110 protein-coding genes, 3 tRNA genes and 1 pseudogene (1 of these 114 only partly in view) are annotated in these 111,646 nt (G+C 66.8%); 61 read left to right on the top strand and 53 right to left on the bottom strand.

The genetic code is table 11. The features are described 5' to 3' along the window. Positions 1-2,382: the 5' portion of an FkbM family methyltransferase gene (locus KBZ19_RS04445; RefSeq protein ID WP_255099913.1), read on the bottom strand. It extends 18 nt beyond the left edge of the window; 2,382 of the gene's 2,400 nt are visible here — the first part of the coding sequence; the start codon lies at positions 2,380-2,382; its stop codon lies off the left edge, out of view. Positions 2,383-2,555: 173 nt separating this feature from the next. Here KBZ19_RS04445 and KBZ19_RS04440 point away from each other — a divergent pair, with 173 nt between their 5' ends. From KBZ19_RS04440 to KBZ19_RS04430, 3 genes are all read left to right on the top strand, one after another. Continuing rightward, positions 2,556-2,783, top strand: a complete 228-nt coding sequence (locus KBZ19_RS04440) for a hypothetical protein (protein WP_255099912.1) — start codon at positions 2,556-2,558, stop codon at positions 2,781-2,783. A gap of 397 nt (positions 2,784-3,180) precedes the next feature. Beyond that, a complete protein-coding gene (locus tag KBZ19_RS04435) occupies positions 3,181-3,534 on the top strand; it encodes a DUF5672 family protein (RefSeq protein WP_261346187.1) in 354 nt (117 codons plus the stop codon). Between the two features lie 147 nt (positions 3,535-3,681). Next, positions 3,682-3,981 (top strand): hypothetical protein, encoded by a 300-nt coding sequence (locus tag KBZ19_RS04430; RefSeq protein WP_255099908.1) that lies wholly within the window; start codon positions 3,682-3,684, stop codon positions 3,979-3,981. Between the two features lie 36 nt (positions 3,982-4,017). Here the strand turns inward: KBZ19_RS04430 and trmH are convergent, their stop codons facing one another. After that, positions 4,018-4,707 carry a tRNA (guanosine(18)-2'-O)-methyltransferase TrmH gene (gene trmH / locus KBZ19_RS04425; RefSeq protein ID WP_255099905.1) on the bottom strand — a complete coding sequence of 230 codons (690 nt, stop codon included), beginning with the start codon at positions 4,705-4,707 and terminating at the stop codon, positions 4,018-4,020. A 252-nt stretch (positions 4,708-4,959) separates the two neighbouring features. Between trmH and KBZ19_RS04420 the strand changes: the two genes are divergently transcribed. Continuing rightward, positions 4,960-5,385 (top strand): type IV pilin protein, encoded by a 426-nt coding sequence (locus KBZ19_RS04420; protein WP_255099904.1) that lies wholly within the window; start codon positions 4,960-4,962, stop codon positions 5,383-5,385. Positions 5,386-5,533: 148 nt separating this feature from the next. Here the strand turns inward: KBZ19_RS04420 and KBZ19_RS04415 are convergent, their stop codons facing one another. Both KBZ19_RS04415 and KBZ19_RS04410 read right to left on the bottom strand, forming a co-directional pair. After that, entirely contained in the window at positions 5,534-5,743 is a 210-nt protein-coding gene (locus tag KBZ19_RS04415) for a hypothetical protein (protein WP_255099903.1), read from the bottom strand. A gap of 17 nt (positions 5,744-5,760) precedes the next feature. Then, positions 5,761-6,900, bottom strand: coding sequence for a S1C family serine protease (locus tag KBZ19_RS04410; RefSeq protein ID WP_255099901.1), 1,140 nt, complete (start codon positions 6,898-6,900; stop codon positions 5,761-5,763). A 167-nt stretch (positions 6,901-7,067) separates the two neighbouring features. Between KBZ19_RS04410 and KBZ19_RS04405 the strand changes: the two genes are divergently transcribed. Beyond that, positions 7,068-7,397, top strand: coding sequence for an MGMT family protein (locus tag KBZ19_RS04405; protein ID WP_094510180.1), 330 nt, complete (start codon positions 7,068-7,070; stop codon positions 7,395-7,397). After that, entirely contained in the window at positions 7,394-8,731 is a 1,338-nt protein-coding gene (locus KBZ19_RS04400) for a 16S rRNA (cytosine(967)-C(5))-methyltransferase (protein ID WP_255099900.1), read from the top strand. The genes KBZ19_RS04405 and KBZ19_RS04400 overlap by 4 nt, the downstream gene beginning before the upstream one ends. Here KBZ19_RS04400 and KBZ19_RS04395 read toward each other — a convergent pair. The 3 genes from KBZ19_RS04395 to KBZ19_RS04385 form a co-directional block, all read right to left on the bottom strand. Next, positions 8,728-10,875, bottom strand: a complete 2,148-nt coding sequence (locus KBZ19_RS04395) for a transglycosylase domain-containing protein (RefSeq protein WP_255099899.1) — start codon at positions 10,873-10,875, stop codon at positions 8,728-8,730. The genes KBZ19_RS04400 and KBZ19_RS04395 overlap by 4 nt on opposite strands. Next, positions 10,872-11,798 (bottom strand): chlorophyll synthase ChlG, encoded by a 927-nt coding sequence (chlG, locus tag KBZ19_RS04390; protein ID WP_233132732.1) that lies wholly within the window; start codon positions 11,796-11,798, stop codon positions 10,872-10,874. Before chlG ends, KBZ19_RS04395 begins: the two co-directional genes overlap by 4 nt. Before the next feature lie 94 nt (positions 11,799-11,892). Beyond that, positions 11,893-12,105, bottom strand: a complete 213-nt coding sequence (locus KBZ19_RS04385) for a DUF2862 domain-containing protein (RefSeq protein WP_255099897.1) — start codon at positions 12,103-12,105, stop codon at positions 11,893-11,895. A 112-nt stretch (positions 12,106-12,217) separates the two neighbouring features. Here KBZ19_RS04385 and hisF point away from each other — a divergent pair, with 112 nt between their 5' ends. The 7 genes from hisF (at position 12,218) to KBZ19_RS04350 (ending at position 17,754) form a co-directional block, all read left to right on the top strand. Then, positions 12,218-13,063 carry an imidazole glycerol phosphate synthase subunit HisF gene (hisF, locus tag KBZ19_RS04380; protein ID WP_255099895.1) on the top strand — a complete coding sequence of 282 codons (846 nt, stop codon included), beginning with the start codon at positions 12,218-12,220 and terminating at the stop codon, positions 13,061-13,063. Positions 13,064-13,095: 32 nt separating this feature from the next. Further along, positions 13,096-13,461, top strand: a complete 366-nt coding sequence (locus KBZ19_RS04375) for a hypothetical protein (protein WP_255099894.1) — start codon at positions 13,096-13,098, stop codon at positions 13,459-13,461. A 24-nt stretch (positions 13,462-13,485) separates the two neighbouring features. Further along, entirely contained in the window at positions 13,486-14,199 is a 714-nt protein-coding gene (gene ubiE, locus KBZ19_RS04370) for a bifunctional demethylmenaquinone methyltransferase/2-methoxy-6-polyprenyl-1,4-benzoquinol methylase UbiE (RefSeq protein WP_094510186.1), read from the top strand. Between the two features lie 89 nt (positions 14,200-14,288). Further along, complete coding sequence (glyQ, locus tag KBZ19_RS04365; RefSeq protein WP_255099892.1) at positions 14,289-15,203, top strand: glycine--tRNA ligase subunit alpha; 915 nt, start codon at positions 14,289-14,291, stop codon at positions 15,201-15,203. Positions 15,204-15,206: 3 nt separating this feature from the next. Further along, positions 15,207-15,389, top strand: coding sequence for a hypothetical protein (locus KBZ19_RS04360; protein WP_094510187.1), 183 nt, complete (start codon positions 15,207-15,209; stop codon positions 15,387-15,389). A 66-nt stretch (positions 15,390-15,455) separates the two neighbouring features. Then, entirely contained in the window at positions 15,456-17,540 is a 2,085-nt protein-coding gene (locus KBZ19_RS04355) for a ComEC/Rec2 family competence protein (protein WP_255100056.1), read from the top strand. 129 nt (positions 17,541-17,669) lie between these two features. Continuing rightward, positions 17,670-17,754: transfer RNA gene (locus KBZ19_RS04350), tRNA-Ser, on the top strand. A 243-nt stretch (positions 17,755-17,997) separates the two neighbouring features. Here KBZ19_RS04350 and KBZ19_RS04345 read toward each other — a convergent pair. Beyond that, positions 17,998-18,324 carry a hypothetical protein gene (locus KBZ19_RS04345; RefSeq protein WP_255099891.1) on the bottom strand — a complete coding sequence of 109 codons (327 nt, stop codon included), beginning with the start codon at positions 18,322-18,324 and terminating at the stop codon, positions 17,998-18,000. A 126-nt stretch (positions 18,325-18,450) separates the two neighbouring features. On the opposite strand from KBZ19_RS04345, the gene KBZ19_RS04340 reads away from it, so the two are divergent. From KBZ19_RS04340 to KBZ19_RS04330, 3 genes are all read left to right on the top strand, one after another. Then, positions 18,451-19,461: a hypothetical protein gene (locus KBZ19_RS04340; protein ID WP_255099889.1), complete on the top strand. Its 1,011-nt coding sequence runs from the start codon at positions 18,451-18,453 to the stop codon at positions 19,459-19,461. A 62-nt stretch (positions 19,462-19,523) separates the two neighbouring features. After that, on the top strand, positions 19,524-20,432 hold the full coding sequence (locus KBZ19_RS04335) for an EAL domain-containing protein (protein ID WP_315856322.1): 909 nt from the start codon (positions 19,524-19,526) through the stop codon (positions 20,430-20,432). Between the two features lies 1 nt (position 20,433). Continuing rightward, on the top strand, positions 20,434-20,748 hold the full coding sequence (locus KBZ19_RS04330; protein WP_094510189.1) for a YciI family protein: 315 nt from the start codon (positions 20,434-20,436) through the stop codon (positions 20,746-20,748). 40 nt (positions 20,749-20,788) lie between these two features. On the opposite strand, the gene KBZ19_RS04325 is transcribed toward KBZ19_RS04330, so the two are convergent. The 3 genes from KBZ19_RS04325 to KBZ19_RS04315 all read right to left on the bottom strand — a co-directional run bounded on the left by KBZ19_RS04325 (position 20,789) and on the right by KBZ19_RS04315 (position 23,481). Next, positions 20,789-21,109 carry a hypothetical protein gene (locus tag KBZ19_RS04325; protein WP_255099888.1) on the bottom strand — a complete coding sequence of 107 codons (321 nt, stop codon included), beginning with the start codon at positions 21,107-21,109 and terminating at the stop codon, positions 20,789-20,791. A gap of 109 nt (positions 21,110-21,218) precedes the next feature. Continuing rightward, a complete protein-coding gene (locus KBZ19_RS04320; RefSeq protein ID WP_255099885.1) occupies positions 21,219-21,971 on the bottom strand; it encodes a fatty acid desaturase in 753 nt (250 codons plus the stop codon). 550 nt (positions 21,972-22,521) lie between these two features. After that, the gene (locus KBZ19_RS04315) at positions 22,522-23,481 is read right to left on the bottom strand and encodes an orange carotenoid-binding protein (RefSeq protein ID WP_094510192.1); all 960 of its coding nucleotides are present in this window, start codon (positions 23,479-23,481) and stop codon (positions 22,522-22,524) included. A gap of 248 nt (positions 23,482-23,729) precedes the next feature. Between KBZ19_RS04315 and KBZ19_RS04310 the strand changes: the two genes are divergently transcribed. Continuing rightward, complete coding sequence (locus KBZ19_RS04310; protein WP_094510193.1) at positions 23,730-23,954, top strand: hypothetical protein; 225 nt, start codon at positions 23,730-23,732, stop codon at positions 23,952-23,954. Between the two features lie 49 nt (positions 23,955-24,003). Here the strand turns inward: KBZ19_RS04310 and KBZ19_RS04305 are convergent. The 3 genes from KBZ19_RS04305 to KBZ19_RS04295 form a co-directional block, all read right to left on the bottom strand. Beyond that, positions 24,004-24,088 (bottom strand) — tRNA-Ser (locus tag KBZ19_RS04305). A 78-nt stretch (positions 24,089-24,166) separates the two neighbouring features. Further along, positions 24,167-24,634, bottom strand: a complete 468-nt coding sequence (locus tag KBZ19_RS04300; protein ID WP_255099884.1) for a DUF1643 domain-containing protein — start codon at positions 24,632-24,634, stop codon at positions 24,167-24,169. 16 nt (positions 24,635-24,650) lie between these two features. Beyond that, entirely contained in the window at positions 24,651-25,304 is a 654-nt protein-coding gene (locus tag KBZ19_RS04295) for a class I SAM-dependent methyltransferase (RefSeq protein WP_255100054.1), read from the bottom strand. 103 nt (positions 25,305-25,407) lie between these two features. Between KBZ19_RS04295 and KBZ19_RS04290 the strand changes: the two genes are divergently transcribed. Both KBZ19_RS04290 and KBZ19_RS04285 read left to right on the top strand, forming a co-directional pair. Then, on the top strand, positions 25,408-25,818 hold the full coding sequence (locus KBZ19_RS04290) for a VOC family protein (RefSeq protein ID WP_255099883.1): 411 nt from the start codon (positions 25,408-25,410) through the stop codon (positions 25,816-25,818). A 266-nt stretch (positions 25,819-26,084) separates the two neighbouring features. Continuing rightward, positions 26,085-26,807 carry an STAS/SEC14 domain-containing protein gene (locus tag KBZ19_RS04285; protein WP_255099882.1) on the top strand — a complete coding sequence of 241 codons (723 nt, stop codon included), beginning with the start codon at positions 26,085-26,087 and terminating at the stop codon, positions 26,805-26,807. A 462-nt stretch (positions 26,808-27,269) separates the two neighbouring features. Here KBZ19_RS04285 and KBZ19_RS04280 read toward each other — a convergent pair whose 3' ends face one another. From KBZ19_RS04280 to KBZ19_RS04255, 6 genes are all read right to left on the bottom strand, one after another. After that, on the bottom strand, positions 27,270-27,749 hold the full coding sequence (locus KBZ19_RS04280; RefSeq protein ID WP_255099881.1) for a hypothetical protein: 480 nt from the start codon (positions 27,747-27,749) through the stop codon (positions 27,270-27,272). A gap of 17 nt (positions 27,750-27,766) precedes the next feature. Further along, a complete protein-coding gene (locus KBZ19_RS04275; RefSeq protein WP_233132685.1) occupies positions 27,767-28,840 on the bottom strand; it encodes a glycosyltransferase family 2 protein in 1,074 nt (357 codons plus the stop codon). Between the two features lie 85 nt (positions 28,841-28,925). Further along, the gene (locus KBZ19_RS04270; RefSeq protein WP_094510422.1) at positions 28,926-29,654 is read right to left on the bottom strand and encodes a peptidase; all 729 of its coding nucleotides are present in this window, start codon (positions 29,652-29,654) and stop codon (positions 28,926-28,928) included. After that, positions 29,651-30,436 carry a transglutaminase family protein gene (locus KBZ19_RS04265; protein WP_255099880.1) on the bottom strand — a complete coding sequence of 262 codons (786 nt, stop codon included), beginning with the start codon at positions 30,434-30,436 and terminating at the stop codon, positions 29,651-29,653. Before KBZ19_RS04265 ends, KBZ19_RS04270 begins: the two co-directional genes overlap by 4 nt. 111 nt (positions 30,437-30,547) lie before the next feature. Continuing rightward, positions 30,548-31,330 (bottom strand): N-formylglutamate amidohydrolase, encoded by a 783-nt coding sequence (locus KBZ19_RS04260; RefSeq protein WP_198948190.1) that lies wholly within the window; start codon positions 31,328-31,330, stop codon positions 30,548-30,550. 10 nt (positions 31,331-31,340) lie between these two features. Then, complete coding sequence (locus tag KBZ19_RS04255) at positions 31,341-33,137, bottom strand: alpha-amylase family glycosyl hydrolase (RefSeq protein WP_255099879.1); 1,797 nt, start codon at positions 33,135-33,137, stop codon at positions 31,341-31,343. A 546-nt stretch (positions 33,138-33,683) separates the two neighbouring features. Here KBZ19_RS04255 and KBZ19_RS04250 point away from each other — a divergent pair. The 4 genes from KBZ19_RS04250 (at position 33,684) to KBZ19_RS04235 (ending at position 36,199) form a co-directional block, all read left to right on the top strand. Next, a complete protein-coding gene (locus KBZ19_RS04250; protein ID WP_255099878.1) occupies positions 33,684-34,661 on the top strand; it encodes a cation diffusion facilitator family transporter in 978 nt (325 codons plus the stop codon). Positions 34,662-34,766: 105 nt separating this feature from the next. Continuing rightward, positions 34,767-34,970, top strand: coding sequence for a Nif11-like leader peptide family natural product precursor (locus KBZ19_RS04245; protein WP_094510199.1), 204 nt, complete (start codon positions 34,767-34,769; stop codon positions 34,968-34,970). Positions 34,971-35,120: 150 nt separating this feature from the next. Next, on the top strand, positions 35,121-35,753 hold the full coding sequence (locus KBZ19_RS04240) for an alpha/beta fold hydrolase (protein WP_255099876.1): 633 nt from the start codon (positions 35,121-35,123) through the stop codon (positions 35,751-35,753). Next, the gene (locus tag KBZ19_RS04235) at positions 35,750-36,199 is read left to right on the top strand and encodes a cupin domain-containing protein (protein WP_255099875.1); all 450 of its coding nucleotides are present in this window, start codon (positions 35,750-35,752) and stop codon (positions 36,197-36,199) included. Before KBZ19_RS04240 ends, KBZ19_RS04235 begins: the two co-directional genes overlap by 4 nt. A 534-nt stretch (positions 36,200-36,733) precedes the next feature. On the opposite strand, the gene KBZ19_RS04230 is transcribed toward KBZ19_RS04235, so the two are convergent. Then, positions 36,734-36,805 (bottom strand) — tRNA-Thr (locus KBZ19_RS04230). Positions 36,806-36,848: 43 nt separating this feature from the next. Here KBZ19_RS04230 and KBZ19_RS04225 point away from each other — a divergent pair. Next, the gene (locus tag KBZ19_RS04225; RefSeq protein WP_094510203.1) at positions 36,849-37,091 is read left to right on the top strand and encodes a DUF3493 domain-containing protein; all 243 of its coding nucleotides are present in this window, start codon (positions 36,849-36,851) and stop codon (positions 37,089-37,091) included. On the opposite strand, the gene KBZ19_RS04220 is transcribed toward KBZ19_RS04225, so the two are convergent. The 6 genes from KBZ19_RS04220 to KBZ19_RS04195 form a co-directional block, all read right to left on the bottom strand. Continuing rightward, positions 37,023-37,781, bottom strand: coding sequence for a low-complexity tail membrane protein (locus KBZ19_RS04220; protein WP_255099873.1), 759 nt, complete (start codon positions 37,779-37,781; stop codon positions 37,023-37,025). The genes KBZ19_RS04225 and KBZ19_RS04220 overlap by 69 nt on opposite strands. Positions 37,782-37,783: 2 nt before the next feature. Further along, complete coding sequence (gene infB / locus KBZ19_RS04215) at positions 37,784-41,212, bottom strand: translation initiation factor IF-2 (RefSeq protein ID WP_255099871.1); 3,429 nt, start codon at positions 41,210-41,212, stop codon at positions 37,784-37,786. Between the two features lie 63 nt (positions 41,213-41,275). Further along, positions 41,276-41,554, bottom strand: coding sequence for a YlxR family protein (locus tag KBZ19_RS04210; RefSeq protein ID WP_255099870.1), 279 nt, complete (start codon positions 41,552-41,554; stop codon positions 41,276-41,278). Between the two features lie 10 nt (positions 41,555-41,564). After that, a complete protein-coding gene (nusA, locus tag KBZ19_RS04205; protein ID WP_255099869.1) occupies positions 41,565-43,010 on the bottom strand; it encodes a transcription termination factor NusA in 1,446 nt (481 codons plus the stop codon). A gap of 69 nt (positions 43,011-43,079) precedes the next feature. Further along, positions 43,080-43,547, bottom strand: coding sequence for a ribosome maturation factor RimP (rimP, locus tag KBZ19_RS04200; protein WP_255099868.1), 468 nt, complete (start codon positions 43,545-43,547; stop codon positions 43,080-43,082). 155 nt (positions 43,548-43,702) lie between these two features. After that, entirely contained in the window at positions 43,703-43,987 is a 285-nt protein-coding gene (locus KBZ19_RS04195) for a hypothetical protein (RefSeq protein WP_094510209.1), read from the bottom strand. A gap of 103 nt (positions 43,988-44,090) precedes the next feature. On the opposite strand from KBZ19_RS04195, the gene KBZ19_RS04190 reads away from it, so the two are divergent. From KBZ19_RS04190 to rpiA, 3 genes are read left to right on the top strand one after another with little or no spacing between them, the layout of a single operon-like run. Then, on the top strand, positions 44,091-44,930 hold the full coding sequence (locus KBZ19_RS04190) for a metallophosphoesterase (protein WP_255099867.1): 840 nt from the start codon (positions 44,091-44,093) through the stop codon (positions 44,928-44,930). 44 nt (positions 44,931-44,974) lie between these two features. Then, complete coding sequence (locus tag KBZ19_RS04185) at positions 44,975-46,210, top strand: trypsin-like peptidase domain-containing protein (RefSeq protein ID WP_315856315.1); 1,236 nt, start codon at positions 44,975-44,977, stop codon at positions 46,208-46,210. 46 nt (positions 46,211-46,256) lie between these two features. After that, positions 46,257-46,970, top strand: coding sequence for a ribose-5-phosphate isomerase RpiA (rpiA, locus tag KBZ19_RS04180; protein ID WP_094510211.1), 714 nt, complete (start codon positions 46,257-46,259; stop codon positions 46,968-46,970). 48 nt (positions 46,971-47,018) lie between these two features. Here the strand turns inward: rpiA and hisD are convergent, their stop codons facing one another. After that, the gene (gene hisD / locus KBZ19_RS04175; RefSeq protein WP_094510427.1) at positions 47,019-48,302 is read right to left on the bottom strand and encodes a histidinol dehydrogenase; all 1,284 of its coding nucleotides are present in this window, start codon (positions 48,300-48,302) and stop codon (positions 47,019-47,021) included. 131 nt (positions 48,303-48,433) lie between these two features. On the opposite strand from hisD, the gene rpsT reads away from it, so the two are divergent. From rpsT to rlmN, 7 genes are all read left to right on the top strand, one after another. Next, positions 48,434-48,742 (top strand): 30S ribosomal protein S20, encoded by a 309-nt coding sequence (gene rpsT, locus KBZ19_RS04170; protein ID WP_094510212.1) that lies wholly within the window; start codon positions 48,434-48,436, stop codon positions 48,740-48,742. A 199-nt stretch (positions 48,743-48,941) separates the two neighbouring features. After that, on the top strand, positions 48,942-49,775 hold the full coding sequence (locus tag KBZ19_RS04165) for a TatD family hydrolase (RefSeq protein ID WP_255099866.1): 834 nt from the start codon (positions 48,942-48,944) through the stop codon (positions 49,773-49,775). A 230-nt stretch (positions 49,776-50,005) separates the two neighbouring features. Continuing rightward, positions 50,006-53,302, top strand: a complete 3,297-nt coding sequence (gene rpoB / locus KBZ19_RS04160) for a DNA-directed RNA polymerase subunit beta (protein WP_094510214.1) — start codon at positions 50,006-50,008, stop codon at positions 53,300-53,302. 54 nt (positions 53,303-53,356) lie between these two features. Continuing rightward, entirely contained in the window at positions 53,357-55,261 is a 1,905-nt protein-coding gene (locus KBZ19_RS04155; RefSeq protein WP_094510215.1) for a DNA-directed RNA polymerase subunit gamma, read from the top strand. A 61-nt stretch (positions 55,262-55,322) separates the two neighbouring features. Then, positions 55,323-59,393 (top strand): DNA-directed RNA polymerase subunit beta', encoded by a 4,071-nt coding sequence (locus KBZ19_RS04150; RefSeq protein WP_094510216.1) that lies wholly within the window; start codon positions 55,323-55,325, stop codon positions 59,391-59,393. A gap of 3 nt (positions 59,394-59,396) precedes the next feature. Then, positions 59,397-59,555 carry a high light inducible protein gene (locus KBZ19_RS04145; RefSeq protein ID WP_255099863.1) on the top strand — a complete coding sequence of 53 codons (159 nt, stop codon included), beginning with the start codon at positions 59,397-59,399 and terminating at the stop codon, positions 59,553-59,555. Beyond that, positions 59,546-60,625 (top strand): 23S rRNA (adenine(2503)-C(2))-methyltransferase RlmN, encoded by a 1,080-nt coding sequence (rlmN, locus tag KBZ19_RS04140; protein WP_369802961.1) that lies wholly within the window; start codon positions 59,546-59,548, stop codon positions 60,623-60,625. The genes KBZ19_RS04145 and rlmN overlap by 10 nt, the downstream gene beginning before the upstream one ends. 166 nt (positions 60,626-60,791) lie before the next feature. On the opposite strand, the gene KBZ19_RS04135 is transcribed toward rlmN, so the two are convergent. Next, positions 60,792-62,078, bottom strand: a complete 1,287-nt coding sequence (locus tag KBZ19_RS04135) for an AmpG family muropeptide MFS transporter (RefSeq protein WP_255099862.1) — start codon at positions 62,076-62,078, stop codon at positions 60,792-60,794. A gap of 63 nt (positions 62,079-62,141) precedes the next feature. Here KBZ19_RS04135 and KBZ19_RS04130 point away from each other — a divergent pair, with 63 nt between their 5' ends. From KBZ19_RS04130 to KBZ19_RS04105, 6 genes are all read left to right on the top strand, one after another. Next, complete coding sequence (locus KBZ19_RS04130) at positions 62,142-62,267, top strand: hypothetical protein (protein WP_255099860.1); 126 nt, start codon at positions 62,142-62,144, stop codon at positions 62,265-62,267. Positions 62,268-62,287: 20 nt separating this feature from the next. Continuing rightward, a complete protein-coding gene (locus KBZ19_RS04125) occupies positions 62,288-63,103 on the top strand; it encodes a HEAT repeat domain-containing protein (protein WP_255099859.1) in 816 nt (271 codons plus the stop codon). Between the two features lie 56 nt (positions 63,104-63,159). After that, the gene (locus KBZ19_RS04120; protein WP_094510219.1) at positions 63,160-63,372 is read left to right on the top strand and encodes a DUF2997 domain-containing protein; all 213 of its coding nucleotides are present in this window, start codon (positions 63,160-63,162) and stop codon (positions 63,370-63,372) included. Between the two features lie 27 nt (positions 63,373-63,399). Further along, complete coding sequence (locus tag KBZ19_RS04115) at positions 63,400-63,792, top strand: DUF1257 domain-containing protein (protein WP_094510220.1); 393 nt, start codon at positions 63,400-63,402, stop codon at positions 63,790-63,792. Between the two features lie 88 nt (positions 63,793-63,880). Further along, positions 63,881-64,249: a ferredoxin gene (locus KBZ19_RS04110; RefSeq protein ID WP_255100053.1), complete on the top strand. Its 369-nt coding sequence runs from the start codon at positions 63,881-63,883 to the stop codon at positions 64,247-64,249. 32 nt (positions 64,250-64,281) lie between these two features. Continuing rightward, positions 64,282-65,496, top strand: a complete 1,215-nt coding sequence (locus KBZ19_RS04105) for an aldo/keto reductase (protein ID WP_255099856.1) — start codon at positions 64,282-64,284, stop codon at positions 65,494-65,496. Here KBZ19_RS04105 and rsmG read toward each other — a convergent pair. Beyond that, positions 65,493-66,251 carry a 16S rRNA (guanine(527)-N(7))-methyltransferase RsmG gene (gene rsmG, locus KBZ19_RS04100; RefSeq protein WP_255099855.1) on the bottom strand — a complete coding sequence of 253 codons (759 nt, stop codon included), beginning with the start codon at positions 66,249-66,251 and terminating at the stop codon, positions 65,493-65,495. The genes KBZ19_RS04105 and rsmG overlap by 4 nt on opposite strands. Positions 66,252-66,326: 75 nt before the next feature. Between rsmG and KBZ19_RS04095 the strand changes: the two genes are divergently transcribed. Together KBZ19_RS04095 and KBZ19_RS04090 are read left to right on the top strand one after the other, a co-directional pair. After that, positions 66,327-66,929, top strand: coding sequence for a J domain-containing protein (locus KBZ19_RS04095; protein WP_255100052.1), 603 nt, complete (start codon positions 66,327-66,329; stop codon positions 66,927-66,929). Next, positions 66,829-67,095, top strand: a complete 267-nt coding sequence (locus tag KBZ19_RS04090) for a DUF3143 domain-containing protein (protein WP_094510223.1) — start codon at positions 66,829-66,831, stop codon at positions 67,093-67,095. The genes KBZ19_RS04095 and KBZ19_RS04090 overlap by 101 nt, the downstream gene beginning before the upstream one ends. Before the next feature lie 7 nt (positions 67,096-67,102). Here KBZ19_RS04090 and bioA read toward each other — a convergent pair whose 3' ends face one another. The 6 genes from bioA to KBZ19_RS04060 form a co-directional block, all read right to left on the bottom strand. Continuing rightward, positions 67,103-68,368, bottom strand: a complete 1,266-nt coding sequence (gene bioA / locus KBZ19_RS04085) for an adenosylmethionine--8-amino-7-oxononanoate transaminase (RefSeq protein WP_255100051.1) — start codon at positions 68,366-68,368, stop codon at positions 67,103-67,105. Positions 68,369-68,387: 19 nt separating this feature from the next. Next, positions 68,388-68,543, bottom strand: coding sequence for a hypothetical protein (locus KBZ19_RS04080; RefSeq protein ID WP_255099854.1), 156 nt, complete (start codon positions 68,541-68,543; stop codon positions 68,388-68,390). A gap of 9 nt (positions 68,544-68,552) precedes the next feature. Beyond that, the gene (gene bioD, locus KBZ19_RS04075) at positions 68,553-69,197 is read right to left on the bottom strand and encodes a dethiobiotin synthase (RefSeq protein WP_255099853.1); all 645 of its coding nucleotides are present in this window, start codon (positions 69,195-69,197) and stop codon (positions 68,553-68,555) included. A gap of 66 nt (positions 69,198-69,263) precedes the next feature. Continuing rightward, on the bottom strand, positions 69,264-70,073 hold the full coding sequence (locus tag KBZ19_RS04070; protein ID WP_255099852.1) for a methyltransferase domain-containing protein: 810 nt from the start codon (positions 70,071-70,073) through the stop codon (positions 69,264-69,266). After that, positions 70,070-70,762 carry an alpha/beta hydrolase gene (locus tag KBZ19_RS04065; protein WP_255099850.1) on the bottom strand — a complete coding sequence of 231 codons (693 nt, stop codon included), beginning with the start codon at positions 70,760-70,762 and terminating at the stop codon, positions 70,070-70,072. Before KBZ19_RS04065 ends, KBZ19_RS04070 begins: the two co-directional genes overlap by 4 nt. Further along, a complete protein-coding gene (locus tag KBZ19_RS04060; protein ID WP_255099849.1) occupies positions 70,759-71,973 on the bottom strand; it encodes a pyridoxal phosphate-dependent aminotransferase family protein in 1,215 nt (404 codons plus the stop codon). The genes KBZ19_RS04065 and KBZ19_RS04060 overlap by 4 nt, the downstream gene beginning before the upstream one ends. A 65-nt stretch (positions 71,974-72,038) precedes the next feature. On the opposite strand from KBZ19_RS04060, the gene KBZ19_RS04055 reads away from it, so the two are divergent. The 3 genes from KBZ19_RS04055 (at position 72,039) to KBZ19_RS15180 (ending at position 76,716) form a co-directional block, all read left to right on the top strand. Further along, on the top strand, positions 72,039-74,891 hold the full coding sequence (locus KBZ19_RS04055) for an RNA helicase (RefSeq protein ID WP_255099848.1): 2,853 nt from the start codon (positions 72,039-72,041) through the stop codon (positions 74,889-74,891). Between the two features lie 625 nt (positions 74,892-75,516). Beyond that, on the top strand, positions 75,517-75,636 hold the full coding sequence (locus tag KBZ19_RS15185; protein ID WP_399220098.1) for a transposase: 120 nt from the start codon (positions 75,517-75,519) through the stop codon (positions 75,634-75,636). Between the two features lie 162 nt (positions 75,637-75,798). Beyond that, the gene (locus KBZ19_RS15180; RefSeq protein ID WP_399220088.1) at positions 75,799-76,716 is read left to right on the top strand and encodes a DDE-type integrase/transposase/recombinase; all 918 of its coding nucleotides are present in this window, start codon (positions 75,799-75,801) and stop codon (positions 76,714-76,716) included. Here the strand turns inward: KBZ19_RS15180 and KBZ19_RS04045 are convergent. The 4 genes and pseudogenes from KBZ19_RS04045 to nrdJ all read right to left on the bottom strand — a co-directional run. Then, positions 76,703-77,316, bottom strand: a pseudogene (locus tag KBZ19_RS04045) (sugar nucleotidyltransferase); the annotation flags it as partial. The gene KBZ19_RS15180 and the pseudogene KBZ19_RS04045 sit on opposite strands and share 14 nt — an antisense overlap. A 264-nt stretch (positions 77,317-77,580) precedes the next feature. Then, complete coding sequence (gene cysC / locus KBZ19_RS04040) at positions 77,581-78,231, bottom strand: adenylyl-sulfate kinase (protein WP_255099847.1); 651 nt, start codon at positions 78,229-78,231, stop codon at positions 77,581-77,583. Between the two features lie 41 nt (positions 78,232-78,272). Further along, complete coding sequence (locus KBZ19_RS04035; protein ID WP_255099846.1) at positions 78,273-79,211, bottom strand: 3'(2'),5'-bisphosphate nucleotidase CysQ; 939 nt, start codon at positions 79,209-79,211, stop codon at positions 78,273-78,275. After that, positions 79,208-81,511 (bottom strand): ribonucleoside-triphosphate reductase, adenosylcobalamin-dependent, encoded by a 2,304-nt coding sequence (nrdJ, locus tag KBZ19_RS04030; RefSeq protein ID WP_255100050.1) that lies wholly within the window; start codon positions 81,509-81,511, stop codon positions 79,208-79,210. Before nrdJ ends, KBZ19_RS04035 begins: the two co-directional genes overlap by 4 nt. A gap of 220 nt (positions 81,512-81,731) precedes the next feature. Between nrdJ and KBZ19_RS04025 the strand changes: the two genes are divergently transcribed. The 5 genes from KBZ19_RS04025 (at position 81,732) to KBZ19_RS04005 (ending at position 86,043) form a co-directional block, all read left to right on the top strand. Continuing rightward, positions 81,732-82,403, top strand: a complete 672-nt coding sequence (locus tag KBZ19_RS04025; protein ID WP_255099844.1) for a class I SAM-dependent methyltransferase — start codon at positions 81,732-81,734, stop codon at positions 82,401-82,403. Positions 82,404-82,466: 63 nt separating this feature from the next. Beyond that, positions 82,467-83,282, top strand: a complete 816-nt coding sequence (locus KBZ19_RS04020) for a hypothetical protein (protein ID WP_255099843.1) — start codon at positions 82,467-82,469, stop codon at positions 83,280-83,282. 4 nt (positions 83,283-83,286) lie between these two features. Next, on the top strand, positions 83,287-84,945 hold the full coding sequence (locus KBZ19_RS04015) for a peptide chain release factor 3 (protein ID WP_233132691.1): 1,659 nt from the start codon (positions 83,287-83,289) through the stop codon (positions 84,943-84,945). A gap of 72 nt (positions 84,946-85,017) precedes the next feature. Then, entirely contained in the window at positions 85,018-85,242 is a 225-nt protein-coding gene (locus KBZ19_RS04010) for a hypothetical protein (protein WP_094510238.1), read from the top strand. 87 nt (positions 85,243-85,329) lie between these two features. After that, on the top strand, positions 85,330-86,043 hold the full coding sequence (locus KBZ19_RS04005; protein ID WP_094510239.1) for a CPP1-like family protein: 714 nt from the start codon (positions 85,330-85,332) through the stop codon (positions 86,041-86,043). A gap of 181 nt (positions 86,044-86,224) precedes the next feature. Here KBZ19_RS04005 and hslO read toward each other — a convergent pair whose 3' ends face one another. Then, positions 86,225-87,139 carry an Hsp33 family molecular chaperone HslO gene (hslO, locus tag KBZ19_RS04000; RefSeq protein ID WP_094510240.1) on the bottom strand — a complete coding sequence of 305 codons (915 nt, stop codon included), beginning with the start codon at positions 87,137-87,139 and terminating at the stop codon, positions 86,225-86,227. A gap of 14 nt (positions 87,140-87,153) precedes the next feature. Further along, on the bottom strand, positions 87,154-87,801 hold the full coding sequence (locus tag KBZ19_RS03995; RefSeq protein WP_255099841.1) for an ABC transporter ATP-binding protein: 648 nt from the start codon (positions 87,799-87,801) through the stop codon (positions 87,154-87,156). A 67-nt stretch (positions 87,802-87,868) separates the two neighbouring features. Here KBZ19_RS03995 and KBZ19_RS03990 point away from each other — a divergent pair, with 67 nt between their 5' ends. Together KBZ19_RS03990 and KBZ19_RS03985 are read left to right on the top strand one after the other, a co-directional pair. After that, positions 87,869-88,321 (top strand): DUF3531 family protein, encoded by a 453-nt coding sequence (locus KBZ19_RS03990; RefSeq protein ID WP_094510241.1) that lies wholly within the window; start codon positions 87,869-87,871, stop codon positions 88,319-88,321. A 154-nt stretch (positions 88,322-88,475) separates the two neighbouring features. Then, complete coding sequence (locus tag KBZ19_RS03985) at positions 88,476-89,315, top strand: 16S rRNA (uracil(1498)-N(3))-methyltransferase (protein WP_255099840.1); 840 nt, start codon at positions 88,476-88,478, stop codon at positions 89,313-89,315. 37 nt (positions 89,316-89,352) lie between these two features. Here KBZ19_RS03985 and KBZ19_RS03980 read toward each other — a convergent pair whose 3' ends face one another. Beyond that, positions 89,353-89,724 (bottom strand): hypothetical protein, encoded by a 372-nt coding sequence (locus tag KBZ19_RS03980; RefSeq protein WP_255099839.1) that lies wholly within the window; start codon positions 89,722-89,724, stop codon positions 89,353-89,355. A 199-nt stretch (positions 89,725-89,923) separates the two neighbouring features. Between KBZ19_RS03980 and KBZ19_RS03975 the strand changes: the two genes are divergently transcribed. Continuing rightward, complete coding sequence (locus KBZ19_RS03975) at positions 89,924-90,700, top strand: DUF92 domain-containing protein (protein WP_399220097.1); 777 nt, start codon at positions 89,924-89,926, stop codon at positions 90,698-90,700. A gap of 16 nt (positions 90,701-90,716) precedes the next feature. Here KBZ19_RS03975 and KBZ19_RS03970 read toward each other — a convergent pair whose 3' ends face one another. The 3 genes from KBZ19_RS03970 to KBZ19_RS03960 form a co-directional block, all read right to left on the bottom strand. After that, complete coding sequence (locus tag KBZ19_RS03970) at positions 90,717-91,532, bottom strand: sigma-70 family RNA polymerase sigma factor (protein ID WP_094510245.1); 816 nt, start codon at positions 91,530-91,532, stop codon at positions 90,717-90,719. 167 nt (positions 91,533-91,699) lie between these two features. Further along, positions 91,700-92,344, bottom strand: coding sequence for a GDSL-type esterase/lipase family protein (locus KBZ19_RS03965; RefSeq protein ID WP_233132693.1), 645 nt, complete (start codon positions 92,342-92,344; stop codon positions 91,700-91,702). A gap of 50 nt (positions 92,345-92,394) precedes the next feature. Next, the gene (locus tag KBZ19_RS03960; RefSeq protein WP_094510246.1) at positions 92,395-93,573 is read right to left on the bottom strand and encodes a pyridoxal phosphate-dependent aminotransferase; all 1,179 of its coding nucleotides are present in this window, start codon (positions 93,571-93,573) and stop codon (positions 92,395-92,397) included. A gap of 279 nt (positions 93,574-93,852) precedes the next feature. On the opposite strand from KBZ19_RS03960, the gene KBZ19_RS03955 reads away from it, so the two are divergent. From KBZ19_RS03955 to KBZ19_RS03945, 3 genes are all read left to right on the top strand, one after another. Further along, the gene (locus KBZ19_RS03955; RefSeq protein WP_399220096.1) at positions 93,853-94,587 is read left to right on the top strand and encodes a uracil-DNA glycosylase family protein; all 735 of its coding nucleotides are present in this window, start codon (positions 93,853-93,855) and stop codon (positions 94,585-94,587) included. Positions 94,588-94,649: 62 nt separating this feature from the next. Then, entirely contained in the window at positions 94,650-95,894 is a 1,245-nt protein-coding gene (gene ispG, locus KBZ19_RS03950; RefSeq protein ID WP_255099837.1) for a (E)-4-hydroxy-3-methylbut-2-enyl-diphosphate synthase, read from the top strand. A 128-nt stretch (positions 95,895-96,022) separates the two neighbouring features. Continuing rightward, positions 96,023-97,360: a S41 family peptidase gene (locus KBZ19_RS03945; protein WP_255099836.1), complete on the top strand. Its 1,338-nt coding sequence runs from the start codon at positions 96,023-96,025 to the stop codon at positions 97,358-97,360. 309 nt (positions 97,361-97,669) lie between these two features. On the opposite strand, the gene KBZ19_RS03940 is transcribed toward KBZ19_RS03945, so the two are convergent. Together KBZ19_RS03940 and mfd are read right to left on the bottom strand one after the other, a co-directional pair. Continuing rightward, entirely contained in the window at positions 97,670-97,849 is a 180-nt protein-coding gene (locus KBZ19_RS03940; protein WP_094510249.1) for a hypothetical protein, read from the bottom strand. Positions 97,850-97,950: 101 nt separating this feature from the next. After that, positions 97,951-101,544: a transcription-repair coupling factor gene (gene mfd / locus KBZ19_RS03935; protein ID WP_094510250.1), complete on the bottom strand. Its 3,594-nt coding sequence runs from the start codon at positions 101,542-101,544 to the stop codon at positions 97,951-97,953. A 140-nt stretch (positions 101,545-101,684) separates the two neighbouring features. Here mfd and KBZ19_RS03930 point away from each other — a divergent pair, with 140 nt between their 5' ends. Then, the gene (locus KBZ19_RS03930) at positions 101,685-102,473 is read left to right on the top strand and encodes a hypothetical protein (protein WP_094510251.1); all 789 of its coding nucleotides are present in this window, start codon (positions 101,685-101,687) and stop codon (positions 102,471-102,473) included. A gap of 418 nt (positions 102,474-102,891) precedes the next feature. On the opposite strand, the gene KBZ19_RS03925 is transcribed toward KBZ19_RS03930, so the two are convergent. Next, positions 102,892-103,770, bottom strand: coding sequence for a hypothetical protein (locus KBZ19_RS03925; protein ID WP_255099835.1), 879 nt, complete (start codon positions 103,768-103,770; stop codon positions 102,892-102,894). A 59-nt stretch (positions 103,771-103,829) separates the two neighbouring features. Here KBZ19_RS03925 and KBZ19_RS03920 point away from each other — a divergent pair, with 59 nt between their 5' ends. Together KBZ19_RS03920 and KBZ19_RS03915 are read left to right on the top strand one after the other, a co-directional pair. Then, on the top strand, positions 103,830-104,585 hold the full coding sequence (locus tag KBZ19_RS03920) for a TerC family protein (RefSeq protein ID WP_094510253.1): 756 nt from the start codon (positions 103,830-103,832) through the stop codon (positions 104,583-104,585). 5 nt (positions 104,586-104,590) lie between these two features. Then, positions 104,591-104,938 carry a DUF6464 family protein gene (locus KBZ19_RS03915; RefSeq protein WP_094510254.1) on the top strand — a complete coding sequence of 116 codons (348 nt, stop codon included), beginning with the start codon at positions 104,591-104,593 and terminating at the stop codon, positions 104,936-104,938. 6 nt (positions 104,939-104,944) lie between these two features. On the opposite strand, the gene KBZ19_RS03910 is transcribed toward KBZ19_RS03915, so the two are convergent. The 4 genes from KBZ19_RS03910 to KBZ19_RS03895 form a co-directional block, all read right to left on the bottom strand. Next, positions 104,945-105,952, bottom strand: a complete 1,008-nt coding sequence (locus KBZ19_RS03910; RefSeq protein WP_255099834.1) for a sodium-dependent bicarbonate transport family permease — start codon at positions 105,950-105,952, stop codon at positions 104,945-104,947. A 155-nt stretch (positions 105,953-106,107) separates the two neighbouring features. Next, a complete protein-coding gene (locus tag KBZ19_RS03905) occupies positions 106,108-106,962 on the bottom strand; it encodes a carbohydrate ABC transporter permease (RefSeq protein WP_255099833.1) in 855 nt (284 codons plus the stop codon). Beyond that, entirely contained in the window at positions 106,959-108,581 is a 1,623-nt protein-coding gene (locus KBZ19_RS03900; RefSeq protein WP_255099832.1) for a 2-isopropylmalate synthase, read from the bottom strand. Before KBZ19_RS03900 ends, KBZ19_RS03905 begins: the two co-directional genes overlap by 4 nt. A 40-nt stretch (positions 108,582-108,621) precedes the next feature. Beyond that, the gene (locus KBZ19_RS03895) at positions 108,622-109,257 is read right to left on the bottom strand and encodes an NYN domain-containing protein (protein WP_094510257.1); all 636 of its coding nucleotides are present in this window, start codon (positions 109,255-109,257) and stop codon (positions 108,622-108,624) included. Between the two features lie 159 nt (positions 109,258-109,416). Between KBZ19_RS03895 and KBZ19_RS03890 the strand changes: the two genes are divergently transcribed. Beyond that, positions 109,417-110,988 carry a 1,4-alpha-glucan branching protein domain-containing protein gene (locus KBZ19_RS03890; RefSeq protein ID WP_255100048.1) on the top strand — a complete coding sequence of 524 codons (1,572 nt, stop codon included), beginning with the start codon at positions 109,417-109,419 and terminating at the stop codon, positions 110,986-110,988. 172 nt (positions 110,989-111,160) lie between these two features. Next, complete coding sequence (locus KBZ19_RS03885; RefSeq protein ID WP_094510259.1) at positions 111,161-111,607, top strand: universal stress protein; 447 nt, start codon at positions 111,161-111,163, stop codon at positions 111,605-111,607. Positions 111,608-111,646 lie beyond the last annotated feature (39 nt).

Raw genomic sequence — 111,646 nt, 5'->3', positions numbered from 1 at the left:
GCTTAACTGTTGATTTGCAAAGAGTAGCGAGCCCAAGTATGGCTCGCAAAAGCGTGCGTCAGAGCGACGATCGAGCTCGGCAAGCAACAGGGCAACCAGATCCACTGAGTTGTAAAGCTCGTGCAAAAGGAAGCTCGCGGCTTTGAGTTGCCGTGTGTTCCAGGCGCTGAGTGTTCTAAAGTCTCGAACATAGATGGCATCTCCCCACAGGTTCTGGCTGATTGATTGAAGCGGTGCGTCTGTAATTCTCAGCGGCTTCAACGGCCTTCCTTGCATGTAGGAAAAGCGATGAAAAACGAATCCTTGTGAGCGGAGAAAGGTGTCCACTTCGGCCATGAGAGGCTGCCCCTCGTAGAGCTCCACAAACTCAACCTCGCATTGAACCACTGAGACACTGCGCAAGACACTTTGTGCATTCTGGAGGATCATGAGCTCAGCTCCCTGGGTATCTATCTTGATGAAATCTGCACCATGTGCTTCGCTGATGGCATCGAGGCGATGTGTTTGCACGGCTTCTTCACTTACAACCTGCATCCATGAGCCAAGGGCTGGAAACAGATCAACCGTAGATCTGGCTGGTTTGAACAGAGAGGTTGTCATTGGTTCATTGGTGATGTACAACGTATGCTCATTGCCATCGCCTAATGCCCATGGGAAATACTGCATGGCCACTCCGTTCGCTTCCGCTTCTGCATTTAGCTGATCGCATGAGGCTTGTAAAGGCTCAAATCCGAGTACTTCTGCGCATCCAATGTGTGCCCAATGTTCCCAGCAAGGGACGTCGCCACTCTTTATTTTCAAAGCGCCTACATCAATGCAGCGAAGCCGCTGCTCTAGGCCTAGAAACCGAAACCAGGCAAGAGTGGATGCACTGGATTCATCAGGTTGTTCCGAAGCGGTGCTGAGTGGCGTGGTTGCCTGCTGAAATAGCGAATGGGCAGAATCTAGGTCTAATGGGCCAAATCGCTTTTTGACTAATTCAATTCGCTTCTTGATGGCCTGTTGATCAAATCCGAGGCGCGATAGTCGTTCCAGATCTTGGGCTGCTGCCGCACCTGTGAAAAAGCCAGAGTAGCTTCCGAATTGTTCTACTGCCGACAAGCCAGCAGCTTCAAGCCAGGCATTGAGCTCGTTGGCGGGATCCACCGTTTCAAAATGTGGGTCGGGACAGAGAAAAGGTTCATCCCCCAAAGCATCGTTTCCCCTTTTGAGCTCTGTAAGCATCTTGCTCAAAGATTGCATTGCTTGTTGGCGTTGTCCAAGTGCCAATGCCACTCTTGCAAGGCTTGCCCAGCGTGTGACAGTGCCCCTGATTTGGCACTCATGATGCAGCAAGGCAAAGCTTCGAGTGAGTGCGCCATAGCGCCTAGCAATCGGTTCACTGCCATCCTGAGAGATTCTCCACGCCGCCAATGCTTGGCGAATGGTTGCCTGTTCCGGCTGATCAACGGTTGTAAGCCACTGCTGCAAAAGCCTCCGAACGTAAGGCTGCTCTTCTACGCCATGGCTCCATGACTCATGCTCATCCACCCGATAAGCCTCGCTGATTTCCCTGTCCTCTACAAGCTTCCCAGCGGCAGCTAGCAGCTTGATCCGGTCGGGTTTTGCTGCGAATAGATTGAGTAGGTATCCATCAACGCCATTGGTGGGATCAAAGGGAGCCAAAGCATCCAGCCCTGGAATGAGGTGGAAGCACTGGTAGCCAATCTCCTGGAATCGGTCAACAAGATCAAGATGCAGTTCGATTCCAGCTTTCACTTCAAACATCACCAACGGTGAGAGATCCTCAAAGAAGCGCATTCCGCCGAGAAGGATGCGCTCCTCCTCTCCTTCAGCATCAATCTTCAATACATCCACCTCGGACCAGCCGAATTGTTCCAGGCAGGTGTCCAGTGTGGTCACTGGCACCTCCTCTCCGGGCCCTGCTTCCGAAGCAGCGCCGCTTGAATCCAAGCTGGCCAGGCTGTTGAGCTCAGACTGCCCTGGCATCTGCAACCAGGCGATGCCTTGCCGATTGGAAAGGGCCTGTTGCCTTACCTCCAGCCAGTTGATGCCATTGGCTGATGCACTTTCCCTGAGCAACTCGGCTGTGCTTGTGGCTGGCTCAAAGGCCCACACATGCCCGGATGAACCCACTTTCTTTGCCAAAGACAGGGCGTAGACCCCGTAATTTGCCCCGATATCCACCACGGTATCGCCAGGCTTCACCAGCGCACGTAAAAACTTGATTTCGTCTTCAAACCAGTCGCCCTGTTCCTGAAGTACATAAGACGTGATGTTGTCCAAAGAATCAGGTACTACAACCTTGGTGCCATCCACCAGTTCAAGCATGATGGTGGGCGCCTGGTGTTCCATGAGTGGTGGTTTTTGCTTGTTGACCAAGCTACAGAACTATTTAGCCATAAATCAAGTTTTACCAGGTTTCCATCGCTGCCGAGGCTGATGAGCCACGCTGATCTGCCACTCTGGTTTTCCAAGGCATACCAACGTGCTTCTCGGAAACAGCCACACACCAAGGATATGTGCATGCAAGCTGGACTTTGTTGCTGGCCCTGATGCTTCAAGCCTACTTGCGGGCAATTACTCGCAGCATGCAGATCGGCACCCACGATGCAGCTCGTTACCAGGAGTCGTTCCACGTGTTGAGTGTTCCTCCTGGCGTTTCAATGGCAGGTCACCACATGAACCATGCGGTGCGGCTGTCGAATCGACTTCCAACTGTGTTGCCTCTTTGGTTCTGCATGGCGAGATTTCCCGCCTGGCTGTTGACTGGCACGGCCTGACTGTTTATGCCCCACTCGGCATGAAGCCACTGGCTTGCGGTAAGCGAGCGAAGTAAGCCGCTGGTCTCTGAAACGGCCGAAACCCTGCATTCGTGCTATCTGTCATTGCAACGCTCACCTGTACGATCCTGGTACCTGCTTATCTCCAGCTAGCGACAAGTGAGTGGCTGCCGACTGAATGCCTCATAGCGGTTCTTCCAGGTTTCCCGCGTTTCTGCTGGGGCCCCGAGCGCTTGAACTCTGTATTTATGGCTTCATCAATATCTGTATTAATGGCTTCATCAATTGCAGCATGGAGGATGGTTGTTCTTCTTCTGGCACTACCTATAGCTTGATGATGACCAGCCCAGCCCTCTATGAACAGTTCACGGCCTTTGACTGCATCCTCATCTAGCAGCTGGATTCCCTTGTGGTTCGTCATGATCTGCAGGCGTGGTTCGCCAAGGTTTATGACCTCTGCAGTTCTGCCTGTCTGATGGGCTCGCAGCCCTGGGTGACGGAGCCCTTCGTGAGTATCGGCGGCCTCTCGTTGCGCAAGGTGAGCAGTTGCCTGCGGGTTTTTCGCCAGGTGGAGGCGTTTGATCCCGGCTTGATTCGGCACTCCCGCGAGCTGCTTGCTTTTGGCCAGGAGGATGAGTGGTGGGACATCAGGGCACCGGCGCGTGATAGCGCCTTTCTGATCAGCCGCTGGTGGAGAACCTTGCTTTTTCCTTGGACGGCAACCCCGCTCCCTATGCCGCCCGCTGCATGACCCTGCCTCCTTTGGCGTTCCATCGCTGGCTGTCAGTGGGCGCGTTGTTGGTCTGCCGCCGCTCCATGGCTTCTCGTTTGCGTCCACTCGTTGCAACGGAGCTCCGGCGTGTGTGGGTTTGGTAGTGGCGGCGGCTCTTTGGCGCCCATGACCCGCCTTAGGGTTAACGGCTGCTCAGCCGCCCTGCCTGTGCCCGTCTGGCTCACCCTGCTTCTGCTCACCGTGTCCGCCATCCTCTGGCTGTCGGGTTCCGGCAACCGCGACGACGTGATCGGTCTGCTGGAGCGGATCCTTTCGGTGGCAGCTCTGTTGGTGGTGGTGATGGTGGGCCGTGGGGTGCCCTTGGAGATCGCCGGTGTGCTGCTGGCCTTCTGGCTGCCTCGTGCCCGTGCCGACCAGGCGCCGCCGCCGATCCCCCACCGCGACGATGTGCTGATTCCGTTTTGATGCCCTGCTGAACCCATCGCTCAGCATGTGTCGCGCTCAATGGCGCATCCTCACGGTGCGCGGCAAGGGTTCGGTGATGGCGCCCTCGGCATCGAGCGGGGGATAGGGCCGCCCCTGCTGCCGGCACCAGCGCGCCACCTCCGGGTATGCCCACTCGAACAGCAGCTCCTGGCGCCGCTCCGCCGGCACCCCTTCGCCGGCCGTGGGCAGCAGGCCCGCCGCCTGCCGCTGGCGCAGTGCCTCGAACAGCAGCACCGCCGCCGCCACCGACACGTTCAGCGACTGCACCATGCCGCCCATCGGCACGAACAACGCCTGGTCGACCGCCGCCGCCGTGGCCTCGCCCAGGCCCCACTTCTCCGCCCCGAGCACGAAGGCCGTGGGGCCGGTGAAATCGCAGCTGCGGTAATCCACCGCATTCACCCCCAGGTGGGTGCCATACACCCTGAAGCCCTGCTGCTGCAGCACCGCCACCGCTTCGGCGCCGCTGGGATGCGGGCGCAGGGCCACCCACTTCTGGCTGCCCCGGGCGGTGTCGTTGAAGGTGCGGGTGCGGCCCGGCAGGCTCACCGCATGGGCCTCCAGCACCCCTACCGCATCACAGGTTCGCAGCACCGCCGAGAGGTTGTGCGGTTTATCCACCGCCTCCAGCAGCACCGTGAGGTCCGCCATGCGGCGGTTCAGCACGGCCTGGAGCCGCTCGAAACGTCGGGAGAGCAGGGGCATGGGCGACGGCAGTTACCGCTTCAGTTCAGCATCCGATTGAGGCGGCTGGCCTCTGCGGACTACTGCCTCCCTTGAAGGTGCCGGCCAGTTGAGGTCTGAAGGGTGACAGGCCCGCTCCTGATGGCATGGACATTCAGATGGACAATGGAGCTCGGTGAAGAATTGCTTTTAGGGTTCACCTGCTATCTCACTATGGTTCGAGCCCGATAGACTGCTAGCGTTCACGTGCTGGGTAGGCCAGCATGGGGTCTGATGAGCCTTTCCTTTGGAGCCAAGCTTGAGCTGAATGCCTCTCTCCGGGTCCGGGATGGCATCGCCACAGCCTTCACGCTCGCTGAGTTGATGATTGCTGTGGCCATTGTGGGCGTTTTTTCTGCTGTGGCACTGCCCACTTATATCAATGCCCGAAATGCCACTGCCGCCGGTGCCGTGGTGGGTGAAGCCGTCGGCTTCGCCAAAGGATGTGCCACCGCTGCTGCTTCTGATTTGGACATTGGCGTTACAACGGGATCAACGAATGTCACTGTGGCTTGCACCACGGCTGGAGGCACTGTCACCGCCATGTTCACACCGGGCGCTGCCGGTATTCAGTGCCTTTCCTCCAGTTCTGCTGCAACCGACGGCACCGCTACGATCACGATTTCCGAGCGAGGCGTGATGACGTGCGCCTTCTCCTGATTGATAGCACTTGGCGTTTTCATCATCTGCACAAGCCACTCATCGAAAGGTGTTCTGGGTTGTTTCCTAAGCAGGGCCCATCGTTAACCTTTGCGGCGGGGCACTCCCCCTGAGAAGGGGCTGCCGCCCATCTGCAAACGCCGAATCCTTAGCCCGAGTTCAAGGCGAGGGTCGTGATGCAGTGATCCGTGGTCGCAAGACATTTGAGGAGATCACGGTCATTCACTGCACGCACCCCGGCGGCGCCGCGGTTGTGCGCCTGCAGCGCCACCCACTTCTGGCTGCCCTTGGCGGCGTCGTTGAAGGTGCGCAGCACTGCCGGGAGGTTGTGGGGTTTGTCCACCACCTCCAGCAGCAACGTGCCCCGGCCTCGCTTCAGTTCAGCACTGGGTCCAGCCCCGGAATCACGGCGATCGCGTCGCTGCTGCTGCGCACTGCCACCCCGTCTCGCAACACGCGGAAGCGGCCGGCGTCCAGCACGCGGCGGCCATCGGCGCTGCGTGCTTCGATCGCCACCCGCCCATCGCCGAAGAAGGCATAGGCGCTGCGGGCGCCATCAGCCCAGGCGAGCTGGTAGAAGGTTTGCCCTTCGGCGGTTTCGCCGCGGCTCAGCTGGCAAGGGATCGAGGCAGCTGCCTCCTCGTCGGGCCGTTTGAACAGGCAGAGCGTGGCGTCGCCAGCGTCATCCGGGGCCTGGGCGATCGGCGGCCTTGAAGGTGCCGGCTCCGCTGCCGAGGCGGGCGGCAGGTCTGCCAGGAACTCCCGCACCACCGCTGCGGAGATCGCGAAGTTGAGGCCCTCGCTGTCCCTGTACTTGAAGGTCGCCACCCCCGCCACGCAGTTGCCGGCATTCAGCACCGGACCACCGGAGTTGCCCGGGTTGATGGCGGCATCCACCTGCAGGATCTCGTCGCTGTCGCGCAGGCTGCTCACCACGCCGCGGCTGAGGCTGAACTCCAGCCCTTTGGGGGCGCCGATCACGAACACCTCCTGCCCCACCGCCGACGGCTGGTCGGCGATGCGCAGCGGCTCACCCCGGGTGCCCTGCACCGCCAACAGGGCCAGATCGCTGCTGGGCGTGTCACCCCGACCGCGCGCCACCACCCGCGCCCCGTCGCTCTTGCCGTCCACCCACTTCAGCCGCACCGTTTCGGTGCCGCGCACCACGTGGGCGTTGGTGATCAGGAACGTCTGGCCATCTTTATGGGCCACCACGAAGGCACTGCCGATGCCGTCGCCGCGCGTCACCACGGCCACCCCCTGCTTAGCGCTGTTGAACACCTGCTCGGCGCTCTGGGTGCTGCTGCTGCAGCTCTGCCCCGCTGGGCCTGGGGCCGTGGCCGCCGCCGCCAGCTTTGGCGTGGGCGCGGTGGCATTGCTGCGCACCGCCGCGCAGCTGGAGAGCAGCAGCGCCAGGCCGGCGGCGCCCGCCGCCGCGGCGCTCCAGGAGCGGCGGCGAGGGGTCGGGGGCTGGTGCTGTTTCTGGTTGGGTGAGGGTTGGTGGGGGAAGGTCATCGGGGCTGTCGTCAGGAGACGATCCAGGTCATGACTTCGTCCTACGCCGCCTGATTCCCCTGTCTCTCACTGGCCTCCGCACGCCTGATGACAGGATCTTTCCCCGCCGGCCTGCGGGGGGATCCTGTCACTGTTCGGCCCGGCTGGGCCGGTCAGAATCTCTGGCCATGGCGAACCCGTTCGATCAACGCGTCTGGGCTGAGGTGGAGCGCATCCCCCATGGGCGGCTGGCCACCTACGGGCAGATCGCCGATCGGATCGGTGCCTATGGCTGTGCTCGGCAGGTCGGCTGGGCGCTGCGGCGGCTGCCGCTGCCGTCGGCGGTGCCCTGGCACCGGGTGGTGAACGCCCAGGGGCGCATCAGCATGAGCCTGGGCCGGGAAGGCAGCGACTGGATCCAGCGCGACCTGCTGCTCGCAGAAGGCATCCCGGTGGCGGACGACGGACGCCTGCCGTTGCGGCGCTATCTGTGGGTTCCACCGCTGCCTGCCGATTGAGCGCCGCCACTCCCGCTTCCACCCCGCCCGCCAGCGCGCCGGCACCGGGTCTTGATGCCCGGCGGGTGGCCTGGCGGGTGCTGCTGGCGGTGGCTTCGGGGGCCTATGCCGATCTGGCACTGGAGCGGGAGTTGCGCCGCCTGCCGCTGGCCTCCCAGGACCGGGGCCTGGCCACCGAGCTCGCCTACGGGGCGATCCGCCAGCGCCGCCTGCTCGACGCCTGGCTGGATCAGCTCGGCAAGGTGCCCGCCGTGCAGCAGCCACCGCCGCTGCGCTGGCTGCTGCACCTGGGCCTCTACCAACTGCTGTTTTCCCAGCGGGTGCCGGCCTCGGCAGCGGTGAGCACGGCGGTGGAGCTGGCCAAACGCGACGGCCTTGCCCGGCTGGCGCCGGTGGTGAACGGTCTGCTGCGCGCCTTCCTGCGCCGCAGCGCCCCCTTGCCGCTGCCGGCGGATCCCGCCGCCGCCTTTGCGTTGCGCCATTCCCTGCCCGACTGGCTGGCGGCGGATCTGCAGGTCTGGCTGTCGGAGGAGCAGGCCGAGGCGTTCGCTCTGGCGGCCAACCAGGCGCCGCCGCTGGATCTGCGTGTGAATGTGCTGCGCAGCAGCCGCGCTGCCGTGCTCGCCGCCTTCGAGGCCGCAGGGGTGCCCGCCGAGCCGCTCGCCGATCTGCCCGCCGGCCTCACGCTCAGCGCCCGCAGCAGCGATCTGCGTGCCCTGCCCGGCTACGCGGAAGGGCACTGGTGTGTGCAGGACCGCGCCGCCCAGACGATCGTCCCCCTGCTGGAGGCGCAGCCGGGTGAGCGGATCCTTGATGCCTGCGCCGCCCCCGGCGGCAAGAGCACCCACATCGCTGAGCTGATCGGCGATGTGGGCACCGTGGTGGCTGTTGATCGCTCCAGCGGCCGCTTGCAGCGCGTGCGTGACAACGCCGAGCGGCTCGGGCTGCGGACGATCCAGCCGGTTCAAGGTGATGCGGCGGCGTTGGCAGCGGATCTGGGCGAGGCGCCGTTCGATCGCGTGCTGCTGGATGCCCCCTGCTCGGGCCTCGGCACCCTTGCCCGCCACGCCGATGCCCGCTGGCGCCTCACCCCCGAGGCCATCGACACGCTGGTGGAGCTGCAGCAGAGCCTGCTGGCCGGTGTGGCACCGTTGCTGCGGCCCGGCGGTCGCCTGGTGTACGCCACCTGCACCGTGCATCCCCGCGAGAACCAGCAGCAGATCGGCGCTTTTCTGGAGGCCCACCCTGGCTGGCAGCTGCGCTTCGAGCAGCAGCTCTGGCCGCGGCCCCAAGGCGGCGATGGCTTCTATGCCGCCGTTCTCGAGGCGGCTTAAGGCGGCGGCGGCGCTACGGGAGCTGGCGCCGGCGGTGGCGCCACGGGCGGGGGCGGGGCCGGTGGTGCGCTCACCGGCGGCGGAGGGGCCGCTGGCGGCGGGGGCTGGCTGGGCGAATTGGGCCGCGACGGCACCGTGGGGATAGAGGGTGCAGGCGCTTCGCTGGGGGCCGATGGGGCGGAGGGGCCCGGCGGTTCGCCCTGGAAGCGGCTGTCGTCGCCGAGGCCTTCCTCCGGGCTGGCGGGCGCGGGCTCCCACGGCCGGTTGGATTCCGCGCCCCGATCGCTGGAGCTGGGCGGCGCCTGCGGCTTGACGCCCCGCACGTTGAAGGTGGAGGTGAGCGTGGGCTTGGGCGGGAACTGACGCACCGGCAGATCCTTCGTGATCACGGCCATGTAGCGGCCCCAGGCGGCTGCCGCCGCGCCGCTGTCGCTGTTGGTCTTGCGGTTGTTGTCGTAGCCGAGCCAGACGCCGGTGGTGAGCTGGGGAATCGAGCCCACGAACCACAGATCCCGGGCACCCTCGGAGGTGCCGGTCTTGCCGGCCACCGGCCGGTTCGGCAAGGACGCCGCGCCGCCGGTGCCGCCGGTCACCACCCGCTGCAGCATCCACACCATGGCGTCGGCCACATCGGAGCTCACCACGCGACGGCCGCGATCGCCCTGCACCCGGCGGCTCCACAGCAGCTGCCCCTCAGGCCCGCTGATTTCCTCGAACGGGGTGGGCGGCACGAAGATGCCGCGGTTGACCACCCCGGCGTAGGCGGCGGTCATGTCAAGCACGGTCTGCTCGTAGGCGCCGATGCCCATCGGGTAGAAGCGGCCCAGCGGGCGGGTGATGCCCAGGCCTTGGGCCACAGAGATCACCTTGTCGAAGCCCACCTGCTGCAGCAGGCTCACCGCCACCACATTCAGGGAGTTCTGCAGGGCCGTGGCGATGGAAACCCGGCCCATGTAGCGGTCGCCGAAGTTCTTCGGGCAATAGCCGGCAAAGCAGCGCGGCGCATCCAGCACCGTGTCTTCTGGTTTCATGCCGGCCTTGAGCGCCGCCAGATACACGAACAGCTTGAAGGTGGAGCCCGGTGAGCGCAGCGCCTGGGTGGCGCGGTTGAACTGGCTTTCGTTGTAGTCCTTGCCGCCCACCATCGCCCGCACCAGTCCAGTGCCGGGTTCGATCGTGACCAGGGCTCCCTCCATGCCCCCGTAGGCGCTGCCCTCGATCACCTGTTCGGCTTCCTTCTGCCAGGCGAGGTTGAGGCTGCTGCGGATCGTGAGCCCGCCCACTTCAAGCTGCTCGGGGGTCAGCACCTTCGGCAGTTCCTGCGCCACCCAGCTGGTGAAGTGAGGCGCTCGGCTGGTCCAGTACTTGGGCTCTGCCGGCTTGAGTGCCAGCGGCGCCGCGTTGGCTTCGGCCTCCTCGCTGGCGTCGATGAAACCGGCCTCACGCATGCGGCGCAGCACCACCGCCCGGCGCCGCTGGGCCAGCTCCGGATTCACCAGCGGCGAATACACCGACGGCGCCGGCGGCAAGCCGGCGATCAGCGCCGCTTCCGGCAGCGTCAGCTGTTCCGGGGTCTTGGAGAAGTAGATCCAGGCGGCGTCCGCCACCCCGTAGGCGCTGGAGCCCAGATACACATAGTTGAGATACTGCTCAAGGATCTGGTCCTTGCTGAGCTCACGCTCCAGCTTTCCCGCCAGCAGCGCTTCCTGCAGCTTGCGCACCAGCGTGGGGTCCTGGCTGAGGAACACCAGCCGCGCCAGCTGCTGCGTGATCGTGCTGGCCCCTTCCTCCACGGCGCCTCGCTGCACGTTGCGCCACAGGGCCCGGCCGATGCCCCAGGCGTCGATGCCGTTGTGTTCGTAGAAGCGGCGGTCTTCGGCGGCGATGAAAGCCTGCTGCACCAGCTCAGGCATCTGGCCGCCCACCAGCTTTTCGCGCGTGGCTGGGCCCAGCTTCTGCAGCACCTGGCCATCGGCCGAAAGGATCGTGACGGTGCCAGGCCGGTTGAAGGTGCTGATGCGGCTGACATCAGGCAGGGTCTTGTCGAGGGTGCGCACCACGAACACCTGACCCACGGCCACAACCCCGCCGGCACCGGCAGCCAGCAGCGCCGTGACCAGAAGCTGGCGCTGGCGGCGCCTCACATTCCCACCGTCAGCGGGCTGTGCCCGATCGCAAGGGCGGTGACCAGCATGCCGAGCACCAGAAAGGGCTGGGCGCTGGCCTGATATTTCACATCGAAGGCCACAGGATCGCGCAGCAGCCAGATGTCCTGGAAGGTGATCTGCGGCACGATCAGCAGCACGAGCAGCACGGCCGCAAAATGCTGGCCGATGGCGATCAGCACGCCCACCATCGCCAGTTGGAAGAGATCGATCATCGCGGCACTGATCCAGCTGGCCCGCTCGATCCCGAACACCACCGGCAGGGATTGCAGGCCCAGGGTGCGGTCGCCTTCCACACTTTTGAAATCATTCACCACCGCGATGCCGAGGCCCGCGAGGCTGTAGGCCAGGGTGAGCAGGGCGGTGGGCCAGGTGAGCTGTCCGAACAGGGCCTGACCGGCCCACCAGGGCAGGGCGATGTAGCTGGCGCCGAGGGCGTAGTTGCCAAGCCAGCCGTTCTGCTTGAGCTTGAGCGGCGGAGCGGAATAGATGAAGCTCACGAAGGAGCCGCCCAGCGCCAGCAGCAGCAGCACCGGGGTGGTGTGACCGGCCCAGCGATCAAGGCCCCAGGCCACCGCCAGCCCCGCCAGCAGCAATACCCAGATCTGCGTTTTCACCTGCGGCAGCGAAATGGCACCCGAGGGGATCGGCCGGTAGGGCTCGTTGATCGCGTCGATCTCGCGGTCGTAGTAGTCGTTGATGGTCTGGGTGTAGCCGGCCAGCAGGGGGCCGCTCATCAGCATGCAGGCGAAGGAGGCCAGCACGTTCGGCAGAGTCCATTCAAAACGGCCCGACGCCGCCGCGCCGCAGATCACCCCCCAGATCAGTGGGATCCAGGTGACCGGCTTCATCAGCTGCAGCCGCAGCTTCCAGAGGCTGCTGGTGCCACTCGCACCCTTCATGCCAAGCAGCTGGCGGGCGCTGCCGGACGCCTCGGCGGCCTTGCTGGCTTTGGGATCGGGGGTGTCGCTCAAGTGAGAGAGGCGAAGGGGACGCTCAGGCCGGGGTGATTTCGTCGTCGAAGAACCAGCCGGTGCTGCCGTTGCTCAGCTCCACCACCACGCCGATGCCGCTGCCATCCGTCATCTTGAACTCTTTGACCACGCCCGAGGCATCGCTCTGCAGCAGGCCCACCATCTCGGCAGGGATGCGGTCACGCACCCGCTGAATCCGCACTTTCGAGCCGATCGTGATGGCGTTCTGCGACATGAAGCCGGGCCAAAAAAGCCCTGAAACATTACCAGCGCCCTCGCAGCACGCGGCGGGCTGAAACTGGAGCCATCACCCCCCGCTCCCTGACGGCCCTGCGCCGCCGCCCGCCATGGTCGCCAAACGCATCATTCCCTGCCTCGACGTGGCCGATGGCCGGGTGGTGAAGGGGGTGAACTTCGTGGGCCTGCGGGATGCCGGCGACCCGGTGGAGCTCGCCTGCCGTTACGACGCCGCCGGCGCCGACGAGCTGGTCTTCCTCGACATCGCCGCCAGCCACCAGGGGCGCACCACCCTGGTGGACCTGGTGCGCCACACCGCTGAGGCGGTGACCATTCCCTTCACCGTCGGCGGCGGCATCGGCTCCGTGGAGGGCATCACCGAACTGCTGCGTGCCGGCGCCGACAAGGTGAGCCTCAACTCTTCGGCCGTGCGCACGCCCGAGCTGGTGACCGCGGGCGCCCGCCGCTTCGGCTCCCAGTGCATCGTGGTGGCGATCGACGCGCGCCGCCGCCAGCTGCCGGAAGGGGCCACGCCCGCCTGGGATGTGTACGTGAAGGGTGGACGCGAGAACACCGGGCTCGACGCCGTGGCCTGGGCCCGCCAGGTGGTGGCGCTGGGCGCCGGCGAGATCCTGCTCACCTCCATGGACGGTGACGGCACCCAGGCGGGCTACGACCTGGCACTCACCCGTGCGGTGGTGCAGGCGGTGGAGGTGCCGGTGATCGCCTCCGGTGGCGCCGGCTGCATCGACCACATCGCCGCGGCGCTGAGCGAGGGCAAGGCGGCGGCAGCCCTGCTGGCCTCCCTCCTGCACGACGGCGTGCTCACGGTGGAGGCGATCAAGGCCGATCTGCTTGGCCGGGGGCTCGTGCTGCGCCCGCCCGCTCCGCCGCTGGACGGACTGATGGAGGCTGAGCCGGAGCCGGAAGCGGAATCCGGGCTCGGGGCGCTGTAAAGGGTCGTTACATTAAGGAGATTCCTCTTCGCTTGCCGGTCACCCGTTTGCGTTTCGCCGTGCCGGTCGTTCTGTCTCCCTTCACCACCGTGATCTGCCTGGTGATGGTGCTGGCCGTGGTCGGCCTCGTGGCCTGGGCGCTTCAGCTGATGGAGGCGGCCAACGCACGCCGAGAATTTTCGTTGATGCTCGCCGGCTGCATGGTGTGCTCCGCTGCCGTTGGTCTGGCCACGGTGATGGTGATCACCCTCACCAGCCCTGATCGCTTCCCCGCTGCCGGAGTGGCGCGCAGCGAGGCCGATGCCGGCATCAGCCTCAACGCCGTGGCCCTGCCCTTCGACGACTCCCTGGAGTGCCTGGTGGATGCCCGCTTCTGCGCCCCCCTGCCATCCTCCTGAGCAGCCAACACAGCGCGGTTCGCTTTGAAGCCCGGTGATCCCCAGGCGGTGCGTGAGCTCTTTGACAGCATCGCCCCCCGCTACGACCAGCTCAACGACCTGCTCAGCCTTGGCCTGCATCGCGTCTGGAAGCGTCAGGCCGTGCGCTGGCTGGAGCCGGCTCCGGGCCAGCAGCTGATCGATCTCTGCTGCGGCACCGGCGACCTTGCCCTGCTGCTGGCCGCAAAGCTGCGGCCCGGAGGCCGCGTGCTCGGCCTCGATGCGGCCGCCACGCCTCTGGCGATCGCCCAGCGGCGCAGCGCCCGCCAGCCCTGGTTGCCCGTGTGCTGGCAGCAGGGCGATGCCCTCGCCACCGGCCTGGCCAGCGGCCGCTTCGACGGGGCGGTGATGGCCTACGGCCTGCGCAACCTCAACGCCCCGGGGCCGGGCCTGCAGGAGCTGCGGCGGCTGCTGCGGCCCGGTGGCCGCGCTGCCGTGCTGGATTTCAACCGCCCCGATCCCGCCACCCCGGCCGGTGCCGCCGCCGCCAGCTTCCAGCAGCTCTACCTCCGCCGCCTGGTGGTTCCTGCGGCCCGCCGCTTCGGCCTGCCCGAGCAGTACGCCTATCTGGAGGCCAGCCTGGAGCAGTTCCCCAGGGCGGCGGATCAGGAGGCAATGGCCCGCCGCGCCGGCTTCACGCAGGTGCGCCACCGGCCGCTGATGGGCGGCCTGATGGGCCTGCTGCAGCTGGTGGCGTGAGGCAGCGCACGGCTGCCTTCTGACAGGATCGTTGGCCGGTGCTCTGCCCGCGCCTCTTCACGCTTCGCCCCGCACCTCAGAACCCGGCCATGCTTTTTCAGGACATCATCTCCAGCCTGAACCAGTTCTGGGCGGCGCAGGGATGTCTGCTGCTGCAGCCCTATGACACCGAGAAGGGCGCCGGCACGATGAGCCCCCACACGGTGCTGCGGGCGATCGGGCCCGAGCCCTGGGCCGTGGCCTACCCCGAGCCCTGCCGCCGCCCCACCGACGGCCGCTACGGCGACAACCCCAACCGGGCCCAGCACTACTTCCAGTACCAGGTGCTGATCAAGCCGTCACCGGACGGCATCCAGGAAACCTATCTGGCCTCGCTCGAAGCGCTCGGCATCCGCGCCGCTGACCACGACATCCGCTTCGTGGAGGACAACTGGGAATCGCCCACCCTCGGCGCCTGGGGCGTGGGCTGGGAGGTGTGGCTCGACGGCATGGAGGTGACCCAGTTCACCTACTTCCAGCAGTGCGGCGGCCTCGATTGCCGGCCGGTGTCGATCGAGATCACCTACGGCCTTGAGCGGCTCGCCATGTATCTCCAGGATGTGGAGAGCATCTGGGAGCTGCGCTGGAACGAGCAGCGCTCCTACGGCGAGATCTGGCTGCCGTTCGAGAAGGGCCAGTGCGCTTACAACTTCGAGGCCTCCAACCCCGAGCGGCTGCAGCAGCTGTTCGCGCTCTACGAGGCTGAAGCCACGGATCTGGTGGCCCGCAAACTGCCGGCCCCAGCCCTCGACTTCGTGCTCAAGTGCAGCCACACCTTCAACCTGCTGGAGGCCCGCGGCGTGATCTCGGTCACGGAACGCACTGCCACGATCGGCCGCATCCGCCACCTGGCTCGCCAGGTGGCCCAGGCCTGGCTGGAGGAACGGGAGGCTCTGGGCTTCCCCTTGCTGGCCGGATCGGCGGCGCCGCCCCTGCCCGCGGCGGCTGGCACCGCCTCGCGCTGAGCCTTGAAGCGCACGTTGCTGGTGGTGGTGCTGCTGGCCGGCAGCTTCCAGGCCGGCCGGCTCACCGAACGGGCGATCTGGCCCTGCCGGCTGCGGCCGGTGGCCGCCCTGGTGGCGCCCCTGCTGGGCCAGACGATGCCGAGTGAGCAGGTCTGCGATCTGATCCAGCGGCTGCCCAGCTTCTGAAGCCCCGCCGCAACCAGGCCAAAGCGGGGAACCCTGAGCGCACACAGGTGATCAGGAGTGGCCCGCATGCCCTTCGTGGTGGTGAGCGTGGCCCTGGCGGCACTGGCGCTCGGCTTCTGGTCGCACGGCTGGCTGGGCGCGATCCCTCTGGCCGCGGTGGCCTGGTGGTGGCTGGCGCGGCAGGGCGCCGCGCTGCACACCCGGCTGCTGGTGCTGGCGCTGCTGCCCCTGCTGATGCTATGGGTGCAGCTGCGTCTGCCCCAGCCAGGCCCGGCCGATCCGGTGCGGCTGCTGGGGACTGAGCTGTCACGTCCGGCCGAACTGAGCGGACGCCTGCTGGCCGACCCCCGCGCCAGGGGAGAGGGGGGCGGCTGCAGCGTCATGCTGGCCAGCGCCGGCGGGAACACCGAGCTGCGTCTGCCCTCCTGCCTGCCCTTGCAGGAAGGCTGGCGGGTGAGCGTCCGTGGGGTGCTCAGCCGCCCCGCCCCACCGGCCCACCCCCTGCTGGGCAGTGGCGCTGAGCGCCTTGCCCGGCAGGGAGTGTGGAGCCGGCTCACGGTGGCGGCCAGCCCCGATGCGGTGCGGGTGCTCGCCCGTCCGTCCACCCCGGCCGCGGATCTGCGTCGGCGCATGGCCGCCGCGCTGTTGAAGCAGGACGGCCCGGAACGGGGTGGGGTGCAGGCCGCCCTGGTGCTGGGCAGCGCCGTGGTGCCCTTACCGGCCGCGGTGCGGGAGTCGTTCCGCGTGGCGGGGCTTTCGCATGCGCTGGCAGCCTCCGGCTTTCACCTCACGGTGCTGCTGGGCGCGGTGATGGCCGTGGGCCGGCGGCTGCCGCGCCTGCCCCGTTGCCTGCTGGCGGCCGGCGCCATGCTGCTGTTCCTGCTGCTGGCCGGCCCCCAGCCCTCGGTGGTGCGGGCGGTGCTGATGGGGGCCGTGGCCTTTGCCGTGCTGGAGAGCGGCCAGCGCAGCCGCCCACTGGGTGTTCTGCTGGCCTCGGTGCTGCTGATGCTGCTGGCCCAGCCCGGCTGGTTGCTCGATATCGGCTTCCAGCTGTCGGTGGCCGCCTGCGCCGGCCTGATGCTCACGGCCCGGGATCTGGAGCAGGCGCTGGCTCATCGCCTGCCGGGCTGGGTCGCTGCAGGGGTGGCAGTACCGCTGGCCGCCTCGCTCTGGACCCTGCCGCTGCAGCTGCTGCATTTCGGCACGGTGCCGCTCTGGGCCGTGCCCGCCAACCTGGCGGTGGCGCCGCTGCTCACCCCGCTCACGCTCGGGTCGATGGCGGCGGCCGTGGTGGCCGTCACGGTGCCGCCGCTGCTGCCGCTGTTCGCCTGGCCCCTCGGGCAGCTCACGGCCCTGCTGCTCTGGCTGGCCCAGGCCTTCGCCGCCCTGCCGATGGCGCAGTGGCAGGTGGGACGCTCCCAGCCGCTGCTGGTGGCCCTGTTCACGCTGGGGCTGCTGCCCTGGCTGGTGCCAGCACTGGGGCGGCGCCTGCGGGGTTGGGCCCGCCCGCTGGGCCTGGGCGCCATGGCGCTCACCATGGCCGTGCATCTGGCGGCGCTGGCGGGGGATCAGCTGCTGGTGGTGCACCAATGGGGCGGCGATCTGCTGATCGCGCGCCATCAGGGCCGGGCCGCCCTGCTCAGCAGCCGCGCCGATGGGATGAGCTGCGCCAGCGCCGCCCGGCTGGCGGTGGGCCTGGGGGTGCAGCGCTTCGACTGGATCCAGCTGCTGGATCCGGTGGCCACAGCGGATCGGGATTGCTGGCGGGGGCTGAGTGCCCTGGTGCTGGATGCCGGGGATGGCAGCACCTCGCTGCAACCCGGGCAGCGGCTGGAGAGCCGCGGGTTGCGTCTGGCGCCGCTCACCGCCAGCAGCGCCGCCCATGTGCTCACGGTGGGCCGCCACCCCTGGTTGCTGCTGCCCGACCGCCAATCGGTGTGGGCCTGGCAGCAGCAGCTGGCGGAGGGCCATCCAGCGCTGCCGCCTCATCTGGCCGGCCTCTGGCTTGGGTTTGCGCCACAGCACGCTGAACGACAGGCCCTGGAGGTGGTGGGGACAGCCAGGCGCTGGGTGAGCGGTGCCTGGCCGTCCCCACCGGCGGGCTGGAGGGCCAGCGGTTCCAGTGGTTTCCTCGCTGGGGCTGCCGGCTGACCGCTTCGTAAGCTGGGTCGATGCAGATCGCGGCTCCCACCGGAGTGGCAGCTCTGCATTCCCTGGATCCCTGCCTCTTCCGGCGCCTTCGTTGGCATGGGGAGGGCCATCGGTTCCCTGGAACCACCTGGAGAGGTGGCTGAGTGGTCGAAAGCGAACGACTCGAAATCGTTTGAAGGGAAACCTTCCGTGGGTTCGAATCCCACCCTCTCCGTTCTATCCCTCGGCTGAGGGTTGCCATTCCTCCCCGGCGGCATCAAGCGGGGTCAATGCGTAGCGCGCGGGGCTAATGATTCTCACTTGTGCATGGCACGATGGCGTTGTCTCGCCTCATGGTCGAATCCTGATCTTCCCTGCTGCTGCATGGTGATGAGGCACCCAGAACGTGCACCTCTGCCTGAACGTCCTCGTACCTGAAAGCCTGCAGGCTTGCGTGCCGCATTTAGCTTTTTCTCATTCAGGAGAACCACGGCTTCTGGCTTGCCTTGGGACGGTTCTCGGGCACAATTGAATCCATCACCCAGCGGAGCGCTTGTTCCTCTCTGTGCCTCGAAGCCTGAGCAGAGCGCACACCGTTCTGGGCAATGTCCTGGGCAGCATCAGCAAGGGCTGGTCGGGATTGTCCGTTGAGGATTCGCGCACGATCACTACCGATGCCTTCGGGCTTGTTGCCACCGGCGCCTGTGTGTTGGTGGTGTCCACCATCCTTTTCATCGATGGCCAGGCACAGCAGGCGCAACGCAGTTGGCATGCGGAAAGCAATCTGTTGCAGTTGCGCGTGCAATGGCACAAGCTCATGGCCAAGGAATGGGGCCGAAACGATCAGATCAACGCCGCTGTTGCTGGTGGTCCGGCGGATGCCCTGAAGGAAAGGCTGGCCGGTTCAGAGATTCTCCAAGGCGGCCAGAACATGCTGATCGCCGATGCGGATGGCCGGATCCTGTTCGATTCGTTGTCAGGCCCCAGGGGAGAGGCCATGGGTCCGGCGGCCCGTCAGGAGTTGCAGCGGTGCGTTGCCCAGAAGCTCAGCAGGGTGATCGCGCTCCGTCGCTTTGAGCCTGCCACCGCCTATGGCTGGATCTGTCTGGATGCTCACGTGTTTGCGATCGGAGCAGTTGCGGGTGTGCTCGATCAAGGCGCGCAGAACTCGCCAAAGGACTGGTTCTTCCACTTCGGACAGGTGATGGTCAACGATGACGACCCGAACCTTCGCGGCGCCTTCGGCAAGATCCGCGACAACCTTTCCGTCGCGGTCGACGCGGTGCCACTGCTGGGCTCTGGGGTTGAGGGGCTGCGTATCTCCTCTGCCCCAGTGTTTCCGATCAGCGATCTTGAGCCGTCCTCCGCGCCGTGGCGCCTCCAACAGACCGTCCCCTGGAGGCAGTTGCTGGTGGGCTATGGGCTGGATGTGCTCGTCCCCTGGTTCACCCTCTGCCTCGGGCTCGGTGTGGTGGGTCTGTTGCGTCTGAGATCCCTGCGCCGCAGCTCCCACGGCACGCGGCGGGGGCTGCTCACAGCCCCGCGTGCCTTCCGTGTCGCGCGGCCGAAGGGCCTGCCGCACGCCCTGCAGCCCAGCTCGGATCTTGCCGATGCCCTGCCCCTGCTGCCCGCGCTGGTGAAAGCCCACCCCCTGCCCCTGCTGGTGGTGCTCTCCCCTCTGATTCGCGCCTTCGACGGCTCTGTGCCCAGCGGTCTGGAGGCACTGAACCGCACCCTGGTGCTGCTGGAAGAAGGGTTCAGCGTCGCATTCCGGCAGCGCTGCTGTGCAGGAGCCAGGAGCTCGCCCTGGTGGCGGTGGTGCCGCTGCCGGAAGCGCTGGACCGCCACCTGGCAGCCACCCGGGAGGAGCTGGTGGCGCAGGTGCAGGCCATCATCGATCGGGCGACCGACAACGTCCACGCGGTCATCCGGGCGGATGTGAATTCCAACCTGACGTGGCTGAAGCCTGATCGCATCGCAGAACAGATTCTGGATCTCATTTCCATGAATCGACAGATGAAGCATCACTTTCCGCCAGCTTTCCTGGATGCGGATGCTGCTGAGCAGCCCGCTTTGCTGCGATACCAGAGCAGCCAGGATTTTAAAGTTGTGCAGTTGGCAGAGAGTTTCATTGACCACCATTACAGGTTGGAGAATGTGATTCTTTTTGATGGCAATCAGCAGCGCATTGCCTATCGCGAAATGCTTTTCTCGCCCTCCAGGAATCAGCACCCCGATGTGCCGCTCCAGGATTTGATTCGTTCGCTGGAGCGAACGTCGGCCATTCATCTGATCGATCGCTCCATGTTGCGCAAGGCCCTCTCCTTCAGCGCTGAAGCTGTCAAGGATGTGCCCCTGACGGGAGAGTGCCAGTTGCCCGTTGAATCTCGGCAGCGTGGTGAGGTGGGGCTGGTGCGTATGTCAGGGCCGGAGGCCCAGCCTTTGCCGCTGATCGCTACCAACCTTTCTGCGCTCACTATCCAATCGGAGCTGCACCGCAACGGAATCCTCGACATCCTTGAGGCCGCCCCTGCCCCAGTCCGTCAGACCATCGTGATGGAAATCACGGAAACGGCGTTGTTGGGTGAGGAGTCTGTGTGGCTGGATTTCTTCTGCCGCCTCCGCCGCTTGGGGGTGCGGGTGGCGATCGACGACTTCGGTTGTGGCTATGCCGCCCTCTCCTATCTGTTCCGCTACCCGGCCGACTTCATCAAGGTGGACCTGCACTATGCCCGGCTCACCTGCGACCGGCGCGTGAATGCCATGGTGGAGTTTCTGCTGAGTTTTGAGGTGGGCTATCCCACCCGCGTGATCATGGAAGGAATCGAAACGCAGAGCCAGCTCAGCCACTGGCGGCAGAAAGGTGTCACCCATTTTCAGGGCTACCTGTTCGCCTCACCACCTCAGAGTTGACATGCGCTGGTTTGTGAAGCTGGAAGAGGGCACGGTGGATCGCCGCCATTTCGACCAGCACCTTCAGGCGCATCTCGCCTGGGTGCGGGAACTGAAGGTCCGTGGCCACTGCCCCAGCACCGGCTATTGGCAGGAGTGCAAAGGCCAACCTGGGGCAGGAGGCATGTTGCTGTTCCAGGCGGGTAGCTGGGAGGAAGCGGAAGCCATCGTGCGAAGCGATCCACTCATTCAGGCCGGCAGCGTGAGCTGGATCCTGCACGAGTGGCATGTGGTGGCTGGAGCTCTGGGGACCGCCGGGGATCCCGGATTCAGCTGACCGCTGCCGGAACCAGGCCAGGCTCTGTAGCCATAGGGGCTCAGAATCGGGCCAAGGCGGAGATCTTCACGAGCTTTTCTTTCTCGATGCCTTCAAGTTCACCCACATGGAGAAGCCCATCTTTCACGAGGGTGGCAAACATGAAGATAAGGGAGGAATCTCTGAGGTCAAACTTGCCATCCATCTCGTGACGTTTAGCACTGAGAAAATCATGCAAGCTCCACACGTCGTTGGGACTGGCTGCCTGCTCCACGCGATTCTGGAGAGTGGCGATCAACGCAGCCACTTCGCGTTGATAGGCCAACTCCACTGCTTTCTGGGCTGCTTCTTTTTCTTCGGGCGTCCAGCCGGAGTGGCTCACTTCCACCTTTCTTCAGAATTGACTTTGTGTTATTGAGACCCTAACACATCAAAAATCCGACTGAGAGGCACGCGGCGGAGGCTACTTTGCTCGTAGGTGCTAGGTAAAATTACTCACCCTGTAGCCGTGGGTGACCGTTGTGCGACCAGTGTCTGCGATGCAGGCGAGGCAGCTCGTACCAGGCAGCCTCTGGATGTTGATGATGCTCCCAGTGAAAGCCGAAGTGATAACAACTCACCAGGGAGATCAATGCAGGCAGCGGCAGGCTTTCCACCCTGTGAGTGACACCATCACCCGCCTGGACGTGGCGGTGAGGAAGATAGGTGCCGAACACAAACAACTGCACAGAACTGAGCACCAATGGCACGACCCAGAACACAACGATGTTGAGTTGAATTGCTGGAGCTGCTGATGGCATCACTGCTGCAGTACAGATCCAGGCAGCCGCCAGGCTGACAATCTGGGGCATTGAAAGGTATCCCCGCATGAAGTGCAGGTACCAACTGACAGGATGGGAACGGATACCGTCGTGGAAGTCGGGATCGCCTGGGCTCCCGGGAGCCTGGTGATGCTGGCGGTGCTTCCTGAGGCAGTCGCCGTAGGGAAGGCAGGCGTAGAGCGTCAGCGCCAAACGGCCCAGGCGGTGGTTCAAGCGTGGGCGCGCCGGTATCAGGCTGCCGTGCATGGCGTCGTGGGCGACGATGAACAGCCCGGTCTGCAGAAAGGTGCGCACCAGAATCTCGGTGCCCACCCCAGCCGCCGCGATCCAGGTGTGCGGCAGGCGCCAGTGGGCCAGCTCCTGGGCTGGAGTGTGGCGGTCCGTGGCCAGCAGGGCAGTGAGATCTACCTGCAGCAGCAGCAAGAGGCTGGCCAGCCAGGCGACCACGATCAGTGCCGCCAAGGCGAGCCCCACCCACGACCGCTGCTCGGCGCCCATGGACGGCGGGACCGAAACCGAGGCATCGGTTCCCATGACGATCGGCCGAAACAAGCGCACTTGAGGATCCTCGCTGGTTGTTGTGAGGCCAGCGCGCCGTTGCGATGAGGCTTGATGGTGTGATGTGACAAGCCGTTGGCCTGTCCGTTGGTGCGGCTGCCGCTTTGGAGCAGCAGCTGCTCTCAGGTGCTTCCGGATGGAAGCTGCAGCGCGTTCAACACGGCACGTGCGTTTGTACCACCACCCCTCTGCTTGGAGACAGTTCCATGGCGGCGGTGATGGCCACCTTGGAAAGGCACCGGCCTGAAAGCTTCAGCCCCCGTGGTGTAGCCAGGGGCATTTCAGAGAGCGCAGGCTTGTCAGCGTTGACCGAGGCTGTTCTGGCCTGATCAAGGAGCGGTGCACCGATGAACAGCCTCCGGGCAGGGCCCAGGAGGCTGTTCGGTGGTATCAGGCGGAGTGCTCCGCGACGGGCTCAGCGGATGAAATTGAGCAGCTCTTTAGGGGAGGCCAGCAGATCGATCGCCACGAAGAAGATTTTCCCCTGAGGATCGATCAGGAAGCGCCAGGCCACGTTCATCCCCACGCCGGCGCCGAACCAGGGGGTCTGCACCCGACCCGTCACCTTGATCTGGGTGTAACCATCGGCAGCGGGCTCAGTGACGCCTTGCTCAGGCAGCAGCTTGAGGTTCTGGCAATCTTCCTTGAAGAAGCGCAGCACAGCTGCCTTGCCCACGATGGGCCTTTGGAAGGGGGGCTGAAGAGCACCGTCGGGAAGGAACAGCTCAATCAACGCATCGAAATCGTTGGCATTGAGCAGGTTCATGTAGGAGAGCACGGTGGTGTTGCTCACTCCCTTGATGCTCACTTCGCTGCGCTGGGCGGGCTCGGTGGGGGGCACCACCGGCTCGGCGATCCGCTCGGCATCTTCGATCTTGTTCGGGTCGAAGCCCATATCGACCACGGCGTTGCGCAGCACGGTGATCTGCTGACCGCCTTCCAGACCCTTGATGGCATTGAGGATGGCGGCGGCGTTCGCCGACAGCTGATACCCCTGGGGAATCGGGGCCACGGTGCCCTGCTCCATCCATTCGCCGAGGCGATACCAGAAGCCAAGCTTGATGTTCGGCGACCAGATCGAATAGGTGCGGGAGATCGGAGTATCCACGCGGTTGGCCAGATCGCACATCACCTGCGACTGATCCTGGAAGCTGAGTTGACGGATCTGGTTGAGGGTGGGCTCGGCGAACTGCATCCGAGCGGCGCCGGGAGCCGCAATGGTGATTGTTTTTCCCATTTCCAGATAGGCGTACCAGATCAGAGCGAGCTGATCTTCAGCGCTCAGCTGGTTGAATCGCGCAATCGTGGCTGGCACGACATCCGCTGAAAGCGTTGTTGGAAAAATGCCGCGAGCGTCTTCAAGCGTGATGGCCATGGGAATCCTTCGCTGCAGGGATTGTGACTATCGTAACAGTCTTCCTCGCTCTCCCTTTTTCCTCCCAAACAGCTGCGGCGCAAGGGGTGTGAGCCGACGCCGCGCCTGAGGCCTGCTCCGTGCTGGCGACGCCTGTGGCCCCGCGCGCGACACGCCGCTTCGCACCCCCAGGCTCCACCGCTGGGCAGATCTGCGCTCGCGTTTGTGGGCTGGGTTCGTCCAGAGTTGGAACAATCCGTGGTTCGGCGATGCTTCCCAACCCCTTCTGCCCGCTCAGGGGTGCTGCCGTGCTGAGCCTCAAGGCCACGGTGCTGCTGTTGCTCACCCTGTTGATCAAGGCGCGCATCCAGATCCGTTTCTTTTCTGCCCTCGGCGTGCTGTTGCTGCTTCTGCAGACGCTCGCCTTTCTGGCCGCTGGCGGGCTGCTCAGCCTGGCGGGGCTGGGCGTGATGGCCACGGGCCGGCGGCGCTGAGCTGGGCACGACCGGCGGGGACCGGCGCCAGGCCAGGAGCTTTTGGAAACGGAGAGGGTGGGATTCGAACCCACGGAGGCTTTCGCCTCGCTGGTTTTCAAGACCAGAGCCATCAACCACTCGACCACCTCTCCAGGTGCCCCGCGGGGGTGGTCACATTTTCTCATGCCCGCCCTGCCGGCCGGATGAGTCCACCACCTGCCTTGCACCACTCAACGGCCTGGCCAGGGCAGTGGCCGCAGCTGGGCGGGCAGATAGAGCGGATGCATGGGGCAGCCCTGGCGGCTGAGCCGGAGGCAGTGCAACGCCGGCAGCAGGCTGCGGACAGCCTGATCACGACTGGCGAAGCGGCCCTTCACGCCCCAGGCCGCCACCACCAGAGCGGCGCCTTCGGCTTGCTGCTGCAGCCAGCGGTCGTTGGCGGGACCCACCGGATCGGTGGCCGTCAGCATGCTGCGGGGATCGGTGGCGCGAAAGGCGAACAGGTTGCCAAGCCTTAGCCCCCCATAGCCCCAGCTGCGCGCGAAGGCCATACAGCGCCGCACCGTGGGGTCGTCGCTGTGACCATCGGCGCTGCTGGGGTTGAGGCCCACGATCAGCACCACCGGCGCGGCCGACCAGCGGCGCCCGAGCGCATACCGGTAGCTCCGGCACGGACTGAACACGGCCCAGCGCTGCATCACCGCCGGCCGCCCTTCAGAGGCTGGCCTTGCGGCCGATCACCGCAAAAAAGGGATCTCCCTTGCCGCCCAGCCAGCCCAGTGGCCCCTGGGCGGGGGTGTCTTCGGCGATCACCGCTTCCACCGTCCAGCCCTGGGCGGCCAGCACCCGGGCCACGATCTCCAGGTGGTCCCGGTCGCTGCCGTCGGTCCACACCTGGGGGGCCTTCTGGAAGAACATCCGGTTCGAGAAGGCCACGATCACCTGCCCGGCCGGACGCATCACCCGCAGCAACTCGGCGGCAATCGCTTCCGGCTGCTGCAGATATTGCCAACCGGCCACGATCAGCACCGCATCCACGCTGGCCTCGGCCAGGGGCAGCACCTGGTCGCGGTTGAGGTTCTGCACCCAGTGACGATCCAGCCGGGGATTCGCTTCCAGCTCCCGGGCATTGAGGCCATGGCCGATCACCTCGTCGTAGGTGAGGCCTTCGGGCAGGTGGCTCACCCAGCTGCTCATCAGATCCAGCACCACCGCGCAGGGGGGAATGCGCTCGCGGTAAAGCGCCGTGAGCCTGCTGCGGAAGCTGGCATCCAGATGCTGAACGAAACGGGGTTCCGCATAGAACAGGGCGTCGTCGGAGCCATCGAGCTTCGCCCGCTGGGCTGCGCTCAACACCTGCTGAACCATGGCGATGTCCGCCTGCTGTGAATGGCTGGCGCAGCCTGGCAGCGGCGCCTTCCTGCCGCGAGCGGCCACGCCATCCTGGCGGCGGTGTGTTGCTCACAATCCGGTGACTTCCAGTTCTCAAGCGGGCCCGATCGAGAGTTCGCTGGTGCTGGCGGCTGACGATCCCAAGCAGCTCGCCGGCTTCTATGAGCTGTTGCTCGACAGCACACCCCAGCCGGGGCTGAGCGCGCGGCACTGGCGCCTGCCGCTGCCCTCCGGCGGCCGGCTGGAGATCTACGCCCCGTCGTCACGGCGGCCCAGGCCGCGGCAGCACGGCCGGCTGGGGATCTGCGCGACACGGGCGGCCGGAGCACAGCCAGCCCTGCAGGTGCTGCACGACTGGCGGCTGCAGCTGCTGGCCCGGGGGGCCGCTGAACTGGAGCCGGCGCGGCTGGAGCCGTTCGGAGCGGAAGCCTGGATGGCCGATCCAGAGGGCAACCCGTTTCTGCTGCTGGTGCAAGGAGGCACATGCTGAGCTCGATCTTCAGCCTCTGAAGCAACAGAGAATCCGCACGTCCGTTCCTGCAACGTGCCCTGATTGGCCACGGCGCTGTTGTACCAAATGCGCTTCCCAAGCGCGTGCGCCATCACTCAGCAGCGCCATCCCCGCTTGAGCAGCGCCTTCCCTTGGTTGTTGCAATCTGCAGCGCTTTCGCTGCAGGCGTGTGTTGCCGCTCGGTGCGTGGGCCGTTTGCTGAGCGATGGCTACGGTTGCCATGGATCTTCCTGGCTGTAGGCCCCATGATTGAAACCATCGATGATCTGCCGGAAGGCACACTTGGTTTTCAGTTCAGAGGAAAGATCACGGCCGATGATTACAATCTTGTGCTCACTCCGGCGTTGGATCGAGCACTGGAGGAGCACGACCGCATCAAGGCGCTGGCCTGCCTCGGAGACGATTTTCAAGGCTTCAGCCTGGGGGCCGCCTGGGAAGACACCAAAGAGGGATTGCGGCACTGGGACGGCTTTGAGCGGCTGGCTGTGGTCACCGATGTGGCCTGGATGCGGCACGGCCTGCCGGCCATTGCCGTGGCCCTGCCCTACCCCGTGCGGGTGTTCGGCAATGCCGAGCCTGAGGAGGCGCGCCGCTGGCTGAGCGAGGCCCTCGGCCTCATTCAGGTGTCCCGTGACGCCGATGTGGTGACGGTGCGGTTGATCGGCTCGCTGGATGCCGGTGCCTACGCCCACGCTGAGGAGGAGATCGCGGCGGCTTTCGCCGGCCTCGACGGCGTGCGGCTGCTGCTCGAGTTGAGCGCCTTTGACGGCTGGGCTGGGCTGGCGGCGCTGAGCCGCCACCTGGGGCTGATCCGCGACCATCACCGGGCGATCCGGCGTGTGGCCCTGGTGGGCAACAAGGTGTGGCAGAAGCTGGCCGAAAAGGCCACCTCCCGCTTCATCACCGCCGAAACCCGCTTCTTCGCTTCCACGGATGCCGCCTTGGCGGAGGTGTGGATCCGGCAGTGACCGGCGCAAGCGTGAACAGATGTACAGAGCGATGGACGGTTTCGGTCCACCGTTCCATGATTCATTTGTTGGGATTCGGAGGCACCATTTGGCAGATACTCCCCCTGAACATCGATCAGGAGTGCGCTGACGTTTCGGACCCTGCTCCAACAGTCTCGCAGGACATTGTGGCTTTATGGTTGCTCTTTGCAGCCACCCAATGCATCGTTTCAGGTGCCCATGGGTATGGATGAAGCCATTCCGTTGATCACCATGGCCCCAGGTGCCAGCGGCAGCAACTTCGTCCCACAACTTCATCTTTTGCGAATCGATTGATTCGCCCTTGGTTCATCTGATTCACCCGTGTTGAGATCACGCCTGTCCTTGACCCTGGCCTGATCGTCACACCCCAGAGGAGCGAAGCCCGGTGGCAAGGTCACCGGGCTTTCTCATGGCTGTGCACCACCCCAGGCCAGTGCCACTTCAGGCTTCCTCGCCGTTGCCCCTGCATCCGTCCGCTGTGTGCTGCCGCCTCAGGGACCGCAGCACCGGCTCCAGCCGCAGGCGGTTGTAGCGCTGCAGCCACAGGCAGGGCAGGTTGAACAGGGTGGCGAAGCCGAGGCTGATCCACGCACCCAGCGGCGGCAACCACAGGGCCGTGAGCAGCCAGAAGGGCCAGAGCGCCAGGTGCACCAGCTCGGCGCGCCGGGTTTCCGCCACCAGCCGTTGCAGGGTGGCGGCATCCCGCCGTACCAGGGTGTTTTTGCGCACGCCACCCGGCAAGGCGTCGCCGGCATCGGGCAGCAGGGATTTCCAGCGCCGGATTCCCAGCCGGCGCTCGTAGCCCTGGGTCGTTTCCGGCCAGGGTCGCCGCGCGGTCAGCCAGGTGTCACGCTCAAGGGCCGCCAGCGGCAGCCGCTGAGCGAGCCAGCCGATCAGCAGCGACCACAGCAACCAGCCCAACGCACAGGCGAGGGCCGCTAGCGCGTTGGAAAACGCCTGCCTTTCCATTCGATCGTGCCGCGCTCAAGATTCAGGATGGCCAGGAGGAACACCGCCAGGAAGAACAGCACCGGCAGCGGAAAGATCAGGCAGATCCAGCCGAAATCCCCCACCCGCCGGGTGATCACCAGCAGCTGCAGGGCGAACGCCAGGTAGAGCACCAGGTTGGGTGCCAGGGAGGCATCCCCCACCATCGGCCAGCCCAGCAAGGCCGCCGGCAGGCACCAGGCCGCCCAGAACAGACCAGACAGCCACAGCAACACCGCCAGCATCCACAGCCAGCGCACCTCACCGGCGGCGGTGGCGAAGTTCTTGGCGAAACCCACCACCATGTCGTGGAGGCCGCCGGGGTACATGCGGTATTCGATCAGCCCATCGCCGATGTAGGCGCTCACCGGCAGGCCGGCCTTTTCGTAGAGATGGCCCATGAACCAGTCTTCGACCACCTTGCCTGCCACCGCCTCATGGCCGCCGACCCGGTCGTAGTCGGCGCGGCTGGTGGCCATCGCCGGACCGAACGCCACCCCGCACCCCGGCCCCATCGGCACCGCCATCAACCCCACCAGGTTGAACAGCATCGACAGCTGTTCGTAGGGCTTTTCGGTGCGGTGGAACGGTTGCACCGACACCAGCCCGCCCAGAGCCTGACGGGTGGCCAGGAGCCGCTCCAGGAACTCGGGCCGCGGCTCGGTGTCGGCGTCGAGGAACACCAGGATCTCGCCCGTGCTGGCGCGCACGCCATGGTGCAGGGCCCAGGTCTTGCCGCACCAGCCCTCGGCCAGCGGCGGCGGTTGCATCACCTTCACACCGGCGGACCGGGCGATGGCTGCCGTGCGATCGCTGGAGTGATCGTCGACCACAATCACCTCCAACCCCTTGAGGCTCTGAGCCTGCAGGGCTGGTAGCAGGTTGGGCAGGGTTCGCTCCTCGTCGCGGGCGGGGATCAGCACGGAAATCGTCTGCTCGCCCTGCAGCCGGCGCTCGGGAAGCCGCGTGAGCCGCTGGCAGAGGGCCCAGCCCAGCAACCAGCGCACCACAAGAGAAATCGCCACCAGGTCCAACGGTCGGCTCCGGCGGTATCTCTCCAGGCTAGGTAGGCCGCCTCATGGTGAGAACAGGGCGGCAGGGTTGACCTGCTTACCAGGCGAGTTCTGGCAGCTCCCGGAACACTTTGCGCACGCCCGCACTCCACTCGCCGCTCAGCTGCTTGAAGTAGCTATCTCCTTCCGCGAAGCGGCGGCGCTGCTGGATCGCCAGGCTGTCCCGCTCGTAGAGCAGCAGGTCGATCGGCATCCCTACCGACAGATTGCTCCGCATGGTGGAGTCGAACGACACCAGCACGCATTTGGCCGCTTCCGCCAGGGTGGTGTCGCGGTCGATCACCCGGTCGATGATCGGTTTGCCGTACTTCGCCTCGCCGGTCTGCAGGAACGGGGTGCCTTCGCTGGCCTCGATGAAGTTGCCTTCGGCGTACATGCGGAACAGGCGTGGGGCTTCCCCCTTGATCTGCCCGCCCACCAGGAAGGAGGCATTGAAGCCGCCGGCCGCCCCCTTGAGGTAAGGGCCATCGCGCTCTTCGATCGCCCGCACCGCATCGGAAACGAGGCCCATGACATCGAACATGGTGCGGGCCGTCCACACGTTGGGCGTGCCGTCGTCGGCGTCAGCGCGCTGACGCAGCAGGCTGATCACCGCCTGGGTGCCGGCCAGGCTGCCGGAGCTGAGCAGCACCAGCACCCGATCGCCGCGCCGCTCGAACACCGTCATCTTGCAGAAGCTGGCGAAATCATCCAGGCCTGCATTGGTGCGTGAATCGGAGGCGAACACCATGCCGCTCTCCAACAGCACCGCCACGCAGTAAGTCATGCCGCCCATACCTCGAACGACTCCAGCACCGACGGCCCGAAGCTGGTGGTGAGGGCCACATCCGCCGCATCCCTGCCCCGGGCGATCAGGATCCGCCCGATCCGCGGGGTGTTGTTGCGTGGGTCAAACACGTGCCAGCCCTGGCCGAGATAGGCCTCGAACCAGGCCGAGAAATCCATGGCGGTATGGGGCGGTGGCACCTCGATGTCACTCAGGTAACCGGTGCAGTATCGCGCCGGGATGTTCATGGAGCGGCAGAGGGCAATGGCCAGATGGGCGAAATCACGGCAGACCCCCACGCGGCTTTCGAAGGTCTGCAGGGCCGATTTTGTCGGGCTCGAGCGGTTGTAATCGAAGCGCACGTGCTGATGCACGAAATCGCAGATCGCCTGCACCCGCCCCCAGCCTTCGGGCGCCTGGCCGAACTGGGACCAGGCGAAGTCCGTGAGTAGGTCGCTCTCGCAGAAGCGGCTGGCCAGCAGGAACAGCAAGGCGTGATCCGGCAGTAGTTCCACCGGCTGCTGCTCCAGCCAGGGCAGCACCGGATCCGGCAGGCCACTGTCAGCCACCAGGCCACGGCCCCGCAGGCGCATCGGCCCGGCGGGGGTCAGCAGCCGGTTGCAGTGGTTCCCGTAGGTGTCCACGTACGACTGGCAGGGCACCTGCGGCGATAACTGCAGCGGGTCCGCTTCCAGCAGATCGCCGGCGCGGGAGTCATGCACCCCCAGGATCACGATCATCGGCGTGGGCCGCTGGCAGCGCAGCAACAGATCAAACCCCACGCGAATCTGCAGCGGCTGAGTCGGTGGCGTCGGTTCCGCTGGGATTGGTTCCGCTGGCGGCGGGGTGGGGCGTTCAGGTATTTCCATGTCCCAGCTTAAGAACGTCTGCTCTCAGGGAAGCGGCGGGAATCCCTCTGTCAGCGCATCCAGCAGCACGGCGGCGAGCCGCTCCACCCACTCGCGCTGCCCGGCGTCGCTGGCCAGCAGGTCCTGGCGGATTTCCAGTTCCACATGCGGAATCCGGCGCTGCTCGCCATGCACGACCACTGTGTAATCGCTGGCGTCGCAGACCGCGTAGGGCTCGTTGTTGCCCACGCACAGCCCCTGCTCCCGCTCCAGCCGCTCGCGCACCCGTCCGGCCAGGCGGCCATCGCGGCCGTGCAGCACGCCCACATGCCAGGGACGCACGTCGCCGGCATGCACTGGCGTGAAGCTGTGCAGCGCCACCAGCACGCTGGGCCGGGCCCGTTGCTGGCGGGCCTCCAGCTCGGCGCCGATGCGCCGGTGGTAGGGCTGGAAGAGCTCCTCCAGCCGCTGCTGCCGCTCGTCTGCGGAGAGGTCGGCGTTGGCGGGGATGGGGGTGTGCTCGCTGAGGCACACGATCGAATCGGGCGCCTCCGGAGGGCGGTTGGCGTCGATCACCAGCCGTGAGTAGTTGTGCAGGATCAGAAAGGCGTCGAGCCGCGCCGACAGCCCCAGCCCCAGCTGGGCCACCCCCAGATCCCAGGCCACGTGCGTGTCAAGCACCGTGTCGCTGAGGTTGAGGCGGTTCAGGCGGCGCGGAATGGCACGGCCGGCGTGGTCGGCCGTGAGCAGCACCGCCGAGCGGCCGGTGGGGCGCACGACGCGGAACACCGGCGGATCCGCCGCCTCCAGCAGAGGATTCAGTGGCAAGGCCTGGCCGTCAATGGGGTGCCCCAGACGGGCCTGTCCGCCCCGTGGCCGTCGCCTGGGAATAGATCAGCACGCTGTAGGGCGCCAGTGCCACGGCGGCTGACCAGGGAAGCCCGTCTCTGCTCTGCGCCACTGCTTCAACGTCACCGCAGAGGTGATCATCGAACAGATCGCTGTAGCCCTGCCAGTTGCTGTTGAAGCGCAGCTCCCAGGTGCCTGCTCCAGGGAAGCCCACGGTGTAGTTGTCCTGGAAGCCGTTGAGGAGGTTGGCGATCACCACCACATCATCTCCCGCACCACCTTGATCCCAGCGGTGAAACGCGATCACGTTGCGCTCCTCATTCAGGTGAAACACCTGGGTGAACTGCCCACACAGCCCACGTGACACACCCTCACGGTTGAGACGAAGGCGGATCAGATCCCGGTACATCCGCACAATCCCCCGGAACTCATCCCGTTGGTCCCAGTCGATGGGCACCGAATCACGAAACCAGCCCCCCTCCAGAAACTCCTGCCCCTGAAAGAGCATGGGAATGCCCGGCGAGGTCAGCACCAGGGCTGCTGCCATGGTGGAGCGCTTCTGGGCAAACCAACCCGTGGGATCGTCGGGGTTGACATCCTGCGGTACACGTGACTGGCCATTGGCCACATCATCGTGGGATTCGCTGTAGATCACGCGCTCAAAGGCGTCGTCGTTGTAGCGGTAAAGGATGGCCTCTCGAATGCTGTGCAAGGAACGGCTTTCATCCTGCGTTGTGATCATCGCCTGGCGAATCGCTCGCACGAACTGCGGATCCCACTGCGAACCGAAGCCAGCGCCTCCAGCGCCTACATCCTTGGTGATCCAGGCGTTGCTTTCCAGATCTTCGCCGATGGTCAGGAAGCCGGGTTGAAGCTGAGCGGTGGTTTCATTGATGGCCTGCAACAGGCTCCAACCGTCCGGAAGATCTTCGGTGCCCGCATCATCGATGCTTCGGATGAACAGCGTGCTGTCGAGGCGCAGGCCATCGAGGTGGTACTCCGTGATCCACATGCGCACGTTGTCGAGGATGTATTGACGCACTTCCCCGCGGCCGTAATCGGGACGGGTTGCCCCCCAGGGCGTGAGCGCGCGGTGGTCGTTGTAGAAGTAGATGCCTCCTTGATCGTTTTCGCACCAGCCATCAAATCGCCAGAGATCCAGGTCGCTGGGGCCGAAATGGTTGTAAACAACATCAGGGATCACTGCGATGCCAGCCGCATGGGATTCCTTGATGAACTGCTTGAAGCCCAGGGATCCGCCGTAATCCGAATCCACTGCAAAGATGTTGGATGGGTTGTAGCCCCAGGAGCGCATCCCTGCGAACTGGCTCACTGGCATGATCTGAATGGCATTGATGCCAAGTCGCTTCAGGTGCTCCAGCCGAGCTGTGATCGACATGAATTTGCCTGGGCCGCTCGATTCGTCATTGAAGGTGCCAACATGCAGCTCGTAGATGACGAGCTCGTTCCAGCCGCGCATGGAGAAGCTGTCTTCTCCCCAGTGGAAGCTGGGATCATGAATCACCCCATTCCCTGCGGAGTTGGTCACCTCATGGGCATAGGGATCGATGCGGTAAACTGTGTCTTTGCCGGTATCAATGGCGTATTTGTATTGATCAGCAATCCCTGCATTCGCCACCTTGGCGTACCAATAGCCTCCCTCCTCCGCTTGCATTGGAGTCACGCGGCTGTCCCAATCGTTGAAGGTGCCGATCACGGCCACCCCCCTGGCATTGGGCGCCCATACGCGGAACGCCACGCCATCCGCGCAAAGAATGGTTCCCATGCCTGTGACGGCTTGCTGCTGCCCCATGGCTGGCTCCCGATGTTTCCACTCTTTCACAAGGAAGAGGCTTCAGATCGCTTGCTTGAGCGTTCGAATTGGAACGACAGAATGACTGGTAAGTCAGCTTTTCAGGCGCTGCAATCACGTGCAGTCCGATGCGATGTGCAGCGGATTTACCTCGCTTCAACATGTGGAAAGTGGCATGGCTCTGTCAGCAGCAGTCAGCACAAGGAAGGATCAGGAGCAACCATCCGCGGGTCTCACCCGGATCCTGCATCGGCAGGAAATCCAGAGCAAGCCTCCGCAGGGAGAACGGAGCAAGGATCAGCAGACATCGCCCGTAGCAGGACCCGTCAGCATCGTCCGCAAAAATGATCCACCGGCATCATTGCCTTCACGCATCAGAAGCCGTATCCCTGTACGCCTCTGAGCATTCACACCGGGAAAGGCTCTGCAGATCCCCATCAGATGCCCCCTTCAGCAAGCCTCCGCCCGTGATGGGCGCCTGGGCGCCGCTTAGCTTTCCTACGACCGCAGGGGCCACCGGTGAACGCGAATCGTTCCTCACCCTGCGGCGCTCCGAGCGACCACGACCGCCACCCCAACCCCAACCAATCTCACGGCCGTTCCCACGGCCACCAGCACGGCCACCAGCACGGCGGCAGCCCTGCCGGCGCCTTCAAGTGGAGCGTGCTGCTCAACACCGTGCTGACCAGCCTGCAATTGGTGATCGGCCTGAGCTTCGGCTCCCTGGCCCTGGTCGGTGACGCCCTGCACAACCTCGGAGATGTGGTGGGTCTGGCGCTCGGCTGGGGGGCGGAGCGGCTGAGCCAGCGGCCGGCGAGCGGACGCTTCACCTTCGGCTATGGCCGCACCACCCATATGGCCTCGCTGGCGAACGGGCTGTTGATCCTGGTGGCCGGTGGCGTGGTGGTGGTGGAAGCCATCGAGCGGCTGTCTGCGCCCGTGGCGCTGCATCCTGCGCCAGTGGCCTGGGCGGCGGCGGCCGGTGTGGTCATCAACCTGCTGTCGGCGCGCCTGTTCGGCCAGCACCATCACCACGACCTCAACCAGCGCGCAGCTGTGCTGCATCTGCTCACCGATGCGGCCGTGTCCGTTGCCGTGCTGGTCAGCACCCTGCTGGTCGGTCTCACCCAGTGGGCCTGGCTGGATCCCCTGACCGCCATCGGGGTCGGCATTGTGGTGATGATCAGCGCCCTTTCTCTGTTGCGTGAGGCGATTGCCGTGAGCCTCGATGCCGCGCCGCGGGGCACCGACCTGGCGGCGATCCGCGCGGCGCTGCTGGAGTTGCCGGATGTGGTCGATGTGCGCGATCTGCACGTCTGGGGGGTCAGCACCTCCCGGCTGGCACTCACAGCCCATCTGGTGCGCCACGACCATGCATCCACCGACGATGGCCGTGCTCTGTTGACAGAAGCCCGCCAGCGGTTACAGGCGTTGGGAATCCGGCAGAGCACGCTGCAGCTGGAAGTCAGCCACGACGACTGCGCCGCTTCCCCTTGAGCGCCGTTCGTGCAGCCGGTGCTGGCTTGACGACGTCGGACTGTTGCGCGGCCACTTGCCGCCACCGCTGCTTGCGGCAACGCTGAAGCAAATGCAGCGGGCGCCATGAGCTGGAGCGAACTGGAGCGATTGGTGGCCGAAGCGGAGCAGGATCCGGCGCTGCGATCACCGCTGCGTCACTGCCGCTCCCTGAAGGAATTCCTGCTAGTGGCGCGCAAGCTTGGCTACGCCGTCACCCGCCACGATCTGCGCCTTGCCCGCGAGGAGCATCGCCGGCAGCCTGCCGGCCCGGCAGCCCTCAAGGCCTGAGTAGTTCCAGTCCAGTCCAGAACAGTTCCAGCCCAGAACAGACCCACCGGCCTCGGCGTTGAGCGCGGTTTTGGCGGCGGATTCGCTCCCTCAGCGCGTGGGCACCCATGAGAACGTCCGGCAGGATCAAGCGTGGTGGGGAGAAGCCGCATGGAATGCATCCCGGCAGCAGCGCCCGAGCGGCTGCTGTTTCTCCCCGGAGCCTCCGGCAACATCTGCTTCTGGCATCCCGTCGCTGAACGGTTGAGCGCGGCTGGCCTGCCGCACCGCCACCTGGGCTGGCCAGGCTTCGGTGGCACGCCCCGCGACCCCGCCATCAACGGCTGGTCGGATCTGCTGCAACAGGTGCTGGCCCAGCTGGATGGTCCCTGCGCGCTGATCGCCCAATCCATGGGCGGAGTGCTGGCCGTTCAGGCCGCCTTGCAGCGGCCTCGCCAAGTGACCCATCTGGTGCTCGCTGCCACCTCCGGCGGCCTGCCGATGGCCCGCCATGGCGCACTCGATTGGCGTCCGGGCCTCCTCGCCAGCCACCCCGACCTGCCAGCCTGGTTCAGCGAGGCTGCGGTGGACCTCACTGGCCAGCTGTCCCAGCTGCGCCTGCCCGTGCTGCTGCTCTGGGGCGATGCCGATCCGATCAGTCCCGTGGGTGTGGGCGAGGCGCTGGCGCAGGCGATCCCCCGCAGCCGCTTGCACGTGATCCCCGGGGGAGATCACGATCTGGCGATGACCCACGCCGCCGTGGTGGCTCCGTTGATCACCGCCCATCTGCAGCTCCAGCCATGAGCAAATCCACCATCACCTACTGGAATCCCTTGTTGCCGGCGGAGCAGCACCGCTGGCGCTGGATCGAAGGACTGGAAGGCCAGGTGCAGGAGCTGATCCTCAGCCACGACCCCAGCAGCGGCGAGATCACCCGCCTCACCCGCTTTCTGCCGGGAGCCGACACCACCCCCTTCGGCGCCAAGGCCCACACGTTTCCCGAGGAGATCTTCATCGTGAGTGGCCGCCTTCACGACGCCGCCTTCGGGATCTGGCTGGAGGCGGGCCATTACGCCAGCCGTCCTCCGGGGGAACTGCACGGCCCCTTCCGCAGTGACGAGGGGTGCGTGGTGCTGGATGTGTCCTTTCCGCAGCGCAATGAGGAAGCGCACCATCTTCCTTGTTCAGGGTCTGCGGATTCGCCGCGTCTATCGGCTTCGGACCGGAACCTTCCCACAGCCGCACCGTGATCCATTCGATCGGATGCTGGTGGCCCAGGCAGAGACTGAGCGGCTGATGCTGCTCATGGCCAATCCCGCCCTGGCGGACGTTCCCTACCCATCCCGACCTGACGGCCTTCCCTTCCCTCCGGCGACGCCGCACCGCAGGATCACCCCCTTACACATCTGCGCTACGAGCACTCCTTCGCGGCTGCCGAGACTTATCCCCTCGTCCCTGACAAGAACACTCTGGCGTTCGCGACGCGACACCAACGACTGAACGTCAAGAACAAAGCCAAAAGCCAGAGCCAATGGAGGTGGAGGTGGGGAAGCCCGATTGATCGACGCCGCCGAACGTCATCCTGCCAATCGTGGTGACACCAATCCTGGCGGCGGAAATCGTGATCCTGACTGATCGTCCCACTGGCGCCCTGGATGACGCCCATCGTGACGCTGGCTGATCGTCACCCTGACGAATCGCTGCTCAGATCAATGGTGAGCCTGAACATTCGTCAGAGATAAAGAGATGCCGCCAAAACTGCGGCGAGTGGAATGAGAAGAGAAAGCCGGTGATCGGACTTGAACCGACGACCTACTGATTACGAATCAGTTGCTCTACCACTGAGCTACACCGGCAATCCATGGAAACTAGCATCGAGCCCTACCCCAGCGCCTGCCGATGCCACCCACCCCGCCCAGGCCGCTCGATCCCGAACTGCGGGCCCGGTTGCTGGAGGAAGCACGCACGCCCTGGCGCGGGCTGCGCCGAGGCCTGTGGTTTGCCTTCAGCGCCTCAGCGGCGATCGGCCTGGCCACCATGGCGATGCGGGTCTCGGCGGGAGGAGAGCTGGCCTCAGGAGACCTGATCATCCAGAGCGGAGCCCTGCTCCTCTTCGGCGTTCTGCTCTGGCGCGATCGCTGAGTCCACCTCACTGGCCGTGATGGAAGTGGTGGTGGGTGAGGAGCTGGAGCTGGTGGCTGGAGCAGGAATCGCTAGGGGCTGGGCGGGCAGCAGCTCGGCCAGCAGCAGGGGCTCGGGCAGCAGCAGCGGCAGACCCAGGCAGAGGCGCTCCCTGGCGGTGGCCTCCAGGCTGAGGCCACCTGGCGCCGCGCCTGCAACCACCGCTTCCGGCCGGCTCAGCAGCCAGGCGGATTGACACAGCTGCTGCCACTGCCACAGGCAGACGGCCAGCAGGGGGATCGTGAGCAGCAGCGTCACCAGCCTGGAGCTGCCCGCCAGTGGTGACACGGCCATGGCCAGCCCGGCACGATCGTCCATCAGCCAGACCAGTGCCAGCAGCAACGCCGTGCCGGCCGCCCCCACCACCTTCACCGCCAGGGGTGCCTGCAAGGCACTCAGGCGCCGCTGCAACTCCCGCCGCCCTTGCAGGGGGATCTGCACCACCAGCAGCGACCACACATCGGGTGGCTGGCGCCAGAACAGCACCGCCGGAAGCAACGCTCCCAGCGACCAGCACAGCACCCTCTCCAGGCCGGGTAGCGGGCCTGGGTCAGCCCCGGCGAGCAACAGGAAGGCCAGCAGCAATTCGGCGGGAAGTGCTGCCAGGCCGAGCAGTTGAATCCACAGCAGAGGCTCGCTGCGGGGGTTCATGGTCAGTTGGTGCTGAGGGTGCGGCGCTGGGTGACGAGCTTGTAAGCCTCCACCCGGTCGCCGTCCTGCCAGTTGGCGAATCGATCACAGCCGATGCCGCACTCGAAGCCGGTGGCCACGTCCTTGACGTCGTCCTTGTTGCGACGCAGGGAGTCGAGGTCGCCCTCGAACACGATCTGCTTGCCGCGGTGGACGCGCACCTTGCAGTTGCGTTGCAGCTTGCCGTTGGTGACATAGCAACCCGCGACGGCGCTCTTGCCGATGCTGAACACCGCGCGCACCTCCGCTTCGCCGAGTGTTTCCTCCACCATCTCCGGCTCCAGCAGACCTTCCATGGCCAGCTGGATGTCCTCGAGCAGCTTGTAGATCACGTCGTAGTCGCGCACATCGACGCCGGTGGCATCGGCGGCGCGCTTGGCGCCTGGTGCCATCGAGGTGTTGAAGCCCACGATCACCGCACCGGAAGCGGCCGCGAGGTCCACGTCGGTTTCGGTGATCTCGCCCGGTGCCGAGAGCAGCACCCGCACCTGTACCTCGCCCTGAGGCAGCTGCTCGAGCGATCCGAGAATCGCCTCCACACTGCCCTGGACATCGGCCTTGAGGATCAAGTTGAGCTCCTTGAGGTCGCCCTCGCTCGCCTGACCCGACATGGAGGCCAGCGACACCCGCCGGGAGGCCATCTGCTGGGCCAGCCGGGTGGCGCGGGCTTCGGTGGCCCGTTCCCCCACCACCGAGCGGGCTGTCTTCTCATCGGGGTAGACCTCGAACTCGTCACCGGCGGTGGGCACTTCGCTGAAGCCGAGGGCTTCAACGGCCGAGGACGGACCCGCCGTCTTCACCCGCTTGCCGGTGTCATCGACCATGGCGCGCACCTTGCCGAGCACAGGACCGGCGGCCACTACGTCGCCGGCGCGGAGGGTGCCGTTCTGGATCAGCAGGGTGGCCACCGGGCCCTTGGCCTTGTCGAGGTGGGCTTCGATCACGGTGCCCTTGGCCATCCGGTCAGGGTTGGCCTGGAGGTCTTCCACCTCCGACACCAGCAGGATCATCTCCAGCAGCTTGTCGATGTTCTCCCGCTTGATGGCGCTCACCGGCACCATCACCGTGTCGCCGCCCCAGTCTTCGGCCACCAGTTGCTGAGCGGAGAGCTCCTGCTTGACGCGGTCGGGCTGGGCGCCTTCCTTGTCGATCTTGTTGATCGCCACCACGATCGGCACTTCGGCGGCACGGGCGTGGCTGATCGCCTCGAGGGTCTGGGGGCGCACGCCGTCATCGGCAGCCACCACCAGCACGGCCACGTCGGTGACCTTGGTGCCGCGGGCACGCATGGCGGTGAACGCCTCGTGGCCCGGGGTATCGAGGAAGGTGATGCGGCGCTCTTCGCCGGCGTGGGGAATCGTGACCTGATAGGCCCCGATGTGCTGGGTGATCCCGCCGGCTTCGCCGGCGGCCACGCGGGTCTTGCGGATGGCGTCGAGCAGGCTGGTTTTGCCGTGGTCGACGTGGCCCATCACGGTGACCACGGGCGGACGGCGGATCAGGTGCTGGAGATCGCTCTCCTCGATCATGTCCACCGTCTTCTTGGCGGCTTCCTGGACGTCGTCTTCGAGCACGGGAACGCCGAACTCCTCAGACACGGTTTCGATCGTGGAGAGATCGAGGGTCTGGGTGACCGTGGCGATGATGCCCTTGAAGAAGAGCGACTTGATGATCTCGGAGCTCTCCACGCCCAGGCGATCGGCGAGCTCCTGCACCGTGAGGTTGCCCTCCGGCACGATCAGCATTTCCGGCCGTGTGGCCTTGGCCTCGCGGGCGGCGCGCAGCTCCATGGCCCGGCGCCGCTGGCGCTGGCGGGTGGTTTCCTTCTTGCGCTTGCGCATCGCCACCACCGGCTTGGCCGCCGGGGCGCTCTGGCGCGTGCGTGGTTTGGCAGGGCGGGCCAGGCTGGCCTGAAGCACCTGGGCCTCATGCTCGCCGGCGAAACCGCCGGTTTCCGCCGTGAGCGCATCATCGTTTTCGCCGATGATGTGCACCTTCTGGCGCAGCTTCTGCGGCGACTTGCTGCGCAGTGCTTCGAGCTTGGCGCTGTCGTCCCATTCCGGGCGACGGGCCTTCCCGGCCGGCTGGGGTGTGCGGAAGCCAGGGCGCCGTGGCGCGGCCGGTGGGGTGGCCGTGGGCCGTGGGCCGGCATCGGCAGGGCTGGCGATCTCGCCGCGTTCAGGCCGGCGCGGGGGCGGGGCAGTGGGGCGGGTGCCGGGTTTCTGCAGCTGCATGAGCTCGCCGGGCGCCACCGGCTTGCGCATGCCCTGAGGCATGCCGCCGGCCCGGATCGGCGGGCCCGGCTTGCCGGGAGCACCAGGACCAGCGGCGTCGCGGCGGATTGGCTTGCCCACCAGCTCCAGGGGGCTGCGGGCCTGCACCGGCCGGGGGCTCGGCGCTGGTGTGCGCTGCGGGGCGCCAGCCGGGCGCTGGCTGAGGGCTGGCCGCCCCGAAGGCGGAGCCGGCCGGTTGCTCGTGCCGGCGGAGGGGCTGGGTGCGGCCGGGCGTGGTTGGGGCTGACCGGGTGCCACCCGTCCGATCACCTGGGGCTTGCCGCCACCGTCGGCGCGGGTCGGCGCGCTGGGGCGCTGCGGCGGCGCCGGACGGCTCGACGGGGCATTGCCGCGGGGCACGGGCCGGGGGCTGGTGCTGGGCCGGGGGCTGGTGGCGGGTGCGGCGACCGGACGTGGGCTGGTGGGCGTGCTGGCCGCAGGCGCTTCGGGTTTGCGTGCCGGCATGGCCGGGGCCTTGCTCACCGGGGTGGCAGGGCGCGCGGGAGGGGCCACCGGCCGTGAGGGTGCCGGCTTGGCGGCAGCCGAAGGGGCGGCAGCTGAAGGGGGCGCGGCAGGGGGCCGGGAGGGAGGCGATGAGCCGGCGGCCGGCGCACGTGTGGGCAGCGGCGCCGTGGGCCTGGCTGGTGGCGGAGTGGTGGAGGGGGGCTTCTGAGCCGCAGGTTGCGCGGCAGATTGCACCAGAACAGGTTTCACCGGCGCTGGCGGGGAAACCGCAGGGCGGGCCGGCTGGGCAACGATGACCGGAGGAGCCGGCGGCCGGGCCGGGGGGGGTTCAGGTGCGGCAACAGATGAGGCGGCCGCGGTGGCCGGCGGCGTTACAGGAGCCGCTTTCTTCACGGCCAGGATCGCTTTGCCAGGCTCCGCCAGCGGCGGTGTCGCGGGCTTCGGGGCGGTCATGGAGGGCGGCGTGGGTCGGGAGATGCCGCTGCCGTTGGGGCGGATCAGCTTCCGGATGCGGGCAGCTTCGTCATCGCTGATCGAGCTGCTGTGGCTGCGGGCGGCAATGGACAGCTTTTCGGCAGCGTCGAGCACGTCCTTGTTGTCCAGGCCCAGGTCCTTGGACAACTCATAGATTCTCACTTTGCCGCTGCTGGTCATTCAGGTCTCCGATCGGTCGGGGCCGCAGGTGCCGCCGGGCCCCACACGCGGTGCAGCCATCAATCATCTTGCCTCAGAGGCTGCTGCCGGAGAGCGGTTCAGCCGCTGTTCAAGCGCGGCATAGGTGGATTCCGCCACCGCGCAGCGCAGGGCGCGTTGCACCCGCTTTCGCCGCTTCGCCTCGTCAAAGCAGGCCCGGGTGGGGCACAGATAGGCCGAGCGGCCCATGCCCTGATCCAGGGCGATGCCGCCACCCGCCAGGCGGATGACCCGCAGGAACTGGTCCCGGTCGGCCAGCAGGCGGCAGCTCACACAACGCCGCAGGGTGGGGGGGGGTGCCATCGGGTGACCCTCAGCCGTTGAGCGGCTCAGCTTCCGCATCGGGTTCGCCTTCGGGCTCCAGGTCAGCTGCCGCTTCCGCGTCGGCCTCAGTTTCAGCGTCTTCCCCAGGCTCGGCTTCACCTTCATAGACAGGCTCTTCGTCTTCTTCCTGGAGGTCGAGCTCGTCTTCGGGCAGGGGATAGAGCTCCCGCAGGCGCGCATCCTCCTCCGCGCGGTTGGCCTGCTCCACCGCCAGGCGGGCTTCCGCCTCGGCCTGCTGGCGCTCGTCTTCCTCGCGCAGGGCGATCAGCTCGGCGGCGCGGGCGTCCTCGCTCACCTGGTCGTATTCGGCCGCGTTCTTGATGTCGATCTTCCAGCCGGTGAGCCGTGCGGCGAGGCGCACGTTCTGGCCTTCCCGGCCGATCGCCAGGCTGAGCATGTCCTGCGGCACAAGCACGTGGGCGTGATGCCCTTCCGGATCCACCAGCCGCACCATCTCCACCCGTGCCGGGCTGAGCGAATTGGCGATGTACTGGGCCGGATCGGGAGACCAGCGGATCACGTCGATCTTCTCGCCCCGCAGTTCGTTCACCACCTGCTGGATGCGGGAGCCGCGTGCACCGATGCAGGCCCCCACGGGGTCCACTTCGCGCTCCACGCTGTCCACTGCCACCTTGGTGCGTGGCCCCACGGCCCGTGACGGGGGGTTGGCTTCCCGCGCCACCGCCACGATGCGCACGGAACCTTCCTGGATTTCCGGTACTTCGTTTTCGAAGAGGTACACCACAAGGCCGGCGTTCGCCCGGGAGACGAACAGCTGCGGCCCGCGGCGCGCCACCTCGCTCACCTCCTTGAGGAACACCTTGAAGGTGGCATTGGCGCGGTAGTTGTCGTTGGGAAGCTGGTCGCGACGAGGCAGCTCCGCCTCCACCTCCGGCCGGCCAAGCCCGGAGCTCACCGCCATGATCACCGACTGGCGCTCGAAGCGGATCACCCGGGCGGTGAGCACGGGATCCTCCAGATCGGCGAACTCCTCCTGGATCATGCGGCGCTGCTGGTCGCGCAGTTTCTGGGCCAGCACCTGCTTGGTGGTGGAGGCGGCCATGCGGCCGAAATCGTCCTTCTCGGGGGTGACATCGAGCACCACGGTGTCGCCGATCTGGGCGTCTTCCGCCACCTGCTGCACCTCGGCGAGGGCGATCTGGTGGTCTTCACTCTCCACCTCCTCGACGATGATCTTGCTGGCGAGCACGCGGTAGCCCTCCTCATCAAGATCGAGGGCCACATCAAAATTGCTGAAGTAGTCCTCCTCGAACGGGTCCTCGCTGATGCCGAGATAGAGGGTGCGGCGGTAACGCTCGTAGCCCTTCAGCAGCGCCTCGCGCAGGGCCGCTTCCACCACCTGGGTGGGCAGCTTCTTCTCATCGCTGATGTCCTCGATCAGGTTCTGCAGACCGGGGAGAAGAACGAGCGCCATGGGATGGGAAGAGGGGTTGGAACAACAATCGGGTTGGGAAGCGGCGCGCCGCTCAGGCTGAGGGCGGAGTCACTCGCTCGGCCGGGTGAGGCTGACGGTCAGCACGTCTTGGCGGGGAATCCGCTGGCGGCGGCCACGGACGTTGAGGTGCAGGAAGGCGTCGTCGCGCTCCAGCAACAGCCCGGCACGGGTGCATTCAGCTCCGCTGGAATCCCGGAACCGCACCTCGATCGGGAAACCCCGAAAGCTGTGGAAGTCACGGTCTTCAACCAGCGTGTCGCTGAGACCAGGACTGCTGATTTCGAGAACATAGGCCTCGCTCAGCAGCTCTTCGGCCTCCATCGCCTCAGCCAGGGCACCACTGAAGGCGGCGCAATCGTCGAGGGTCACATCGCCGCCATCACCAGTGCGGATCTGCACCAGAACGATGCAGGGATGGCGATGGGTCTGGATCTGCGCCTCCACCACTCGAAATCCGGTTGTGTCAGCCACCCGGCGCGCGAGGGATTCCAGTGCGGGAAGAAGGGGGTGGGGCACCGGGGCGGGTCAGGAGCAGTGGAGCGAGCCCGACCGGCTCCTGCAGAGAACTGCCCCGGACGCTGGAGCAAGCTCATGCGCCTGGGTATGCCCGCCGGGCACTTCGTCATCCTAGAGGTCGGTGCTCCAGCACCGCCCAGCGGCCAGGCGACGCCTCACTCCGTGGTGCCCAGGCTGGTGCTCGGAGCGCCGCCGAACAGGCCGAGGCTGGGGGCCTCCCCGTAAAAGTCGTCCACTCCCGCTTCACCGCGCAGGGCCGCGTCCTGGTTGATGCAGCGCTGCGGCTCCTTCACGTATTGGCAGACCCTCGCCCAGAGCTTGGCGCGGGTGCCGGGAGCGCCCTGGCTGAAGAGCACCTGGTCATTGCCACCGACCATCCCCTGGATCTCCACCTGACAAAGTGCGCAGCGCACGCGGGTGCCGGGGGGGATCGAAGCCATGGCATGGCGGCGGTTGGAGGCAACTTAGGCTGCTATCTGCGGGCCCGGGCCCCACTGTTGCGACGTCGAAAAGGTGCGACGTCAAAAGTTCCCGTTGCCAGCTGTGCGCCTCCTTCAGCTCAGTGACCCCCATCTGCTGGCCGATCCGCACGGCTGGCTTCATGGCTTTCAGCCGAACGCGTCGCTGGCCAGTGCGCTGGAGCAGGCCCTTGCGCCGGGCGAAGCTCCCTTCGATCTGCTGCTGATCAGCGGCGACCTCTGCCAGGACGAGTCGTGGGGTGGCTATGTGCGGTTGGGGCAGCTGCTGAGCGCCCGGGGCTGGCCGGTGGCGCTGCTGCCCGGCAACCACGACCACCCGGCCCTGTTGCGGGCAGCGTTGGGCCGGCAGGCCGTGATCGCACCGGCCGCCGTCGATCTGGGCGAATGGCGGCTGCTGCTGATCGACACCCACCTGGCTGGCCGCGTCGATGGTGGGCTCGGCCCGGATCAGCTGCGCTGGCTGCAAGCGCAACTGCAAGCGGCCGACCGCCCCCTGCTGGTGGCCCTGCACCATCCGCCGGTGCCCATCGGCCACGGCGTCATGGATGGGATCGCCCTGCGGCACCCTGCTGCCCTGCTTGAGCTGCTGGCGGCCTGCCCCTGGCTCAGGGCGGTCACCTTCGGGCACATCCATCAGCACTGGCGGGGGGTGCTGCCCGGCCGGCCCGACGTGCAGCTGCTGGGGTGTCCTTCCACCCACCGCCAGTTCGAGGCGGTGCAGGCCTGCCCGCTGGGCCGTGCCTGCGATCCCGGCGGGCGCGTCTGGGAGCTGGCCCCGGACGGCCGCTGGCAGCAGCAACTGCGGCGCTGGCCTGCTGCTGCTGCAACCGCCGCTGCTACCGCCACCCCCACCGCCACTGCCGCCCCCGGCTCGGCGCCAGCGGGTGAAGCGTCACCCCCCTAGCGTCAGTGGCCTCACGTCTCGGGCCCGTGTCCTCCGACTCCAGCGTGCTCCGTACCCTGTGGCTGCGCCTGTTGGCCTTGCCGCTGGCCTTGCTGCTGATCACGGCGGGCCCGGGATCCGCCCTGGCCGTCGCCCCCCCCTCACCGGCGGCGCCAGCGGCCACCGTCCCGGTCCCAGCTACGTCCAACACGGCTGCAGCCAGCACAGCCGGAGCCGATACGGCCGCGCCTCCCAGTGCCCCGCCCCCAGCGGCCGCAACGGTTCCACCTCACAGCTTCGTGTCGCAGGCCGCCCGGCGGGTGGGGGAATCGGTGGTGCGGATCGACACCGAGCGCAGTGTGGCGCGCCAGGCCTTCGACCCCGCCTTGCTCGATCCATTGCTGCGTGATCTCTTCGGTGACCCCTCCAGCAGCACCCGGGAGCGGGGTCAGGGCTCCGGCGTGGTGATCGACGCCTCCGGGTTGGTGCTCACCAACGCCCATGTGGTGGATAGGGCCGACCTGGTGGAGGTCACCCTCGCTGACGGCCGCCAGCTGGATGGCCGGGTGGTGGGCGCCGATCCGGTCACCGACCTCGCGGTGGTGCGCATCGACGCCTCGCCCGATCTGGTTGCCGCTCCCCTTGGTGATTCCGAGGCCCTGGAAGTGGGTGACTGGGCCATCGCCCTGGGCAGCCCCTACGGACTGGAGCGCACGGTCACACTCGGCATCGTCAGCAGCCTGCACCGCAACATCACCAGCCTTGGCTTCGCCGACAAGCGGCTTGATCTGATCCAGACCGACGCCGCCATCAATCCCGGCAATTCCGGGGGGCCACTGATCAATGCCAGCGGAGAGGTGATCGGCATCAATACCTTGGTGCGCTCCGGTCCCGGTGCGGGTCTGGGCTTCGCCATCCCGATCAACCTGGCCCGGCGGGTGTCCGACCAGCTGCGCACCGGTGGCCAGGTGGTGCATCCCTACCTGGGCCTCCAGCTGGTGCCGCTCACTGCCCGCCGCGCCCGTGACAACAACCGTGATCCCGATGCGATTCTCCAGCTGCCGGAGCGCGATGGCGCGCTGGTGCAGCGCGTGCTGCCCGACAGCCCGGCCGAAACCGCCGGCCTGCGCCGCGGCGACCTGGTGGTGGCGGCGGCCGATCGGCCGGTGCGGGATCCAGCCAGCCTGCTGGAGCAGGTGGAGGCTTCCAAGGTCGGTGAAAGCCTGCCGCTGAAAGTGGTGCGCGGTGCCCGCGAACTGCAGCTCTCGATCCGTCCCGGCGCCCTGCCCCACCCCGCCTGAGCCTGCCCGCGCCCTTGCTACGGTCACGGCCTTTGGCGCGCCTTCGATGTCAGATCTGCAGGACCGCATGAAGCAGGCGGTGGCTGCTGCGGCCGTTGACCAGATCCGGGATGGCATGGTGCTGGGTCTGGGCTCAGGCTCCACGGCCGCCTTGATGATCAAGGAGCTGGGCGCCAAGCTCAGCCGTGGCGAACTCACCAACATCGTGGGCGTGACCACGTCGTTTCAAGGCGAAGTGCTGGCTGCGGAGCTCGGCATCCCGCTGCAGAGCCTCAACGCGGTGGAGCGGATCGACCTGGCGATCGACGGTGCCGATGAAGTCGACCCCAACTTCCAGCTGATCAAGGGCGGCGGTGCCTGCCACGTGCAGGAAAAGCTGGTGGCGCGCCGAGCCCAGCGCTTCGTTGTGGTGGTGGATTCCACCAAGCTCGTGGAACGACTCAATCTGGGTTTTCTTCTGCCGGTGGAGGTGCTGCCCGCCGCCTGGCGTCAGGTGAAGTCGGAGCTGGAGGTGATCGGCGCGGAGGTCGAGCTGCGCATGGCCGTGCGCAAGGCCGGCCCGGTGGTGACCGACCAGGGCAATCTCGTGCTCGACCTGAAGTTCCCCGGCGGGATCGGCGACCCGGTTTCGCTGGAGCAGGAGATCAACAACATCCCCGGCGTGCTGGAAAACGGTCTGTTCGTCAACCTGGCCGACCAGGTGCTGGTGGGTCAGATCACCGACGGCGTGCCCGAGGTGAAAGACCTGCCGAAGCGCTGACCGGCGTCAGCGGTTGTGGCGGTGTGACAAGAGCGGTTGCGGCGGGCTTCAGTTCAGCCGCAGCCGCACCGATTCCGCATGGCTGTGCAGGCCTTCACTGTCCGCCAGGGCGATCACGGCGGGGCCGGTGGCCTCCAGGGCCTGGCGGTTGAACTGGATCAGGCTGGTGTGGCGCAGAAAGGTTTCCACGCTGAGGGCGCCGGCGAATCGGGCCGTGCCTGAAGTGGGCAGGGTGTGGTTGGGGCCGGCCAGGTAGTCGCCCACCGCCTCAGGGCTCCAGGGGCCGAGGAAGATCGCTCCGGCATGACGGATGTGGTCGGCCAGTGGGGCTGGCCGCTCCACCAGCAGCTCAAGGTGTTCCGGGGCGAAGCGGTCGCTGAGCCGAGCCGCCTCTTCCAGCGATGCGCAGATGCCGATCAGCCCCCAGTCGCGCAGGGCGGTGGCCGCCAGTTCCGCCCGGGGGTGGTTGCGCAGCTGGGCTTCCACCTCATGCTGCACGGCCTTGGCCACGGCGGCACTGGTGGTGAGCAGGATTGCCGCCGCCATCGGGTCGTGCTCCGCCTGCGCCAGCAGATCGGCCGCCACATGGGTGGGATTGGCGCTCTGGTCGGCGATCACCAGGACCTCGCTCGGGCCGGCGAGGGAATCGATCGCCACCCGGCCGTACACCGCCTTCTTGGCCAGGGTCACGTAAAGGTTGCCCGGGCCGGTGATCACATCCACGCGCGGGATTGAATCCGTGCCGTAGGCGAGCGCCCCGATCGCCTGGGCCCCTCCGACGCGGTAGATCTCACGGATGCCGGCCAGGTGGGCCGCTGCCAGCACGATCGGGTTGGGCCAGCCGTCGGGACCCGGTGGGGTCACCATCACCAGGCGCTGAACGCCCGCCACAGTGGCGGGGACCGCATTCATCAGCACGGTGCTGGGGTAAGAGGCCCGGCCGCCAGGCACATACAGCCCGGCCCGATCCACCGGGCTCCAGCGCCGGCCCAGGCGCTCGCCATGCACGCCGCTGACGCTGATGTCGCGGGGCAGCTGGCGCTGGTGGAAATCGAGGATGCGGCGATGGGCCAGCTCCAGGGCACTGCGCAGGTCTGCGGGGCAGGTGCGCCAGGCTTCGGCGAGCGTTTCCGCCGGAATGCGCAGGGGGTCGGGCCGCACACCATCGAAGCGTTCGGTGAGATCCAGCAGCGCTTGATCCCCTTCCAGGCGCACCCGCTCGAGGATCGCGTCCACCTGCCGTGCGGCCTCGCTCATCTCGGCGCTGCCGGTGCGCTGGGCGATCTCCTCCAGCCGGCTGCCGATCGCCTCCGGTTCCTGGAGCACCTGCATCGCCAGAGCTGCTGGTGCGTTGGTCACCGGGGGCCTCGTGCGTGTCGGTTCAAGCTAGATCCCCGCCCCTGGGCAGGTCGGCAGGGTTGAAGGTAGGATCAGCGACTGCCGATTCAGCGCCGAACCCGCCTGTGGCCAATAACAAATCCTCGAAGAAGCGCATCCTGGTTGCCGAGCGCAACTGGCTGAAGAACCGCTCCTATAAGTCGGCTGTGCGCACGCTCATGAAGCGCTGCCTCACCGCCGTCTCCAGCTACGAGCAGCAGCCTGGCGATGAGGCCAAGGAAGCGGTTCGCAGCTCCATGAATGCGGCCTTCAGCAAGATCGACAAGGCCGTCAAGCGCGGCGTTCTTCACCGCAACACCGGCGCCAACCAGAAGTCCCGGCTCAGCCACGCCGTGAAACAGGCGATCGAACCGGCAACCGCCCCCAAGGCCTGATCGCCCGCCGGGGTTTCTCTCCTTTGTTCATCAACGCAGCTCACTGCTTGAGCTTGCAGGCACTGCAGCCCCGGCAGATGTCCTACAGGTGCCACCCCCTCCAAGCTGCCCTCCCCTGCAGGGCTCCTTGCAGTTCAGGGCACCACCTCGTCTCCACCTCTCTGTCCGGTCTACGCCGCTGCCCTTCCACGCCGCCGTCATGACAGGCCAGTCCGCGCCAGCACTGACCACGCCAGCACTGATCGACAGCCACTGCCATCTGGTGTTTCGCAACTTCGAGCACGATCTCGAGGAAGTGATTCAGCGTTGGCGCCAGGCCGGGGTGGTCTCCCTGCTGCACGCCTGCGTCGAACCTGCCGAGATTCCGGCGATTCGCGCCCTCGCCGATCGCATCCCTGAGCTGCGCTACTCCGTGGGGGTTCATCCGCTCGACACCGAGCATTGGCAGGACGACACCCCCGCGGTGCTGCGCGCTGCCGCTCAGGCCGATGGGCGGGTGGTGGCGATCGGGGAGCTGGGCCTTGACAGCTTCCGCGCCACCAATCTTCAGGTGCAGCTTGACATCCTGCGTCCGCAGCTGGACCTGGCCGTGGAGCTGGATCTCCCGGTGATCATCCACTGCCGCGATGCGGCCGAACCCATGCTGGCCGAGCTGCGAGCCCGGCAGAGCGAAGGACGCTGCCCCCGCGGGGTGATGCACTGCTGGGGCGGAACCCCTGAAGAAATGGAAGGGTTTCTGGAGCTGGGGCTGCTGATCAGCTTCAGCGGCACCGTCACCTTCGCCAAAGCCGAAGCCACCCACGCCTGTGCCCGCCAGGTGCCGGCCGACCGCTATCTGGTGGAAACCGATTGTCCGTTCCTCGCACCGGTCCCCCGTCGGGGCAAGCGCAATGAACCCTCCTTTGTGGCCTCCGTGGCCGAGCGGATGGCTGTGTTGCGCGGGGAAACCCTCACAGAAGTGGCGGCTTGCAGCACCGCCAATGCGGTAGGTCTTTTTCGACTTCCTGTGACATCCATTCCTCAATGTGTATGATGTTTTATTGGTCTGGCAGCGCGAGCGCTCCATTGTCGACGTCAGCAGTCTTGAACAGAGCTCCATAGGCCGGATTCAGGCGGGCCGCCCCTTCCGGCTCCACCCGCCTGATCCGCCCGTTTCCAGCGCGCAGGCGGCTCATTCCCCCTTGCCTTGAGCCCCAGGGCATTTCAAGCCGCTGACGCCCCCGTTCCAGGTCACTCCTCCCCCTCCGTACTGCAGGTCCCCGCATGAGCAGCGCGATCCAGGTCGCCAAGACCGCCACTTACCTGCCCGATCTCGTGGAGGTACAGAGGGCGAGCTTCAAATGGTTCCTGGAGAAAGGCCTGATCGAGGAGCTCGACAGCTTCTCCCCGATCACCGACTACACGGGAAAGCTTGAGCTGCATTTCGTCGGCGATCAATACCGGCTGAAGCGCCCCCGCCACGACGTGGAAGACGCCAAGCGTCGTGACGCCACGTTCGCCTCGCAGATGTATGTCACCTGCCGGTTGGTCAACAAGGAAACCGGTGAGATCAAGGAGCAGGAGGTCTTCATCGGTGAGCTGCCGCTGATGACCGAGCGCGGCACCTTCATCATCAACGGCGCTGAGCGCGTGATCGTCAACCAGATCGTGCGCAGCCCCGGCGTCTACTTCAAGGAAGAGCCCGACCCCAAGACCGGCCGCAAGACCTACAACGCCAGTGTCATCCCCAACCGCGGTGCCTGGCTGAAGTTTGAAACCGATAAGAACGAGCTCATGCACGTCCGGGTCGACAAGACCCGCAAGATCAACGCTCACGTGCTGATGCGGGCCATGGGCCTCTCAGACGTCGACGTGCTCGACAAACTGCGGCACCCCGACTATTACCGCAAGACGATTGAAACAGCCACCAACGTCGAGCTGATCACCTCCCAGGATCAGGCTCTGCTGGAGCTCTACAAGAAGCTGCGTCCAGGCGAGCCCCCGTCGGTAAGCGGTGGCCAGCAGTTGCTGGATTCCCGCTTCTTCGATGCCAAGCGCTACGACCTCGGCCGGGTCGGCCGTTACAAGATCAACAAGAAGCTCCGGCTCACGGTTCCCGACGAAACCCGGGTGCTCACCAAGGAGGAGTTGCTCTCCACCCTTGACTACCTGATCGGCCTGCAGCTGGGACAGCCCGGCTACGAAGTCGACGACATCGATCACCTCGGCAATCGCCGTGTCCGCTCGGTGGGCGAGCTGCTCCAGAACCAGGTGCGCGTCGGCCTCAACCGGCTGGAGCGGATCATCAAGGAGCGCATGACCGTCGGTGAGACCGAGTCGCTCACCCCGGCTCAGCTGGTGAACCCCAAGCCCCTGGTGGCGGCGATCAAGGAGTTCTTCGGCTCCAGCCAGCTCAGCCAGTTCATGGACCAGACCAATCCTCTGGCCGAGCTCACCCACAAACGCCGCATCAGCGCCCTCGGCCCTGGGGGCCTCACGCGGGAGCGCGCCGGCTTCGCCGTGCGTGACATTCACCCCTCCCACTACGGCCGCATCTGCCCGATCGAAACTCCGGAAGGGCCGAACGCCGGTCTGATCGGCTCGCTCGCCACCCACGCGCGGGTTAACGAATACGGCTTCATCGAAACTCCCTTCTGGCGCGTTGAGGATGGCATCGTCCTGAAGCAGGGCGACCCGATCTATCTCTCCGCCGACCTCGAAGACGAGTGTCGCGTTGCTCCTGGCGACGTGGCCACCGACGCCGAGGGACGCATTCAGGCCGAACTGGTTCCGGTCCGCTACCGCCAGGATTTCGAAACCGTTCCACCCACCCAGGTGGACTACGTCCAGCTGTCGCCGGTGCAGGTGATTTCGGTGGCCACCTCCTTGATCCCCTTCCTGGAGCACGACGACGCCAACCGTGCCCTGATGGGCTCGAACATGCAGCGTCAGGCGGTCCCCCTGCTCCGGCCCGAGCGGCCGCTGGTGGGCACTGGTCTTGAAACCCAGGTCGCGCGCGACTCCGGCATGGTGCCGATCACCCGTGTCAACGGTGTGGTCACCTTCGTGGATGCCACGGCGATCGTGATCCGCGATGTCGACGGTGTCGACCATCCCCACCTGCTGCAGAAGTACCAGCGCTCCAACCAGGACACCTGCTTGAACCAGCGCCCGATCGTCAAGCAGGGCGATGCGGTGATCGCCGGCCAGGTGCTGGCGAATGGATCTGCCTGCGAGGGCGGTGAGATTGCCCTGGGCCAGAACGTGCTGATCGCCTACATGCCCTGGGAGGGCTACAACTACGAAGACGCCATCCTGGTGAGCGAACGGCTCGTGCAGGACGACCTCTACACCTCGGTGCACATCGAGAAGTACGAGATCGAAGCCCGCCAGACCAAGCTCGGACCCGAGGAGATCACGCGGGAAATCCCCAATGTGGCGGAAGAGAGTCTCGGTAATCTCGATGAAATGGGCATCATCCGTATCGGCGCTTATGTCGAATCGGGTGACATCCTCGTCGGCAAGGTCACGCCCAAAGGGGAATCCGATCAGCCGCCGGAAGAGAAGCTGCTGCGTGCGATCTTCGGTGAGAAGGCTCGCGATGTGCGCGACAACTCTCTGCGGGTGCCCAACACCGAACGGGGCCGCGTGGTGGACGTGCGGATCTACACCCGCGAGCAGGGCGATGAACTGCCGCCGGGCGCGAACATGGTGGTGCGCGTCTATGTGGCCCAGCGCCGCAAGATTCAGGTGGGCGACAAGATGGCCGGTCGCCACGGCAACAAGGGCATCATCAGCCGCATTCTTCCCCGCGAAGACATGCCCTACCTGCCCGATGGTTCCCCCATCGACATCGTGCTGAACCCGCTGGGTGTGCCCTCCCGGATGAACGTCGGCCAGGTGTTCGAGTGCCTGATGGGCTGGGCTTCCTCCCACCTGGGTTGCCGCGTGAAGGTGGTGCCCTTCGATGAGATGCACGGGGATGAAACCTCCAAGAACACCGTGCAGAAGTACCTCGAAGAAGCTGCCAATCAACCCGGCAAAGACTGGGTCTATGACCCCGAGAACCCCGGCAAGATCCAGCTGATCGACGGTCGCACCGGCGAGAAGTTCGACCAACCGGTCACCGTGGGCTATGCCCACATCCTCAAGCTGGTGCACCTTGTCGACGACAAGATCCACGCCCGCTCCACCGGCCCTTACTCGCTCGTCACCCAGCAGCCTCTCGGCGGCAAAGCCCAACAGGGCGGCCAGCGGCTCGGGGAAATGGAGGTCTGGGCCCTGGAGGCCTACGGCGCTGCTTACACGCTGCAGGAGCTGCTCACCGTCAAGTCCGACGACATGCAGGGCCGCAACGAGGCGCTCAACGCCATCGTCAAGGGCAAGCCCATCCCTCGCCCCGGCACACCTGAGTCGTTCAAGGTGCTGATGCGCGAGCTCCAGTCCCTGGGTCTGGACATCGCGGTGTACACCGACGAAGGCGTTGAGGTTGACCTCATGCAGGACGTCAATCCTCGCCGCAGCACCCCCAACCGGCCCACCTACGAGTCGCTCGGCGTCGCGGATTTCGACGACGACTGAAGATCCACGCCTGATCCGTTCCGTACTCCTTGACGTCCGCGCGACACCCCGGCCATGACCAACAGCAACCTCCGCACCGAAAACCACTTCGACTACGTCAAGATCACGCTCGCTTCCCCCGAGCGGATCATGCAGTGGGGGCAACGCACCCTGCCGAACGGTCAGGTGGTCGGTGAAGTCACCAAGCCTGAGACGATCAACTACCGCACGCTCAAGCCCGAGATGGACGGGCTGTTCTGCGAAAAGATCTTCGGCCCTTCCAAGGATTGGGAGTGCCATTGCGGCAAGTACAAGCGGGTGCGCCACCGCGGCATCGTCTGTGAGCGCTGCGGGGTGGAGGTCACCGAGAGCCGGGTGCGTCGTCACCGCATGGGCTTCATCAAGCTGGCGGCTCCGGTGTCGCACGTTTGGTATCTGAAGGGGATCCCCAGCTACGTGGCGATCCTGCTGGACATGCCCCTGCGGGATGTGGAGCAGATCGTTTACTTCAACTGCTACGTGGTGCTCGAAAAGGGCGACCACAAGGACCTCACCTACAAGCAACTGCTCACGGAAGATGAGTGGCTGGAGATCGAGGATCAGATCTACGCCGAGGACTCGGAGATCGAGAACGAGCCCATCGTGGGCATCGGTGCGGAAGCTCTCAAGCAGCTGCTTGTCGATCTCAACCTCACCGAGATCGCTGAACAGCTCCGCGAAGACATCGCCGGCAGCAAGGGTCAGAAGCGGGCCAAGCTGATCAAGCGCCTGCGGGTGATCGACAACTTCATCGCCACCAATGCCCGGCCGGAGTGGATGGTGCTTGATGCCATCCCCGTGATTCCGCCGGATCTGCGCCCGATGGTGCAGCTCGACGGTGGCCGTTTCGCCACCTCCGACCTCAACGATCTCTACCGCCGGGTCATCAACCGCAACAACCGCCTGGCGCGGCTGCAGGAGATCCTGGCTCCCGAGATCATCGTCCGCAACGAAAAGCGGATGCTGCAGGAGGCTGTCGATGCCCTGATCGATAACGGCCGCAGGGGCCGCACCGTGGTGGGCGCCAACAACAGGCCGCTCAAGTCCCTCAGCGACATCATTGAGGGCAAACAGGGGCGCTTCCGCCAGAACCTGCTGGGCAAACGGGTCGACTATTCCGGCCGGTCCGTGATCGTGGTGGGCCCCAAGCTGAAGATGCATCAGTGCGGTCTGCCCAAGGAGATGGCGATCGAGCTGTTCCAGCCGTTCGTGATCCACCGGCTGATCCGTCAGAACATCGTCAATAACATCAAGGCGGCCAAGAAGCTGATTCAGCGCGCCGACGACGAAGTGATGCAGGTGCTTCAGGAGGTGATTGAAGGTCACCCGATCCTGCTGAACCGGGCCCCCACGCTGCACCGTCTCGGCATTCAGGCGTTCGAGCCCAAGCTGGTGGACGGACGCGCCATCCAGCTGCACCCGCTGGTGTGCCCTGCGTTCAACGCCGACTTCGACGGTGACCAGATGGCCGTGCACGTGCCACTGGCGATCGAAGCTCAGACGGAAGCTCGCATGTTGATGCTGGCCAGCAACAACATTCTTTCGCCGGCCACCGGCGAGCCGATCATCACCCCCTCCCAGGACATGGTGCTGGGCATCTACTACCTCACGGCTCTCGATCGCAATGAGGCGAAGCCGGCCTTCGGTGACAGGAGCCGCACCTTCGCTGGCCTGGCCGATGTGCTCAATGCCTTCGATGAGAAGCACCTCGCCCTGCACAACTGGGTGTGGGTTCGCTTCTCCGGTGAGATCGACGACGAGGACGAAAGTGATGTTCCCCTCAAGCAGGAAACGCTCAGCGATGGCACCCGCATCGAGCAATGGAAATACCGCCGCGACCGCTTCGATGAAGACGGTGCTCTCATCAGCCGCTACCTGCTCACCACTGTCGGCCGCGTCGTGATGAACGTCACCATCATCGATGCGGTGGCCGCCGTCTGAAGGCTCAGTTCCGCCCGAGTTGTTTCTGCCCTCCTCCACCCGCCTTCCTCCGCGCCCCCCCATGACCAGCACACCTTCCACCTCCACGTCCGATCAGGGTCGCCGCAACGCTCCCCTGACCAAAGAAGCCCCCCGCTTCATCAACAAGGAGATCAACAAGAAGGCGTTGCGCAACCTGGTGGCGTGGGCCTATAAGCATCACGGCACAGCGGCCACCGCCTCGATGGCGGATGAGCTGAAGGACCTTGGCTTCCACTACGCCACCCAGGCGGCCGTTTCAATCTCGGTGGAAGATCTGCGGATTCCGGTGCAGAAGGTGCGCCTCCTCGAGGAAGCCGAGCAGCAGATCACCGATACCGAAGAGCGCTATCGGCTCGGCGAAATCACTGAGGTGGAGCGCCATACCAAGGTGATCGACACCTGGACTGAAACCAACGAGCGTCTGGTCGAGGAAGTCAAGAAGAACTTCAACGACAACGACCCGCTCAACTCCGTCTGGATGATGGCCAACTCCGGCGCCCGGGGCAACATGTCCCAGGTGCGGCAGTTGGTGGGCATGCGCGGCCTGATGGCCAACCCTCAGGGGGAGATCATCGACCTGCCGATCCGCACCAACTTCCGCGAAGGGCTCACGGTCACCGAGTACGTGATCTCGTCCTACGGCGCCCGCAAGGGTCTGGTGGACACGGCTCTGCGTACCGCCGACTCCGGCTACCTCACCCGCCGTCTGGTGGACGTGGCCCAGGACGTGATCGTGCGGGAAGACGACTGCGGCACCACCCGTGGCATCCCCATTCAGGCCGATGAAAAAGGCCGTTTCCAGGCCAAGCTGGTCGGCCGCCTGGCTGCGGAGCCTGTGGTGGCTTCCTCCGGCGAGGTGCTGGTCGAGCGTGATGGCGAAATCGATAAGCCGATCACGGCGCTGATCGAAGCCGCCGGTGTGCGCACCGTGCTGGTGCGCTCTCCGCTCACCTGTGAGGCCGCCCGTTCGGTTTGCCGCAAGTGCTACGGCTGGGCTCTGGCCCACAACCAGCTGGTGGACCTGGGTGAAGCCGTCGGCATCATCGCTGCTCAGTCGATCGGTGAGCCCGGCACCCAGCTCACCATGCGCACCTTCCACACCGGTGGTGTGTCCACGGCCGAAACCGGCGTGGTGCGCTCGCTGCTGGAAGGGGTGGCGGAATTCGGCCCCAAGGCCCGGGTGCGTCAGCACCGCACGCCCCATGGCGTGGAGGCTCAGATCGCCGAAACCGATTTCACCCTTTCGGTGATTCCGAGCGCCAAGGGCAAGGTGCAGAAGGTGGATGTCACTGGCGGCTCCATCCTGTTCGTCTCCAACGGCCAATCGATCCCGGCCGACACGGTCCTGGCCCAGATCTCGGCCGGCACGTCCGTCAAGAAGAGCGTGGAGAAGGGAACCAAAGACGTGATCTGTGACCTGGCCGGGCAGGTGCGCTATGAGGATGTGATCCAACCTCGGGAAGTCACCGACCGCCAGGGCAACATCACCCTCAAGGCTCAGCGCCTGGGCCGGATGTGGGTGCTGGCCGGCGATGTGTACAACCTTCCTCCCAATGCCCAGCCCGTGGTGGCCGGCAACAAGCCCGTCACCACCGGCGATGTGCTCGCCGAGAGCCGGCTCGTCAGTGAGCACGGTGGCGCTGTGCGCCTGCGGGAATCGGCGGGCGATTCGCGTGAAGTGCAGATCGTCACCGCCAGCCTCACCCTCAAGGATTGCAAGCTGGTGCATGAATCCACCCATTCGGGGGAAACCTGGCACCTGGAAGGCAAGGACAATTCCCGCTACGTGGTGCGCACCCACCCTGGCAGCAAGATCGGCACCGGCGAAGTGATTGCCGAGCTGGCCGATGACCGCTTCCGCACCCAGACGGGCGGCATGGTGAAGTACGCCCCCGGCCTCTCGATCAAAAAGGCCCGGTCGGCCAAGAACGGCTACGAGGTGTCCAAAGGCGGCACCCTGCTGTGGATTCCCACCGAAACCCATGAGATCAACAAGGACATCTCCCTGTTGATGATTGAGGACGGCCAGTGGATTGAAGCCGGCACTGAAGTCGTCAAGGACATCTTCAGCCAGATCGCTGGCATCGTCACCGTCACCCAGAAGAACGACATCCTTCGCGAGATCATCGTTCGCTCCGGCACTCTCCACCTCGTCTCGGACAGCAAGGTGCTGGGCCGCTACGCCGATGAAGGCAAGCTGCACAATCCTGGGGAGGAAATCGCTCCGGGCCTTGTCACCGAGGCGATGGTGTATGTCGAGGCAGTGGATACTCCCGAAGGAGGGGCGCTGCTGCTGCGTCCAGTTGAGGAATACACCATTCCCGATCAGGCCCACCTGCCTGAACTGGGCACGATCAAGCAGAACGGCGGACCGTCGCTCGGTCTCAAAGCCACCCAGCGTCTCACCTACAAAGACGGTGAGGTGATCAAGTCGGTGGAGGGCGTGGAACTGCTGCGCACCCAGCTGATTCTTGAAACCTTCGACACCACCCCCCAGATGACGGTGGATGTGGAAGTGGTGCCCGACAAACGTGCCAAGACGATCGAACGCCTGCAGCTGGTGATTCTCGAAACCCTGCTCGTGCGCCGCGACACCCTCTCCGACGCCAGCCACGGCTCCACCCACACCAAGCTCCAGGTGGAGGACGGCATGGCCGTCAAGAGCGGCGACGTGGTCGCCACCACCCAGATCCTCTGCAAGGAGAACGGCCTGGTTCAGCTGCCTGACCCGGTGGATGGGGAGCCCGTCCGCCGTCTGATCGTCGAGCGTGCTCACGACACCAAAGACGTCGACTGCGGCTCGGCCGCCATCGCTGTCACGGTCGGTCAGCGCCTCGTCGATGGTGAGCTCCTCGCCGAAGGCATCCGCGCCGACTGCTGCGGTCAGGTGGAGGCGATCAGCGGCAGCACGATCACGATCCGTCTCGGCCGCCCCTACATGGTGTCCCCCGATTCGGTCCTGCACGTCCGCGACGGTGAACTGGTGCAGCGCGGTGATGCTCTGGCGCTGCTGGTGTTTGAGCGCCAGAAAACGGGTGACATCGTTCAGGGTCTGCCCCGCATCGAAGAACTGCTCGAAGCCCGCCGTCCACGTGAATCAGCGGTGCTCTCGCGCAGGTCGGGCACGGTGCAGATCAAGCAGGGCGAAGACGACGACACTGTGACGGTGACGGTGATCGAATCCGACGACGCCCAGACCGACTATCAGCTCTCCCATGGCCGCAATGCCATGGTCAACGACGCGCAGCAGGTGAGTGCCGGTGAGATGCTCACCGACGGCCCGATCAACCCACACGAACTGCTCGAGTGCTACTTCGAGGATCTGCGTTCCCGCAAGCCTTCGATGGAAGCGGCTCAGGAAGCCATCTCCAAGCTTCAGTTCCGCATGGTGCAGGAAGTGCAGAACGTGTACAAATCCCAGGGCGTCACCATCGACGACAAGCACATCGAAGTCATCGTCCGTCAGATGACCAGCAAGGTGCGCATCGAAGATGCCGGTGACACCACCCTGCTGCCGGGCGAACTGATCGAACTGCGCCAGGTGGAGCAGGTGAACCAGGCGATGGCGATCACCGGTGGCGCTCCCGCGGAGTTCACACCAGTGCTGCTGGGTATCACCAAGGCGTCGCTCAACACCGACAGCTTCATCTCTGCCGCCAGCTTCCAGGAAACCACCAGGGTGCTGACCGAAGCAGCGATCGAAGGCAAGAGCGACTGGCTGCGCGGGCTCAAGGAGAACGTCATCATTGGTCGGCTCATCCCCGCCGGTACTGGTTTCGGTGGTTTCGAGGAAGAGCTGCGCAGCGAAGCCGGCCCCCATCCCGACATCCTTGATGAGGAGTCCGGCGGTTACCGCCGCGTGGCCAACCTGCGTCCCGATTACACCGTGGAGATGCCGGCAGCCACGGCTGTCGCCGCCCCCGCGGTGCTCGATGACCCCTCCGAGGACGAGCTCGATGCGGTGCGCAGCAAGCGGGGCATCGAAGCCACGGCCAGCACCTTTGCCGCCTTCGCCCGGCCCAGTGTCGAGGAAGGTCTGGAAGAGGAGCTGATTCCTGATCCGGCCGCCGTGGAAGGATTGCTGGAAGAAGGTCTCCTGAGCGACGACTGATCCATGGTTCTCCAACCCCCGATCGTCCCGCAGCGCCGCCTGCCGCGCTTCGGCTTCCACCACCACACCGAGCTGTTGAACGGCCGCCTCGCCATGCTTGGCTTCATCGTTCTGCTGGCCGTGGAGTGGAAGCTGGGTCATGGCCTGCTGGTGTGGCCCTGACGGCTCCTCCCACAGTTCCCTTGCTGGGCCTCAAGCTTGAGGCCCTGGAAGCCTGGGCGGTGGCCCAGGGCCAGCCCGCCTTCCGCGGCCGCCAACTCCACGAGTGGATCTACGCGAAGGGCGCCCGGCGCTTTGCCGATGTCACCGTGCTGCCGAAGCTCTGGCGTGAGCGGCTCGGCGGCAATCCCGACGTCGAGCAGGCCGATCCGATCGGCCGTTCGCGCGAATTGATTCGCAGCGTGGCCAGCGACGGCACCACCAAACTGTTGTTGGCCACCGCCGATGGGCTGAGCCTCGAAACCGTCGGCATCCCCAGCCGGGACCGGCTCACGGTCTGCGTCTCCAGCCAGGTGGGCTGCCCGATGGCCTGCCGCTTCTGCGCCACCGGCAAGGCCGGCCTTGATCGCTCCCTGGCGGTGCATGAAATCGTTGATCAGGTGCTCACGGTGCGCGAGGTGATGGGGGAGCGCCCCAGCCATGTGGTGTTCATGGGCATGGGTGAGCCGCTGCTCAACATCGAGGCCGTGCTCGGCGCGATCGACTGCCTGTGCACTGATCTCGGCATGGCCCAGCGCCAGATCACCCTGAGCACCGTTGGGGTCGCCCAGACCTTGCCGCAGCTGGCCGAGCGGGCCCTCGAACGGCTCGGCCGCGCCCAGTTCACCCTGGCGGTGAGCCTGCATGCGCCTGATCAGTCGCTGCGGGAGCAGCTGATCCCCACCGCCCGCGCCTATCCACTCGAACGGCTGTTGGACGATTGCCGCCGCTACGTGGCTCTGACCGGTCGGCGTGTGAGCTTCGAGTACATCCTCCTGGGCGGGCTCAACGACCACCCGCGTCAGGCGGTGGCCCTGGCCCAGCTGCTGCGCGGTTTCCAGAGCCACGTGAATCTGATCCCTTACAACCCGATTGAGGAAGAGGAGTTCCAACGCCCCAGCCTGGAGCGGGTCGAGGCCTTCCGGCGTGCCCTCCAGGACCGCCATGTGGCCGTGAGCGTCAGGGCCAGTCGGGGGTTGGATCAGGATGCCGCCTGCGGGCAACTGCGGCGACGGTTGGCACCGACCGGCTGAGGCCTTTCCCCTGAGGCCACTCCGCTGTGGCGCGCGGATGAGACAGGCGCGCCGCCGTTGTACGGCATGCCAGCGCGTCTTTTGCAGACGGCCTCACCCAGGCACGCTGAAGCCGCTGGATCAGGGCCGCTCTCACCCCCAGCCAACAACGACCGTGGGTCACCCGTCAGGTGGCATCGCGGGAGGGATCGAACGCCCCGCGGGCTTCCGCTTCGCTCCAGGGCGTGAGCTGAAGCATCAGCAGGAAGGCCGGCAGCGCTGCCGCCACGGTGAACAGGAAGAACGGTCCCCATCCCGCCCGCTCGGCCACGAGCCCGGCGGGTGCCGCCAGCACCGAGCGGCTCATGGCGTAGACGCCGGAGAACAGGGCGTACTGGGTGGCGGAGAAGCGCGGGTTGCAGAGGCTCATCAGCAGGGCCACGAACACCGCGCCCACCATCCCGCCGGAGAGATTCTCCAGGCTCACCACCGTGATCAGCCCTGCCAGCCCGCCGCCGAACTGGGCGAGTGCCCAGTAGCTGAGATTGCCGAGCGCCCCGGCGACGGCGAACAGCCACAGGGAGCGGTTCATGCCCAGCCGGCTGAACAGCACGCCCCCCAGCACCGTGCCCGCCATCGTGGCGGCCACCGCCCAGCCGCCTTGCACCAGGCCGATGTCGGCGGGGCTGAAGCCCTGGCTGGTCAGGAACGGGATCGCCATGGCGCTCAGCAGGCCATCCGGCCAGCGGTAGAGCAGCACCAGCAGCAGCAGTTGCCAGGAGCGGTTCGGGCCGCTGCGCCGCAGGAATTCCCGGGCTGGGCCCAGCACCGCCTGGCGCAGGCTGGTGACCGGATGGTCGATGGCGGGCAGCCGCGGTGCCGTCAGGGTGAACGGCAGCATGGCGGCGATCAGCACCGCCGAGCCGAGAAAGGCCGCCGGCCAGCCGAAGCGCCCGGCCAGCAGGAATCCCCCTGCCCCCACTGCCAGCATCGCCGCCCGGTAGCCCAGCGAGGCGGCGGCCGCACCGGGCCCCCGCTCCAGTTCCGACAGCAGGTCGGTCCGGTAAGCATCCACGGCGATGTCCTGGGTGGCGCTACAGATCGCCAGCACCAGCGCCATCACGCCGATGGCGGCGAGGCTGGTGGCGTCGGTGCTCGGCCGCAGCAGCGCCATCGCGGCGGTGACCACCACCAGCACCAGCTGCAGCAGCACCAACCAGCCCCGGCGCCGGTCGGGCCAGGGGATCGGCCAGCGATCCAGCAGCGGCGCCCAGAACAGCTTCAAGGTGTAGGGCAATTCGGCCAGGGGAATCAGGCCGATCAACCCCAGCGGAACCTGGCTGGCGCTCAGCCAGCCCTGCAGCAGGCGGCTGCCCACCATGTAGGGAGCACCGCTGGCCACACCGGCGGCCGCCACGGCCACAAGCCGGCGCCAGGACGGAACGGTGGGGGCAGGGCTGGAAACAGGCGGCAAGGGTCCCGTTCACGACTGGGCGAACCCTATGCCTTCAGAATGCCAACACCACCAGGACTTTCCGTGTCGTTCTTTCGCTCCACCCTGCTGCCGGCCGGAATCGTGCTGCTCTTCGGCCTGGCCCTGTTCGCCGTGAGTGCGAGGATCTGGCTTCCCGGCGACATGGCAGCGCCTGCGCCGATTGGATGAGGAGGGGCAGTCTGGTGCCCATGGAAGACGAAGCCAGCAGCGAATCCGTGCCGCCGTTCTCAAGGAGCCCGGCGGAACTGGCGTTCGATCCGGAGCTGCTGGCCGGCGAGCTGGCACAGGAACTGGCTCTCGATCCGCTTGATGCCATCGACACGCTCGAGCCTGGCCAGGGCGACATCGCCGCTGAGTGCGATCTGGGCCTGGAGCTGCTGGCCGGCAGCCACGACCAGTGCATGCAGGGGCTGCGCATCTTCTGCGAACACCGCGATCCCCGCGCCGTGCCATGGCTGCTGCCGTTGCTGGCTTCCACCTGCCCGATCCTGCGGATGAGCGCGGTGTACGCCCTCGGGCGCAACCCCGATCCGCGGGCGGTGGAGCCCTTGCTGGCCCTCCTTCAGGACGATGCCAACGGTTACGTGCGCAAGGCGGTGGCCTGGAGTCTGGGCAATTACCCGGAAGCGCCGGTGCTCAACCCCTTGATCCGGGCGCTTCAGCTCGACATTGCCGCTGTGCGCCTTTGGGCAGCTGGGTCGCTGGCGGATGCCGGCAGCACGGGAGCGGCCAAGGCGGATCAGGCGGCTGCCCAGCTGCTGCTGAGTCTGCGGATCGACAGCGAGCCGGTGGTGCGCAGCAACAGCGCCTGGTCACTGGGCCGCCTGTACGACCATCTCGTCCCCCCACGCCAGTCGGAGCTGGTGGGTGTGCTTGTGGACGTGTTGCTGAACGACAACGACGCCACCGTGCGCGACGAGGCCCGCGTGGCCCTGGAGCAACTTGAGGATCCCTCCGTGCTGGAAAGGTTGCAGACACTGGTCGATGAGGGCCTGCTGAACTGAAGCGCCGCACGGTTTGATCGATCCGGCTAGCATTCGGCCACGCTTTCTGCCGCAGGATGGCTCAGCACACCATCCGATTTCGCATCCGGCCCGACGGCACCGTCGAGGAGCTGGTCCAGGGATTTCGTGGTGAGGGCTGTCAGCAGCTGACCGAGCGGATCGAATCCAGCCTCGGCAGCGTTCAGCAACGCAGCAGCACGGCGGAAGCCTTCCAGAGCCAGATCCAGACCTCCTCGGCGGCTTTGCCGGTCGAGCAGCGTTCCGCCTGAACCCTTCACCGTTCGCCCCCTGTTTCGATGTCGCACTTCAGCACCGTCAAGACCGAGCTCCGCGACCGTGAGGCCCTTCTCGGCGCCCTGCGTGATCTCGGCCATGAGCCCGATCCGAGCGAGCGTCCGGTGCGCGGCTATCGCGGCCAGACCGTGCTCGCCGACCTTTGCGTGGCGCAAAGCGGTGGCGGCGACATCGGCTTCCGCTGGAATGCCACCAGCAACAGCTACGAGCTGGTGACCGACCTCGATCTGTGGAAGCAGCCCGTGCCTGTGGAGCGCTTCCTGGCCCAGGTCACCCAGCGCTACGCACTCCGTTCCATTCTTGCCGCTTCGGCAGCGGAAGGCTTCCAGGTCACGGAGCAGACCCAGGCCGTCGACGGCAGCATCGAGTTGGTCGTGTCCCGCTGGGACGCCTGAGTCCGTGCCGCCTGACCGGCCCGAGTCCGCCACGGCAGCCACCGGCTCTGCTGCAGTCCCGGGCGCTGCTGCAGCTGCTGATCCTTCGCTGGCTTTCACGGCCGCGGCCACGGCACGCCCTGTGCCCACCGGGCGTGAACCGCTGCTGGGCGGGCGTCTGCGTCAGCGGGCCGTCTGGGTCGACGAGGCCGTTTGCATCGGCTGCCGTTACTGCGCCCACGTGGCCGGCAACACCTTTCTGGTCGAGCCCCTGTGGGGACGCTCACGTGCGATCCGTCAGGACGGTGATAGCACCGAGACGATTCAAGAAGCGATCGATACCTGCCCGGTCGACTGCATTCACTGGGTGCCCTACGAGGAGATCCCGGCGCTGGAGGAGCAACTGCGCCAGCAGGAGCTTCACCCTCTGGGCCTGCCCTGCGCGGCACGGGTCAAGCGCACCCTGCCGCGGCCCTGAATCTCCCCACCCGTCCCGCAGCAGCACCGGTGATGCCGCCCATCCCCACGCGCCGTTTCGGCCGCACCGGCCTGCCCATGCCGGTGCTTTCCCTCGGCGGCATGCGCTACCAGCAGAGCTGGAGTGACCTTCCCGGCGACCAGATCACCCCGGCCAGCCAGGCGAATGTGGCGGCCACTCTGGAGCGGGCCCGCGCCCATGGTCTGCATCACATCGAAACGGCGCGCCACTACGGCACCTCTGAACGGCAGCTGGGCTGGCTGCTGGGGCCCACGCCGGATCCGCAGCGCATCCTCCAGACCAAGGTGCCGCCGCACGAGGATCCCGCCGCCTTCGAGGCCGAGCTGGAACTCAGCTGTGCGCGGCTCCAGGTGGAGCGGCTCGATCTGCTGGCCATCCATGGCGTCAACCTGCCGGAGCACCTGCAGCAGACCCTGCGCCCGGGCGGCTGCCTGGAGGTGGTGCGCCGCTGGCAGCGCGACGGCAGGCTCGGCTCTGTCGGCTTCTCCACCCATGCTCCGCTGCCGCTGATCCTGGAGGCGATCGAAAGTGATGCCTTCGATTACATCAACCTGCACTGGTATTTCATCCGCCAGCAGAACAGCGCGGCGATCGAGGCCGCCCGCCGCCATGACATGGGCGTGTTCCTGATCAGCCCCACCGACAAGGGGGGGCACCTGCACAGCCCCTCGGAGCGGCTGTGTGAGCTGTGCGCGCCACTGCATCCGATCGTGTTCAACGATCTTTTCTGCCTCGCCAACGCCGAGGTGCACACACTCAGCGTCGGAGCGGCCTGCCCCCAGGACCTCGACCTGCACCTGGAGGCTGTGCAGCGGCTCCCCGAGGCTGATCAGCTGCTGCCGCCGGTGCTGGAGCGGCTGGAACAAGCGCGGCTCGACGTGCTCGGCGCTGCCTGGCTGGCCAGCTGGCAGGAGGGGCTGCCCGACTGGAGCGACACCCCCGGTGGCATCAACGTGCCGGTGCTGCTCTGGCTGTACAACCTGCTGGAAGCCTGGGACCTCGAGAGCTTCGGCCGCGCTCGCTACGGCCTGCTGGGGCAGGGGGGGCACTGGTTCCCCGGTGCCAATGCCGATGCCCTCGATGCCGAGGTGAGCGAGGCGGCGTTGTTGGCGGCTCTCCAGGCCAGCCCCTGGGCCGCCCAGATCCCCGAGCTGCTGCGCCGACTGCGGCGTCGGCTCGGAGGTACCCCGCACCAGCGGCTGATGGCCGGGGAGGCGGCCGCCTAGCCCAGCGGCAGCTTGGCGGGTACGCCCACGGGACGGGGGTAGAGCCTGGGGCACGGTCCAGTGGAAGCCACCACCACGGCATGGCGCACACCACGGCCTGACGGCAGCTCCTGCCGCTCCACCCGCCGCAGCTCCGCCCGCAGGGGCAGCACGGCCCGCTCCATGGCCTGCTGGTCTTCGGCGCCCCACTGGCCCCGGTAGAGCAGCGCCTGGCCCCCGGGCCCGAGCAGCGGCACCAGATATTCGGCCACCACCGGCGCCGCGGCCACGGCGCGGGCCAGGGCCCAGTCGAAGCGGCCGCGGCAATCACGGCTGTGGCCTGTGAGTTCCGCCCGCTCGCACCGCACCACCACCCGCTCGCCCAGATCCAGCGCGGCGGCCATCGCCTGCACGGCCGCCGCCTTGCGGCCCACCGAATCCACCAGGGTGAGCCGCGCCTGGGGCAGGGCGATCGCCAGCACCAGGCCGGGGAAGCCGCCGCCGGTGCCCACGTCCACCAGCTGCAGCGGCGCCGCCGGGCTACATAGCAGGGAGCGCCAGGGCCAGAGGCTGTCGAACACCTGGGCGATCCAGTAGTCGTCGCCCTCCACCAGCCGGGTGAGGTTGAGGCGGCCATTCCACTGGCGCAGCTCCTGCTGCAGCGCTTCGAGTGCGCCCAACTGCGCCGCGTCGGGTTGCCAGCCGAGTGCGGGCCAGATCGAGGTCAGGTCTCTGGCCTGGTCCGGGGGGCTGAGGGGATCGAGCGGAGCGTTCATTCCCTAGGAGGTCACCATCCGCGCCGGCAGAACCGACTGAGATCTCTAGGATCTCGCAGACCCGGTGCGGGCTTGGTGGCTGCAGGCGAACGTCCAGGAGGGGGGCAGACCCACTACCAGTTGCTGCGTCTGTCGACCACGGCGACGGCTCAGGAGCTGCGCCTGGCGTTCCGCACCTTGAGCAAGCTGTACCACCCCGACACCACCACCCTGCCGGCTGCGGAAGCAGAGCAGCAGTTTCAGCGCCTGCAGACGGCCTACACCACCCTCAGCGACCCCGACAGTCGCCACGCCTACGACCGGCAGCTGCGGCTGCTGCAGCTGCAGAAAGCCGCAGCGCTCCAGAAGGCCACGGCCGCCCCCGCCGCCCCCGGCCTGGGGGTTCCCGCTGGGCAGCGCGCCCTCTCCGCACGCCGGGCGCTTTCGGGCGGTGAGTGGTTCGCGCTGGTGCTGCTCGGTGCCGCCCTGGTGTGCAGCCTGGTGCTGGGGCTCGGTCTGGCCTGGTGGCGGGGAGTTGATCTGCTGGTGTTGCCCGTGTCCGTGCAGACTGCCCCTCCATCCGGTGATACCGCTGGGGATGAACGCCCTGCCTCCGCTTCAGACGCCCCTCTACAACCATCCGTTGCCGGCCCTGGAGCAATGGCTGCGGCAGCTGGGAGCGAGCCCCAGCCGCAGTGACCGCAGCTCCTGGGATCTTCATCAGCCGCACTGGAGTGCCTTGATCGAGTTCGCGGTCGAGGACATCCGCGTGACCTGGCACCAGGACGGGCGCAGCACGGTGCGGCTGTTTCCCTATGGCCTCACCCGCGCCGATGTGGAGTCAGCGATCCTGGCCGGGCCCTGAGCCGCGCTCACAGGGCGGCCAGACCCTCCTGGATCACGGCGTAGCAGTGGGCCAGCTGGTCGTCAGTGAGGCACAGGGGCGGCAGCAGATAGACCACCTGCCCCAGGGGCCTGATGAACACGCCCCGTTCCAGCGCCAGACGCTGCAGCACCCGCCCGCTGCGGTTCAGGTAGCCGGGGTCGGCCACCTTCAGGTCGAAGGCGGCGATGGTGCCGCACAGGCGCGGCCGCTCCACGCGCGGATCGGCGGCGAGCGCTTCGAGATGCGGCCGGTGCCGCGCTTCGAAGCCCGCATACCGCTCCGGAGCTCCGGCCAGCAGGGCCAGGCTGGCGTTGGCCGCGGCGCAGCCCAGCGGGTTGGCCGTGAAGCTGTGGCCGTGGAAGAAGGTGTGGGTGGGGTCCCCGCTGATGAACCCCTGGTAAAGCTGCTCGCTGGCCAGGGTCACCCCCATCGGCAGGAAGCCTCCGGTGAGGCCTTTGGAGAGCGCCACCAGGTCGGGGCGGATCCCCGCCTTGCGGCAGGCGAACAGCGCGCCGGTGCGGCCGAAGCCGGTCATCACCTCGTCGGCGATCAGCAGGGCACCCGCCTGGCGCACCCGCTGCTCCACCGCCTGGAGAAAGCCGGGACGCACCATCGCCATGCCGCTGGCCCCCTGCACGAGCGGCTCCAGGATCACCGCCGCCGTGGGACGTTCCAGCAGGCTTTCGAGCGCCTGTAACGCTGCCTCTTCCTTCTCTGCCACCAGCGGATCGTGCCACCAGGTGGAGGGCCAGGGGGCCCGCGCCACCGGGCAGAGCAGCGGGTCGAAGGGCGCCGAAAACAGGGACCGCTCCCCCATCGCCATCGCCCCGAAGGTGTCGCCGTGGTAGGCCCCGTCAAAGGCGATCCACTGCGGGCGGTCCTCGCCACGATTCCGCCACCACTGCCAGGCGATCTTCAGGGCCACCTCCACGGCCGTGGAGCCGTCATCGGAGAAGAACAGCCGCTCCAGCCCGCTGGCGGCGCTGAGGCTTGTGGCCAGCTGCTCGGCCTGGGGATGGCTGAAGTTGGCGAAGATCACCTGCTCCAGCTCCGTCACCTGGCTGGCCACCGCTGCCGCGATCGTGGGCTCGGCATGCCCGTGCAGGGTCACCCACCAGCTACTGATCGCGTCGATCAACTGGCGGCCGTCATCGAGTTCCAGCAGGGCGCCCCGGCCGCGCACAGCCCGCAGCGGCGGCTCGCTCGTGGCCACCTGGGTGGTCGGATGCCAGAGATGGGGATGCCAGCTCATCGGGCAGGAACGGCGGCCTTCACCGGCAGCGGCGGGCTTCGCGCTCACCTTCGGCGGCCAGGGGGCCGCAGTTCACCCACCGCACCACCGAGATCTCGATGTCGGTGAAGATCACCAGCACGGCGGTGCAGATCGCTGCCGCCACAGTGCTGACCAGCGCGTGCTTTCGGGTCATGCGCCAAGGTTACGGGGCGCCGAGGGCGCTGCTGAGGCCGCTGGTCTCCCAGGCCTCGGCCAGCGCGGCGGCGCCCAGCAGCGGCAGCGGCGGCAGGCAGCCCAGCAGCGGCGCACCGCTCAGCTCGCGCAAGGTGCCGGGATTGTCGGCATGCGGGGGGCCGTTGAGCACGAGGCCCAGCAGGGGGATCTGGCGGCTCCGCAGCGCCTCGACCGACAGCAGGGTGTGGTTGAGGGTGCCCAGTCCGCTGCGGGCCACCAGCACCACCGGCAACCCCCAGCGCTGGATCTGATCGATCTGCATCAGGTCACGGCGCAGGGGCACCAGCAGCCCGCCGGCCGTTTCCACCACCAACGGTCCGTCCACGGCGGGAAGATCCAGCCGCTCCCGCTCGAGATGCTCCCCTTCCAGCTCGGCAGCCCAGTGGGGCGAGACCGGCGCGGCGAAGCGGTAGGCCTCCGGCAGTAATCGCTGCTCGATCTGCGCGGCGGTCAGCCCCAGCATCCGGCCCACCCGGTCACGGTCGCCGCCGTCCTCGAGCCCGCACTGCACCGGCTTCCAGTAGTGGGCGCCCAGCCCCAGGGTCAGCAGGGCGCTGACCACGGTCTTGCCCACGTCGGTGTCCGTGCCGCAGACGATCAGTTGCTGCTTCATGAACGTGCTGCCTCGTTCAGATGCTGCTGGTGCATGAGCTTGCTGCCTCCTGCCGGGGTTGCTTCATCACGCCACAGTGCCAGCCTGGCGCCACGGGCTGGGAGCGGGCCGCTGACCGATCAGTACCAGCACCTCCCAGGTGAGGAGCTTGCGCGGCCGGCCGGCTGGGCTCAGGGTGGGCTCCGCCGGCCAGGCGGCCTCCAGCCGGCGCCACTGGCCGGGTGTGAGTGGCGCCGCAGGCGTGCTGCCGGCACCGAGCGCCTGGATCTGCCGCAGAAAGGTGAGCGCCGTCGGCGCGAAGCGGCTGAAGCGCAGGCGCCGCTGTGCCTTGAGCTTCAGGTGGCGCTGGGCGCCACGCACCAAGGCGCCGGCATCGGGCAGCGGCAGGGCGCTGCAGGGCCCCCGCGCCCCCGCCGCCGCCTGGAGCCACTGGGGGAAGCTGCCGGCCGTGGGCACCGCCAGCACCAGCCAGCCGCCCGGGGCCAGGCGGCGGCACCAGTGCTCCAGCTGATCCTGCGGGCACTCGAGCCACTGCAACGCAAAGCTCGACACCAGCAACGAGGCGTTCTCCAGCTGGGGCGGCAGGCCGGTGTTGAGGTCCCACAGCAGCGATTCCCCCCCGTCCCTTGCCCCTTGGTGCAGCAGCTCGGCGCAGAGGTCGAGGCGCAGGGGCTGAAGTGACGGCCGCAGTTGCTGCACCGCCCTGCTCAGCAGGCCGCTACCGGCGCCGAGGTCGGCGCAGGGGCCGGCAACCAACGGCAGCTCGCGGCAGTGGCGGGCCAGCCGCCAGGCCACCGCCCGCTGCAGGCTGGCCCGTTGCTCATAGGTACCGGCGTGGCGGCCGAACGCCTTGCGCACCTGCTCCTGCAGGGTCATGGCGCCTCCAGCCAGCTGAGCACCGGCTCGATCAGGGGCGCGCGCAGCAGGCTGTGGCCCGCTCCGGCGATCTGCCAGATGGTGGCCGCGGGCACGGCCCGACGCAGGGCGGCCCGGCTGGCGGCGGCGACAATCCGGTCATCCTCGGCTTCCACCAGCAGCACCCGGGCTGCGAGTGGAAACGCTGCCGGCAGCCTGTCGACCCGCCCCAGCAGGTCCAGATCGCTGCGCAGGCGCTCGATGCCCGCTGCCGTCAGTGGCTCGCTCCCCGGGCCCGGTGGCAGCAGGTCGGCGGGATCGGGTGCTGCCGCCTGGCGAAGGAAGTCCGCCAGCAGGTCCGCGGCCTGCCCGCCGGCCAGCCGCGCTTCCATGCCGGCCAGGGCAGCGCGCAGGGGGCGGCCTTCCCTCCCTGACGGCACGAAGGCCGCGAAGCTCGCCAGCAGCACCACCGCATCGGCGGAGGCCAGCACGGCTGGAGGCAATAAGTGCAGCCCGAGTGAATGGACAAGCACACCGCGCCTGCCGGGGGGCGATCCGTTCTCCCAGGCGGGGATCCGGGGCAGCAGCGGTCCGTAGCCCCGTTCGCCGCAGTGCCAGCGCCAGCCGCGTGGCTCGGCAGCCGCCCGCCACGGCTCCCAGGCCCGGCTGTCGCCGGCCCAGCCATGCATCGCCAGCAGTTGCCCGCTCATCGGCCGCCACCGGCCACCGGCGTGCCGAGGGCGGCCAGCAACCGCGCCAGCGTGCCGGTGGGCAGGCTGCGGCGCAGCACCAGTCGCAAGCGGGAGGTGCCCTCAGGCACCGTGGGCGGGCGGATCGCCACGCTGAGCAGACCGTCCCGCTCCAGCTGCGCCTGCAGCGCCAGGGCGGCCCCGTCATTGCCCACCAGCAGCGGCAGCACCGGCCCGGTCCCTTCCGGTCGCTGCCAGCCGGCTGCGGCCAGGCCGCAGCGCCAGCGCTCCGCCCGGTTCAGCAGGGTCTGCCCCAGGCCGGGATCCTGCTGCAGCAGCTCCAGGGCCGCCAGGGCAGCCGCCGCTAGGCAGGGCGCTAGGGCCGTGGAGTAGCGGAAAGCGCCTGAGCTCTGCAGCAGCCAGTCGGCCAGGGGGGCATCAGCCGCCAGAAAGGCGCCGCCGCTGCCGAAGGCCTTGCCGAAGGTGCCGCTCACCAGGCTCACCCCTGCCAGGCCATGGGCCAGGCCCCGTCCGCCCGGCCCCAGCACGCCGAGCCCGTGCGCTTCATCCACCAACAGCCGCGCCCTCTGCTGCCGGCAGAGGCGGGCGATGGCCGCCAGATCCGGGCTGGTGCCCTCCATGCTGAACAGGCTCTCGGTGATCACCAGCGTCTGGCGCTGAGGCTCCGCTGTCCGTTGCTGGATCAGCCGCCGTTCAAGGTCGGCGCTGTCGTTGTGGCGGAACCGCAGCAGGCGGGCGCCGCTGGCCTGCACCCCCAGCAGCAGCGAGTGATGGATCAGCCGGTCCGCCAGCACCACCCCGTGCCGCCCTGTGAGGGCGAGCACGGCCGCCAGATTGGCCTGAAATCCGCTGGGGAACAGCAGCACCTGCCCACGCCCGAGCCAGTTGGCGAGGGTTTCGGCCAGCAGGGTGTGCACCGGCCGGGTGCCTGTCACCAGCGGAGAGGCGCCGGAGCCGGTGCCGTCTCTGGCGATGGCGTCGCAGGCTGCCTGCTGCAGAAGGGGGTGATGGCTGAAGCCCAGATAGTCGTTGCTGGCCAGGTCCAGCAGTGGCGCTGCCGCCTCACCGGCGCCCACCACGGCCTTCAGCCCGCCGCCGGCCGTGGTGGCAAAGCTGCGCAGCCGCCGGCGCCGGTCGGGGGGGACGCGGCTGAGGGATGGCCACAGGGAGCTGAGGGGATCGGCAGGATCACCGGCCGGGAGCACGTTCACCACCCACTGGGGGCCACGGGGCCCACCAGTCTGCCCAGCCGCGCCGGGGCTCATAGAATCTCTGCATGCTCACTGCCGGTACCGACGCTCCGTCCGCTGCGACGACGGTTCCCCCCGCGGTGCCTGTTCCGGAGCCCCACCACGAGCCGAAGCCTGTGTCTCCGGTGGAGGAGCTGTTCCCGTTCCCGCTCGATCCCTTCCAGCTGGAAGCGATCGACGCCCTCAACCAGGGGCATTCGGTGGTGGTGAGTGCCCCCACTGGCTCCGGTAAAACCCTGGTGGGCGAATACGCCATCCATCGGGCGCTGGCCCACGGGCAGCGCGTTTTCTACACGACGCCGCTCAAGGCCCTCTCCAATCAGAAGCTGCGCGATTTCCGCCAGCAGTTCGGCGAGGAGCGCGTCGGCCTGATGACCGGCGATCTGAGTGTGAACCGGGAAGCGGCGATCGTGGTGATGACCACGGAGATCTTCCGCAACATGCTCTATGCGGAGGTGGATCGGGGCGACGATCCGCTCGCTGACGTGGAGGCGGTGGTGCTTGATGAGTGCCACTACATGAATGACAGCCAGCGCGGCACGGTCTGGGAGGAGTCGATTATCCACTGCCCACCGGCGGTCCAGCTGGTGGCCTTGTCGGCCACGGTGGCCAACGCCGGCCAGCTCACTGACTGGATCGAGCGGGTGCACGGTCCGACCACGCTGGTGATGAGCGACCACCGGCCCGTGCCGCTGGCCTTCAGCTTCTGCAGCGCCAAGGGCCTCCATCCGCTGCTCAACGACGAGGGCACGGGGCTCCACCCGAACTGCAAGGTGTGGCGTGCCCCCAAGGGCGATCGCCGCAAGGGCAAAACACCCCGGCCGCCCCAGCCGGAGCCGGCGCCGCTGCCTTTCGTGGTGGCCCAGCTGGCCGAGCGCGAGATGCTTCCGGCCATCTACTTTATTTTCAGCCGCCGCGGCTGCGACAAGGCCGTGCGGGATCTGGGCCGCAGCAATCTGCTCAACGCGCAGGAGGCGGAGGTGGTGCGCCGTCGTCTCGACGCCTTTGTGGCCGTCACCCCGGAGGCCGTGCGGGAGGGGGGCCATGCCGAAGCCCTGCTGCGCGGCATCGCCGCCCATCACGCCGGCGTGCTGCCGGCCTGGAAGGAGCTGATCGAGGAATTGTTCCAGCAGGGTCTGGTGAAGGTGGTCTTCGCCACCGAAACCCTGGCGGCGGGCATCAACATGCCGGCGCGCACCACGGTGATTTCTGCGCTCTCCAAGCGCACCGAGCGGGGTCATCGACCTCTGATGGGCAGCGAATTCCTGCAGATGGCGGGCCGGGCCGGCCGCCGTGGCCTCGATGTGCAGGGCTATGTGGTCACGGTGCAGAGCCGTTTCGAGGGGGTGCGTGAGGCGGGGGCGCTGGCCACCAGCCCTGCGGATCCCTTGGTGAGCCAGTTCACGCCCAGCTACGGCATGGTGCTCAACCTGCTGCAGCGCTACGACCTGGCCAAAGCCCGGCAGCTGGTTGAGCGAAGCTTCGGCCGCTATCTCGCCAACATCGACCTGTTAGAAGACGAGGCCCGCATCGCTGAACTGCGCCAGCAGCTGGAGCAGCTCACGGGTCTCGGCGACGACGTCCCCTGGGAGGCCTTTGAGGCCTATGAGAAACAACGCGACCACCTGCGCGAGGAGCGCCGGCTGCTGCGGATCCTGCAGCAGCAGGCCGAGGAGACCCTCGCCCACGAGCTCACATTGGCGCTGCAGTTCGCCAGCGAAGGGACGCTGGTGAGTCTGAAGTGCCCGCAGCTCAGGGGCCGGGTCACCCCGGCGGTGATCGTGGAGAAACCCATGGGGCCCGGTCAGTTTCCGCTGCTGCTCTGCCTCACTGACGACAACATCTGGATCCTGGTGCCCTGCAATGCGGTCGTGAGCCTGCATGCGGAGCTCAGCTGCCTGCAGGTGACCACGATCGCGGCCCCGGAGCTGCGCCACGTTGGCGAGCTTCGTCATGGCGATCAGCACAGTGGCGGTCTGGCGCTGGCGGTGGGCTCGATGGCCCGCCGCCACGACATGACCACACCCCAGTACGACTTGGCCGGTGAGGTGCGCGATCAGGCCCTGCGGGTGCAGCAGCTGGAAGCGGAGCTTGAGCGTCACCCTGCTCACGCCTGGGGTGACCGCCGCCAGCTCAAGAAGCAGCGGCGCCGCATGGAGGAGCTGGACGCGGAGATCGAGGAGCGGCAGCGGCTGCTTCATCACCGCTCCAACCGTCACTGGGACACCTTCCTGTCCTTGATCGAGATCCTGCGCTTCTTCGGCGCGCTGGCGGGGCCGGATGGTCTGGTGCCCACGGAGGTGGGCCGCACCGTTGCGGCCCTGCGCGGCGACAACGAGCTCTGGCTCGGACTGTCACTGATGAGCGGCCATCTCGACGAACTCAGTCCGGCCGAACTGGCCGCCGTGTTCGAAGCGATCAGCACCGAGGTGAACCGCCCCGATCTCTGGAGTGCCTACGACCCGCCACCGCTGGCGGAGGAAGCTCTGCGCGACCTTGGTGGCCTGCGGCGGGAACTGTTGCGCCAGCAGGAGAAGGCGGCTGTGGTGGTTCCGGCCTGGTGGGAGCCGGAGCTGATGGGCCTCGTGCATGCCTGGGCGTCCGGTACCAGCTGGGTCGATGTGATGGCCAACACCTCGCTGGACGAGGGCGATGTGGTGCGCATCCTGCGCCGCACGGTGGATCTGCTCGCCCAGGTGCCGTACGCCGAAGCCCTCAGTGAACTACTGAGAACAACGGCGCGAAAGGCATTGAATGCCATCAACCGCTTCCCGGTGTGTGAGCTTCAGGATCTACCCGGCGCCACTGCCTCTGCAGCCCCCAATCCAGCCATCACCATTCCAGCAGCACCCTCTCCCCCATCGCTTGCAGATGAATGAACTAAAGGGGTGGAATAGTGGTCTGGGTGGGTAAGACTTCCATTCATCTCGATCAACGGCAATCATAAGCTTCTGTGGGATCAACTTCGTGACCATCGCCCACACGTGCTTAGGGAGAACCTGCAAATTCCAGGCACTCGTTTAAAATCCCCTTGTGATTGCAGATGAGAGCTGGGTTCAATCGGTGGCAATAGCTCTAGACCGCTTCTTGGAAGTCTGCGCCTACGGTAACTCTGATCAGATTCCTGCCAAGAGGCGCACGCTTCCTGTGGTCGATGGCTTGGCGAAGCCTCTGTCGCGAGATGTGTCTGGCGGAGATGGATCTGGTGGCGTATCTGAAAACGTCCATCAATCTGAGCGACCCACAGGACTCCTCTCTGCCAGTAAAGATGACACCTCTCCACACGGATGATCCTGCCGCACCGGTAAAGCGTGGTCAGGATTTCCCAGGAGCTGTGCATTCATGTGGTCACCCCCTACAAATGGAGGAAGTGACGTTGACCCCGAAAACCGGTCCAGGGTGAATGAGATCCTCAGCCGGCCAGATTGGGCCGGGGATTCGACCATGAAACGCACCATGCACACAGCCGAGTAGATCATCCGCGAGCTGAAAACGGCGTAGCAACTGATCGCCCAGGGCAAGACCGTCGCGGAGGTCTGCCGCGTCATCGAGGTGACGCAGCCGACGTACCACCGCTGGAGACAGCAGTACGGGGGATGCAGGCCGAGGAAGCCAGACGGCTGACTCAGCTGGAGAAGGAGAACGCCCGGCTGTAGGCGAAGCCTTCTCGAAGAGAAGCAGTAGGACCTTGCGGTGCGACGGGAAACTTCTGAGCCCGGAACGTCGGCGCTGGGCTGTTGAGGTCTCGCGCGCACACTTCCGGGTTTCGGAGCGGCTGCCTGCCGTGTGGTGGGCCAGCACCGCAGCACCCATCGCCATGGGGGCAAGGTGATCGAACTGGAGGTAGTCAAGCTGCGGCATCGCTTGCGGCAGATCGCGGCTGACCACATTCGCTGTGGCCGCCGCATGGCCTACCGCCTCCTGCGGCGGAAGGGCTGGACGGTGAACCAGAAGCGGGTGCAACGGTTCTGGCGGGAGGAAGGCCTGCAGCGGCCCATTCCCAGGACACGGAAGCGGGCACGGCCCGCCGACGGCTCGGTGAGGCGTTACCGGGCGGAACATCCCCACCAGGTATGGGCCATGGACTTCCAGTTCGACGCCACCGCCGATGGCCGCCGGCTCAAATCCCTGAACGTGATCGACGAGCACAGCCGCCTCTGCCTGGCCATCCGGGTAGGCAGGCGCTGCAAGGCCAAGGACGTAGTGGCGGTGCTGAAGGCGCTCACGGGCCTCTACCAGGCACCAGCGTTCATCCGGTCAGATAACGGGCCTGATTCATCTCCCAGGCCTGACGTGGCTGGTGCGAGACCAGCGGAACAACCACGGCCACCATCGAGCCAGGATCCCCGTTGCAGAACAGGTTTGCGGAGTCGTATGAGCTCCGCTCGACTTCGTCTACAGGCCACACTCGGCCCTCCAGGGGCGTACGCCCCTGGAGGCAGCTCAACAGGGAGCTGCCGCATGACCACAACCATCCACTCTCATCAGGCCTGGACCGATCAAGGGGGGCACGTCGGGGTCCAGGTCCATGCCCAGGCAGATGGCAAAACTCTTGATCTTCCAGCTTTTGGAGAAAAAACCCTCTCGTCACTGGTCAGCTTTGGAGTGAACAGCAGTGGACCTTCGATCGCAAATGAGCTCACATTGATGAGTGACCATCCTTGGGGTTTCCTTTGGTTGGCTGCAATGACATGCCGTCGTTGAGGTAGAGCAGATTGAGATCTGTGATTTCCAGTTCGCCACGTGAGGAGGGAGACTCTTGGCTCTTTCAACCACAGTGTTGTCATAAGAATAGAGCCCCGTCAGTGCGTAGCGCGGCTTTGGTTTTGCCGGCTTCTCTTCAATGGAGCGCACTTGACCGTTGGCTTCAAACTCCACAACCTCATAGCGTTCAGGGTCGCTAACTGGATAGGCAAACACGGTGGCTTCAGGTTCTCCAACCCCTGCCGACAACAGTTGTGGCACCAAGTCGTGTCCGTGGAAGAGATTGTCCCCGAGCACCAACGCGGCATGCGAGTTGCCCAGAAAGTGCTCGCCGATGAAAAAAAGCCTGCGCTAACCCACCAAGGCTGGGTTGAATGGCGTATTCCATCGTGATTCCCCATTGTTTTCAATTGTCCAGCAATCTGCGAAAAGCTTCTTGGTCGTTGGGGGTGGTGATGACAAGGATTTCAGTGATTCCTCCCAGTATTAAGGTGCTGAGTGGGAGTAGATCATAGGCTTGTCGTAAACAGGCATCAGTTGTTTGCTGATGGCTGTGGCCAGTGGCGTCAAGCGAGCTCCACTTCCACCGGCAAGAATGATTCCTTTTCTGTTTGGATGAGGTGGAGCTTGTTGATGTGTTGATGTAGTCGATTGAGCTTTGCTCGTGTTCTACAGTGTCATTGTTGTATTCAAGCATGCCATTTTTGTGTTGCGTCGCTGGAAATCAACGCATGATTGTTTCGTGGGATTCGCCATGGGGGCTGCGGCGTGATCTTTATTGGCTGCATAAGCTGTGCTTGCCACAGAGTGTCAATGACTCCAGTAGCGTGCAGAGCGATAAGGGTCAGAGTCAAGCTTGTGGTGTCAGCTGCCAGCTGGCGATGGCAGGATCTCTCGGGATTCCAGTTCGCGCATCACCAGATCTACGCACTGGTCCACATTTAATGTTCCGGTTTCCACGCGCAGTTCCGGGGCAGCCGGGGCCTCATAGGGGCTGGAGATTCCCGTGAACTCTTTGATTTCACCGGCACGTGCTTTGGCATAAAGCCCCTTCGGGTCCCGATTTTCGCAGGCCTGCAGGTCGGCGGCACAGTGAATCTCTATGAAATCTCCCTCACCGACAAGCCCCCGGGCTTTGTCACGATCGGCGCGGAAGGGGGAGACGAACGCCGTAAGAACAATCACGCCCGCGTCAAGGAACAGCTTTGCTACTTCTCCGATCCGCCGGATGTTCTCCTCCCGGTCGTGATCCGAGAAGCCCAGGTCTTTGCAGAGGCCGTGGCGGATGTTGTCGCCGTCCAGCACGTAACTGCTGAGCCCGCGGGTGAACAGCTCCGCATTCACCGCATTGGCAAGGGTGCTCTTGCCGCTGCCCGAGAGCCCGGTGAACCAGAGGATGGCACTGTTGTGACCTTGCCTCTCCGCCTGGCTGCTGCGATCCACCGAGGCCTGATGCCAGACGATGTTGCTGGATTTGATCACGTTGCTGGCTTCACCGCTTGCATTCACAGGCATGGAAGGATCGGCAGGGTACAGGAGTGGAGAGCACCGCCAGTTCAGAGCGCTGCCGCCGGATCAATGCGGGCCATGGCTGCTGCCGCGGCATCGCAGAGAACCTGGTGGGCAGGTCCGTGGCTGGCAATCAGGCAACCGGCCTGGCGGAAGTCCCCAGTGTTGTACAGCAAAGGCCGCCCATCGGCGTGAGTGAAGGCGCCACCTGCTGCCAGCAGCACCGCTTCGGGAGCCGCCATGTCCCAGTCCTTCGGAGCTGTCTTGCCGGACAGGGAGATGTAGAGGTCGGTTTCGCCGCGCAGGATCGACGCCACCTTCCCCCCCACACTCCCGCGCGCGATGCCGCTGGCGATCGGCAGTGAGGTCATCAGCTGTTCCAGCCGGTCGTCGCGGTGGCTGCGGCTGGTGACCGGAATCAGGCTCGACAGTGCGGTGCGCCCGCTCAGGGAAGGGGCATGACGTTCCCCGTCCGGCGCTTCCTTCCAGGCGACGGGTGGCTCGATCCCGTCGGGGTCGAGCCACCCGAACCAGAGCTCATCGAGCTCTGGCAGCAGAACCACCCCGAGGGCAGGCCGCTGCTGGTGCACCAGGGCCAGATGTACGGCGTATTCGCCGGTGCCCTGAAGGAAGTCCTTGGTGCCATCGAGGGGGTCGAGGATCCAGAGCCAGTCGTTGGCGATGGCCTGATCGGCGGGCCACTGACCCGTGGTCTCCTCGCTGAGGATGGCCCAGGAGGCTGCTGGGAAGGCGCTCTGCAGCCCCTTGATCAGATGCTCGTTGACGGCAAGATCGGCTGCCGTGACTGGTCCTTTGGGATCCTCATCCACCGAGAGGATCGGCGGATAGCCGAACGGAGGGGTGTCGCCGCGGGCATAGGCCCGCAGGATGGCCGCCGCCTCCCAGCACAGCCGCCGAACGGCAGTGAGAACCGCGGCGACTTGATGGCCGGCGAGCGTGCTGTCTGCGAAGTAGAGCTCCTTCATGGTTTCTGGGGCTTGGCCAGCGGCAGCAGGCATTTGTCGGAGTCGCAGCCGGCTGGACCCGCCTCCACCAGTTCGCCGTTGTCGTAGCGCTGCAGGGAGGCGAAGAAATCGAATTCGCGGCGCCGCGCCGCCACCTCCTCCTGTAGGCGCTGGTAAGTGGCCTGGTCGATCGGCTCGAACGGCAGGCGGGGGAAGGTGGCGTTGGCATCGAAGCGGGCCAGCAGCGCCGCCGAGATGTATCCCTTGCCTTGATCGATCGCTGCGTGAATGGCTTCAGCGAGAGGTTCGATTTCGTTTTCGCGGAACTCGACCGTGGCTGAGGTGTTGTGGGCGGTGTAGTGCTGTTGGACCTGCATGTAGAAGTCAAACTGGGCCAGCGCCGAGAAGCTGTTGATCTCCACGGCGTCGGCGCCGGGCAGGTTGGCCCAGCTCACTTCGGTGGGGATTTCCACCAGCCACTCGGTGCAGCGGGGATCAAACGGATCATCCAGCAGGCGGCCCTGTTCATCCTTGTCGCTCTGGCTCGGCACGATCGTGTAGCCGTAATCCATGCAGGCGAGTGCCACCGGATCGTTCTTGCGGAAGGTGATGCGGCGGATGAAGCGCTGGGCCTTGGGCGGATGCCAGCCGGGGCTGGCGCCGGTGAGCAGGCTCTTGGTGCCGGCGGGCTGAACCGTGGTGCAGCGGTTCGGGCGGCGCAGACCATGGCGGTCGCAGTAGTCCCACACGGCCTCGTTCACCGCCGTCTTCCAGCGCGATAGGTAGGCGGCTTCCTGTTGCTTGAACGCCAGCCCGGCCTCGCTGTCCGGACGGCCCTCCTCCCACCAATTGAGCCAGGGGGTGCCGAAGGCATGCACGAAGAAATCGAACAGGCCCGTGAAGCTCACACCCACGATCGGATCCCAGGCACGGCTCTGGCGGTAACGCTCCACCTCAAAGCGGTGGTTCAGCAGGCAGGCCACCGCCAGACCGGCGGCGCGGAAGGCATCCGCCTGGCCCTCGTGGTCGGCGGGGTCGATCTGGTTGAGGTGAATCTCCGCCAGGTTGCAGTGGAAATCGGCGCCGAGGATCTCGCCGCAGGGGTTGAGGCCGTAGCGGCTGAGGCGGTGCTCAAGTTCGGCGTCCGTGATCTGCGGATGGTTCAGCTGCAGCCAGCGGCCCGCTTCCTCACGGCCCTGATCGCAGTAGATGGTGATGAACTCGCTGCGCAGTTCAGGGGTGGACAGCAGGTCGGCATTCGAGCGGGCGATCGCCTCGGGGGCGAACTGGATGGCGCCTTCGCCGCTCTGAAACTGCTTGAGCACCGCCTCCCGCACCACCTCGCGGCTGGGGCGGGTATGGAACACGCGTGTGTGGTTGGCCATGCGCAGCGCATCGCGCTCGGGGTCGATGCGCCAGTTGCCTTCCTCGTCCTGCTGCCAGAGGTTCTCCTTGGCGCCGGCTGCGGAGGCGTCGTCTGCGCAGAATTGCCGCATACCTGCACTGCGGCGGATGTTGCCGGCCACGATCGTGACGGCTGCCTCATCGATCAGCAGGCAGCATTCCACTGAGCTGAGCTGGCGGCCATGGGCCTTGTTGAGGATCTCGGCGACGCGCCCGTAGAGGTCTTTGAGCTTCACCGGGTTGGCCATGCCGCCGAACCCCTTGAGCGTTTCGCCCACAGGACGCACATCGGAGAGGTCAACGCTGACCGTCACCTCACCGTCGAAGCGGACATCGCTGCTGAGCTCCAGCAGGAGCTGGTAGCTGTCCACCCAGCCGCGGCGGGTGTCGCCCACCTTGATCGCCACGTCGTGGCCCGTAATCGTGTGGGTGGTGTGCTCCTGGCGCTGGCCGGCGGGAGTGGCGCCGATGTCGGTGACGGAGGTGATCCGCAGGCGGTTGCGCACCGCAGGCAAGCGATCGATCAGCCGAGGCTCGATGATGGCGCCCGTGCCGCAGCCCATCATCGCCAGGTCCATCATCAGACCGAAGGCTTCCCAGTCGATCAGGTTGGTGGAGGTGCAGTTGTAGGCGCCGGAGAAGTTCTGGGGCTGCTCGATCCAGTCGGTGCCACCGATCCACAGCCAACGCCCTGAGGGCAGAGCCTGCTGCCGTTTATGCATCCGGCGCAACAGGGCCACTTCCTCGGCGTTGAGGTTGCCGAGCCTGCGCAGCCCTTCGAGGTTGCGCTCGCTCACCTCCTGCCAGCTTTCGCGTCCGTTCGGAGTCTTGCGGCTGTAGGTGCGGTAGAAGACCGGGTTCGCCGCCGGCGCCGTGACGGGGAAATCCGCAGCGGCGGCTTCTGGCAGGCCAGCCAGCCGGGTGAGCTCGGCTGCGGTGGCAGGCGTGGCGGAGAGGGTCACGGAAACAGGGGCAGCGTGGCGCGTGGAGAAACCTTAACCCCACCTGTGGGGTGCGCAAGGTTCATCCTGCACCAGCGGCAGTGTCTGTACGGCTCTCCAGGGGCTGACCGCCCCACCAGCGCCGGCTGCCGCCCCGCCAGGCCTGCGCCAGGCTGGCGGCGCTGCGGTGGTGGCCATGGAGCGGATCTGCGAGCCCGAGCTGATGGACGACGCCGAGCAGGCGCGCGCCTATGCCGACGCCGACTTCGCTGCCGGTGACCGCGCCCTGCTCAAGCGCACCGAGGACCTGTTCGGGCCACAGCTGGGGCCGCGGATCATCGATCTGGGTTGCGGACCCGGCAACATCAGCTTCCTGCTGGCGGAGCGTTATCCCACGGCCCGGGTGCTGGGTCTCGATGGCGCCCCCGCCATGCTGGCGATCGCCGCCGCGCGCCTGCAGGCCACGCCGGACCGCTGGCCAGGGCTGAGCTTTCAGCACCTGTTGCTGACGCCGGGGGGTGCCCTGCCGCAGGAGGGCCGCTGGACGGCGGTGGTCAGCAACAGCCTTCTGCACCATCTGCACGATCCGCTGGTGCTGTGGCAGGCGGTGCGCCGGCTGGCGGCCCCCGGAGCGGCCATCTGCATCAAGGATCTGCGCCGCCCGTCGGATCCAGCGGCCTTGGAGGGGCTGGTGCAGCGCCATGCCGCCGGTGCTCCGCCCGTGCTGCGGCGTGATTACGCCCAGTCGCTGCGGGCGGCCTTTCGCCGTGTGGAGGTGGAGGCGCAGCTCCAGCAGGCGGGGATCGAGGGGTTGGCGGTGCGGGAGCTCGACGACCGCTACCTGGAGGTCTGGGGACGATTGGCCTGAACGGCGGGGAGCCACCGGCTGCCGCTAAACCAAAGGGGCTCCGTCGTTGCTGCACTTCTCTCCGTGCTGCCCCACGCCCGCCGTTGGCGCCGGCCCTGGGGGCCTGCCCTGGCGCTGGCCCCAGCCACCGGCGCCGCCACCGCGGCTGTTCTTGCCATCGCGGTAGCCGCCATGGGCCTTGTGCCACTGGCGAGCGCGCCGGTGGTGGCACAGGCTCTGCGCCCCCCCGCCTGGTTGCAGGCGCCTCCGGCCAGCATCGGTCCGATCCAGCCCACCTGGGAAGCGCTGCTGTTCGCCCGGCTCGATGCCGGTGATCAGGCCTGGTTGCCCCGCCCGCAACGGTTGCCCGATGGCCGACTCCGCTACGTGTATCGGCAGCGCCGTGGTGAAAGAGATCTCACCATGGCCCAGATCCACGACCTGCTGCGCAATCCGCCCCGCTATACCGCCGAGCGGTCCGCCATCACTTCCCTGCTCGCCCAGCTGTGGGGCCTGGGGGTGCGGGTGGAGCTGACCACCCCGCGGGTGGCGGCGGCGGCCGGCGAATGGGTGCCCCGTGAGGCGGTGATCCGGATCCGGCCGGATGTGCCCGACCGCGGCACCCTTGATTTCGCCGCTGTGCTCAACCACGAGGCCATCCATGTGGCCCAGAGCTGCCGAGCCGGCGGCCTCAGGCGGCCGCCCACCCCCCTGGGCCTGCCGGTACGCCTGTCGCCGGAAGCGCGGGAACTGCTCGCCCAGCCTCTCTACGCCCGCATCCCCCCCCTGGTGCGCCAGCTGGAGCTGGAGGCCTTCAGTCATCAGCGGGATCTGGCCCTCGGTGCCCACCTGCTGCGCAGCCTCTGCCGGCCGGACAGCCGCCTCGGCCTGGCAGGCTGAGACCATGACCAGCGCCTCCCCCCCACCCGTTTCCCCCAGCGACGACATGGCCGGGGTTGCCCTGGCTGAAGCGGTGGCGAAGCGGCGCAACTTCGCGATCATTTCCCACCCGGACGCGGGCAAGACCACCCTCACCGAGAAGCTGCTGCTCTACGGGGGGGCGATTCAGCAGGCCGGTGCGGTGAAGGCCAAGGGAGAGCAGCGCAAGGTCACCTCTGACTGGATGGAGATCGAGAAACAACGCGGCATCTCGATCACCTCCACCGTGCTGCAGTTCGACTACGCCGGCAGCACGGTGAACCTGCTCGACACGCCAGGCCACCAGGATTTCTCGGAAGACACCTACCGCACCCTCGCCGCTGCCGACAACGCAGTGATGCTGGAAGACGCCGCCAAGGGCCTCGAACCACAGACCCGCAAGTTGTTCGAGGTCTGCCGGCTGCGCAAGGTGCCGATCTTCACCTTCATCAACAAGATGGACCGGCCGGGCCGCGAGCCACTCGAGCTGATCGATGAGATTGAAAGTGAGCTGGGCCTCACCTGCTGGCCGGTGAACTGGCCGATCGGCAGCGGTGATCGTTTCCGTGGCGTGATCGATCGCCGCAGCAAGGACGTGATCCTGTTCGAGCGGGCGGAGCGGGGCCGCCAGTCGGCGGAGAAGCGCCTGGCGGCCGGCAGCCCCGAGCTGGCTCGGCTGGTGGAACCGGAACTGCTGGCGGCGGCGCTGGAGGAACTGGAGCTGCTCGATGGTGCCGGCGCCGAGCTCGATCTGGAGCTGGTGCATGCCGGCGAACTGAGCCCGGTGTTCTTCGGTTCGGCGATGACCAACTTCGGCGTGCGTCCCTTCCTGGATGCCTTCCTGGAGCTGGCGCAGCGGCCGGTGGCGCGGCTGAGCAGCGACGGCCCGGTGGATCCGCTGCGGCCGGAGTTCAGCGGCTTCGTGTTCAAGCTGCAGGCCAACATGGACCCGCGCCACCGCGACCGCATTGCCTTCGTGCGGGTCTGCAGCGGCCACTTCGAGAAGGACATGAGCGTGCGGCATGCCCGCAGCGGCCGCACCATCCGCCTCTCTCGTCCCCAGAAGCTGTTCGGGCAGGACCGTGAGGTGGTGGAGGACGCCTATCCCGGTGATGTGATCGGCCTGAACAATCCCGGCATGTTCGCCATCGGCGACACCCTCTATGCCGGCAGCAAGGTGGAATACGAAGGTATCCCCTGCTTCAGCCCTGAACTGTTCGCCTGGCTGCGCAACCCCAACCCATCGGCGTTCAAGAGCTTCCGCAAGGGGGTGAACGAGCTGCGGGAGGAGGGAGCCGTGCAGATCCTCTATGACACCGATGCCAGCAAGCGCGACCCGATCCTGGCGGCCGTGGGCCAGCTGCAGATGGAGGTGGTGCAATACCGGCTTCAGAACGAATACGGAGTCGAAACGCGACTCGAGCCCCTCGGCTTCAGCGTGGCCCGTTGGGTGGTGGGCGGTTGGGCGGCGCTGGAGGCGGTGGGGCGCATCTTCAATTGCAAGACCGTGCGCGACGCCTGGGACCGGCCGGTGCTGCTGTTCAAGAACGAGTGGAATCTCAACCAGCTGCGGGAAGACCACCCCGCCTTCGAGCTCAGCGCCGTGGCGCCGGTGGTGAGCGGCGTGGAGCCGATCGCCCTCTGAGCATTTGCTGATGCGGGTGCCCACGGCGCTGCTCCCGGCCCGCCAGAATCTTTGCAACGAAAGATCACAGCCATGGCCGAGCCCTTCTGGCTGGTTCGCCCCCGCCACGACGGAGGCTCCGACTACGTGCGCTTCCTCCCCAGCCAGGAAGCCGTCGAGGTGCGCGAAGGCAGCCACCTCCCGCCCCAGATGCCTTTACTGAAGCGGCGCCAGTGGTTGCCGCTCAAAGAGGCAGAAGCCTGCCGCCGGCATCTTCAGCAGGAAGGCGGTTTCCACTCCAGCGAACCTTTGTTCTGAACCACTGGTTCGGTGGCAGCGGAGGCCTCCGGATGGGGCGCGCCTCGATACGCTCGTACCACGACCCTGCTCACCGCACCGGAGGCCATGACCAACGGTTCTGCCCTGCCCCCCGGCGCGACCGGTGGCCCCAGCGATGGTTCCAGCCCCTACGAACGGCTCGGCATCGCTTCTGATGCCAGCTTCGACGAAGTTCAGGGAGCGCGTCAGCAGTGCCTTGATGCGGTAGGAGACGACCCCCAGGCCCGCGCCCGCGTGGAAGCCGCTTACGACGCCGTACTGATGGAACGGCTGCGGGAGCGGCAACAGGGGCGGGTCAGCAGCGCCGCCCTCAGTGCCTCGAAGCGGGAAGAGGTGAAGCCGGCCGTGATCGCCCGGGCCCCCTCCAGGCCTGCCCTGCCGGCCATGCCTTCCTTGCCCCAGCTCTCTGGCGGCAAACTCACGCGGCCGAAGTTCTCGATGCCCCGCCTGGCCCTGGCCGAGGGCCGTGAGCGCTGGGTGCCCCTGGCCGGGCAGGGGGCGATCCTGCTGCTGCTCCTGGTGTCCCCCCCGTCCTCCGACACGGTGCTGCTTGCCCTCTCCACCCTGCTCACGGTGGTGAACCTGCAGCGGCGCAACGGCCGGTTTCTGGCGGCGGTGGGCTGGAGCTTCGCTCTGCTGGGCCTCGGCCTGCTGATGGGCGGCGTGCTCGCCCAGCTCGTTGATCCGGCCCTGCCGCTCGGGCTGCCGCTGGCGGGCGAACAGCTTCAGAGCCTGCCGGCTCTGATCCTGCTGTTGCTGGGTGCCCTGCTGCTGGCCTGACGGCTGCCGAAGGTTTGTGCCGCCCTGGTTGAGTCTGGTGGGGTCACGCCAGTGATGCCCCTAGGGCACGCTCACGGCTCGTGCACGCCTCCATGCCTGCCGGGTGCAGACTTTGCCTCCGCACGCTCAGTTGAGGGCTGTGAGGCTGCAGTTCGCTTCCGGCTCAAGTCGCCAGTGGCCTTCAGACAGCCGCCAGCTCCTCGATCAGTTCCCGCAGCTCAGGCGCCTCCACGCCGTACACCTCGTTGCAGAAATGGCAGGTGAGCTCGGCGCGGCCGTCTTCGCGCAGGATCGTGTCGAGCTCGTCACGCCCCAGCAGCCGTAAGGCATTGACGCTGCGCCTGCGGGTGCAGGGGCAGTGGAAGGTGACGTTCTGGCTGGCCTCGGCATCCTCCAGGAGCTGGGGATCGAGGTCCGGAAAGATGTCTTCCAGCAGGCGTTGCAGATCGCCGCTGCAGTCGGCGAGCCGCTGGCTGAACCCCTGAATCTCGCGGCAGCGCTCCTCCAGCAGGGCCACCAGCGCCGGTTCCCGGGCCGCCTTGGGCAGCACCTGCACCAGCACCCCACCGGCGCAACGCACACCGCTGCTGTCGATCTGCTCACCGACGAACACTGCTGACGGGGTCTGCTCGGAATGGAGCAGGTAAGAGGCCACGTCATCACCGATGCCGCCGCTCACCAGCTCCACCGTGCTGCTGAACGGCTCGCCCTTGCCCTGGTCGCGCACCACGTGCAGATAGCCGGTGCCCGTGGCCTTGCGGAAGTCGAAGCGGTGCAGGCCCTCGGGCGTTTCCACCAGATCGAGCTCCAGGCCCGGCGCCCCCACGTAGCCGCGCACGGTGCCGTCCCGGCCCGCATCCACCATCAGGCCGCGCAGCGGTCCGTCCGACTGGATGCGCAGGTTCACCCGTCCGTGGGCCACCTTCATCGAACTGGCCAGCAGCAGACCGGCGGTCATCGCCCGGCCCAGCACGGCGGTGGTGAGGTACGAGAGGCCGTGGCGACGACGGGCGTAGCGCGTGGTGACGGTCGTGAGGGCCGCCACCATGCGGATGCCGCCATCGGCGGCCGTGGCCCGTACCAATCGATCGGGCATCGCCCCGCCCCAACTCAGGGCATCGTACGGAGCCTCGGCAGGGGCTGAAGCGCCCCGCCCTGCAGCCGCCAGCCTTCCTTCACCCAGCCCTTGAACAGCTCCGGTTCGTGGGTCACCACCAGCAGCACCCGGTCCCGCGCCAGCAGTTGCAGCAGTTGCAGCACCTCTTCCCGCACCGACCAGTCGAGGCCGGCGGTGGGTTCATCCAGCAGCAGCACACGCGGATCGCGCAGCAACTGCACCGCCAGCGCCAGTCGCCGCTGCTGGCCGCCGCTGAGCCGCTCCGGCGGCTGCTGCAGCGACAGCCCCTGCAGCCCCACCCGGGTGAGCACCTGTTCGACCCGTTCCGACGCCAGCCGCCGCTGACCCAGCTTCAGCTCCTGGCCCACCGTGAGGCCGAGGAAATGGCGCTCGGGAAACTGAAACACCAGGCCGCAGAGCCCGCGCCGCTGCCTGGCGTTCAACGCCTGCCCTTCCCACAGGATCGCGCCGCCATCGGGGTCCGCCAGACCGCAGATCAGCTCCAGCAGGGTGGTCTTGCCTGAGCCGCTCTGCCCGGCCACCAGGGCGGGCCGGCCCGGCTCCAGGCGCAGCTCCACCCCGTCGAGCAGGGCGGCTGGGGTGGTGGCCGGGTGGTAGCGCAGGGATCGAAGCTCGAGCATGGCGGGTTTCGCTTCCCCCAGCTTGCTGGATGCGTGTTTGATGGGGGCAAGCACGCTGCCTTCTCCCATGGACGTCCGCTTTCGGGATGTGGATCCCTTCAACTGCTGGATCTGGGTGCGTTTTGCTGCTCCGCCCGGGCAGGGGGAGCGCGGCTACATCGATACGACCTTCGAGAGCTGGTTCTTTCTCGGCAAGCTGGGCGGCTTCAATGCCGAGAACCTTCAGGTGCATGAGGAGGGCGTCGATCTCAGCTGGATGACCTACGACGGCGACGACGCTGAACGGGCCCTGCCGGCGTTGATGCACAACATGGGCGAACTGGAATACCAGGAGGACTGGGCCCGCTGCTGGGTGGATCTCGGCACCAGCGATGGCGTTGCCCTTGATGTGCTGATCAACGCCCTGCGGCAGCTCGACAACGACGTGGTGGAGATTGAGGAACTGGTGATCGGCGGTCTCAACGACGACTGGCCGGTGGAAGACCAGCCCGATGCGATGTTCGCCCCCGGGGTCAATTGAGCGCGGTGTGACCCGGGAGCTGCGTCGTCTGTTGATCGAGCCCGGGCGCCTTGCCCGGGCGGCGGCTCAGCCGCCAGATTCCTCGGCTGCGGAAGTAGCTGCCAGCGGTCAAGCTGCAGCGCCCGGCTGCGAGGGTGCTCTGCCTATCCTCCGCTTGGAAGACGGCGAAAGCCACTACCTCACGCGGGTGCTCCGCTATGGCCCCGGCGATCGCTTTGCGGTGGTCGACGGCGTCGGCCAGTTGTGGAGCGCGCTGCTGACCGACCGCAGCAGCGCCCGGCTGGAGCAGCCGCTGGCGGCCCCCCTTACGGTCGAGCCCTTGCCCTCGCCCCTGCTGGAGCTGGCGGTGGCAGTGCCCCGCCGCGATTTCGACACCGTGCTGCGCATGAGCTGCGAACTGGGGGTCGACCGCCTTCAGCCGCTGCTGGCCGAGCGCGGCGTGCGGGGGGCGGAAACCGGTGGCCCGGGCCGATGGGAACGCTGGCAGGCGATCGTGCGGGAGGCCTGTGAGCAGTGCGAGCGTCTGTGGCTGCCGCAGCTGCTGGAGCCCATGGCCGCCGCCGCCTGGCTCCAGAATCCGGCTTCGCTGGCCAATGGCGCCGCGTGCCTGGAGCAAGGTCAGTGCCGATGGCTGGCCACCACCCGGGCGGCCGACCTGCCGCTGCTGAGTGAGCTGCTGGGGACGGGAGCCCTGCCTGCTGGCACAGAGCTGCGCGGCGTGGCAGAGCTGGGTGGTGGAGCAGTACAGCGGACCGGGTTAGAGCTGGGTGGCGCTCAAGCCCCGGGTGCGCATTGTGTTGGCATCGCCCGCCTGGCGATCGGGCCTGAGGGGGGGTGGACGCCGGCGGAGGAGAAGGTGGCGGTGGACGCGGGCTGGCAACCGGCGAGCCTGGGCCCGACGATCCTGCGCACCTCGACGGCGGCTGTGGCCGGCCTGAGCCTGCTGAGTGCCTGGCGAGCGGGATCCAGGCGAGCGAGATCAAGCGGCGGCTGAATCGGCGGCTGGATCCCTGGGGCGCAGATTGCCGCGCTCAGCTCTTCATCAGGCTGGCGGCCATCGCCTTGAACGGGCCGATGTTGGCCCCGGCCAGCCGGCGGCGGCGGGATAGGGCGCCGGCGGGGGTGAGGCACTCGGGCGAGAAGGTGACCAGCGAAGGAGGCGGCAGGTTGTCCTGTTCACGCCGCAGCTCGGCAGCCATCGCTTCTGCGGTGGTGAGCACGCTGCCCGCTGCAGCGACGCCGGCCTCTGCTGCTGGCCCTGCGCTGGCTGCAGAGGGTTCCGCGCTGGTGGGTGGAGCCACAGGAGCCGCCGGAGCCACCGTCACAGGGGCCACGGTCACCGGCTCAGCGGTGGCGTTCTTGTCGAAGTCGATGAAGAACGAGCCCTTGCGCTTGAACAGCATGGTGATCCGAAGACGGGACGTTGGCTGTGATTATCCGCCGGCACCTGCAGGGGACCGACGCCGCTTAGGGGAGTGCAACAGAGAGCGGCAGCCCACGCCACTGCTGAAGAGACTGGGGCCTGTGCGGTCTGCCCCCTTGAGCGTTCTGCTGCTGTCGGCCGTGCCGGTGCCGGTGTCCCCCTTCACGGGCCTTGAGGCGTTGCTGGGGGCGCCACCGCTGCTGCCGGCCCAGACCCTCCAGCACTGGCTGCTGGCGCTGGCGCTGCATGGCCTGTTGATCAGCGCTGTCCAGCGGTTCCCCCTGCTCACCCGCTCCGGCTGGGTACACGCGGGTGTGCTCGGCACACTGCTGTGGGGCGCGCTCGGCTGGCGCGGCTGGTTTGCGGTGGTGGGCTATCTGGTGCTGGGCTCCCTGGTGACCCGGCTGGGCTTTCGCCAGAAGCAGCAGCAGGGGCTGGCCGAAGCGCGGGGTGGCCGTCGGGGGCCGGAGAACGTGTGGGGCTCCGCAGCCACCGGGGCCGTGCTCGCCCTGCTCACCACCGTGCCTGGAGCGCCGGTGCCGCTGCTGCTGCTGGGTTTCGGGGCCAGTTTCGCCGCCAAGCTTGCCGACACCTGCGGCAGTGAGATTGGCAAGCGCTGGGGGCGTCACACCGTGTTGATCACCTCCCTGCGGCCGGTACCCGCCGGTACGGAAGGGGCGGTCAGTCTGGAGGGGACGGGTGCCAGCCTGGTGGGCAGCGCGGTGATGGTGCTGGTGCTGAAGTTGCTGGGGTTGCTGGGATCGCTCCCCGCGCTGCTGTTGGTGTTACTGGTGGGGGTGCTGGCCACCCTGCTGGAGAGCTGGATCGGCGCCACCCTGCAGGCGCGGCTCGCCTGGCTGACCAACGAGCTCGTGAACGGAATCCAGACGCTGCTGGCGGCGTTGATCGCCATGGGGCTGGCCTGGGGCGCCGTGGCGCTGGGTCTGGCCGCCTGATTCAGGAGCGCTTGACTCAGGCCTGGGCGAACAGATCCCCCCATTCTCTGCTGAGTTCCTGGCGCAGCCGCGCCGCCAGCCGTTCGAAGCGGCGTTGGGCCACCCGCGCCCGGATCCCCAGCTCTTCGCCCAGCTGGCGCCAGGAGGCCCCATCCAGCACTCGCCCTTCCAGCAATCGCCGCTCGCTGACCTCCAGATCTTGCAGCCGCTGCCTGAGCCAATGCTGCGGTTCCGGCTCGGAGCAGGAGGATTCGCTCAGACGATCGGCGCGGCAGGGATGGGGGGCTTCCCGGGCGCTGAGCTTCTCCACCAGAGGGGTGCTGGAGGCTTCAGCCGTGCCAACCGGCGCATCGAGGCTGGAGCACTGCAGGGCCCAGTGCAGGCTGCAGGCCTCCTGCCACTGGGCGACAGGGCAGCCCAGGGCGGCCGCCAGCTCCGCGTCGCGGAGCGCGGGCTTCTGCTGGTGAAGGCGTTGCTGCTGGAGGGTCTGCCCGCGCTGATGCAGGTCGCGCAGCAGGCGTGAGGCTTTCAACGGCTGTTCGTTGTCGCGCAGGTGGTGCTGCATGGCCCCGCGGATGAAGGGCACGGCGAAGCTGCTGAGGGATGTGCCCTGGGCCGGATCGAAGGCTTCCACCGCGCGGATCAGACCGATCGAGCCCTGTTGCACCAGATCGTCGAACGGCACGGCGGTGTGGGGCCGGAGGCGGTTGGCCACCTGCCGGACCAGGGGCAGGTTGAATTCCACGATCTTGTTGCGATCGCGTGGATGGCCGCTGCGCTGGTATTGCGCCAGCAGCTCGGGATTGCGGCGTTGAAAGATGGTGAGCGTCATGGTGGGGAACCGGAGGTGCCAACGGGAAGTCCTTGGAATCACCTTCTCGCCGGCTGGCCCTTCCCCACCATCCCCACTCCCGGTGATTTCGCCTCCCCCGTAGGGGTGAGATCAAGGAGGTTGCCGCTGGCTCTGGCGGGCAGTCAGGCGGGTGATGAGCAGCTCGCTCAGGCAGGGGTGCGGCTCTGTTGCGGCTCCAGTGAGGCCCAGCGCAACAGGGCCGGCCAGTGTTTCAGACGCTCATAGAGACGCCGGTGTCCGGCGCTGTTGAGGTGCAGCCCGTCGCTGTCGAGCAGCCGCAGCCAGTGCGGATCCTCCAGCAGGCCATCGAGCAGCGGTAGGAACGGCACATCCGCTTCGAGGCAGGCTTCCTCCAGCAGGCCCTCGTAGTGGCGCACGGTGGCCAGGTCGTACCAGAGACAGCCGGCGAAGGGCATCACCGCCTCATCCACTGGGGTGAGGCCGATCACCATCACCGGCGCCAGCTGCCCGGCCTGGTGCAGCAGTTGCTGCAGGCCGAACAGGAACGCCTCCGGGGCCAGTTGGTGGCGCCCATCCGGGCGCCCCACGCGGGCCGTGTCGTTCAGCCCGATGCCCAGCAGGATCCCCTGGGGCCCCTGGCGCCGCAGCTCACCGCGGCAGCGCACTTCCGCCTCCAACCGTGCCGCCAGGCGCTCCAGGCCGTCGCCGCGCACGCCGAGGTTGTAGAGCACGGGCCCGCCAGGGATCTCCATCCAGTGGCGCCGCAGCTGCTCGCACCAGCCGCCCCCATCGGGGTCTCCCCAGCCGTACACCCCGCTGTCGCCCAGCACGATCAGCTTGCGGGGCGGGGGTGAGGCCGCAGTGCCGGGTGCCGGGAGAGTCAGAGACGGTTCAGGAAACGGCTGAGGCGCTGCAGGCCGTCGTCGATGGTGGCTGGAGAGGCTGCACACGAGAGGCGGATGCAGCGGTCGTCGCCGAAGGCCACCCCGGGAACCACCGCCAGCCCCTGGTCCTCCAGCAGCCGGTTGGAGAAGGTCATGGAATCAAGCCCATGGCCGCTGATGTCCGGGAAGGCGTAGAAGGCCCCTTCTGGCTGCTGCAGAGTGAGGCCGGGCAGAGCCATCAGGCCGGCACTCAGCAGCGCCCGGCGCTGGTTGAACTCCTGGGCCATGGCATGAACGCAGTCACGCGGGGCGGTGATCGCCGCCAGCGCGCCGTACTGGGCGAAGGTGCAGACGTTGCTCGTGCTCTGGCTCTGCAGGGCGCTGGCGGCGGCGATCACATCCTTGCGGCCGGCGAGGTAACCCACCCGCCAGCCGGTCATCGCCCAGCCCTTGGCAAAGCCGTTGACGATGAAGATGCGGTCGGCGAGGTCGGGGGCGAGGGCCGCCAGGCTGTGGTGTTCCAGGCCAGGTGCCAACAGGAATTCGTAGATCTCATCGCTCACCACCGCCACCTGCGGATGACGACGCAGCACGGCAGCGAGCTGCTCCAACTCCTGCCGGCTGAGCACCAGACCCGAGGGGTTGGAGGGGCTGTTGATCACCAGCAGCTTGCTGTTGGCCGTGATGGCGGCCTCGAGCTGGTCGGGTTGGAGCCGGAAGCCCTGAGCGGGTGCGGTGGGCAGCACGCGCACCGTGGCGCCGGCCAGGTGCGCCATCTCCGGATAGCTGAGCCAGTAGGGGGCCGGCAGCAGCACCTCGTCGCCGGGGTCGAGCAGCACCTGGAAGAGGTTGTAGAGCGCCTGCTTGCCGCCGTTGGTGACCAGCACCTGATCGGCCGCGGTGGGCACACCGTTTTCCTCGCTCAGCTTCTGGGCCAGGGCTTGCCGCAGCAGGGGTTCGCCGGCGGCGGGTCCATAGCGCGTGGCACCTTCCTCCAGCGCCCGGCTGGCGGCCTGGCGGATGAAGGCGGGCGTTTCGAAATCCGGTTCACCCGCGCTGAGGCTGCAGATGTCATGGCCGTCGGCCCGCAACTCGCGCGCACGGGCGGTGATCGCCAGGGTGAGGGACGGCTGCAGGGCCCGGGCCCGGGCTGAAAGTGCCAACGGGCTGGTCATCAGCGGAGGCGGTGCGATCGGCCGCGACATGGGCGCCGGGGCACTCCAGCGTTGGAATGCCTTCGATAAGGGGATTAGACATCCTGCCTGACGTAGTGGCCGCTTGGCTTCGTCCCCGCGCAGGTTGTCATCAGCGGCCCCTGGACCCGTTCCATAGGATTCCTTTCACGCTGGGCTGAGGCGGGGATGGAACCGAGCGAACCCCTGCCCGGAGTTGTGGTGCAACCCAGCCTGTTCGGCGGCAGGGCGGTGGATGCCGGAGGGCAGGCGTCCGGCGGGATGCCGTTGGTTGAGGCCGTGATCGCCAGCGCCCCCCGTCATGCAGCCGCTGAGCCCCCCGATCCAACGGCGGCCCTGGCCGCTCTGCACGGCGCCTGCGAAGCCTGCCGCCGTTGCGGGTTGGCCCTGGGACGGCAGCAGGTGGTGGTGAGCCGCGGCAATCCGGCCGCCTCGCTGATGGTGATCGGCGAGGGTCCCGGCGCCCAGGAAGATGCCAGCGGCTCGCCCTTCGTGGGCCGCGCCGGCCAGTTGCTCGATCAGATGTTTGCCAGCGTGGCGATCGACACCCGCCAGGACGCCTACATCTGCAACGTGGTGAAGTGCCGCCCACCCGAGAACCGCAAGCCGACGCCGGAGGAAATGGCCGCCTGCCTGCCCTGGCTGCTGGAGCAGATCGAGCTTGTGCAGCCCAAGGTGCTGGTACTGGCCGGTGCCACGGCGATGGAGGGGGTGCTGGGCCTGAAGGGGGGGATCACCAAGCTGCGCGGCCAGTGGCGGCAGTGGCGGGGGCTGTGGTGCCTGCCGATCTTTCATCCTTCCTATCTGCTGCGCAACCCATCGCGCGAGCGCGGCACCCCCAAATGGCTCACCTGGCAGGACCTCCAGGACGTGCGCCGCCGTCTCAATCAGCTGGAGGCAGGCTCTCCCTATCTGGATGCAGACGGGGCCTCAGCTGGGGCGACCCCCGCGATCACACCAGCGACCACTCCGGTAGCGGACATCTCCGCCGACTGAGCACGCCGCTTGCACGCCTGTCTGTGGCAGTGTTGGGGCCAGTTCCCCGGCTTCCAGCTCCGATGACCGGCACCGTGGCCCGGCCCCAGACCGCCCCGGCAGGTCTGCCCACTGACTGGGCCAGCAACCCGCGCTACGACACCGTGATCCGCCGCCGCAAGACCCGCAGCGTGCGGGTGGGCGATGTGTGGGTGGGCAGCGACCACCCGGTGGTGGTGCAGTCGATGATCAACGAGGACACCCTCGACATCGCGGGTGCCACCGCCGGCATCCGTCGCCTCCATGAAGCCGGCTGCGAGATCGTGCGGCTCACGGTGCCGAGCCTGGCCCACGCCAAGGCGGTGGGAGAGATCCGCAAGCGCCTCGAAGACAGCTACCGCCCCGTGCCGCTGGTGGCTGACGTGCACCACAACGGTATGAAGATCGCCCTTGAGGTGGCCCAGCACGTCGACAAGGTGCGCATCAACCCCGGGTTGTATGTGTTCGACAAACCCGACCCCAACCGCACGGAGTTCACCCCAGAGGAGGTGACCGCGATCGGTGAGCGCATCCAGGCCACGCTTGAACCGCTGGTGAGCCTGCTGAAAGAGCAGGACAAGGGCCTGCGCATCGGCGTGAATCACGGCTCCCTGGCGGAGCGGATGTTGTTCACCTACGGCGACACCCCGCTGGGGATGGTGGAGAGCGCAATGGAGTTCATCCACATCTGCGACCGCCTCGACTTCCACAACATCGTGGTGTCGATGAAAGCTTCGCGGGCGCCGGTGATGCTGGCGGCCTACCGGATGATGGCCGACCGCATGGACGCCGAAGGCTTCCACTACCCGCTGCATCTGGGCGTCACCGAGGCGGGTGACGGCGACTACGGCCGCATCAAGAGCACGGCCGGCATCGCCACCCTGCTGGCCGAGGGCCTGGGGGACACGATCAGGGTGTCCCTCACCGAGGCCCCAGAGAAGGAGATCCCAGTCTGCTACTCGATCCTGCAGGCGCTGGGCCTGCGCAAGACGATGGTGGAGTACGTGGCCTGCCCCAGCTGCGGCCGCACCCTGTTCAACCTGGAGGAGGTGCTGCACGTGGTGCGCAACGCCACCGCCCACCTCACCGGCCTCGACATCGCCGTAATGGGCTGCATCGTCAACGGCCCCGGCGAGATGGCCGACGCCGACTACGGCTACGTGGGCAAAACCCCCGGCACCATCTCCCTCTACCGCGGCCGTGAAGAGATCCGCCGCGTGCCGGAGGCGGAGGGTGTGGAAGCGCTGATCGCTCTGATCAAGGAGGACGGCCGCTGGGTCGACCCCTGAGGCCTTGGCCGCCTGACGCCACGCTGCCAGTCACATTCGGAAGCCCCTGGATCCCTGACCCACCCTGTCCTGTGCCCCCTGGCACGGGCTAGTTTGAACACAGCACAAACGCTCACGAGGCCGAGAGCATGTCCAGGGGTAGCACCAGCATTCTCGTCCTGGCTGGGCTCGGCGCCTGTGCGGCCGCAGCCGTGGTGGGTGGCGAATGGCTGATGGCCCCCAGTGCTGCCTCCCTGATCACCGACAGCCCCAAGGAGGTGATGGATCAGGCCTGGCAGATCGTCTTCCGCGATTATCTCGACACCACCGGCAAATACACCCCGGAGCAGTGGCGCAAGCTGCGCCGCGATCTCCTCGCCAAAACCTACGGCAATACCAAAGAGAGCTACGAGGCCATCCGGGGCATGCTCGGCACCCTCGATGATCCCTACACCCGCTTCATGGATCCGCGGGAGTTCAAGGAGATGCAGATCGACACCTCGGGGGAACTCTCCGGTGTCGGTATCCAGCTGAGCCTCGACAAGGACACCAAGGAACTGGTGGTGGTGTCCCCGATTGACGGCTCCCCAGCTTCGCGGGCCGGCGTGATGCCGAAGGACGTGATCATCTCGATCGACGGCAAGAGCACCAAGGGGATGAGCACGGAAGACGCGGTGAAGCTGATCCGCGGCCAGGCTGGCACCAAGGTGACCCTGCAGGTGCGGCGCAAGAATCAGGTGCTCGAGATGCCGCTCACCCGCGATCGCATCGAGCTGCACGCGGTGGAACATCAGGTGAACACCACCCCTGATGGCTTCAAGGTGGGCTACATCCGCCTCAAGCAGTTCAACGCCAATGCCTCCAAGGACATGCGTGCCGCACTGCGCGACCTGGAAAGCAAGGGGGTGCAGGGGTACGTGCTGGATCTGCGCAGCAACCCCGGTGGCCTGCTGGTGGCGAGCATCGAGATCGCCCGCCAGTGGCTCGATGAAGGCATCATCGTGTCCACCAAAACCCGCGACGGCATCCAGGACGTGCGGCGCGCCAACGGGCGGGCACTCACCAAGGCTCCTCTGGTGATCCTGGTGAATGAGGGTTCCGCCAGTGCCAGCGAAATCCTCTCCGGTGCCCTGCAGGACAACAAGCGAGGGGTGCTGGTGGGTCAGAAGACCTTCGGCAAGGGATTGGTGCAGTCAGTGCGGGGGCTCTCCGATGGCTCCGGCATGACCGTGACCATCGCCAAATACCTCACCCCCAGCGGCCGCGACATCCACAAGCACGGCATCAAACCCGATGTGCAGGTGAAGCTGAGCGAACAGGAGGCCCGATCACTCAAGCTTGAAGAGATCGGCACCCGCAACGATCCTCAGTACCGGGTGGCTGAAAACACCTTGGTGAAGCAACTGCGCACGGTGGGCAAGGCGCCCGGCAAGCCCTACAACCCCTCAAGTGCCAACCTGCCGGCTGCTCTCGGACCCACTAACTGATCAGGGGTTATCCCTTGAGCTCGCCATCCTTCTAAGGGCACTATTTTCGGGGCACATGTCACGGGCAAGCATTTGCACACCCCTTTTACGGGGCAAGGTGTATAGGGAAAGTCTTTAGTTGCAATGTTTATGGGTAAGTCTTAGGTGGCAACGTTTATTGGGCAAGTCTTGCGGAGCAGCGGCTTAAGACCAACTTGTGTGCGCCCTTAGCGCGCACCGATAAATCCATGGAAGAAAGCCCTGCTGCGGGGATTCCCGCAACAGGGCTTTTGCTTTCTCTGAGGCCGGTAAGCGCTGTGGATCGGAGCTTCAGGCCACCGGCTGCATGAGGCCGCCGCCGGGGTTGGAGTCGTCATCGTCGTTGTTCTGGTTTTCGTCCTGGAACAGGGCGAACAAACCCAGAGCGATCACGCTGATCAGGGCCGAAACAAGGCCCACACCGCTCTGCAGCCCTGCCGAAACCCCACCGGAAGCAACGAATTCGCCCATTTAGCCCAAACCTTTCCGGAACTGTAACGAAGTTTTGCGGGGATGAGGGTGAAGAGAATCGGAAGCTTGTCGGGGGGTGGCCAAGCAACACGTCCCCCCCCTCAAACCACCAACACCGCCGCATTCCTGGCGGCTGCCTGGTCCTGGCGCTGGGCGTCGGTGAGGCCATCAGCGGCGGGGATCTGGCCGGCCATGGCGGTGAGCCACTCCATCAGGGTGTCGAGCTGCTTCTCGGCGGGGAGCACGCTGAGGCCGCGGGCCAGCACTTTTGCGGTGCTGCCGGCGCCGCCCTGATACACCAACCGGCCGTGCAGGTGCTGGGGCAGGCCCTGGCGCAGCAGCCGGAAGGCGGGCTCCTCCATCGGGGTTTCCAGCACGATGTTGGGCTTTTCGGGCTTGAGGCGTGAGAAGCCGCAGCGTTTGGCCAGCAGTTTGAGTTCCATCAACTGCAGCAGGCTCTGCACCGGCGCCGGCAGGGCCCCGTAGCGATCCACCCAGTCGGCAGCCAGCTGGAGCAGTTCGCTCTTGGCGGTGCAGCCGGCAGCAGCCCGGTAGGCGGCCATCTTTTCGTCCGCTTCGGTGATCCAGTCGGCGGGGATGAAGGCGGTGATCGGCAGATCGATCTGGGTGTCTTCCACCACGGGGATGTCCTGGCCCTGGATCTCCGCCAGGCTTTCCTGCAGCATCTCCATATAGAGGTCGAAGCCGATCGCTTCGAGCTGGCCGCTCTGCTCCACCCCCAGCAGGTTGCCCACGCCGCGGATCTCCATGTCGCGCATCGCCAGCTGGTAGCCGCTGCCCAGTTGCGCGAACTCCTGGATCGCCCGCAGCCGCTGCCGTGCCGCCTCACTGAGGGCGCCATCACCGGGATAGAACAACCAGGCATGGGCCTGGATGCCGCTGCGGCCCACCCGGCCGCGCAGTTGATAGAGCTGGGCGAGGCCGAATCTGTGGGCGTCTTCCACCAGAATCGTGTTCACCCGTGGGATATCCAGGCCGCTTTCGATGATCGTGGTGCAGAGCATCACATCGGCTTCGCCGGCATTGAAGGCCACCATCGCGCTCTCCAGTTCCCCTTCGGCCATCTGGCCGTGGGCCACCAGCAACTTCAGGCCCGGCAGCATCTCGCGCAACTGGCCCGCCACCTCCTCGATTCCCTCCACCCGCGGCACCACGTAGAACACCTGGCCGCCACGATCCAGTTCCTGGCGGATGGCGCTGCGCACCGCCTCATCGTCGCGGGCGGCCAGGTGGGTCTTGATCGGGCGGCGCAGCGGTGGCGGCGTGGTGATCAGGCTCATCTCCCGGACCCCCGACAGGCTCATGTAGAGCGTGCGTGGAATCGGCGTGGCGGAAAGCGTCAGCACGTCGACGTCTTTTCGCAGCGCCTTGATCTTCTCTTTCTGGTTCACACCGAAGCGCTGCTCCTCATCCACCACCAGCAGCCCCAGTTGCTTGAAGCTGGTGCCCTTGCCCAGCAGCTGGTGGGTGCCCACCACGATGTCGATCGTGCCGGCGGCCAGCCCTTCCTGAATCGCCTTGCGCTCCAGCGTTGTGCGGAAGCGATTGAGCAGCGCCACCTTGAGCGGGTAGGGCGCAAAGCGTTCGCTCAAGGTGCGCCAGTGCTGCTGGGCCAGCACCGTGGTGGGGGCCAGCAGCGCCGCCTGGCGTCCGGCGGTCACCGCCTTGAACAACGCCCGGATCGCCACCTCGGTCTTGCCGAAGCCCACATCGCCGCACACCAGCCGGTCCATCGGCTTGGCGGTCTCCATGTCGCGTTTCACTTCCGCGATCGCCTTCAGCTGATCCGGCGTGGGCTCATAGGGGAAGGAATCCTCCAGCTCGCTTTGCCACGGGCCATCGGGCGGAAACACGATGCCGGGGGCCTGATGGCGCTCTGCGTACAGCTTCACCAGGTCGAGCGCCACCTTGCGCACCGCCTTGAGCGCTCTTTCCTTGGCCCGCGCCCAGGCCACGCCCCCCATGCGGTTGAGCTCCGGCGGCGTGTCGGTGCTGGCGCGGTAGCGGCCCAGGCTGCCCAGCTGGTCGGCGGCCACGCGCAGGGTGCCGTCGGCGTACTGCACCACCAGGTAATCGCGGCTTTCGCCGCTGATCGCCAGCTTCTCCAGCTTCAGGAAGCGGCCGATGCCGTGATTGCGGTGCACCACGAAATCGCCGGGTTGCATCTTGCCCGGATCCACCGTGCGGCTGGCCGCCTTGCGGCGCCGCCGCACATAGCCGCTGGCGGCCAGGCTGTGCTGGCCGAAGAACTCCCGGTCGGTGAGCAGCACCAGCTTCCAGGCCGGCAGTTGCAGCCCTTCCAGCTCGGCGGTGCCCTTGAGCTTGAGCGCCACAGGTGTGTTCTGCTCCACCAACCGCTCGATCGCCGGGAAGTCGTGCGGGTTGGGCACGAAGCGGGCGATGCAGTCGTGCTCCTCCAGCAGCGCCACCGCCCGTGACGGCTGGGCCGAAAGCAGCCACACCTTCGCCTTTTCCTGTTGGTAGCCCTTCACCAGCGCCGCCAGGCGGCCGAAGGCGTTCGGATGGGCCGGCACCGGACGGCTGGAGAGATCGAAGGCGTTGGGGTGGCGGTCGGTTTCCGCCAGTTCAGCCAGATCGAAACCGGCGAACGCCTCGACATCCTCAAGGGCCTGCTCGGGCGGCCGGTGCAGCAGGGCGGGCAGTAGCACCGGCTGGCCGCAGGCTGCCGCCAGCTCCGCCTGCACCTCGCCGTGGTGGCTGTCGGCGTGATCGAACCACTGCTGGCCGTGGGCGCGACAATGGCGCCGCTCATCCACCGCAATCAACGTCCTGGCGGGCAGGTAATCGAGCAGGGAGGCGGGCCGCGCCCAGGCCAGACCCATCAGCCGCCGCATCCCCTCGGGCGTGCCGCCCTCCAGCAGCTGATCGAGCGCTTCCGGCTGCAACAGCCCCTCGAGCCCCACCGGCATCGTTTCCCGCAGGGCATCCGCCACCAGCGGGCCGTAGCCACTGGGGGTGAGCCGCACCGCCTCGGTGGCATCGAGCGAACGCTGGGTGGCGGGGTCGAATTCCTTGAGCTTCTCCAGCTCCTCGCCGAAGAACTCCAGCCGCACCGGCAGCTCGGCGCTCACCGGAAACACGTCGACGATGTCGCCGCGGCGGCTCCAGCTGCCCTCCTGCTCGATCGTGGGCACCCGCTCGTAGCCGAGGCGGCTGAGGGTGTCGGCCAGCTGCTCCAGGTCCACCGTGTCGCCCTTGCGCAGGCACAGGCAGCGGGCGGCCAGGGCCGCGGGCGGCGGCAGGTGGGGTTGCAGGGCCCGCTCGGTGGCCACCACGGCCCCCTGCCACGGGTGGCTGTTGCCGTCGGCGCTTCCCGCATCCACCAGCTCGGCGAGTACCTGCAGTTGCCCCCAGGTGATCTCGGTGGTGGGATCGAAGGGTTCGTAGGGCGAGCCCTCACTGGTGGGATAAAGCTGGGCCGTGGGCCAGCCCATCAGTTCCAGCAGCGCCGCCCAGCGGCCCGCCTCTTCCAGCGTGGGCACGATCACCAGCAGAGGCGTCTGCCGCTGCCGGGCCAGGGCACTGGCGATCAGGGCACGGCCGGCCCGGGAGGCGCCCCGCAGGCTCAGCCGTTCTTGGCGCTCGATCCGTTGCAGCACCTCACCGGTGAGGGGCACCTGCTCGAGCTGGCGCACCAGGGCGGTGAGGGGCATTGGGTCGTGAGGCGCAGGGATCCCGATCCTGGCAGTTGCACTCCTGCCGCTGCTTTGCTGGTGCAGATCGACCATCATGAAGGTCACGTTGATCTCTGGGAGTGAGCCGGCACCATCCCCCGCGTGGATCGGGCGCTCCCGTGCTGCCGCTGACGCTGTTGGCCGCTGGTCTGCTGCTGGCGGGCCTGGCGGTGGCGCCTCCCGAGCGCAGGGGCGAAACCCTCGGCGCACTGGAAGCGCTGCCGTTTCAGGTGTCGGACACGCTGTTCGCCCGGCCCCCGGCCCCCCTGCGGCCGGGCGATGTGGCCGTTGATGCCTTCATGGCCGGCGATCTGATGGCGCGGCTGGAGCAGGCCGATGTCGACTGGCAGCCGCAGGCCGAGGTGCTGCCTGACGGCGGTGTGCGTTACCGCTACCGCCGCCGCGAGGGAGACCCCAAGCTCTCGATCGAGCAGATCCGCGCGCTGATGCTCGATCCGCCGCGCTTCGAGCGCGAGCGACAGGCGATCCGCGATCTGCTCGATCAGCTGCAGCGGGTGGGGGTACGGGTGGTGCTGGGCCCGCCCCGCAAGGCCGGCGCCGCCGGTGAGTGGGACCCTGCCGCCCGCACCATCCGCATCAAGCCGGAGGTGGTGGACCAGGGCAGCGCCACCTTTGCTCTGGTGCTGAACCATGAGGCCATCCATGTGGCGCAGAGCTGCCGCCGCGGGGGGGTGTCGGCCCCGCCCAAGCAGCTTGGGCTCTCCATTACCGCCAGGCCCCAGGCCCAGGGGCAGCTCAACGACCCGATCTACGCCAATCTCTCGCCCCTGGAGCGCCAGCTCGAGCAGGAGGCCTATGCCAACCAGGACCAGCTGGAGAAGGGGGCCGGCCTGATCAGCCAGGAATGCCGCCCACCGGTGGGTTGGTCAACTGCCTGGCCCAGCTGAGCGGCCGGCAGCGGTTCCACTGAGCTTGGGGCAGCGGACTCTGGATTCAGTCGGAAGGGATCCGCACTGCAGCGGGGCACCCACCGCAATGGCGCTCTGGCTCCTGCCAAGCAGGGAGTATCGCCGGGAACGGGAGCTGAGGCGCCGCCTGATGGTCCGGCTCCAGCCGAAGGCGATGCCTGCGCCCAGGACCGGCAAGGGGGCCGGCACGGGAACGGTGTTCAAGGTGAAGCCCGTGCAACCGAGCCCATCCGCAGGAGAGTTCTCCCGCTGGCGACCCGCCAGGCGAGAGAGCCTGATGACAAGCGCTTTGTCATCTCCAGCGCCGGCCTCCGCTCGCTGTATCTCTGGAATCCAGAGCCCGCAGCACCGCGGGGCCGCGGCGTGCCCGTGCCTATCGACGGACCGGGTTAGGCGTTCATGCTCTGGTGGCCAGTTGATCTTCCAGCAGCATGTTGAACTGCAGCAGCTGCTGATCATTGAGCTGCTGGCGGCTGTTGAGCTGAAAATGCCGCTCCAGGAAGACGCGCCCCTCTGCCGCTCCCCACTGCAGCTGGCCGAGTAGCTGGTCGCTCTGATCCAGCAGGTCGCGGCGACGCAGGGGTGTGGCGGCTTGCTCCGGCCTGCTGCCGGGTGCCAGTTGCTGCAGGGCATTCAGATAGCCCATCAGATCCAGGTAGCGCACCAGGCGGCTGCGGCTCGGATGGTTGAAGGCCCGCGCCAGGTACGCCGCTTCTTCCTCCCGGCCCCATCCCAGTCGCTTGAGTTCCAGCTCTACCTGCGCCAGTTCATCGCTCCAGTCTTCGGGATCGGCTGTGACCTCCGGCTCCGATGGGGGAAGGCCCTGGGGCGTGGGCGCCGCAGAGGCATGGGCTGGCGCTGCTGGTGTGGCCGGCGAGGCGCAAGCCTGATCGGGTGCCGGGGACGCCTCCATGGGCACAGGAGCCTGGGCGGGTGGCGCTGGAAGCGGAGCGTGTGAAACCACAGGCATCACTGCCGCCTGCGCCGGCACACCCACACGGCTCAGCGCCAACAGCGGCTGCTCTGCCTCAACCGCGCTGATGGCTGGCTTCTGGGGTGGCGCTTTCGCCGCACCCACCGGCTCCGGCCTGGCGAGGGCAGCGGCGCCGCTTGGGGACCATCGCCTCTGCAGGCGCTCGATGGCGCGGTCTTCCGCCAGTTCCGCCGTGGCGGCCTCGCCCAGAGCGCTGCCGATCAGGGCGCCCTGGTCCCAGGCGCTCACCTTCACCACCCGCTGTCCGGGTTCGGCGTGCACCAGTTCCGCCTGCAGCTGCATCCCGGCTCGGGCTTGGTTTGGCTTTCCTAGAGTGACCGATTCGCGCGCCGCCACTGCCTATGGAAGCGGAGTCGATCGAGTCACTCACACCGCTGCTGCAATCGGCAGACCAGTGGGGGGAGATTCTGCTGCTGCTTCCCCTGCTGGTGGCGATGGAGGCCGTGCTCTCCGCGGACAACGCCATCGCCCTGGCCGCCATCGCGCGTCACCTCGACGATCCGGCCCGCCAGCGCCGCGCCCTCAACCTCGGCCTGCTGCTGGCCTTGGTGTTCCGGATGGCCCTGATCGTGGCGGCCCGCTGGGTGCTGGTCTTCTGGCCGCTGCAGTTGCTGGCGGCGGTCTACCTGCTCTGGCTGTGCATCACCAACCTGGCCGGATCCAGCGAGGCCGGCGGTGAAGCGGCAGGCGCTGCAGCCATCAGCCACGTGGAACCGGCGGTCCAGCGGCTCCACGGTCAGACCCTGGGCTCCGTGGTGGCCACGCTGGCGGTCACCGATCTGGCCTTCTCGCTCGATAGCGTCGCGGCGGCGGTGGCGGTCAGCGACCGGCTCTGGCTGGTGATGACCGGCGGCGTGATCGGTGTGGTGGCCCTGCGCCTCACGGCCGGTCTGTTCATCCGCTGGTTGGAGGAGTATCGGCATCTGGAGCGGGCCGGCTATCTGGCCGTGGGTCTGGTGGGCGTGCGCCTGCTGCTGCGCCTGGCCCTGCCCCAGATCGTTCCCCCCGAATGGGCGCTGCTGCTGGTGGTGGCCTGCCTGTTCGTCTGGGGGTTCTCGCAGCGCAGTGAGCAGCAGACCGGGGAGGTCAGCCCCTGACGCCCCTGCACGTGGATCTGCGCCAGGCCGGCACCGAGCGGTTGCTGGAACGCTTTGAGGTGGCCCACCTGGGCGAGGTGCCCCAGCCGGGCCGTTGGATCGAGCGGGGTGAGCGTTCGTTTCTGGTGCTGCAACGCCACCACCGCTACCAGCTCCGCAACGGACGCTACGAGCTCACCGAGGTGGCGCTGCAGGTCAAACCACAACGGCAACCGGCGGATGCCACCTGGTGGAACAACCACTGGGTGATCGGCGACCCCAGCTGCCGCTTCAATGCCCGCTCCCCGCTGCTGCGCTGCGCCGTCTTGCCTGAAGGCCCCTGCGAGCGCTGCCTGCATCGTGCGCCTGTCTGAGCCGCTTCATGGGAGCACAGTCAGCGGGATGAAGCGCTGCACCACTGCCATGTAAAGCGGGATCCCCACGACGATGTTGAAGGGGAAGGTGACACCCAGGGCGCTGGAGATATACAGGCTTGGGTTTGCTTCCGGCACGGTCATCCGCATGGCAGCGGGAACGGCGATGTAGGAGGCGCTGGCGCACAGCACCATGAACAGCAGCGCATTTCCCTGCGGCAGGCCCAGCCAACGGGACAGCAGCAGGCCCACCGCAGCATTGAAGAGCGGCATCAGCACGGCGAAGGCGATCAGGTAGCTGCCGGCACGCCGCAGATCGCCGAGCCGCTGTGCCGCCACGATGCCCATGTCGAGCAGAAAGAAGCTGAGGGCGCCGTAAAACAGCTTGCCGGTGAAGGGCTCCATTGTTTCCACCCCCAAGGGGCTGAAGGCCGCCACCAGCAGGCCGATCACCAGACTGCCGATCAACAGCAGCACCGAACTGTTCAGGAAGGCTTCATGCAGCAAGCTGCCCCAGGCCACGCCCGTGCCGATGCCGCCGGCGTGGCGTTGATGACTGGTGAGTTTCACCAACAGCAACCCCACGATGATGGCCGGTGATTCCATCAGCGCCAGGGCCGCCACCATGAAGCCGTCATGGGGGATGTCAGACACCACCAGAAAAGTTTCGGCGGTGATGAAGGTGACGGCACTGATCGAGCCGTAGGTGGCGGCCACAGCGGCCGCATTGGAGGCGTCGAACTGCCGCCTGAGCACCAGGAAGCTGTAGAGCGGCACCACGGCCGACATCACCACAGCGGCGGCGATCGTGGCGATCACCTGCACGCCCAGGCCGCTGTGTTGCAGCTCCACCCCTCCTTTGAAGCCGATCGCCAGCAGCAGATAGAGCGAGAAGAGCTTGGGCAGGGGGGCGGGAATCTCCAGATCCGATCGCACCAGCACCGCAATCACCCCGAGAGCGAAGAAAAGAACCGGCGGAGAGAGCAGATTCTGCAGAATCAGACCGGTCTGCATCGAGGTTCCCGTGATCGATCAATGGCGCACCGGCAGGCTACAGGTCTGGGCCTGGGCGCTGGGATCCTGGCGACCGGGGATGGTGGGGGATCAAATTGTGAGCGCCGTAATCGTGAGCGAAGGGACAGCGAGTGCCGGAAAAGCGAGCGCTGGGTTCAACCCTTCACACCATCGCCGCTGGAGCTGGGAAGGATATAACGTTGAAGCGCAATGAACAGCACCAAAACTGGCAGGATCGACACCACTGAACCCGCAGCCACAAGCCGCCAGTCGAGGGAGAAGCTGCTGGCAAGCTGCTGCAATCCGAGCGGCAGTGTGTAGAGATTCGGATCATCGAGGATGATCAAGGGCCAGAGAAAATCACTCCAGGTGCCGATGAACACGAACATCGCCAGGGTGATCAGATCGGCCCGGGCCGCGGGAATCATCACGTTCCACCATTCACCCAGCGGCGTGCAGCCGTCGATGCGGGCGGCTTCTTCCAGCTCCACGGGCACTCCGATGAAGCTTTGCCGCAGCAGAAAGATGCCGAAGGCGGTGGCGGCCTGGGGAATGATCAAGGCCAGCAGGGTGTTGCGCAGGCCCAGCTGCACCATCAACAGGTAGAGCGGAATCATCACCACCTGGAACGGAATCAGGATCGTGGCCACCACCAGCGCCAGCACCAGGCCACGGCCGGCGAAGCGCATCCGCGCCAGCGGGTAGGCCGCCAGGGAACAGAACAGCAGGTTGCCCACCACTGCCAGCAGGCTCACCACCGTGCTGTTGAACAGGTAAAGGCCCAGCGGATGTTCAGCGAACAGGCGCCCATAGGCCGCCAGGCTGGGCTGCGCTGGAAACAACGACGGCGGCGAGGCGAAGATGTCTTCGGCCGGACCCTTCAAGGACGTGCTGACCAGCCACAGCAGCGGCACCAGCACCATCAGGGCCACCAGCAGCAGCAGCCCCAGCTGCAGGGCAGGCAGCCACGGGGTCCGCTGGGGCTGCAGCCTGAGGGGAGAGCGGCTCACAGGCGGGGGCGTTCCGCCACCGGCAGCGGTGCGCGCTGGGGGTGAAGAGGCAGCCGTTCGGTGCCCTGCACCAGCCGGTTGAGCGCGTGGATGAAGGCCTGGGCGGCAGCCACCACGATGTCGGTGTCGGCGGCGTGGCCGGAATAGAGCACCCCTTGGTGGCGCAGCCGGATGGTGACCTCCCCCATCGCATCGATGCCCTCGGTGACCGACTTGACGCTGAACTCCACCAGCTCGTTGGGCACGCGTGCCAGCGCATTGAGCGCCTGGCAGACCGCGTCCACCGGGCCTGTGCCGATGGCGGCGCCGGTGAGCTCGGCGCCATCGGCCGTCACCAGGGTGACCGTGGCGGTGGGCTGCAGGTTGGTGCCGGTGCTCACCTGCACCAGCTTCAGCGTGTACTGGGCGTCAGGCTGCTGGGCCTGCTCGCTGACGATCGCCTCAAGATCCCGGTCGGTGATCTCGCGCTTGCGGTCGGCCAGCTCCTTGAAGCGGGCGAAGGCGTCGTCGAGGTCTTCGCGCTCGAGGCCGTAGCCGAGCTCCTCCAGCCGGGCGCGGAAGGCACTGCGGCCGCTCAGTTTGCCGAGCGACAGCCGGGTGCTGCTCAGACCGATCGTGCGGGCGTCGATGATTTCGTAGGTGAGGCGGTTCTTGAGAACACCGTCCTGGTGGATGCCGGATTCGTGCGCGAAGGCGTTGGCCCCCACGATCGCCTTGTTGGGTTGCACCGCCATGCCGGTGAGGTTGGACACCAGCCGGGAGGTCTTGGCGATCTCCTCGGTGCGCACGCCGGTGAGCGGCTCGGTGCTGGCGGGGTCCTGGCCGAGGAAGGGGTTGAAGTAGGCGCGGCGCACATGCAGCGCCATCACCAGTTCCTCGAGTGAAGCATTGCCGGCCCGTTCACCGATGCCGTTGATCGTGCATTCGAGCTGGCGGGCGCCGTTCTTGACCGCCTCAAGGAAATTGGCCACGGCCAGCCCCAGGTCGTTGTGGCCGTGCACAGAGATCACCGCCTGAGCGATGTTGGGAACGTGGCGATCAATGCCGGCGATCAGGGCACCGAATTCCGCCGGAGTGGCATAGCCCACGGTGTCGGGGATGTTGATCGTGGTGGCCCCGGCGGCGATGGCGGCTTCGATCACTTCGTAGAGGAACTCCGGGTCGCTGCGGCCGGCGTCTTCGCAGGAGAACTCCACGTCCTCCACCAGGGAGCGGGCATAGGCCACCATCTCGGCGGCGATGTCCACGACCTCGGGCCGGCTCTTGCGCAGCTTGTGCTCCAGGTGGATGTCGCTGGTGGCGATGAAGGTGTGGATGCGCCGCCGCGCCGCCGGCGCCACCGCATCCGCGCAGGCCTTGATGTCGCCGCGCGTGGCCCGGGCAAGCCCGCAGATCACCGGGCCGTCGGCGGTGCCGACGGTTTCGGCGATGCGGTGCACGGCGTTGAAATCGCCCGTGCTGGCGAAGGGGAAGCCCGCTTCGATGATGTCGACCCGTAGGCGCGCCAGCTGCTGGGCGATGGCCACCTTTTCCTCGAGGTTGAGGCTGGCCCCCGGCGATTGCTCACCATCCCGCAGGGTGGTGTCAAAAATCAGAACCCGGCCGGGATCCTTGGCCATGGCCGCTGCAGGTCGAAGTGAGTACGTGTTAGGGGGGATCCTAGACCGAGGGTCCGATCACCACTTCCCGAGGTGAGGGCTCAAGGGAGGCAGCGTCCGGGCGGATCACCTGGTGGCGCACCGGTTCCGATCGCGGAGAAGCCTCCGGGATGCTGCGCTGGAACACCGGTGCCTGGACGGCTTCCATCTTCTCGAGCTGGGGCTTGAGCTTGCCCAGGTCGATGAAGCGATCCACCGCATTGCGCAGCTCGCGCGGCACCATGCCATCGGCGTTGATCAAGGTGATCTTCAGGCCTTGGGCGCGGAGCATCTCCACCAGCCGTTCAAGGTCGCGGCTTCCGCTCATCAGCCACAGCTCATCGGTGCGGTGGGCCACGGCCATCAGGTCGAGGCAGATCTCCACATCAAGGTTGGCGCGCGCGAACTGCCGCTGGTCGGGGTCGGTGCCGAACTCCCGCAGCGGTTTGGTTCGCACGGTGAAGCCCAGGCTGGTGAGTGCGTCCCGGAAGGGGCGTTGGTCAGTGGGATCCTTCAGCCCCGTGTACCAGAAGGCGCTGCCAAGATCCGTGACGCCTTCCGCGGCCAGCTCCAGCAGGCGGCGTGGATCGAAGAACCAGCCGAGCTTCTGCTGGGCGTAGAACATGCCGTGCCCGTCAACTGCCAGACAGCGACGCATCACTCGTTTCGTTAAACAAAAACTGTAGAGACCGCCCTCTGCCAGCTGTGCCCCCGCCGACCCCGACCGCGCCGCTGACCATTTTCATGGCGAAGCTCGTGGCGGAGGGCGTCGTGGTGGAACCGTCCCCGTACACTCCCGTGAACGGCTGGAATGGCAATGGCCACAGGCGAACTGGCCCTGGTCCTCCATGCCCATCTCCCATACGTCCGCAGCAGCCAGCCCGGCTCGCTGGAGGAAGACTGGTTCTTCCAGGCACTGCTGGAGAGCTACCTGCCGCTGCTCGAGTTGCTCGAAGCTGCCTCTGAGGATCCCGCCCAGGCGCCCCGTCTCACCCTCGGCCTTTCCCCCACGCTTCTCTCGCTGCTGAGCGCGCCTGACCTGCAGGCCCGTTTCCCCGCCTGGCTTGATCAACGCCTGGCGTTGTTGCCATTGGCGCTGCCCCCGCATCTGGAGGCGGCCGAGGCTCTGGAGGCCCAGCTCACCCACACCCGCCAGCAGTGGCAGGCCTGCGGCGGTGATCTGCTGGCTCGTTTCCAGCGGCTCTGGCAGCTGGGGGTGGTCGACCTGCTCACCTGTGCCGCCACCCACGGCTACCTGCCGCTGCTGCGGGCCACCCCCGAGGCGGTGCGAGCCCAGCTGCTCACCGCTATCCGGGAACATGAGCGGCTGCTGGGCGCACGCCCGCAGGGGATCTGGCTGCCGGAGTGCGCCTACTTCGAAGGGCTCGATCAGCAGCTGGTGGCCTGCGGTCTGCGCTACGCGGTGCTCGATGCCCATGGGCTGCTGCACGCCCTGCCCCGTCCGCGCTATGGCGTGTATGCCCCGATCTGTTCGCCCGCCGGGGTGGCCTTCTTCGCCCGTGATGGGGCCTCCACCCTGCCGGTGTGGTCGGCCTCGGAGGGATACCCAGGCGATGGCGCCTACCGGGAATTCCACCGGGATCTGGGCTGGGATCTCTCCAGCGAGGCCCTCACCGCGGTGGGAATCGAGACCCCCCGGCCGCTCGGTCTCAAGCTGCACCGGGTGTCAGCCAGGGGCACGCCACTGGAGCGGAAGCTGCCCTACCTGCCGGGGCCGGCCGAGCAGCGGGCCGATGAGCACGCCGCCACCTATCTGCGCGGGCGCGCCGGGGAGCTTGACCATCTGAGCAGCGCCATGGACCGGCCACCGCTGCTGGTGGCGCCGTTCGATGCGGAGCTGTTCGGCCACTGGTGGTACGAGGGGCCCCGCTTCCTGGCCCAGCTTTTCCTGCAGGCGCCTGCCCTCGGCATCGGTTTCACCACCCTGCGCGATGTGCTGCGCCGCGGAGACGGGCTGCAGATCTGCCGCCCCTCCCCCTCCAGCTGGGGCCAGGGGGGGTACCACCACTACTGGCTCAACGAAAGCAATGCCTGGGTGGTGCCCGAGTGGAACCGGGCCTCGGCGGCCATGGTGGAGCGGGTGAACCGGGGGGTGGGCAGTGCCTCCCAGCTCCAGCGCCTCAACCAGGCGGGCCGTGAGCTGCTGCTGGCCCAGTCCTCCGACTGGAGCTTCATTCTCAGGGCCGGCACCACCACCGAACTGGCGAAGGAGCGGATCCGCACGCACCTGGATCGCTTCTGGCGCCTGCTGGCGGCGATCGACAGCGGCAACGATCCCCCCGGTGGCTGGCTGGCGGCGGTGGAACGGGAAGATCCGCTGTTCCCGCTCATCAACGCCGCCGACTGGGCCACACGGCCGCCGCGTTAGCCCGGCCGACGGCCCGAGGCTCGCAGAACACAGCCGACACCCCTCACCGCCGCCCGAGGGCTAGCGCTCGCAGCTCAGAGGCCAGAACGCACAGCCCGCAGCCCACTGACCAGGGCCCACAACCCGTGCTCGAATCAGAGCGGAGCCGTTCCGCTCTGCGTGGAGTTTGGCCATGTTTCAGCATCTGCTCGTTCCCACCGACGGCTCCCGGCTTTCGCTGGCCGCCGCTGCTGCCGCCTGCCGTTTCGCCCGTGAGGCCGGAGCCCGCCTCACCGTCCTCAACGTGCGGGCCAATGCGCCGCTTGGGCTCACCTACGGCGCCGGTGAATGGATCCAGCCCAGCACCCTGCAGGAAATCGAGGACGTGGGCAGGGAGGCTTCCCAGCGGGCCCTGGCGGAGGTGATGAGCCTCGCCGCAGAGGAAGGCGTGGAGGCGGCGAGCGAAAGCGTGGTCAACGACTCGCCGTCGGAGGCGATCCTGGCGGCGGCGGACCGCCACGGCTGTGACCTGATCTTCATGGCCTCGCATGGGCGGCGCGGCCTCACCGGGCTGCTGATCGGCAGTCAGACGCAGCGCGTGCTCGCCCAGGCCAAGCAGCCAGTGCTGGTGTTCCGCTGATCCCGTCAGGGTCAGCCCAAAGTCTCGGCTCGGGAGTGT

This window comes from Synechococcus sp. L2F, from assembly GCF_024345695.1.
GTDB lineage: Bacteria > Cyanobacteriota > Cyanobacteriia > PCC-6307 > Cyanobiaceae > MW101C3.
This window is presented reverse-complemented; position numbering and strand designations above follow the sequence as displayed.

Bases quoted from the DNA above. Each gene is read 5' to 3' on its own strand.
- KBZ19_RS04440 (WP_255099912.1), top strand. From the start codon at position 2,556: ATGCTTCAAGCCTACTTGCGGGCAATTACTCGCAGCATGCAGATCGGC.
- KBZ19_RS04430 (WP_255099908.1), top strand. From the start codon at position 3,682: ATGACCCGCCTTAGGGTTAACGGCTGCTCAGCCGCCCTGCCTGTGCCC.
- trmH (WP_255099905.1), bottom strand. From the start codon at position 4,707: ATGCCCCTGCTCTCCCGACGTTTCGAGCGGCTCCAGGCCGTGCTGAAC.
- KBZ19_RS04420 (WP_255099904.1), top strand. From the start codon at position 4,960: ATGAGCCTTTCCTTTGGAGCCAAGCTTGAGCTGAATGCCTCTCTCCGG.
- KBZ19_RS04410 (WP_255099901.1), bottom strand. From the start codon at position 6,900: ATGACCTTCCCCCACCAACCCTCACCCAACCAGAAACAGCACCAGCCC.
- KBZ19_RS04405 (WP_094510180.1), top strand. From the start codon at position 7,068: ATGGCGAACCCGTTCGATCAACGCGTCTGGGCTGAGGTGGAGCGCATC.
- chlG (WP_233132732.1), bottom strand. From the start codon at position 11,798: ATGAAGGGTGCGAGTGGCACCAGCAGCCTCTGGAAGCTGCGGCTGCAG.
- KBZ19_RS04385 (WP_255099897.1), bottom strand. From the start codon at position 12,105: ATGTCGCAGAACGCCATCACGATCGGCTCGAAAGTGCGGATTCAGCGG.
- hisF (WP_255099895.1), top strand. From the start codon at position 12,218: ATGGTCGCCAAACGCATCATTCCCTGCCTCGACGTGGCCGATGGCCGG.
- glyQ (WP_255099892.1), top strand. From the start codon at position 14,289: ATGCTTTTTCAGGACATCATCTCCAGCCTGAACCAGTTCTGGGCGGCG.
- KBZ19_RS04355 (WP_255100056.1), top strand. From the start codon at position 15,456: ATGCCCTTCGTGGTGGTGAGCGTGGCCCTGGCGGCACTGGCGCTCGGC.
- KBZ19_RS04340 (WP_255099889.1), top strand. From the start codon at position 18,451: ATGCTGATCGCCGATGCGGATGGCCGGATCCTGTTCGATTCGTTGTCA.
- KBZ19_RS04335 (WP_315856322.1), top strand. From the start codon at position 19,524: ATGAATCGACAGATGAAGCATCACTTTCCGCCAGCTTTCCTGGATGCG.
- KBZ19_RS04330 (WP_094510189.1), top strand. From the start codon at position 20,434: ATGCGCTGGTTTGTGAAGCTGGAAGAGGGCACGGTGGATCGCCGCCAT.
- KBZ19_RS04315 (WP_094510192.1), bottom strand. From the start codon at position 23,481: ATGGCCATCACGCTTGAAGACGCTCGCGGCATTTTTCCAACAACGCTT.
- KBZ19_RS04310 (WP_094510193.1), top strand. From the start codon at position 23,730: ATGCTTCCCAACCCCTTCTGCCCGCTCAGGGGTGCTGCCGTGCTGAGC.
- KBZ19_RS04300 (WP_255099884.1), bottom strand. From the start codon at position 24,634: ATGCAGCGCTGGGCCGTGTTCAGTCCGTGCCGGAGCTACCGGTATGCG.
- KBZ19_RS04295 (WP_255100054.1), bottom strand. From the start codon at position 25,304: ATGGTTCAGCAGGTGTTGAGCGCAGCCCAGCGGGCGAAGCTCGATGGC.
- KBZ19_RS04285 (WP_255099882.1), top strand. From the start codon at position 26,085: ATGATTGAAACCATCGATGATCTGCCGGAAGGCACACTTGGTTTTCAG.
- KBZ19_RS04270 (WP_094510422.1), bottom strand. From the start codon at position 29,654: ATGACTTACTGCGTGGCGGTGCTGTTGGAGAGCGGCATGGTGTTCGCC.
- KBZ19_RS04255 (WP_255099879.1), bottom strand. From the start codon at position 33,137: ATGGGAACCATTCTTTGCGCGGATGGCGTGGCGTTCCGCGTATGGGCG.
- KBZ19_RS04245 (WP_094510199.1), top strand. From the start codon at position 34,767: ATGAGCTGGAGCGAACTGGAGCGATTGGTGGCCGAAGCGGAGCAGGAT.
- KBZ19_RS04240 (WP_255099876.1), top strand. From the start codon at position 35,121: ATGGAATGCATCCCGGCAGCAGCGCCCGAGCGGCTGCTGTTTCTCCCC.
- KBZ19_RS04235 (WP_255099875.1), top strand. From the start codon at position 35,750: ATGAGCAAATCCACCATCACCTACTGGAATCCCTTGTTGCCGGCGGAG.
- KBZ19_RS04225 (WP_094510203.1), top strand. From the start codon at position 36,849: ATGCCACCCACCCCGCCCAGGCCGCTCGATCCCGAACTGCGGGCCCGG.
- KBZ19_RS04220 (WP_255099873.1), bottom strand. From the start codon at position 37,781: ATGAACCCCCGCAGCGAGCCTCTGCTGTGGATTCAACTGCTCGGCCTG.
- infB (WP_255099871.1), bottom strand. From the start codon at position 41,212: ATGACCAGCAGCGGCAAAGTGAGAATCTATGAGTTGTCCAAGGACCTG.
- KBZ19_RS04210 (WP_255099870.1), bottom strand. From the start codon at position 41,554: ATGGCACCCCCCCCCACCCTGCGGCGTTGTGTGAGCTGCCGCCTGCTG.
- nusA (WP_255099869.1), bottom strand. From the start codon at position 43,010: ATGGCGCTCGTTCTTCTCCCCGGTCTGCAGAACCTGATCGAGGACATC.
- KBZ19_RS04195 (WP_094510209.1), bottom strand. From the start codon at position 43,987: ATGGCTTCGATCCCCCCCGGCACCCGCGTGCGCTGCGCACTTTGTCAG.
- rpiA (WP_094510211.1), top strand. From the start codon at position 46,257: ATGTCAGATCTGCAGGACCGCATGAAGCAGGCGGTGGCTGCTGCGGCC.
- hisD (WP_094510427.1), bottom strand. From the start codon at position 48,302: ATGCAGGTGCTCCAGGAACCGGAGGCGATCGGCAGCCGGCTGGAGGAG.
- KBZ19_RS04165 (WP_255099866.1), top strand. From the start codon at position 48,942: ATGACAGGCCAGTCCGCGCCAGCACTGACCACGCCAGCACTGATCGAC.
- rpoB (WP_094510214.1), top strand. From the start codon at position 50,006: ATGAGCAGCGCGATCCAGGTCGCCAAGACCGCCACTTACCTGCCCGAT.
- KBZ19_RS04155 (WP_094510215.1), top strand. From the start codon at position 53,357: ATGACCAACAGCAACCTCCGCACCGAAAACCACTTCGACTACGTCAAG.
- KBZ19_RS04150 (WP_094510216.1), top strand. From the start codon at position 55,323: ATGACCAGCACACCTTCCACCTCCACGTCCGATCAGGGTCGCCGCAAC.
- KBZ19_RS04145 (WP_255099863.1), top strand. From the start codon at position 59,397: ATGGTTCTCCAACCCCCGATCGTCCCGCAGCGCCGCCTGCCGCGCTTC.
- KBZ19_RS04125 (WP_255099859.1), top strand. From the start codon at position 62,288: ATGGAAGACGAAGCCAGCAGCGAATCCGTGCCGCCGTTCTCAAGGAGC.
- KBZ19_RS04120 (WP_094510219.1), top strand. From the start codon at position 63,160: ATGGCTCAGCACACCATCCGATTTCGCATCCGGCCCGACGGCACCGTC.
- KBZ19_RS04115 (WP_094510220.1), top strand. From the start codon at position 63,400: ATGTCGCACTTCAGCACCGTCAAGACCGAGCTCCGCGACCGTGAGGCC.
- KBZ19_RS04105 (WP_255099856.1), top strand. From the start codon at position 64,282: ATGCCGCCCATCCCCACGCGCCGTTTCGGCCGCACCGGCCTGCCCATG.
- rsmG (WP_255099855.1), bottom strand. From the start codon at position 66,251: ATGAACGCTCCGCTCGATCCCCTCAGCCCCCCGGACCAGGCCAGAGAC.
- KBZ19_RS04090 (WP_094510223.1), top strand. From the start codon at position 66,829: ATGAACGCCCTGCCTCCGCTTCAGACGCCCCTCTACAACCATCCGTTG.
- bioA (WP_255100051.1), bottom strand. From the start codon at position 68,368: ATGAGCTGGCATCCCCATCTCTGGCATCCGACCACCCAGGTGGCCACG.
- KBZ19_RS04080 (WP_255099854.1), bottom strand. From the start codon at position 68,543: ATGACCCGAAAGCACGCGCTGGTCAGCACTGTGGCGGCAGCGATCTGC.
- bioD (WP_255099853.1), bottom strand. From the start codon at position 69,197: ATGAAGCAGCAACTGATCGTCTGCGGCACGGACACCGACGTGGGCAAG.
- KBZ19_RS04070 (WP_255099852.1), bottom strand. From the start codon at position 70,073: ATGACCCTGCAGGAGCAGGTGCGCAAGGCGTTCGGCCGCCACGCCGGT.
- KBZ19_RS04065 (WP_255099850.1), bottom strand. From the start codon at position 70,762: ATGAGCGGGCAACTGCTGGCGATGCATGGCTGGGCCGGCGACAGCCGG.
- KBZ19_RS04055 (WP_255099848.1), top strand. From the start codon at position 72,039: ATGCTCACTGCCGGTACCGACGCTCCGTCCGCTGCGACGACGGTTCCC.
- cysC (WP_255099847.1), bottom strand. From the start codon at position 78,231: ATGCCTGTGAATGCAAGCGGTGAAGCCAGCAACGTGATCAAATCCAGC.
- KBZ19_RS04035 (WP_255099846.1), bottom strand. From the start codon at position 79,211: ATGAAGGAGCTCTACTTCGCAGACAGCACGCTCGCCGGCCATCAAGTC.
- KBZ19_RS04025 (WP_255099844.1), top strand. From the start codon at position 81,732: ATGGAGCGGATCTGCGAGCCCGAGCTGATGGACGACGCCGAGCAGGCG.
- KBZ19_RS04015 (WP_233132691.1), top strand. From the start codon at position 83,287: ATGACCAGCGCCTCCCCCCCACCCGTTTCCCCCAGCGACGACATGGCC.
- KBZ19_RS04010 (WP_094510238.1), top strand. From the start codon at position 85,018: ATGGCCGAGCCCTTCTGGCTGGTTCGCCCCCGCCACGACGGAGGCTCC.
- KBZ19_RS04005 (WP_094510239.1), top strand. From the start codon at position 85,330: ATGACCAACGGTTCTGCCCTGCCCCCCGGCGCGACCGGTGGCCCCAGC.
- hslO (WP_094510240.1), bottom strand. From the start codon at position 87,139: ATGCCCGATCGATTGGTACGGGCCACGGCCGCCGATGGCGGCATCCGC.
- KBZ19_RS03995 (WP_255099841.1), bottom strand. From the start codon at position 87,801: ATGCTCGAGCTTCGATCCCTGCGCTACCACCCGGCCACCACCCCAGCC.
- KBZ19_RS03990 (WP_094510241.1), top strand. From the start codon at position 87,869: ATGGACGTCCGCTTTCGGGATGTGGATCCCTTCAACTGCTGGATCTGG.
- KBZ19_RS03980 (WP_255099839.1), bottom strand. From the start codon at position 89,724: ATGCTGTTCAAGCGCAAGGGCTCGTTCTTCATCGACTTCGACAAGAAC.
- KBZ19_RS03970 (WP_094510245.1), bottom strand. From the start codon at position 91,532: ATGACGCTCACCATCTTTCAACGCCGCAATCCCGAGCTGCTGGCGCAA.
- KBZ19_RS03960 (WP_094510246.1), bottom strand. From the start codon at position 93,573: ATGACCAGCCCGTTGGCACTTTCAGCCCGGGCCCGGGCCCTGCAGCCG.
- KBZ19_RS03955 (WP_399220096.1), top strand. From the start codon at position 93,853: ATGCCGTTGGTTGAGGCCGTGATCGCCAGCGCCCCCCGTCATGCAGCC.
- ispG (WP_255099837.1), top strand. From the start codon at position 94,650: ATGACCGGCACCGTGGCCCGGCCCCAGACCGCCCCGGCAGGTCTGCCC.
- KBZ19_RS03945 (WP_255099836.1), top strand. From the start codon at position 96,023: ATGTCCAGGGGTAGCACCAGCATTCTCGTCCTGGCTGGGCTCGGCGCC.
- KBZ19_RS03940 (WP_094510249.1), bottom strand. From the start codon at position 97,849: ATGGGCGAATTCGTTGCTTCCGGTGGGGTTTCGGCAGGGCTGCAGAGC.
- mfd (WP_094510250.1), bottom strand. From the start codon at position 101,544: ATGCCCCTCACCGCCCTGGTGCGCCAGCTCGAGCAGGTGCCCCTCACC.
- KBZ19_RS03925 (WP_255099835.1), bottom strand. From the start codon at position 103,770: ATGCAGCTGCAGGCGGAACTGGTGCACGCCGAACCCGGACAGCGGGTG.
- KBZ19_RS03920 (WP_094510253.1), top strand. From the start codon at position 103,830: ATGGAAGCGGAGTCGATCGAGTCACTCACACCGCTGCTGCAATCGGCA.
- KBZ19_RS03910 (WP_255099834.1), bottom strand. From the start codon at position 105,952: ATGCAGACCGGTCTGATTCTGCAGAATCTGCTCTCTCCGCCGGTTCTT.
- KBZ19_RS03900 (WP_255099832.1), bottom strand. From the start codon at position 108,581: ATGGCCAAGGATCCCGGCCGGGTTCTGATTTTTGACACCACCCTGCGG.
- KBZ19_RS03895 (WP_094510257.1), bottom strand. From the start codon at position 109,257: ATGCGTCGCTGTCTGGCAGTTGACGGGCACGGCATGTTCTACGCCCAG.
- KBZ19_RS03890 (WP_255100048.1), top strand. From the start codon at position 109,417: ATGGCCACAGGCGAACTGGCCCTGGTCCTCCATGCCCATCTCCCATAC.
- KBZ19_RS03885 (WP_094510259.1), top strand. From the start codon at position 111,161: ATGTTTCAGCATCTGCTCGTTCCCACCGACGGCTCCCGGCTTTCGCTG.